Consider the following 114,384-nt stretch of genomic DNA (forward strand, 5'->3'; position numbering starts at 1 on the left):
CCAAGACGGGCAAGGTCATTTCATATGGCAGCTGGGATCAGGCAAGTCAAAGTTATCCTGAGGTTCCGTCGCCTACAGTAATGAATTACACAGCTAAACCTACTGTCGTTCCCTTAGCACTAGTTGGGCCAGACGATAAGGATAGTCTTGAAACGGTAACTTATACCAAAGATTCGGGTAACTCCAATCCGGGCAGTAATGGTGACACGAGTACGCCAACGCAGCCAACGACACCTACAAATCCAGCTCAGCCGGCAACACCGTCTCATCCGACGCAGCCAGTGAAACCAACCCCAAGTCAACCAGCAATGCCAACTGGAGATCATAATAATTCTAACAGTGGCAATAAGACGCCAGAAAGTAACGGTGCTGGCAATACCAGTTCAAGTGATAATAATAAGGACCACCACAAAGGTAAATCCGAGTCTAATAAAATCCGGCACAGCCATAAAAAATTGGTTGATAATAAACATTATGGAAATTTGAAAAAAGTCAACCGCAACAATAATCAATCAAGCAAAATAACCAGCTTGAATCAATCGGTTCCAGCTGCAGTTAATAATGATCTAGCTAATCCACCAAAGCAGGCAAATACTTTGCCGCAAACTGGGCAGGATAAACATGCAAGTGCAGCACTCATAGCCTTAGGCGGCTTAATGTTAATCGGTGCACTTGGTAGTGCATTCCTGGGTCACAGGAAAAGAGACTAATTAGTAAAAAATCAAGCAATATAAAAGCATCTAAATTTGAATTAATATGCGTAATTCATAAATTAGATGCTTTTTTGTGCTGCAAATTAGCTAATGAAAATACTAAACGACGTAGCGCTGAAGTCGTACCTGCTCGTCAGGCGTCAGCCGGACAGTGACGTGAATGCCATTAGCCTGGTAGTCTTCAGCCAGAACCTGGGCGTGTTCGTGCAGGTAGGAAAGGACCTTTCCTTTAGATAGCGGCAGGAGCATGTTCACCTTCTGGTAGTTGGCAAAGATGCGCTTGGTAATCAGATCAGCTAATTTTTTGATGGATGCGGAATCGGTGGCGGAGTAGATAATGCTGCTGCCCTCAATCTGCGGGTAGTTGCGGTCGGCTTTGTCAGCCTTGTTGTAGGCGGTAATCATCGGGATGTCCTTCACGCCGATTGCGCCCAGAACGGTTGTGGTAGTGCGAATCATCTGAATCATGTTGGGGTCGGAGGCATCAACCACGTTGATGAGCAGATCAGCATCTTTGACTTCCTGCAGCGTTGCCTTGAACGATTCAATCAGGTGGTGGGGCAGTTTGGAGATGAAGCCGACCGTGTCGGACAATATGAAGCTAAAGTTGTCGGTCAGCTCGATGCGGCGTACGCTGGTGTCAAGCGTTGCAAATAACATGTCCTTAACGAACACCCGCTTGGCGCTGCCTTCTGGTGAAAATTCTGCCAAGAGCCCGTTCATCGTCGTCGACTTGCCGGCGTTGGTGTAGCCCACCAGGGCGACCTTCGGAATGTGGTTCTGATTGCGCCTTTTGGCCTTAATTTCTTCCTGACCGGCAATGGTCCTGAGATCCTTTTTGATGGCGGATATCTGCTTACCGATGGTCCGACGGTTTAGTTCGAGCTTAGATTCACCGGCACCACGGTTGGCAAAACCGCCCCCGGTTGAGCCGCCGTTTCCGCGCTGTTGGTCGAGGCTATTTTCGGAGGGGTGCAGACGGGGCAATTCATACTGCAAGCGGGCAAGCTGAACCTGCAATTTGGCTTGTTTGGTGCGCGCACGGCTGGCAAAAATTTCGATGATCAGTTCAGTGCGGTCGATCACGCGCAGCTTGGTGATTTTTTCCAGATTGCGAATCTGGACGGGGGTCAACTCATCGTTTAGAACGAGTACCTTAGCCTGTAAGCCACGCGCCATGTCCTTGATCTCGTTGACTTTGCCGAGGCCGAAGTAGGTTGCGCTGACAACCTGCTCGGCGTTTTGGCGTGCCTGGCCCACGACTTCCATATTAGCGGCTGCGGTTAGGTTAGCCAGTTCAGTCATGTAATAGTCGAAGTTGGGATCATTTAAGTTGATGCCGGCAATATAGGCCTTGGGTTTGTGTAGGGTGTTATCGATCATTTAATCCTCTTTTCAAGCTAAATTTTAATAGCAGATGGTTCAAAGTTTTTGGTCTTAATAATTCACATAGGTCACAATTTTCTTTCTGTAGTTAATTAACCTAATTGTAATACAAATGCGTAAGTTTACAAAAGATAGCGATATGAAAAGAAACGTGCCGCTTTAAACGCGGCCATTTTTTTGCGTAAAACCATCGTAGTTGACCAGTTAAAAAAAGAAGTACGGCACTCATTATTATCTTTTAGGCAATACTAATATTTTTAGCCCAAGTGGCCATATCATCGTATGGTCACTTTTTGCTATTCTAATCGGCGCAAAAAGAGTATAATCTACTCTATTAAGGTACCTAACTAATTAATAGAGAAGGGAATTGGTCAAGATGACGCAAACGATGAGTTACCAAATGAACTCCAAAGTACAAAAAAGCCGCTGGTGGATACTGGTAGCGGTGGGGTTATTTACATTTATGTCGACGCTGGACGGGACGATTGTCAATATCGCCCTGCCGGTCATCAGCCGCGACCTGCACATTCCGATGAGTCAGTCCGAATGGGTTGTCTCGCTTTACCTGATTATTGTTTGCAGCTTTATCCTTTTTTTTGGCAAATTGAGTGATCTGCACGGCAAGATCAAGATTTTTCGTCTGGGCGCAGTCTTCTTCATCGCCGGCTCTCTTTTGTCTGGGTTCAAGGTTAATCTGCTCTTTTTGTTAATTGCACGGGCATTGCAGGCTATTGGTGCCGCGATGACAATGGCCACTAACAACGGCATCATCACGGAAGTCTTCCCGACCACTGAGCGGGGCAAAGCTCTGGGCACCATCGGTTCCTTCGTGGCGCTAGGCTCGATTGCAGGACCAGGGTTAGGTGGGGTGATTTTGAGCCATCTATCCTGGTCCTACATCTTCTGGCTTAACATTCCCGTCGGTCTGCTGGCCGTGGTTATCGGGGCCGTTTTTTTGCCTAAAGATATCACGTTTGCCAATGCACCGCTTGACCAGATGGGCTCTTTTAGTTTTGCTTTGGGCATGATTGCCCTCTTCGGCGGCATCTTCTTGGGCCAGCAGCTGGGCTTTACCGCTCTGCCGGTCTTGGTCATGCTGGCGGTTGGCATCTGCAGCTTCATCTGGTTTGTTAACGTTGAAAATCATGCATCTAACCCCTTGCTGCGCTTCAGTCTGTTTAAGAATCCGGATTTTTCCGTCAGCCTGCTGTGTGCCTTGTTAATTTTTATTACAAACTTTTTCTTCAACGTAGTCACACCCTTTTATCTGGAGAATGCCCGCCACCTCTCGCCCAAGGCAACCGGCTTCATCCTGATGATTCTGCCTGTCGTCCAGTTCGTTGCTGCGCCGATTGCCGGCACGCTCTCGGACAAAATTGGCCCCAAGCTGATTACGTTCGTGGGCTTGATGCTCTTGTTAGTCAGTCAGATTGGCTACACGATGTGCAGCCTGAATTCACCGCTCTGGCTCTATGTCATCAGTATCGCAATCATGGGACTGGGCAGCGGCATCTTCAGCTCACCCAATAATTCATTGGTAATGGGTTCAGTTGAGCAAAAGGATCTGGGGATTGCGGGCAGCATCAACTCGCTATCGCGGAATCTGGGCATGGTGATTGGTATTTCTAGTGCTACCACGGTGCTTTTTGCGGCGATGAGCAGCGCCAAGGGGGCACGGGTGACGGAATATTTGCCCCAGCAGCCAGAGATTTTCATCTATGGGATGCACGTCGTCTTTATTATCTCACTGCTGATTTGTCTAGTGACCGTAATTTTAAGCGGCTGGCGGTTATTTAAGAAGGATTAAATAAAATGGCGTACACTTCATAACAGTGACGCCGCTATTTTTGTTCAAGACGAGAAGCAACTGAAAGGCAGTTTCACCATCCGTCCTGAAAATATTTTTTGCTAATTGTTTCTTGTTTAGGGTCCATTAGGTATATGATAATGGTAATGGTAAACGCAATAAGGAGGTTTATCGATGGACCATAGAATTGTGACCTATCCCGCTATTTTTCGACCGTTAGAAAACGATCTGTACGTAATCAGCTTTCCCGATGTGAAGGGGGGAATCACGGAGGGCCAGGGATTGCGCGAATCGATGAAAATGGCAGCCGATACCCTCGCAAGCCGTTTGTATAATAAGACTAAATTGCCCCAGCCCAGTGAGATTGCCGCAATAAAGCTGCCTGTCGACGGTTCTTTCGTCGTACCAGTCTCAGCCGACCTCACGGAGGCTTCACGCGATCGCATCAATTACCGGATTTGACGAAAAAAAAGCACCCCATCATGGGGTGCTCTTTTTATTAACTTGTTCCAAAAACTAAATTTATAATTCTCGGGAACAACACTATTATAGTATATTAGAATGAAATTTGCTAACTTTTTAAATAATTTCTTAAAAGAGAAGTGGAGCAATCAATCATAGGGTTAACTTGTTTGCCATCAATGTTCTTTTTACTCCATCGAGATATTTTATAATATAAATTTCGTAATACCATACACGGTATTCAGCCGGGCTGCAACCGCCTAAAAATTGAAGGGAATTGACATCACCCGCGTTTAAGTGCTATTTTTTATTTGGTAGAAAGTTTGGAGTATGCTATGCAAACAATTGAGAGTTCTGTTTTGCGGGTAGCCGTCAATGAGGAGAATGCCAGGTTAATCAACCTTGTTTCCCAAAGTGATCAGGTTGACTACTTTAAAGACGGCGACGTACAGAAAAAGTTAACGGTTGCTTTTTGGGGCACTGATCAAAATAAAAACTGGGCTGACTTCTTGCCGTGGACAGTTGTTGACAAAGGTGACACGCGCGTCAGCTTGGCGATGATTGATGACGGAAAAAGCTATCAAAAGTTTCCGTATCATTTTGAAGTGATTCTGTCTTATATTCTAGAGGGCAATCACCTTGATGTTAAGTATTATTTGAAGAATAATTCACACAAGGAAATGCCATTTTCCTTGGCGTTGACCATACCGATTCTGACAGGGTGGTCAAAAGCTGAAAACGTGAATGAAGTGAAGTTAACGGGCAAAGGTGCGGTTTTGAAGGTAGCCTCGTCAAGCCTTGACTTGGCGCTCGAAAACGACCGGGTTACTGCTAGTGTCAATAATTCAGTGCTGAAGAGTGATGAGAGCAGTGAATTTGCACTGACCCTGGCACTTGGCTAAACAATTTAACGATTTTAATAAGATATTGTGGACAAACCGGCAATGGTTTGCTTTTTTGTTATAATATGCTCATTGTAATTAATATTGGTAAACTTGGTAGATAAGAATATGGTTCATAACGATAATCATCCGCATAAAAGTCGGGTTGAAGTTCACGTACGGGACTACAAGAAGAAAAGGCGCCGTTTAGCCTGGATACTGAGTTTTTTTGCTCTTACTATTGTGGCACTCATTGTTTATTCCGCGTATGTTTATTTTCGAACTAAGAATGCGGTCGATGGCACCTATGACAGCAGCAATTACGTTCAGATTAAAAACGGTGAGTTCAACGGCAAGAAAAAATTTGCGGTTCTGCTAATGGGAACTGATACGGGCGCACTTGACCGGACTGAAAAAATTGGTAATACTGATACGATTATTATTGCTGTGGTTAATCCGCAAAAGCAGCGCTATACGCTCATGTCGGTGCCGCGTGACACGATGGCGCAGATGGTCGGAGCGGAAGATTTTCAGATAGAGAAGATCAACGCAGCTTACCCAATCGGCGGGGCCGCGATGACGCTGGCCAGCGTGTCTAAGCTTGTTAACGTGCCGCTCAAGTACTACGCTTTAGTCAACATGAAGGGGATAATGCGCCTGATTCGCTGCGTTGGCGGGATTAATGTCAGACCAACGCTCAGTTTTGAGTACGGCGGCTATATTTTTAAAAAGAACCGGCTGACTCACATGGGCGGTAGCGGCGCCTTGGCATACTCGCGGATGCGTTACGATGATCCCCAGGGTGACTATGGCCGTCAGAAGCGGCAGCGCCAGGTAATTACCACCCTGATTAAGAAGGCGATTTCGCTTAATACGTTGATGCAGTTAGACTCGATTTTGAATGCAATTTCTGGTAATGTAAAAACCAACCTGCCGTTCAGTGCACTGCAGCAGATTGCATTTAATTACCGGGACACGGCCAAGAACGTCAAAAGCGATTACCTTCACGGGCACAACGCGTTAGTGGACGGCGCATCCTACCAGGTCCAGCCCACCAAGGAATTGCAGCGGGTTTCTGACTACCTGCGTACGGAGCTTGGACTGCCAACCGAAGTAATCGATAATAATGAAACCTATCAGAACAAGCGAAATAAGGTTCAGGGCTTTGACTTTACTAATCCGGATATGCAGGATTATCACCTTTATCCAGATTATGAAAGACAGATTATCCAGGAAAGTGGCGGGGACGGTAAATGATAAGACTGCTTGCGGGCCCGAATTGATTTTACTTTGCCATGCCGGAAAAAGTTGGATCACTTGCTATAGTCAAAGTTAGATAACAACATTTTTAGTGGGGATATGTACTAGAAATATGAATAAAAATAAAAAAATATCGAGAATTGTTCAAGTTATTTGTCTGTTAGTTGCGGCGCTTTTCATGCTGGTCCAAATGTTCAGCTTGAAGGGGATCGCAGCGCGGGCGCACTACTCCTTCATTCGCTTTTTGCCCAACATGATGCATAATGCGACCTTAGTGATTGTGCCAATGATTTTTGGGGCCGTTTATAGCAGAAGAAAGCAAGCTGTAAGTGAAAGTTTCAAGTACTGGCTGCTGGCGATGGCCACCTTAATCGTGTACTATGTCCTCTTCTTCTTTAAGGTTCCAGCGCGCTTCAATATGTGGCGCGTGTGGGGGATGCTCTTCCCAATTATTACTAGTACCTCTGTACTATTTGCTGGGTTGTTTTTCAGTTTGTTGGTTCAGCCGCGCCTCTACGACCTGCTCCACCAGCTAACTGCAAAGCAGAATCTATTGGTATTAAGCATGCTCACGCTCTTGGGCTTTGCCCTGAGTGCGGGAAATCTTTCATTTCAGTATTCTCTTTACGGCCTCTATCTGGTGCTCTTCTTTGCGTGGGGCATGTTCTTGGCTCAGGTGCACATCGGTGGCCAGCTGCTAGCGCTTTCTCTTTTTAGTGGCTTAGCTTCATTTGTTATCGTTGTAATCGGTGTATCTGGCTTTGACGCTGTTTACTGGTCACAGATTATTTCTGGAAACGGCGGTGGTGACTGGAACCGGGAGTTTTTGAACAACCCGTCTTCACCATTCATGTTCTTGCTGGTTGCAGCCATTTTTCTCCTGTTTAAGCGGGTCATCATGGCCTTTACCAAGCGGGACATGCGCTTCTTCATCCCGGTGATCATGTTTATGGATGCGCCCATCTCGCCGCGTTTCATGAGCGCATTTCGCTTTACCGGCTCATCGACTGTTAACAAGCTGATTTTGATTATTATCATGCTTGTGGTTGCCTGCGTCTGGGACTTTGTGCTTGAGCGCTACCTGTTTAGGGTTAAGCCGTTCAAGAAGATCATCAATTACCTGGACCACGAGTCTAACTTGGCCTGCATCTGTGAGAAGGCCTGGGAGCACTTTAGCCGGTTTGTTGTTGCCAACCGCGTCAACCTGCTCACCTGGGCGTGGTTCTACGTGCTGAGTTTTGGGGCCTTCCTAATTGAGTCGGATAACCTCCGTATTCAGATTAGTACGGCTGCAACAATCAACGCAATCGTCTACCTGCTGGGAACCAAGTTCTTCGCGATTGTCTTGACGACAATTTTCCTGGATGCCCTGTTCTCGATCTTTTACTTCATTACCACGCGCTACTGGACCTCCAACGTATTGGTCAGCCTGATTGCCATCGGCTGGGCCGTTGCCAACAAGATTAAGCTACTGCTCCGTGGCGAGCCGATTTATCCCACTGAAATAAGCGAGATTGTCAACTGGAGAACGCTCCTGCCTATGGTAGGCAAGACCACGGTCATTGCCATTTTGGTCGCAATCGTTGTCGTAATCATTCTGGATATTTTCCTGGAACGTAAGGTTGCGGTTAAAAAGCAGGGCTCCTGGAAGCGGCGCGGCCTTTGGGCCTTGCTCAGTCTGCTGCTCTTCATGACGCCGCTGCGCTTTAACCATGATGGCGGCATGATCTACCACATTAACCGGGGCTTTGACAACCGGCAGCGGTTCCGGAATCCCGAGCGTGATATTCAGGTTAACGGTCCGGTGCTCAACTTCTTGAACTACATCGACCTGCAGATTATGGATCAGCCGGAGGGCTACTCCGAGGCCAACATCAAGCAATTGAACGACAAGTATGCCAAGGTTGCTGCACGGATTAACAAGCATAGAAAGAACGACCTGCGTGACCAGACGATTGTCTTTAACTTGAGTGAGAGTTTTGTTGATCCAAGCACATTCCCGACGATCAAATTTGACCGTGACGTCCCTAACCCGGTTAAGTTCATTGAGTCGATGAAGTCGCGCTCTTCGTATGGCAATATGCTCAGTGCTGGTTACGGCGGCGGCACGGCCAATATGGAGTGGGAGACGCTGACGGGACTCAACATGGGGTTGTTCAAGTCAACGTTGACCCCATATGTTCAGGTTGTGCCTAACTATGATTTTTACCCCACGATTGGGATGAACTTTGATTACAAGTCGGCTGTTCATCCGTTTATTGGTACTTACTACTCGCGGCGTGAGGACTATCACCGCTTTAAGTTTGATAAGTTTGTTTATGCCGGGTCGAAGTATAAGATTATTGACCAAAAGAAGCTGGGCAAGAGCGGCTACAATTCCGACTTTACGACCTATGCCAACGGCTTGAATCAGATTAATGCCCGCAAGGGCGGCCAGTTCATCAATCTGATCTCTATTCAGAATCACATGCCGTACAACAACTGGTATCCGAATAATGAGTACATGGGCAAGATTTCCGGCAAGCTATTCACCTCGCCAGCGGTTCGGGAACAGATGGCGACGTACGTCAAGGGCACGCAGTACACCGATAAGGCGGTTAAGCAGTTTATCGGACAGATTGACAAGATCAATAAGCCAATCACGCTAGTCTTCTATGGTGACCACTACCCAAGCATTATTTCGCAGAATTACACTTCGAAGTATCCGGTGCAGATGCACTCAACGCGTTATTTCATTTATTCCAATAAATATGCTCGTCAGCACGGTGCCAAGATGCGCCTGCCACGCAAGGCCAACCAATTTGTCAGTTCTAGCGACTTTATCGCAATGATGCTGCAGCAGACTGACTCAAAGGTCACGCCGTACCAGGCCTTACTGACGGAAGTACACAAGAAGTTGCCGGCAATTACGATTAACTTTGATGGTGACCAAGGCTTCGAGTTAATCGGGCGCAAGGGCCAAGTGATTGATCCGAAGTACTTGACTTCGAAGCAGCAGGAATTACTTGCCGACTACGAAAGGGTGCAATACGACATGACGGCGGGCAAGGCCTATGGTCTGCAGATCAAGGGCTTCTACAAGTAAAAAGGCAGTTGACTAAATATAAAAAAGTTAGTATTATTGATAGTAATAATTTAAGTAGCGATTCGATTCAGCGTACAGAGAACTAGTGGCAGGTGTGAACTAGACAGGTCGAAAATAGCGAATTACAGTGGGGTAGTTCCCGTAAAGACTGCTGTTAAGACGTTTTTAAAACGCGAACGTGGGTGGTACCACGGCTAAAAAAGAGATTTAGTCGTCCCTAGATTCTTAATTGAATCTAGGGACTTTTTTATTGGAGGAAGAAATGGCAAATTTTGATATTTTGGCGGACTTAAAGTGGCGTGGTGCGATTAATCAGCAAACCGATGAAGCGGGGCTGGCCAAGTACCTGCAAGAGCACGATGACTTGGCCCTGTACTGCGGGACTGATCCCACAGGCGACTCGCTGCACATCGGTCACCTCATTCCCTTCATGATTCTGAAAAGATTTCAGTTGGCTGGCTACCACCCGGTAATCGTGATTGGTGGTGGTACGGGTACAATTGGTGACCCTTCCGGGCGCAAGTCTGAGCGGACCCTGCTTGGTGCTGCGAAACTTCACGCAAATGAACTGGCGTTAACCCAGCAAATGGAAAAATTGTTTGGCACTGAAAACTTTGAAATCATTAACAATGCCGAGTGGTTGGACCAGATTAGTCTGATTGACTTCTTGCGTGATTACGGCAAGCATTTTCAGATCAACAACATGCTGAATAAGGACGTTGTAGCCAGCCGGCTTGAAAACGGCATCTCCTTCACTGAATTTTCCTACCAGATTCTGCAGGCCATTGATTTTTACCGGCTCAATAAGGAGCATGGCGTGCAAATGCAAATCGGGGGCAGCGATCAGTGGGGTAACATCACGGCCGGCATCGACCTGATTCATAAACTAGCTGGCGCAGACCGGCAGGTCTTTGGCCTGACTATTCCGCTCATGCTCAAAGCCGACGGCACCAAGTTCGGCAAGTCAGCCGGTGGTGCGGTCTGGCTCGACCCGAAAAAGACGAGCCCGTACGAGTTCTACCAGTTCTGGATCAACCAGGATGACCGCGACGTCGTCAAATACCTGAAGTACTTCACCTTCCTAAGCCACGCGGAAATCGACGCGCTGGAAGCGCAGGTCAAGGAGGAGCCCTGGAAGCGCACCGCACAGAAAACCCTGGCCAAAGAGGTCACTAAGTTTGTCCATGGTGACGAGGGCCTGCGTGAGGCTGAAATGATTACGAATGCACTGTTTTCCGGCGACATTAAGGACCTGACGGTCAGCCAGATCGAGCAGGGCCTCAAGAGCGCACCGGCAGCCACAGCAGACAGCACCAAGAAAAACATCGTTGACTTCCTGGTTGCTACCAAGATTGAATCGTCCAAACGGCAGGCCCGCGAAGACGTCGAGAACGGGGCCATTTACGTCAACGGCGACCGCCAGCAGTCGGTTGACTTTGAGGTTGAGCCGGGTGCGGCCTTTGATGGCAAGTACGTCATCATCCGCAAGGGCAAGCGGAAGTATACATTGGTCAAGATTATGGACTAGTCGTCTGATTGGGGGCTGTGCCAGGCCTTTTTAGTAGAATAGTTGATATTGGAGGAATAATAATGCGTGCACGCGTGGTAATGTATAATCCTGAAACAGACGCGGTGCTACTCATCCGCCGGGTGAAGGACGGGCGCGACTATTGGGTAGTTCCGGGCGGCGGCGCCAAGGAGGGCGAAACGCCGCGGCAAACCGCGGTGCGTGAGGTTGATGAGGAATTAGCGGTCAAGTTGCTACCGGCCGACCTGCATATTTTGGGCGAACTTGACGAAGGCGAGCGGGTGCTGTTTTTTGGCATTAAGGTTGACCTAGTGCACACGCCGGCAATTCACGGCGAGGAAAAAGCGCGTGCCAGTCGGGCTAACGTCTATGAACCCACGTGGGTTGCAAGTGCGGCGCTAACCCGAATAAACCTAATGCCACCCGCCCTTGCCGGTAAGATTTTGCCGGCTGTCGCACATGAATTTTTCAAGTGAAACATTAATTTTATTTTAGATTGACAAAATAAATGAGCGCAATCATAATTGGTTTTTAACAACGATTTTATCAGCAAGATTATTGCAATTCAGGAGGACGATTATGAATAAGCAGGTGCTAGTTACCACCACGGAGGAAATACCCGGCAAGGATTATGAGATAATTGGCGAGGTCTTCGGCTTGACGACCCAGTCCAAGAACATGTTCAAGGACCTTGGGGCGGGCCTGAAGTCCATGATTGGTGGGGAGATTCGCAGCTACACGAAGATGCTGGAAGAATCACGTCAGCAGGCCCTTGAGCGCTTACGGGATGCGGCCGCAGAGGTAGGCGGCGATGCAGTGGTGATGATGCGCTTTGATTCTGGTTCAATCGCCGGCGACATGCAGTCGGTTGTGGCTTACGGCACCGCCGTTAGGTATCGTCCAAGCGCAGAATAATAATTCATAGTAAAAAAGTACCCGCTGCCTCTGAGCGGGTACTTTTTTGTGCTAAAATTAACTTGCCGCTTTAGCTCAGGAGGTAGAGCACCGCCGTGGTAAGGAGGAGGTCCCCAGTTCAAATCTGGGAAGCGGCTTAACGTAGATTTACTAAGTATTACTAACCTTGGTGAAACGTTAATATTGAAATATTAGCAATGATGCGCGTAGGGAAACTATTAAACATACTGTAAGAAATAACTGATAATGTTTATTACAAAGGGTGTTAGAAAGTTGATAATGAATATATGGAAAATAATTATTATAAATTTAATGTTGAGAGGATAATCTGTATTCTACAAAGAGATGAATATTCCTATGAAGACTTTGTTGAATATTTAAAAGAAAAATATAAAAAAATAGAAATAAAAACACCGTATTTTCAAAAAGAATCATATTTCAATTATTTTCATAACAAAAATAACGAAAAAACAGGAAATGTCAAAGTAAATATAACTAGGGGTGGAGACATTAAACCCAATAATAATATTAGAGGAGGAAAGTGTGGATTAGAAATACACCATGTAGCTGAAGATAAATTTACTAATTTAAACAAAGTAACAACTATTTATAATCAATTTAAAGACTTAGAACTCTGTTATGGCTTTGAATACCAATTACCAAGTAATTTGGTTTATTGCAATGTAGTAGAGCATGCAGTGCTGCACCTATTTATTATTAAAAAAATCAATCAGCAAAATTTGAAAATCGATACAAAAAGAACTTGTGGTTGTGAAGGTTATGAGTCACTTAAAGGCAAAATTTTTAAATGGTATGTAAAAGGGAATACCAATCTGAAAAATAAAAGTATAAATCAAAATTTTTATAATGCATGTAAAATGACAAAAAATGAAGCAGAAAGGTTACTAAACGAATTTAATGAATTCGTTAAATGTAATTGTCATAATTTATCTTGTAATAAAAGCTAGCTGTCATTAGTAAATTTATCAATTTCATAGTTTAAAAATTGAATGAAGCAGGAGATTGAGTTTTAATAAGTTGAGTATAATGGTGTAAACATTCTGATATATATAGAAAATGGGAGACGGACAGCGTGAAGGGGTTACAAGGAAAATTAGGCATGGCGGGAGCATTGTTGCTAGGCGTGGCGGCTACGGCCGTTCCGGTTAGTGCAGAAGCAGCCAGCAGCGAGAGCGCTGCCGTGGTGCAAACGCTAAAGCTAAAGAGCGCATCAAAGAAAAAGCAAGCCCGCTACGTCAACCTGAATGTGCCCTACATTAGCCAGAATGCGGTGGGCGCCTGGATGGGCTGCGAGTCGGCAGCTCTTCTTGAGGGCCTGCACTACAAGGGCGTTTTGACCCACATGGGCCTGGTTCAGTTCATGAAACACCTGCCGCGCAGCAAAAACAACGATCCTCGCACTGGCTTTGCGGGCAGCCCCTACCAAGTCACGCGCGGCGTCTACCAATCGATTTTTCCTAAGCCCCTGGCCCAGTGGGGCAACAAGTACCACCCGGTCAAGGATATCAGCGGCGCCAGCGTCGGTGCGCTGCGCAAGCAGCTGCAACGCGGTAACCCGGTCGTGGTCTACGTCACGCTCAACTTTGCTAAGGCCCGGTGGGGCCGCTATTTTTGGGGCAAGGGTATCGACAACGCCCACGTCATGCTGCTGGACGGCTATGACACGCGGCGCAAGCGCTATCACGTGGCCGACCCCAACCGCGGCAAGTACTGGGTGCGTGCCCGGAAGTTTGCCCGCAGCTACAACTACAGGCGCTATGCAGTCGCAATTCAGTAAAGGCATGAAGGGATGATTAATTTGGAGATAACAAGAGTAACTGATTTTGTTAAAAAGCAGCTTGAAGGCGAGAAGACGGGGCATGACTTCTACCACGGCCGGCGGGTTGCCCACCTGGCGCGTGCGCTGTACCTGCAGGACAACCCCGCAGCGCACCCTGACAGCCGCATGTGCGCGATTATCGGGGCGGCCGGCTACCTGCACGACACGATTGACGAAAAGATCTGCGGCGCCCCTAAAGAGGTGCTTGCGCAGATTGACGCGCTCCTGCCTGCAGCAGGCTTCAGTGCGCTGGAGGTCAAGGATATTCTGTTCACGATCCAGCACATGTCTTTTTCCAAAAACATCGAGCACCACTACCAATTGCCCCTGTCCGGCCAGTACGTCCAGGATGCGGACCGCATCGAGAGCCTCGGTGCAATCGGCATCGCGCGTGCCTTCACCTATGGCGGTGCGCACGGCAACGTGATCTACGATCCTGCCATCAAGCCGCAGAAATTGGTCAGTCACGACCAGTACCGCCAGCACACGGAGACGACGATCAACCACTTCTACGAGAAGCTGTTTCAGCTGGAGGACCTGATGAATACCGCTGGCGGCAAGAAGGAAGCGCACAAGCGCACGGAGTTCATGCGCGCCTTTGTGGCCGAATTCATGCAGGAGTGGGACGTCTAGGCCCTAGCGTAAGCGCCGGCGGCGGACTCATTTGTCCCGGGTAAGTCCTACTTGGTGCCAAGGTATTTTTGTCCGTCAAACCATAATCCCAGCAGGTAATTATCGTCGCTTAGGAGGCTGATTGTGCCCAAAGTCGACTGCCAATTGACCGTGTATAACATTGTGTTCACTCCTTCCACTTGATAACTAGAAACATTGTTCGTGTTTTCTGCCGTACGCACCTGCGTGCGGCTTTTTGTTGTAAAATAGTGCCTGCATCCATTTGATAAGACTATTTTAACCTGCCGGCGTTGACTTTAACAGTAACTGCTGCACAAGCATTCGTGCCGAACAAATTATGGCCGGGGCAAGTTTTGCACACTAAAAGAAAAAAATTATTTTTTGGGCTTGGTGCATGCAAACGCTAGGGCAACTAGCTTACATCGTGGTCCATACCAAAACCTAAACATTGTCACATCAACACTCTATCTAGTGCCACGACTTTGACAGCACCACTAAATATTGTTATTGTATCAATTGCGAATATCTTTAGGAGGTCCATAAACATGGAATGTAAAATCAAAAAAGTTTTAGCAATGACGACGCTGGTTCTTACCGCCAGCATCGTTCTTGCTGGTTGTTCGGGTAGAAAGCAAGGCGGCAGTGGCAACGCCAGCACCAGCGCTAAGCATTCGATTGCGCTGATCACGGATACTGCGGGCGTCAACGACAACTCGTTCAACCAGTCGGCGTGGCAGGGCTTCAAGGCATACGGCCAGGAACATAACCTGAAGCGCGGCCAGAACGGCTACCAGTACTTCCAGTCAAGCGGTGCCTCCGACTTTGAGCCCAACTTTGACCAGGCGGGCAAGGCCGGCTACCAGACCATCTTTGGCATTGGCTACAGCCTAAAGGATGCCGTCAGCGCCGCGGCGAAGAAGTATCCGAAGAAGAACTTTGTCATCGTTGATGAGGTAATCAAGGGCCAGAAAAATATTGCATCTGCCAACTTCAGGAGTGAGCAGGCCGCATACCTGGCCGGCGTGGTGGCCGCAACGGAAACAAAGACCGACACGATTGGTTTTATCGGTGGTGCCCACGGCGACATCATTGACCTCTTCGATGCCGGCTTTACCCGGGGCGTTCATGACCAAGCCAAGAAGTTAGGCAAGAAGATCACGTTGCTCAACCAGTACGTGGGCGACTTCAAGAGCGCCGACAAGGAAAAGGCGATTGCCCGCTCCATGTATGCCAAAAAGGCGGACATTATCTTCCATGCTTCTGGCCTAGCCGGCAACGGTTTGTTCCAGGAAGCCAAGGCCATCAACCAGGACCGCCCCGCAGATAAAAAGGTGTGGGCAATCGGCGTCGATTCCGATCAGTCTTACCTGGGCAACTATAAAGCCAAGGACGGCAAAAAGGCCAACTTTGTGATGACCTCGGTTATTACCGGCGTTAACATTGCGACCAAGGATATTTCCGACCGGGCATACAAGGGCAAGTTTCCGGGCGGCCAAAACCTGGTTTACGGGCTAAAGACGAACGGCGTCTCTATCAAACGCGGACAGGTTGGTGCCAAGGCCTGGAAATACGCCCAGTCGGCGCGTCAAGACATCATTGCCGGCAAGATTAAGGTGCCGCTTCACCCGGGAAAATAGTTCGACTTTGATGCAAAACAAACGTTAATTATGTACTAATTATCAAATAAATCTTGAAATTAAACGTATTTTATACTAAAGTTATCACTGTAAAGTTCGTTATTTTGTGGAGGGTTTATAAGATATGGGTAAGAAGTTAACGCAATTTTTTGCAGCAGGAGTCGCAATTGTCTCAACGGGTCTGGTGCTCGGAGCTTGTTCCGGCAAGAAGCAGGGCACAGGCAGCAGCCAAAATATGAAAAACAGCATCGCCTTGATAACTGATTCTAATGGTGTTAATGACCAGTCCTTCAACCAGTCGGCCTGGGAAGGGTTCAAGCAGTTTGGACGCACGCACAACATGAAGCAGGGCAAGGGCTACCAGTACTTCCAGTCGAGCAGCGCGTCCGACTTTACGCCCAACTTTAACCAGGCCGCTAAGTCTGGCTACCAGACGATTGTTGGGGTCGGCTTCATGCTGACGGATTCGGTCAAGGCGGCAGCCAAGAAGAACCCGAAGAAGAACTTTGTTATTATCGACGACGTGATTAAGGGCCAGAAGAATGTGGCGTCCGTTACCTTCAAGAGCAACGAGTCGTCCTACCTTGGCGGCGTGGCGGCCGCATACACAACGAGGACCAACAAGGTGGGCTTCATTGGCGGTGCCAAGTCTGCCATAATTGCGACCTTTGAGGCCGGCTTTAAGCAGGGCGTGCGCGATGCGGCCAAGGCCCTGCACAAGAAGATTACGGTAAGCACGTCCTATATTGGCAACTTTACCGCAACTGATAAGGCCAAGTCGATTGCCCAGTCCATGTATGCAAACCACGCGGACGTTATTTACCAGGCTGCCGGCAACGCGGGCAACGGCGTGTTCCAAGAGGGCAAGGCTTACAACCAGGCGCGTCCGGCCAGTCAAAAGGTCTGGGTCATCGGCGTTGACGTTGACCAGGAACACCTGGGCAGCTACAAGTCCAAGGACAATAAGAAGGGCAACTTTACTTTGACTTCCGTATTAAAGGGGCTGAATGTTGCAACCGAAACCTTGGCAAACGATGCAGCCCAGGGCAAGTTCCCGGGTGGCAAGCACCTCGTCTACACCCTGAAGGGTGACGGGGTTTCAATCACGAAGGGCAACTTGGATGCAAAGGCCTGGGCAGCGGTCCAGGATGCGCGCAAGCAGATAATTGCAGGCAAAATCATGGTTGCGGCCAAATAAGGGCTACTGAAAAAGCAATTGAATTGATTAAGGGACTCTTTGTATGCTGATGCAAAGAGTCTTTTACAGGGGAATTAATAATGAACGAGACGACAAATGTAATCGAGATGCGCAATATCGTCAAGGACTTCAACGGCTTTAAGGCTAATGATGGCATTAACCTAACCTTGAAGCGGGGCGAAATTTTGGCGCTCCTCGGTGAAAATGGTGCCGGGAAGTCGACCCTAATGAGTATTTTGTCGGGGCTGATCACGCCGACAGCAGGGAAGATTAAGGTGCGCGGACAGGAAGTGGCCGTGAAAAACCCAACCGTTGCCAAAAATCTGGGGATTGGGATGGTGCACCAGCACTTCATGCTGATGGATTCCTTTACCGTTTTGGAAAATATTATCCTGGGCCACGAACCCGTTCGTGGTCCTAAACTGAATTTTAGCAAGGCCAAACAAGAAATTGACGCGCTGTCTAAACGCTACAACCTCAATGTTGATCCCATGAAAAAGGTGAGCGAGATCACGGTGGCGCAGCAGCAGCGGGTGGAGATTCTCAAGATCCTTTACCGGGGGGCCGACATCATGATCTTTGATGAGCCGACGGCGGTCTTGACCCCGCAGGAAATCACGGAGTTCATTGAAATCCTCAAGGGCCTGGCGCTTGAGGGCAAATCCATCATTCTGATCACCCACAAGCTGGAGGAAATCAAGCAGACGGCGGATGAGGTGACCGTTATCCGTGCCGGTAAAAGCGTGGGGACCTTTAATGTGGACGAGGTTAGCGATAATCGCCTGGCCGAGCTGATGGTTGGACGCCACGTCAACATGCGGCTGGACAAACCCGCTGCCCAAGTGGGCAAGACGATGCTCAGAGTTGACAACCTGCAGGCAAAAAACAGCCAGGGCGTTCAGACACTGAAGGGTCTGTCCTTTGACCTGCATGCCGGGGAAATTCTCGGCGTCGCTGGAATCGATGGCAATGGTCAGGACGAGCTTGTCCGGGCGCTGACCGGTTTGCAGCACGTTGATTCGGGCCGCGTCTTCATTGCTGGCCAGGACATGACCAATCAGAATGTCCGCAAGACTACGGAAAAGGGCGTTGCCCACATTCCTGCTGACCGGCAGAAGTATGGTTTGATATTGCCGTTTTCGGTTGCGGCCAACCTCAGCTTGCAGACTTACTACAAGGCGCCGTTTTCAAAGCATAATGTGATGCACCATGATGTCATCAACAAGTACGCTGACGATCTTATCAACAAATTTGATATACGAACAACAAGTAGCGGCGTACCGGTTGGGGAACTGTCCGGTGGGAACGAGCAGAAGGTAATCATTGCCCGCGAATTGAGCCGGGACAGCGACCTGATCATTGCCTTTCAACCGACCCGCGGGTTGGATGTTGGTGCGATTGAATACATTCACAAGCAGCTGCTGCTTGAACGCGCTAAGGGCAAGGCCATCCTGCTGGTTTCCTATGAACTGGATGAAATTATGCAGCTGTCGGATCGCATTATCGTTCTCCACGACGGCGACATCTCGGGTGAGGTGAAGCCAGAAGAAACGAGCGATGAGGAACTAGGCCTGCTGATGACGGGCTTCAAGAAAGAAGGCACAACTTTTGCTTAAGGTGACCCCCAAAATAAAGAAAATTTTAGTACCGCTGATCTCGATTGTGGCCGGCTTTTTGGTTGGTGCGCTGATCATGCTCGTGTGGAGCTATAACCCGGTTGACGCATACACGTCGATGTTTACTAGTGCCCTGGGCAATATGAACGGAATCGGGGAAACCATCCGTGAGGCCACGCCGCTGATTTTTACAGCCATCGGCTTCGCCATTGCCTCGAAGGCCGGCTTCTTCAACATTGGTCTGCCGGGCCAAGCGCAGGCAGGCTGGCTGGCATCCATCTGGATCGTGCTTGCCAACCCCGGCATGCCCAAGGTGCTGCTATTGCCGCTGGCGATTGTGGCCGGCGTCGTGGCCGGTGCCATTGTGGCGGGAATCGCGGGCTGGCTGCGCGCGCAATTTGGCACCAACGAAGTGATTACAACGATTATGATCAACTACATTGTCCTGTACGTTTGTCAGCACCTGACCCAGCAGGTGATGCCGGCTAGACTGCGCCTGGATATTGATACGACCAAGACGATTAGCGCCAATGGCAGCCTAAAGATTCCGTGGCTGAGCAAAATGTTTGGCGATTCGCGGATCAACGCCGGGATCTTCATTGCGGTCGTGGCGGTATTATTTTACTGGTACCTGATGAAAAAGACGACAACGGGCTTTGAAATTGAGGCCGTCGGCACTAACCCTTTCGCCAGTCGCTACGCCGGCATGTCGACTAAGAAAAACATCATGATCTCGATGCTTCTGTCCGGCGGATTTGCTGGGTTGGGCGGTGTTGTTCAGGGCCTGGGGACCTACCAGAACTACTTCACCCAGACCACCAGTCTCGACATCGGGTGGGACGGCTTGTCCGTTGCCCTTTTGGGCGGCGGCACCGCCCTCGGGATCCTGCTTGCGGCCGTCTTGTTTTCAATTTTAAAAATTGGGGGCCTGGGCATGCAGACCATCGCGGGGATTCCGTACGAAATAGTGTCCATTGTGATTGCGGCAATCATCTTCTTCGTCGCCATCCAGTACGTGATTGGACGGTTGTTTAAAAATAAGCAAACGGCTAAAAGCGCTGGCGAGAGCACAGACGCGGCTGCTGCAGAAACTGCCGCTGGACCCAAGACTAGTGAAGGAGGACAGGGCTAATGAACTTAATGACAATTTTACCCTTATTGGTCTCATCGACCTTTGTGTACTCGACGCCGCTGATTTTTACGGCTTTAGGCGGGGTATACAGTGAAAACGCGGGGATTACTAACATTGGTCTGGAGGGCATCATGACGATGGGCGCCTTTGCCTCAATTGTCTTCAACCTGACCTTTGCCTCGACCTTTGGTACCCTCACGCCCTGGCTCGGAACTATCGTTGGCGGGGTCACCGGCGTTTTCTTCGCCTTGCTTCATGCCGTGGCAACCATCAACTTTCACGCCGATCACATTATCAGCGGGACGGTGCTGAACTTGATGGCTCCACCTTTGGGCGTGTTTTTGATCAAGGCTATTTATGACAAGGGGCAAACGGAAAACATCAACCAGAGCTTTGGCTACTTCAGCTTTCCGGGGCTCGCCGATATTCCCGTCATCGGACCCATTTTCTTCAGGGACACGTCGGCCCCGGCTTGGGTGGCCATCATCCTTGCGCTTATCTTGTGGTGGGTGCTATACAAGACCCGCTTCGGCTTGCGCCTGCGTGCCTGCGGCGAAAACCCGCAGGCGGCGGACACGATGGGGGTCAACGTTTACGGTATGCGCTATGCGGGCGTGCTGATTTCCGGTTTTCTGGGCGGCATCGGCGGGGCCGTTTTTGCCGAGGCAATCTCGGGCAACTTCTCGGTTTCGACCATCGCGGGTCAGGGCTTCATGGCGCTGGCCGCAATGATCTTTGGCAAGTGGAACCCGCTCGGTGCGATGCTGGCCTCGCTGTTTTTTGGCTTTGCCCAGAGTCTGAGCATCATCGGCAACCAGCTGCCGTTTTTCAACCATATCCCAGCCGTCTACATGCAGATTGCACCGTACGTGCTCACCATTGTGATTCTGGTCCTGTTCTTCGGCAAGTCGGTGGCACCGGCTGCCGACGGGCAAAATTACGTTAAGTCTAAGTAGGAGAAAATAATGAAAGAAATTTACTTTAACCATGACGGCAATATCGACGACCTGGTGTCCTGCCTGCTCTTGCTGCAGGCTCCCGGTATCAAGCTCATCGGCATCAGTGCGATTGATGCGGACGGCTACGTTGATCCGGCCGTTGAAGTCTGCCGCAAATTGACCGACCGCTTTAACCTGCGCGGTGACCAGCTGGAAGTGGCCCGTTCGACTTCACGTGCGGTCAACCAGTTCCCGGAAGCTTGGCGCACGGGTTCCTATTCCTTCAATTACTTGCCGATGCTGAATGAAGCGGGGAAAATGATTACCAGGGAAGCGGCCAAGCCGGCGCACTTGGACATGGTTGACAAGATCAAGCACGCCGCCCACAAGGTCACGCTGATCATGACCGGTCCTTTGACAGACCTGGCCCGTGCTCTAGAAGTCGACCCCACCATTAGCGAAAACATTGAATGCCTTTACTGGATGGGGGGATCTCTTGATGGCCACGGCAACGTGGTTCAGGTTAACGCGGATGGTACCCAGGAGTGGAACGCCTTCTGGGACCCCTATGCGGTGGAACGCGTCCTGCAGGCAGATATCGCAATGCAGGTTGTGGGACTTGAAAGCAGCGAGGAGCTGCCCTTAACGGATGAAGTCAGAATGCACTGGGCCAGCCTGCGCAGGTATTTGGCCGTTGACCTGGTGGGCCAGGGCTATAGCCTGCTGGTCAACCCGCCGGTTCAGAGCGTCCAATTATACTTCTGGGATGTTTTGACGACCATCAGTGCGCTCTACCCGGAAGTGGTCCAGGCGGTGGCAACGCACAGGGTTAAGGTGATCACGACCGGTACAGCCGCAGGGCGTCTGGTTGATGATCCTAATGGTCATGAGGTAACCCTGGTGACCAAGGCCAACAAGGAAGAATTTTTCCGGAGGTTCGATGAGCTCCTCATGCGGACCAAGTAAGGGATTTAATTATACAAAAAAGACGAGGTTCGGGTTTGAACCTCGTTTTTTTGTTAGTTCTGAACTCAGTTTAAGCGAGTGAATCCCAGGCGGGCAGGTCTGTTACCGGACCCTCTGCCAGGGCTACTTGCTCAGGGGTCAGGTACTTCTTGTGGACAACAACCTCGTAGGTGTTGTCTTTGAACCAGTCGTTGGTCATGACGAAGAAACCCTTGTCACCGTTTTTCTCGCCCCAGGAATTTTCAACCTTCCACTGGCGAATGTGGCCCTGGTCCTCATCGACGCCGACTATCGTCATGGCGTGGGTGGAGGCACCGCTGCCCGTGCGCAGGCGGTCCGCCTTGGACATCTTGAGGTCGACCCCGTACAATTCGCTCATCTTGTATAATTCACTGTCCAGGTAGCCCTTCTTACGGTCGCTTTGTTCGCCGACATCATTGCCGAACCAGACGGCCTCGCCGTCCTTCAACTGGCTAACGGCGGCAGACTCCAGGTATTCCATCGGCACGTTAAGGAACTTGATCCGGTAGGAGCCCGCAACGTTGTCCTCAAACGGCAGCCCGTAGAGCTTGCCGTATTCATGGTCAGGGGCATTGGTCAAGACAACGTAGTCGTCGAAGTCGACGTCGCCCATATACTTGTGCAAGAATTCCAGTGGGGTCAGGTCCTTGTCCAGGTGGTAGTTCTTGTCGTCGTCGCGGTATTCCAGGTCAAACTTCTTCGGGGGTTCACCGACGGCAATGGCCGTCATCCGGTAGACCTCGCCCAGGAACTGTTCGCGCGCCTGCTTGATTTTTTCCTCTTCACCGTCCTGCTTCAACTTGCGCAAAACAAGGGCGTCCTTGTGCAGCTTGTCGGCCAGTGATTTGGCAAAGGCGCTGGTGTTGTTGGTGTTGGCATTCTCCGGCATTGCGTATGAAGGCACTACGCCGTACTTGGCAACCAGGGCTGCCGCCATGTGGAACTGACCGCCGTCTTCGCCGGCCCCCTCTAAGTGCGCCCTAACGGTGCGGGAGTCCAGTGGCTTGTCGGCCGTGTCCAAAATGTTGTCGTAGAAGATGTTTGCCCGTTCAATCTTGTCCCAGAAGAAGTTGTAGCTCTGCGAGAAGGTAAAGTTCTTAACGTGGTACTTTTGACCAAAATTGTGACGCAGAATATTGAGCGTGGCGAATTCCCAGCAGCGGCCCGATTGCAGCTGGTTGGTGACGTTTTCGGTGTCCAGTTCGGTTGAAAAGACCCTGGTTAATTCCCCCTGAACGCGTTCATTGTAGGCTGCCGCCTGAACGCCGCTTTTTTGGGCGGCGCGCGCAACGACCTGGTTCTGCGGGTTGGCATTGAACTTTTCTGCAAATTTTTCCAATTCTTGAACGGTAACTCTATGTCCCATAAATTGATCTCCTTTTTAATCTTTTTTTAAATTACTTTATATTTTAAGCCAAAACAAAAGCGAGTTCAATGGTTGAACTCGCTTTAGAGAATTATTTGTCTGGGCTGCTTAATTAAAAGCGCCCTCCATGCTATCCGCATTAGTCAATTTGGATTGAATTGTCGCCTGCGTTCGTGCTTTGCTTGGGCAGGGTAATAGTCAATACGCCGTTGTCATATTTTGCATGAATGTCGCTGGCAGCTACATCTGGCAGTCTGAAGCTGCGGGAGATGTGGCCTTCGCTCCGTTCACGGTGGATAATGCTGCCATCCTTTGACAGGTCCTTGAAGGCCTTTCTGGAGCCTGAGATGCTCAGAACGCCGTTATCGTAATTCACGTTAATCTTGTCCTTGTCCATCCCGGGCATGTCTACTTTGATTATGTATTCGTGGTCGTTTTCAACGACGTCTGACTGCATTAGTTTTGCTATTTCGTTATTGTTAAAAAGTTTACGCGGAAGATCAAACCAATCATTCATTGCATCAAATAAGTCATCGCGGTGATTCATCATTTCATTTGCCATAGTAAAAACTTCCTTTCAAATATGTTGTTGTAACGGAAGACTTTTCTTTCATTTCTTCCTTACACTGATTATTATAGTAGGCATACCGGAAAAAGGGAAACAATTAGCACTCTTTATTTTAGATTGCTAATTTTAAAAGCAGAACGTTGCTATAACAGTATTTTTAACTTGTGGATAATTTTTAGCATAAGTAACGGAGAGAATAATTATGGTTTACTACCAGAAGATGACGCCGGAAGGCTACCAAAAGATCAAGGCAGAAATTGCACGTTTAAAAAAAGACCGCCCGCGGCGAATTAAGATTCTGCAGGAGGCCCGTGCCCTTGGCGACTTGTCCGAGAACACGGAGTATACGGAGGCCAAGCGGGACCTCGGACACCTGCAGAGTCGCCTGCGCTACTTGGACAAGCAGCTGAAGTATGCCGAAGTAGTTGAAAAAACTGCGGACGGCAAGGTCAACCTGGGCAAGACCGTTACCCTGCAATTTGAAGGCGAAAAGGGGACCGAACGATACGTGGTGGTTGGACGGATGGAAGCAGATATTGCGGCGGGCAAAGTTGCGTTTGACTCGCCGCTGGGGCAGGCAATCATGAAAAAGCCTGCAGGCACACTGGTCCAGGTGGAGGCCCCGGCCGGTCGGTACGGCGTGATGATTGTTGCGATTGACTAAAAATGTTCTTGCTTATCCGAACTTGTGTTTGTATAATGAAGTTATCGAACAAACGTTTGAGATAGGAAGTGGACAGTAGTGTATGATTATCGGTATGAACCGCACCATGTAGTTTTCATGATTGACAACAAGTCGTTTTATGCCAGCTGCGAGGCACTCAGGCTGGGTCTCAATCCGATGAAGGCGGTGCTTGCGGTTGTTTCGCACCAGCCCAATACCAAAAACGGCTCGGGCTTGATCATGGCGGCCTCGCCCCTGGCTAAGAAGAAGTACGGCTTGACCAATGTGATGCGGGTGCGTGATTTGCCCAGCAAAAGGGAGGCCCCGGACCTGATCCTGGTTGAGCCCCACATGAATTTGTATATCAGGCGCAGCATGCAAGTCTTAGAGATTTTTCGGCAGTACGCAGCTGAAGAAGATATTCACGTCTATTCGATTGATGAGTCGATGATTGACATGACCAAGTCCTGGCACCTGTTTGGCGCAGATCCTTACCTGGTGGGCCGCCGAATCCAGGTGGAAATCAGAACCAAGCTTGGACTCTACACCACCTGCGGCATTGGCGAAAACCCACTGCTTGCCAAGCTGGCCATGGATATTTCCGCTAAGCACCGGAAGTCGATGATTGACTACTGGCACTATATTGACGTTCCCGACACAATTTGGCAGATTGCCAACCTGGAAGATGTCTGGGGCATCGGCAAGCGGACGGCGCAGCGCTTGCGCCGCCTGCACATCAGCAATATGTACGAATTGGCTCATACGGATCCCGCCCTTTTGCAAAAAGAGTTTGGCGTAATGGGGGCACAGCTATTTGCCATCAGCTGGGGCGTGGATCGCAGCGTCATAAGCGAAAAGTTTTTTCCAAAAATGAAAAATTACGGCAACTCGCAGATTTTGACAAGGGACTACACCGTTCAGCGCGAGATTGAAATCGTGCTGCGTGAAATTGGTGAGCAGGTTGCGGCCAGAATTCGGGCCCACAAGCTGCAGGCTGGCTGCATCAGCTTGTACGTTGGATTCTCCCAGTACCGCTCTGCGGGCGTTCGCAAGGGCTTCAGCGTCCAACGAAAAATTTGCCCCACCAATGATAGCGACCTGTTGGTCCAGGAGGTTTTGGCCCTTTTTCGTACGAATTGGCATGGTGAAGCCGTCCGGGCACTGGGAATCAGCTGCAGCCGCCTAGCGGCAGATAACTGTGAACAATTAACGCTTTTTGTGCAGCCGTGGCGCCAGCTGAAGAAGCGCACCGTGACGGCAACGGTGGACAAGATTCGACAAAAGTACGGCTTTACGAGCGTGGTTAAGGCATCCAGCCTGCTGGATGGCGCAACCGCCATTCGGCGCGCCAACCTGGTCGGTGGTCACAATGGCGGCAACGCCTATGAATGACTTTGACAAGATTGTGCTGGACTTTTTCAAAAATTACCAGGATCGAAAAATGAAGAAGTGGGTGGGCTTTTTCCTAAGCGATCATACGGTGGCGATTACCCGCGACGAGAAGCGGCGCGCCAGCAAGCATCCGCGCAAGCAGGCCATGTCTCCCGAAGAAATCAGCGTGCAGCTGCTCAAGGCATACGGCAACCACTGCTTGGTGCACCTGCAGGTCAAGGTGGTGGACGGTGATGATCAGTTGCCTGCAGATGTTGTGGGCTTTGTCAATGGCTATAGCGATGAGGGAATTGTCGTGGACGGACATAAAATTGCCCTGGAAGATATTAATCACATCGAAGTCGATTAGGAATTGCACGGCCTATCTTTTTCATAGCGTCTTTTTTTGCTATAATATGGAATTTGTAAGGCACAAAATGTAGATCGAGGTAATTCTGTGAACACACCGGCATCAAGAGACGGCAACTTAATTCGCTATATTTTTTATGTTATTGGATACTTAATGGCCGTTGGTGCATATAAGCTTGCCACCAAAAACGCACCGGGTCACGTCTGGGACCTCGTCTTATTTGCGACGATTTCCTTAATGGTTATCTTGTTCTACGTTTACCGCTTCAACCGGGAGCAACGGTATTTTGACCGCAGCTTCACGGGTTCATGGCTCAACTACTTTGGCACGATTGTAGCGTTAACTGTGGTGGTGACCGCACTGCGCATCAGCGTCTCCTGGATGCAGGCATATAGCAGGCTCAGCTTATACGGCTTTCAGGTGGCGTTCTTGCGGCATGAATCGGATAGCGGCTACTGGTTCTTGCTGCTTGCGGTGGGCGTTGTCCTGCCGGTTTTGCAGGAGTTTTTGGCCACCGGGTTTTTGTTCAACTACGCCTTCAGGCGCAGCACGTTGACGACCGCATTTTGGGGGATGCTTGCCTCGGGAATCCTGTTCAGCCTGCTCAACTGCCAGGGCTCGGTTGTCCTCTTAGCGATCGATGTTCTTTTCGGGGCGCTCTTTGCCTGGTCCTACCTCTACGCCCAGACACTGTGGATGCCCGTCTACCTGGCGGTGCTCAATGGCGTTCTTTTGGTGATTATGACGTAGAACCTGGACAAAATAAAAAAGGCGATGAAATTAATCATCGCCTTTTTTGCGTGAGCGGATAGCGTGAATCGAACCCGCATCTTCAGCTTGGGAAGCTAACGTTCTACCATTAAACTATACCCGCATTACTGAAATAGTTTACCATGTTTTTTGGTTAAATCCAAGCCCTGATTTTCACTTTTAGGTCCTGGCCGCAAGCTTGGCGACAGTCAGGTCAACGCGGCTGCGGTCAAGTAGCCGGGAAAAATCCTGAAACAGCCAGCGGCGCAGCTCGTCCGCTTCCAGCACCAGGGGCATGCGGTCGTGCACGGGCGCCATTATGCCGTTAGGCGCGGTCGTGGCCATTGCAAAGTGGCCTTCTTCGTAGATGCCGGCAATCAGGGTCAGGGGCGCGCCCGCATTGCTGAAGCTGAAGCGCTCATGGTAACGGCGGCCGTTGGCAGCCAGGTAAGTCTGCTGACCGCTTTCATAAAATTGCCGGGCAATAATAATGCAGCGTCTCCGGGCAAAGGATGCGTCCCACATTGAGGGTTTTTGCTCGAAGAACCGTTCAACGCGTGCGTTGAAGACAACGGCCTTATTGTTAACAGGACTAGGGTAGCCCCAGCTTTTCGGCGTCAGCAGCAGCTGCTGGCCCTGGTAGACCAGGACCGGGACCAGACCGCTGGGGAAAACATCCTGGTCCTGCGGCAGCGTTGATGCCGGCTCGCTCAGTGGCAGGTTGAGGTCGGTAGTTAAGTATTTTTTGATTTCTGCCAGACGCGGCAGCTGAAACTGGTTGCACATTTTTTCCTCCGTGTTTAATCATTGCGTGATTTTTGGTAGAATTGACTATGATTATTGCATTAAAGCAGGTTTTGACTTTCAAGGAAGGTAGATACGATGAAAAAGAAAATTATCCTCACGGGCGACCGGCCAACGGGGAAGCTGCACGTGGGCCACTACATTGGTTCTTTGAAGAATCGGGTTAAGCTGCAGAACGCGGGCGACTACCAGTCCTACATTATGATTGCCGACACGCAGGCCCTGACCGATAATGCGCGCAACCCCGAAAAGATTAAAAACAGTCTGGTGCAGGTGGCGCTTGACTACCTGGCCGTCGGCATCGACCCGCAGGTTTCGACCATCTTCGTGCAGTCGCAGATTCCGGCCCTGTTTGAACTCACGGCCTACTACATGGACCTCGTGACGGTCAGCCGCCTGGAGCGCAACCCAACCGTCAAGGCCGAAATCAAACAGAAGAATTTTAACGACTCGATTCCGGTGGGCTTTTTGAATTACCCGGTGTCCCAGGCGGCCGACATTACCGCCTTCAAGGCGACACTCGTGCCCGTTGGGGACGACCAGGAGCCGATGCTCGAGCAGACCCGTGAAATTGTGCGCACGTTCAACCGCGTCTACCACAAGGACGTGCTGGTTGAACCCGAAGGCTACTTCCCCAGCAAGGGCGAGGGCCGCTTACCGGGTCTTGACGGCAACGCCAAGATGTCCAAGTCCCTAGGTAATGCCATCTACCTGGCCGACGATGCCGCGACCGTTCAAAAGAAGATCATGTCGATGTATACTGACCCGGGCCACGTTCACGTGGAGGATCCGGGCAAGGTCGAGGGCAACACGGTCTTCACCTACCTTGATATTTTTGCTCCCGATAAGGATAAGGTAGCAGAAATGAAGGAAGAATACCAAAAAGGCGGCTTGGGCGACGTCAAGCTCAAGCGCTACCTGAATAAGGTGATGGAAGAAGAACTGGCCCCGATTCGCGCCCGCCGCGCCCGTTACGAACAAAACCTGGACGAGGTCTACGAGATGCTGCAGGAGGGGTCGCAAAGGGCCAACCGTGTGGCCGCCCAAACCCTGGCTGAGGTGCGGGATGCAATCGGATTGAATTACTTTGACTAAGAGGCAAAAAAATGCGTAAGCGGATTCCTTGGAAGCAGTATTTTATGATGCAGGCGCTGGTTATCGCCCAGCGCTCAACCTGTGATCGGGCCTTGGTGGGTAATGTTTTGGTCAAGGACAACCGGATTATCGGGACGGGCTACAACGGGTCCGTGTCGGGTGCACCGCACTGTGATGACGTCGGCCACCAGATTGTTGACGGGCACTGCGTGCGGACGATTCACTCGGAGATGAACTCGCTGATTCAGTGTGCGAAGAACGGCGTTTCAACCGATCACACCGAGATTTATGTGACGCACTTTCCCTGTTATAATTGTGCCAAGGCACTTGTTCAGGCCGGTGTGGAGAAGGTCAACTATTACTTTGATTATCATGATAGTCCGCTGGCAATAGCGCTTTTTAAAGATTGTGGGGTTCCCTATGAGCAAATTAAAATCAACCGTGAATACGTGGAAGAGTTGGCGCGCAAGCTGGAAGACGCTGAGAATTAAAGTGGTCGGGCTCCTTGCACTGGCAGGCGCCTTCTGCACCCTGACGGGCTTTACCAACCCCAACGTGAAGGACAACAGCCACCTCTTGGAGCGCGAGACCAGCAAGTTGATCCTGGCCAAAAACGACCGGTACATGCAGACCGGCGAGCAGCCGCGAATTATCGTTCAGACCGTTAACCGCGTTAGCCACTTGACACCCCCCAAACTGGGCAAGTACAAGCACACGGTCTTCATCGTGGTGGGCTCGAAAAACAAGCGGCGCAACGTGCAGATTTACTCCAGCAAGGACCTGCACGGCGCGTTTACGGCGGATGTGCGAGGTAATATCATCCGCGCGCAGTCAGACCAGTTGCGCTCCAGCAGCAAGAAAGAGTTCAATAAGGGGCTGCGTTTTGTTTTCAGGGCGTGCGCGACCACGATTGACCAGCAGTACCATTATTCGCTTGATAAGTATGACCTGACGAGCGCGGAACGCAGCAAGATTGAACACCCGCGCCGGGTTGCCCTGCCGATTGCGCTTGCCCTTGTGTTGGTCTTGGGCGGCCTGGTCTATTTTTTCAAGAACAATCTGCACCTAAAAAACAGGTAAAAAGGGTTGACTTAATTGCTTGTTGTGTATTACACTCACAATGCAAATCAAATAAACAAATGAACTGTTAGGTGAGACTCCTACGTGAACATATGCTATCGCTCAGAAACATCCAGAGATGCCAACGAGTTAAATAGTTACCGTCGAATTAAGGCGGTAACCAGATAGCTGGCATGTGCTTACGTCACGTAGTGTTAAAGCTGAACGACGAGTATTAATGATACCTAGTTTAAAAGGGGTCGCTAACGGTGTTAGGCGGTCCCTTTTTAGTTTGTTTGCGTTTTTAGAAGAGAAGGAGTGGAAACGATGCTGAGAAAACCAAACGAAACAGTCGCAAACAAAGACTTGGAATTGGTTAAGGCCATTGCCAAGGAAAGCAGGTCAGAGACGCTCGCCCGCCTACACGCGAGCAGCGACGGCTTGACTAGCGCGCAGGCCGACCAGAACCGGGAGGAATTTGGCGCAAATACGATTGCATCTGGCAAGCACAACTCAAAGCTACGTTTTTTGACCGAGGCATTTATTACGCCCTTTACGCTGGTTTTGCTGGCCCTCGCCACCCTGTCCTTGTTTACCGATTACATTTTTGTGCCGGCCGGCGAAAAGGATATCAGCACGGTTGCAATTATGCTCACGATGGTCTTCATTTCGGGCATTACCAGTTTTATCCAGAACATCAAGTCCTCGAATGCAGTCAATTCGCTACTGCAGATGGTCTCGGTAACAACCGATATTATCCGCGACGGTAAGGACGAGGAGATCGATACGAGCCAGGTCGTTGTAGGCGACGTGATTCGCTTGGCAGCCGGCGACATGGTGCCGGCCGACATGAGGCTACTCGTTAGCAAGGACCTCTTCTGTTCATCCAGTTCGCTCAACGGCGAATCGAACCCGATTGAAAAAATTGCAACGAGAAGGCCTAAAATCGGGCAGGACCGCGACTACTTGGACTACCCGAATATACTGTACGAGGGAACGACGATTGTTTCCGGTTCGGGGCTCGGTGTGGTCTTTGCAACTGGTGAACGAACGATGTTTGGTAAGTTGGCGCATGATATTGCTCACAATGACGTTAAGAATACCGCCTTCGACGTTGGTATCAAGAATGTATCCCGGCTTCTGATCATTATGACGCTCATCATCGCACCACTTGTTTTAATCATCAACGGCCTGACTAAAGGTGACTGGATCAACGCCCTGATTTTTTCAATTGCGACGGCGGTCGGGTTGACGCCGGAAATGCTGCCGGTAATCGTGACGACGAATCTGGTCAAGGGCTCGATTGAGATGTCCAAAAAAGGCACAATCGTCAAAAAGATGAACTCGATTCAGAACTTTGGCTCGGCCGATATCCTCTGCACAGACAAGACGGGCACATTGACGCAAGACAAGGTTGTCCTGGAGCGGCACTATGACTTGAACCTGCGCGAAAACCAGCAGATACTGGAAATGGGCTACCTCAATTCATACTACCAGACGGGGATGAAGAATCTGATCGACAAGGCCATCATTGAGGCTGCGGGCAACGAGCTCGACATTAATGAGATTCAACGGGACTACAACAAGATCGACGAGATTCCGTTTGACTTTTCTAGGCGGCGGATGAGCGTCGTCGTGGCAAACTCTGACCTCAAGCACGGCGAGCACCTGCTGGTAACAAAGGGCGCATCCGAAGAAATGATGGCCGTCGCCACTAGAATCGAGGCTGACGGCCAGATCCTGCCACTGACGCCGGAACGCAAGCAGAAGGTCATGGAAAAGGTCAACAACATGAACGATGACGGCCTGCGCGTAATCATGCTGGGCTACAAGCGCAACCCCGCGCCCGTGGGCGAATTTTCTGTCAAGGATGAAAACGACCTGATTCTCTGCGGCTTCCTGGCCTTTCTGGATCCGCCCAAGGAGAGTGCCAAGGCTGCCCTTGCCCGCCTTAAGGGCGACGGCATCTCCGTTAAGATTCTGACCGGCGATAACGAGGCGGTCACGCGGACGGTTGGCCTGCAGGTCGGCCTAAACGTCGACACGGTCTATTCCGGCGCCGACCTGGAGGGCAAAAACCCCGCGGAACTGGCCAAGATGGTTGAGGAGTGCAACATCTTCGTTAAGCTTTCACCCGAGGACAAGACGCGGATCATCAACCTGCTAAAGAAAAACGGGCACACGGTTGCCTACATGGGCGATGGCATTAACGACGCGCCCGCAATGAAGGCAGCCGACGTTTCGATTTCCGTGGACACGGCGGTCGACATCGCCAAGGAATCGGCGGACATCATCCTGCTGCACAAGGACCTGAACGTGCTGGAGACCGGGGTCAGGATTGGCCGCAAGGTCTTCGGCAACACGATGAAGTACATCAAGATTACGCTGTCGTCGAATTTCGGCAACATCCTGTCAATCCTGGTCGCATCGTCGTTTCTGCCGTTTTTGCCGATGCTGCCGCTGCAGCTGCTTGTTTTGGACCTGCTCTACGGGACGAGCTGCTTGTCGCTGCCGTTTGACGAGATGTCCGCTGACTACCTGAAGGAGCCGCGGAGCTGGTCAACCAAAAAGCTGCCGAAGTTCATGTTTTACTTTGGTCCGACGTCCTCTGTCTTTGACATTCTGACCTTCGGCATTTTGTACTTCATAGTCTGCCCGCACCTGGTCGGGGGCAGTTTCAATGCAATCAGTCCGGCCCAGCAGGCAGCATTTATTGCACTGTTCCACACCGGTTGGTTCATCGAATCGCTCTGGACCCAGGAAATGGTCATTCACGCGTTGCGCGACCGACACCTGCCGTTTATCGGCCAGCACGCCACCGCTACGGTCATTCTGGCAACCTTTGGGGCCGGGATTATCGGAACCCTGATTCCATTCTCATTCTTGTCTTCCACACTCAAGTTTGGCGAACTGCCAATGAGCTTCATGTGGATAATCCTGGGCATTTTGGTGCTGTACATTCTGCTGACTACCGTAGTCAAGCACTTCTACCTCAAGAAAGAAAAATTCTTGATTTAAACCAAGTCAAATCAGAAACTGCTAGTCCAGCAAAATATTAGAGGGGATTCCGCCCGGGGGAATTCCCTTTTTGCTTGGTGTAGTATAATATTAATGAATTGGAAGAAACTTAAGGAGAAACAAATATGGCTGATAAAAAAACTTTTTATATTACAACCCCAATCTACTACCCCTCCGGCCGCTTGACAATCGGCAACGCATACACCACGATTGCGGCTGACGTAATGGCGCGCTACAAGCGTAGCCAGGGCTATAACACCTTCTTTTTAACCGGGACTGATGAGCACGGGCTGAAGATTGAGCAGAAGGCTGAGCAGCAGGGCGTCAAGCCCCAGGAATTTGTCGACGGCATGGCGGCCACGTATAAGAAGTTGTGGAAAAGCCTCGATATCTCCTACGACAAGTTTATCCGGACGACCGACAAGGAGCACGTTAAGGGTGTGCAACAGATCTTTGAGCGGCTCTTAAAGCAGGGCGACATCTACCTGGGCGAATATACCGGCTGGTACTCGGTTGAGGACGAGGAATACTTTACGGAATCGCAGCTGGCCGAGGTTTACAAGGACGATGCCGGCAACGTGATTGGCGGCAAGGCCCCGTCGGGCCACGAAGTGCAGCTGGTCAAGGAACCGTCCTACTTTTTCAAAATGAGCAAGTACGCCGATCGGCTCTACCAGTACTACCAGGAACATCCGGAGTTCATCTTGCCGCATTCCCGTGAAAAGGAAATGGTCAACAACTTCATCAAGCCGGGTCTGGAAGACCTGTCGGTCACGCGCACGACCGTTTCCTGGGGGATCCCGGTTCCAAGCGACCCCAAGCACGTGGTCTACGTGTGGATCGATGCCCTGTCCAACTATATTACGGCCTTGGGCTATGGCTCGGATGATGATTCCCTGTTTAAGAAGTTCTGGCCGGCCGACGTCCACCTGGTGGGCAAGGAAATTGTCCGCTTCCACACGATCTACTGGCCCATCATGCTGATGGCCCTCGACTTACCGCTGCCTAAGCACATTATCGGCCACGGCTGGGTCTTGATGAAGGACGGCAAGATGTCCAAGTCTAAGGGCAACGCTGTCTACCCTGAATCAATCACTAGCCGCTACGGTGTTGATGCCCTGCGTTACTACCTGATGCGGGCCCTGCCGTTTGGCGCCGACGGTATTTTTACGCCGGAAGACTTCGTTGAGCGCGTCAACTACGACCTGGCCAATGACCTGGGCAACCTGCTCAACCGGACGGTTTCCATGATTAACCAGTACCAAAACGGCAAGGTGACGGCAGTCGCGCTCGACCAGGACGAACTCGGGCGCAACCTGGCACAGGTTGCGACAAGCACGATTGCCGACTACAAAAAGAAGATGGACACGCTCCACTTTACCCAGGCAATCGAGGACATTTGGCAACTGGTCAGCCGCGCCAATAAGTACATCGACGAGACCACGCCGTGGAGTCTGAACAAGGAGGGCAAGACGGACGCTTTGGCCCGGACAATGTCTAACCTGGCTGAGAGCCTGCGGATCATTGCGCTGCTCATTGCGCCGATTATGACTAGGACCGCGGTCGAAATGTTCAAACAGCTCGGGTTGAACTGTGATGATTCGGAGCAGAAGACGCTCGACTTCGGTGCTTTTAACTGGGACGTTCAGGTCATCGAGAAGCCGATGCCAATCTACCCGCGGCTAAAGCCCGAAGAAGAGGTCAAGTACATCAAAGAAGAGATGGCCAAGGCCAAACCCAAGAAGCAGAGCCGGAGTCAGCAGGGTCAGGAGCACGAGATCACAATTGATGACTTTGACAAGGTCAAGATCCAGGTCGGTCAAATACTCTCAGTTGAGCCGGTTCAGGGGTCAAACAAGCTGCTGCAATTCCAGCTTGACTTCGGGGGCGGCAACGAACGGCAGATTCTCAGCGGCATCCGCAAGTATTATCCCGATGCAAGTGCGCTCCTGGGCAAAAAAGTGCTGGCGGTAACGAATTTGAAGCCGCGCAAGATGCTGGGTCACCTGAGCCAGGGCATGCTGTTGTCAAGCGAAAAAGGCGGCGAGGTCAAGCTTGCCGTGGTCGGTGATGAACATGAAGTTGGGGCAGAATTAGGCTGATGGAATTAATCGATAATCACACCCACTTGCAGGACGAACCATTTCGGGGCAAGGAAGAATTTTACCTGGAACGGGCGCGCAAATTGGGGGTCACCAAGCTGATCTGTGCGGGCCAGGATCCCGACTTTAATAAGCGTGCGATTGCACTCACCCAGCGCTTCGACCAGGTCTATGCCATGGTCGGCTACTGTCCGGACGTTGCCCGGGATTATAATCAAGAAGCCGAGGATTTGCTGATTGAGCAGCTGCAAATGCCCGGCGTGGTCGCAATGGGCGAGATTGGCCTGGACTACTATTGGGATGAGTCTCCCCGTGAGCAGCAGCGTGCGGTTTTTGCACGGCAGGTTGAGGTGGCACACGAATTGCATATGCCGGTGGACATCCACACGCGGGATGCCATGGCAGACTGCTATGAAATCTTGAGGAGTAGCAACCTTGAGTATGGGGCCATCTTGCACAGCTTCAACGGTGACGCTGCTTGGCTCGCTAAATTTCTTGATTTGAACGTTTATTTTTCCTATTCGGGCGTGGTCTCCTTCACCAAGGCAGCTGCGGTCCACGAGTCCGCACGCAAAACGCCCTTGGACCGGCTCCTCGTCGAGACCGATGCCCCCTACCTGGCACCTAAGCCTTACCGCGGCCGGCAGAACGAACCGGGCAACGTCTACTATGTTGCCCGGGCGGTTGCTGAATTGAAGGGGATAGCGCTGGAGGAAGTTGCCCAGGCGACTTATGCAAACACAGTGAGGGTTTATGGTCTTAAGTAAAAAACAGTTTAATGCGGTTGTTGTGGTGGAAGGCAAGGATGACACAATCCGGCTGAAGCAGTTCTTTCCGGGCATTGAGACGATTGAAACCAACGGTTCGGACGTGCCCGCCCCGGTTTTGACCGCGCTGCGCGAACTGGCCCTGAAGAGGCCCATCATTGTTTTGACGGATCCCGACCTTAACGGTGAGCGCATTCGCCGGCTGGTCACGGCGGCGGTGCCAACTGCCAAGCAAGCGTTCATCACGCGCAAGGAGGGCGAGCCGCACAAGCGGGGCAACTCGCTCGGCGTTGAACATGCATCTAAGGAGGCGTTAACGCGGGCTCTGTGTGCCTTGCACGAGCAAAGCACTCCGGCTAGCGACCTGACGCCGCAGGCCTACCACAAGCTGGGACTGGATGGTGGACAGGGTGCACGCCAGCTGCGCGAGCAGGTTGGGATCAAGCTGCGGGTTGGCTACGGCAACGGCAAGCAGTTTTATAAGCGGCTGCACACCTTTGGCATATCACTGAGTCAGCTTGCGCAAGCAGTCAAGGAGGTCAAACATGAGTAGCAAAATTCCAATCGGGTCGCCCGTCAGAACCCAGGCAATTATCAACCGGTACTTTGTGCGGGCCAAGAAAAATCTGGGGCAAAACTTCCTGGTTGACGTGGATGCAATTCAGGGAATTGTGCGGGCAGCCGGGATAAATCCAGGTGACCAGGTAATTGAAATCGGACCCGGAATCGGTTCTTTGACCGAGCAGCTGCTACTGGCCGGCGCTAAGGTATTTGCCTATGAGGTTGACGACAGCCTGCCGGCGATTTTGCAGAACGAATTGCCGGCAAAAATTGCCGGCGTGCCGCTTGCGCAGCGCTTCAAGCTGCTGCTGAAGGATATCTTAAAGGCGGATTTTGCCACGGACCTTGCGGACTTTTTCGATTTGACGAGGCCGGTTAAGGTGGTGGGCAACCTGCCGTACTACATTACGACGCCGATTATTTTTTTCCTGAATGATGCGCAGCTGGACTTTTCCAGCCTGACGCTGATGATGCAGGAGGAAGTGGCCACACGTCTGGGCGCACAGCATGACAGTAAGGAATACGGGCCGCTCACGATTGCCGTGCAGACCAACATGGACGTTCACATTGCATTAACGGTTAATAACAGCTCCTTTATTCCCCGGCCCAAGGTGAACTCCAGCGTTGTGGTCTTGAAACCGCTGGCAGTCAAGCCCCCGGTTGGCGACAGCAAGCACTTCAACTGGGTGGTCAAGATGTGTTTCGCGCAGAGGCGCAAGACGTTAAACAATAATTTGAAAAACTTGCTGCCGGACAAAGAAGAGCGTACACGGCTGTTTGCAGCCCTGGGCGTTGATCCGCGCATCCGCCCGGAGCAGCTGACGATTGACCAGTTTATCCAGATTGCTCGTGCCGTTCCGGCTAGAAATGATCGTGGTTAGCAAAAAAACGTTGATAATTTAATTGAAATATGGTAAAATTACAGCTAAAGGAGCTGTTATCATTGCCAACATCGATTATTACCATTAAACACAAGCTGGATTCACATTTAGGTGATTCCTTGACGGTCGTCGCACGGGCTGGACGCAAGAAGGTTACTAGAAGACGGGGAATTTTGAAGGAAACCTTCCCAGCGGTTTTTGTAGTTGACTTGGACCAAGACCAGAATAACTTTAAGCACGTTTCTTATAGCTACACGGACTTGTTGACCAAGAATATTACGTTAAAATTTGATGATGTAGCTGAATAGTCCAAAGCACAATTAGAAGAGCATATAAGGTGCTAACATTTTAAAATTGTTAGTGCCTTTTTTGCTGGTTCAGTGTATAGTAATAACAGGCAAAAAGACAAACATTAGAGGGGATAATTTATGAAACGTTCAGAGCGATTGGCGGATATGACTAAATATTTAATGGAACGGCCGCATGATCTAATTCCGCTGCCGGTTTTTGCAAAGCGTTACGGCGCCGCCAAGTCATCGATTTCTGAAGACCTGACGATATTGAAGCACACGCTTGCCGGCAACCAGGATGGTATTTTGGAGACGGTGGCTGGCGCTGCCGGGGGCGTGCGCTATATTCCTTTTTGGGGCAAGAAGCACGCACAAAAGTACCTGGCGGACCTGGCTGCCCGCATTGAAGACCCTAAGCGGATTTTGGCCGGGGGCTTTGTCTACCTGTCCGACATCTTGGGCAGTCCCCAGGATCTGGATAAGATTGGCAAGATAATTGCTACGCGCTACGCTTATTCAAACATTGATGTCGTGATGACGATTGAGACCAAAGGGATCGCCCTGGCCCAGGCTGTTGCGCGTTACCTGAACGTACCCTTCATCATTGCCCGCAAGCGGTCCAAGGTGACCGAGGGCGCGACGGTTTCGGTCAATTATATTTCCTCATCACTCGACCGGGTGTCGAAGATGGAGCTGCCAACCCGGGTTTTGACGGAAAAGTCCAACGTGCTGCTGGTAGACGACTTCATGATGGCGGGCGGGACCTTAACCGGCATGCAGCAGCTGGTGAAGGAATTCAACGGCAACATTGCCGGCATCTGCGTGTTGTGCGAGGCCGACTTTGACGACGTGAAGCTGATTGAGGGCCACCTGTCACTGGTCAAGATCAAGCGGGTGGACGGCAAGAAGCAGGTCATCCTGGCCGAACCGGGAACGATCGTTGCACACACAGATTTTGGCCGCTTTTAACCGATAAAATGATATACTTAAATATGAATGTAATTAATAGTATATAAAGAGGCTGAATTGAATGAAAAAGTTTGTAGTCGTCCTTGCCGCCGGCAAGGGCACGCGGATGAAGTCCAAGCTTTATAAGGTTTTACACGAAGTTTGCGGCAAATCGATGGTTGAGTACGTAGTTGAGGCTGCTCAGGCAATTAATCCCGATAAGATCGTCACCGTGGTTAGCACAGGGGCCGAGGAAGTCGAGCGGGTGTTAGCGGGCAAGTCGGAATTTGTTACCCAGAAAAAACAGCTGGGCACCGGTGACGCCGTCTTGACGACCAAGACGCAGTTGGCTGGTGAAGAGGGGGCGACCCTTGTTATCACCGGGGACACCCCGCTGTTTACCAGTGCGACCTTCCAGAAGTTGTTTGAGTATCACCAAAAAAGGGGCAACGCCGCCACGGTTCTGACCGCACAGGCCCCTAACCCTACCGGCTATGGCCGCATTATCCGCGACGAACAGGATAATGTCTTGCGGATTGTTGAGCAAAAAGACGGCAATCCGGAGGAATTAATGGTCACTGAAATCAACACGGGCGTATTTTGTTTTGACAACAAGCAGCTTTTTAATGCACTGAAGCGGGTCACTAACCACAACGCCCAGGGTGAATACTACCTGACTGATGTGCTGGAAATCCTGCGCAATGGTGGTCACCGGATTGGTGCCTACAAGATGCATGACTACAGCGAAAGCATCGGCGTTAACGACCGGATTGCGCTGGCCCAGGCCACCAAAATCATGCAGAGGCGAATTAACGAGCGGCACATGGCTAACGGCGTGTCCTTTGTGGACCCAGCGACGGCCTACATCGATGCCGACGTCAAAATTGACAGCGACACCCAAATCGAGGGCAACGTGGTCATCAAGGGCAAGACGGAAATCGGTTCAGGCTGTCTGATTACGTCCGGTTCCAGAATTGTTGATTCTAAAATCGGGCGGGGCGTGACGGTGACGTCGTCAACGCTTGAAGAAGCCGTGATGGATGACCATTCGGACGTTGGTCCCAACTCCCACTTGCGGCCGCAGGCCGTGATCCGTGAAGGCGCGCATATTGGCAACTTTGTTGAGGTTAAGAACGCCGAGATTGGCGTCAACTCAAAGGTGGGCCACTTGACTTACGTTGGCGATGCTACGCTGGGGCGCGACGTTAACGTCGGCTGCGGCACAATTTTTGCCAATTACGATGGCGTCAAGAAGGACCACACAAACGTCGGCGACCATTCCTTCATCGGCTCGGGCGCAACCCTCGTGGCACCGGTGAATATTGCGGACCACGCGTTTGTTGCCGCTGATTCGACGATTACCAAGGACGTCGCGCGCTACGACATGGCGATTGCCCGTGGCCGTCAGGTCAACAAGCCTGGTTACTGGCACAAGCTGCCGCTTGCGCAGGACGATAGTTGGAAGTAAAAAAAAGCACAAAAGTTCTGGAGCAATTCTGGGACTTTTTCGTTGCAGCGCACCGCGGCAGCCTTGCCGTGGCGGCGTTATTTTAAAGGAGTGGATAAAATTGTTTAAATGGGTCATGAAACAGCCCGATGCGACCAAAATGGTAGCCCCAGAAAAAGTGGCCAGCACGTATAAGTGGCGCCAATTGGGCGTGCTGCTCGCCACGTGCATCGGCTACATCGGTTACTATATCATCCGGTTGGTGTTCACAACCGAGCAGAACGACATCATGAAGGCCTACCATTTTACCACCTCTGACGTTGGCTTAATCCTGTCCTGCTTCGGCATCGGCTATGGCGTAGCCAAATTGTTCATGGGCGTTTTGGCGGACAAGTGCGACTCTAACCGCTACCTGATGCTCGGGCTTTTCCTGTCGGCGGTTTTGAATATCTTGTTGGGTTCGACGCACAACCTGTACCTGATGATGCTGCTCATGTTTTTGATGGCGGTCACGCAGGGGATGGGTGCTGCGGCCTGCCAAAAGATGATTCAGCTCTGGTGGGGGCCGAGAATGCGGGGGACGATGTATTCGATTTGGTCATCGGCCCACAATGCCGGCTCCTTTATCTGCGTGGCGATTGTGCAATTGGCGGTTTTCCTGTTTGCAGGATCAATTCCGGCCGTGTTCTACACCGCGTCCGCAATTTCTTTTGTCATCTGTATCTTGATTCTGCTTTTGGGTGCGGACCGGCCGCGGGTTGTCGGCCTGCCCGACATCTCAACCTATACGGGCGACAAGGTTGTTTTGGACAATGGTCAGGTTTCGACGTCCGATCAGTCTGACTTGAGCGTTGGGCAGATTTTTGTTAAGTATATCCTGAAGAACAAGCTGGTCTGGGCTGTGACGCTGACCTCAATGGCGCTCTATTTGGTCCGCTACGGCATCCAAAGCTGGATTCCGTCCTACCTCGTGCAAAACAAGGGCTTCGATCCGGCCGCGGCCAAGTGGGTCATCGGCATCTTTGAATTGGCCTCGGTGCCGGGCGTAATTATCATCGGTGCCATTTCGGATGCACTGAAGGGCCGCCGTGCGCTGGTTTCGATTGCCTGCGTTATTGGCACCTTGATCTGTCTGACCTGCTATTTCTTCAGCACCAACCACACGTTGATTATCGCAGCCTTGATCATTATGGGCAACCTGATATACGCCCCGCTGACGCTGGTTGGTCTGATGGTTAACGAGGTTGTGCCCAAGTTTGCGGTCGGGGCCTCGACCGGTTTCATGGGCTTCTTCCAGTATATTTTTGGCGAAACCCTGGCCACTGCCCTGATTGGCGTTCTGGTCAATCGCTTCGGCTGGGTTGCAAGCAACACAATCCTGTACGTTGCCGCTTTTGCTGCAATTATTTTCTTGGTTTACACGGCAGTTAGCGAGGCCAGGATGCGCCGGGAAGCAGCAAAATAGTTCTGGTTATTACGAATATTTAACAATCATTTAAGAATATTAAAAATCAGTAATATTCCCGGCAGAAGTTGTTAAACCGTGGTTTTAGTATACAATAAGGGTATTGTAGTTAATTGCAGTTAAATTTTGTAACGAGGTAGGAATCAAAATGAAGTTAAGTCATAAATTGATGATGGTGTCGACAGCTGCCTTGATTGGCGCAAGTCCAGTGATCAGTGCGAGCCAGCCGCTATTGGTGCACGCTGCTAATAAGGCTTCACAGAAGGGCACAATCAAGCTTAGTCACAACGCATACGTTTTTGACAAGAACGGCAAGCGCCTGAAGACCTACATGGGCAGCGCCGCAAACACCAAGATTGGCAAGGGCCAGACCCTGAAGTACAAGGGCAAGACGACCATCGGCAAGAAGGATTACTATGACCTGGGCGGTGGCGCCTTCGTCAAGGCTGCCAACGTTGGTTTTGTGGACGGCAAGAAGGTGGTCAAAGCGACTACGGCAACGGCCAAGATTACGCACAACGCATACATTTACAACGCTAAGGGCAAGACTGCCAAGAAGAAGGTGAAGAAGGGCAAAACCGTTACCTTCGACCAGGCGACCTACATTGGCAAAAAATTGTATTACAGAATCAGCGGTCAGACCAACCAGTTTATCAAGGCGGCTAATGTGGGCAAAATCACGGGTGCCAAGCTGAAACCGGTCAACAGCAAGCCGGTGAAGGATGATGGCCCCGCTGATAACCAAAATGATCCCACCGTCATCACGCTAAGCCATAACGCCTACATCTTTGACGGTGCGGGCCACTCACAGAAGAAATTGCTGCGCGTGGGCGAGCAGATCCAGGTAGACAAGCTGAAGTACATCGGCAAAAAACTATTCTACCGCATTAATGACAGCAATTACCCGGGCGATGACCAGTGGGTGAAGAAGAACAACGTTGGCGTCATTACCGGCAAGCAGCTGAAGCCGGCTAATTCTGCGCCCGTTGTCGATCAGACGGTCACTATGGCAACACTGGCACGGGATGCCCATGTTTACAACAGCAAGGGCGTCGTGCAGTCGACCAAGACCTTTGCCAAGGGCCACCGGGCGCGTATTTCCGAGATGCGCTACATCTGGGTTGAAACGGACAACAAGGCAGAACTCTTCTACAAGCTGCAGAGCGACAAAAACGGCTACCTCAAAGACGACGACATCGCAACAATCAGTGGCGCCAAGCTTTCCCCGGTCAACACGCCGGAGGGTGCCCGGAATGACACGGTGATTGCTTCCGCAACGGATAAGAAGGGCCTGCAGGATGCCTTGGCGGAAGACAGCAAGGTTAAAGCAAGCGACGCATACAAGTTGTCTGCCCCAAGCCTGCGCGCTGCCTATGACGCTGCAGTTGCGACCGGCACGCAGATAAATTCTGCCACCGCCACCGTCAGCCAGATTAACGCCGCACTGGCCAAGATTACCACGGCCAAGGCAGCGCTTAGCGGCAAGAAGGTTATCGTCCAAGACCTGAAGAACCTGACGATGAGTGAAGCCGATCAGATTGCACAGGTGGCGGCAACCGCCAACGGCGTGGACAAGAGCACCGTGCAGTTCAGCAACAACAACGCGTCTTTGACGATTAGCAGCGCAAATGGTTTTCAGCAGACGCTGAACATCAGCGACTACGCATCAGTTGCGGCGCCGGTTGCAACGACGATAACAACACCAGCCAAGTAATAGAGATAGTAAAAGCATTAATAAGTCTTACCTATGCGGGTAGGGCTTTTATTTTTGCTAAAAAGATTAAGCATTTTGGTGCAGACCTTTACATAAATGCTTTTATTTTCTATAATATTATTGAAACGTTTCAATAATATTATAGAATGAGGTATAGAAATGGCCAAGGAAGTATTGCCAAAGAATTTCTTTTGGGGCAATTCAACATCGAGTATGCAAACGGAGGGCGCTGTTCACGAAGGTGGTAAGGGTCCATCAGTTTATGATACCTACAGAAGCAGTGATGGCTCTTCAATTTGGGACGTGGCGATTGACGACTATCACCGTTATCCCGAAGACTTGGATCTGCTAGCACAGCAGGGAGTCAATTTTTATCGCTTTCAAATTTCTTGGAGCAGGGTAAACCCTACGGGAGACGGCGAATTTAATCCTGCAGGAATCAAATTTTATTCAGATTTAATCGATGAATTATTAAAACGCAATATTGAACCAATGGTTTGCCTTTACCACTTTGATATGCCGCTTGGCTTGGCGCAGAAGTATAATGGATTCATTAGTCGCCATGTAGTTGAAGCTTTTGTGCGGTATGGCAAGAAGATGATTGATTTATTTGGTGACCGTGTCAAATACTGGATAACCTTTAATGAACAAAACTTATATTTTATGCCGGGGGCTTTTAAGATATCGGGTTACCTTAAAGGAGGAGAAACGACTGGCGAATTATATACAATTAGCCACCACATCATGCTGGCTCACGCTGAAGTAGCCAACTACCTACATGCAACAACAGACTGCAAAATTGGCGGCATGCTGGCATATAGTGAGGTCTACCCGGTCTCGCCGCTGCCTAAGGATATTCAGTATGCGCGTCAAATTGATGAGTTTATGAATAAGAATCTGCTGGATGCCTTTGTTTTTGGTCGGTATTCAACCGAAGTAATTAATTGTGTCAAAAGCCACAAAATAAAAGTGGACGTGCTCCCTAAAGATATGATGACGATTGGTCAGATGAAGAGTGATTTCATTGCCTTTAGTTACTATCAAAGCACGACCATTAGCAGCACTCTAGTTCCTGAAGGTACCTTGCCGAATTATTATCTGCAGTTTGGCACAAAGGAAAACCCTTTTTTGCGGGTGAATGAATGGGGTTGGTCAATTGATCCAAGTGGTTTTCGCGATATTTTGACTAAAACGTACAACCAGTACCACCTGCCGCTTTTTCCCATTGAAAATGGGATTGGCCTCAGGGAAGAAGAAGCGACTGCCAAAGAAATTTGCGACAATGGGCGCATCGCTTATCATCGTGCCCACATCCAGGCATTGAAAAATGCAATGCTAATAGACGGGGTGCCTGTTCTAGGGTACCTTGTTTGGGGTTTAATCGATATTCCTAGTTCAGCGGGTAATATGGACAAGCGTTATGGCATGGTATATGTAAACCGAACCAACACTGACGTGCGCGACTTAAAGCGGACTCCTAAAAAAAGCTACTGGTGGTTTAAACGGGTAATTGAAAGCAACGGTAGCGATTTAGGATAACCAAAAATTGAAGGGATAGTCAATGAAATTAGCAGTTTTTGATATTGGTGGAACCATGGTCAAAACCGGGTATTTTACCGGGAACAAACTAACAAAGCAAACTGAATGGGCAACGCCTGCAACGTTTGCAGGGCTGCTTGCGCTGATGCACCGCCGGGTTGATGGGCAAGAAATAACGGGCATTGCAATCAGTGCACCGGGTGCTGTGGATAGTAAAAAGGGAATAATTCGGGGAATTAGTGCGGTGCCATACCTGCACCAACGACAAATCTTTAAAGAGCTAAAAAATGAATTTTCAGTGCCCGTCACTATTGAAAATGATGCCAACTGTGCAGGACTGTGTGAAGTTAACATCGGTGCCGGTAAAGAGTTTCGTAATGTAGCCTTTGTCGTCGTTGGTACCGGGATTGGCGGTGCAATTTTTATTAATAAGATTTTATATAAGGGCAGCCACCTTTTTGGCGGTGAGTTTGGTCTGATGAAAGAAGCAGACGGTCCGATTCTAAGCGCGCATTCGACAATCGTCAAAGCATCTTCCCAGTATGAACGGCAAAAAAATAATGCCAAAGTTGACGGCAAAAGGTTATTTGCACTGGCTGCGCATGGTGATCAAATAGCCCGGGCCTTAATTAATCAAGTTAGTGATAGCATTGCCTTGGCGCTGTATAATCTCCAAGTGGCTTTCGATTTTGATGCAATTGTCATCGGAGGTGGCGTTTCTGCTCATCCGGGATTTAGCGCAGGACTGGCAGAGCGCCTGCGACAACTCCTTATGCAAAGTCAAGTTGGAGAGATCATGCCGGAAGTGAGGCCATGCCAATATCATAATGCGGCTAATCTTTATGGCGCTGCCTATAATTATCTGACAGAGTATGCGAAAAAGGGGAAATAAACATGGTTACGATCAAGGACATCGCCAACCAAGCGGGCGTATCGGTGGGGTCGGTATCGCGCTATTTGAACGGCTACCAGCTAAAGGCCGCAAACCAGGAAAAAATCAAAAAGGCAATCGAAGAACTTAACTATATTCCAAATCAGACGGCTAAGTCGTTGAAGATGAACAAATCGTTTTCGGTGGGTGTATTAGTCGATAACATGAATAACCTGTATAGTTCACAGCTGCTAGCTAAATTAGAACAATTGTTTGACAAGGCGGGGTACTTTTTGCTTTTAACTAGTCACCGGAATAACGAGCAAATATTTAAGTATAAGCTGCACAAGCTGATTGAAAGGTCGGTTGACGCGTTAATAATCTTGAAGGCTGAGCCTGAGTGGGAAGCTGTTCAGAAAGTAGGACAATTAAATGTGCCGGTTGTGTCGGTCGAAGCCTCATTAAAGGACGAGGCTGTACCCGAAATACTGAGTGCAGACCAGACAGCAGCCCGGGAAGTGGTTAAAAGGATGCTCCTTAAACGCAAGAAGACGGCTTTTATAATTCCGACCGAAAGTGATTATGTCTTGCAGCAGCGTCTAGCGGGTATTAATGCGGCATTCAAGTCGGTTTCAAAAAAGTTTTTGCCAGAATATGCTACTTACGTTGATTATGGTACGAATGAAGCCTACCAAGCTGTCCCCGTATTGATCAAAAAGGGCTACGATTCAATCTTCGTAACCAACTATTCCAATTCAATTCAGGTAATACAGGGGGTGCGCGACTATGGCAAAGTTGTCGGACAAGATATTGCCGTTGCGGGCTTTGGCTATTCCCACATGTTCCAAAACATGCGCTTGCCGATTACGCTAATAAAGCAGCCCGTCGATACGATAGCAGAAAATGCTGCAGAGACTATTTTGAAGTTGCTTAAGCAGCAAGAGGTATCGAACAGGGTCTTTGTACAGGACAAGATTTTCTGGCAGGAGGAACTAAAAAATGACTAAAAAAGCCCCAAGCAGGCAGGACATTGTTGAAAATCTGGCCGCTCAACAGGAAGAGTATCAGGAAATGCCCGGGCCAATCCGCAATAAGCTGGAGTGGTTTCAGGATCAAAAATTGGGTATTATTTTTCACTGGGGGCTGTACTCGCAAGCCGGAATTGTCGAATCTTGGCAATTGTCCAAAGAAGATGAGTGGGCGCGCAAGCATGGCGCATGGCGCAAGGATTTAAAAACGCTGCGGCACGATTACTGGAACCTGAACCAGCAATTCAACCCGGTCAAGTTTAACCCGGCTGAGTGGGCCAGAGCGGCTAAAGCAGCTGGGTTTAAATACATGCTTTTCACGACTAAACACCACGACGGGTTTAACATGTACGACACAAAATATAGTGATTACAAGATTACCGGCGCAGGCTCGGCTTTTCGCAGTAATCCGCACGCCGATATTTTAAGGTATGTGAATGAGGCCTTTAGAAAAGAAAATATTGCGGTGGGCGCTTATTATTCTAAGGCCGACTGGCACTGTCCGTTCTATTGGGAACCGGGGTCTGACCCCAAAGGCAGATATGCCAGCTATGACCCCAAGAAAAAGCCATTGTTGTGGCATAAGTTTCAGAATTTTGTTGAGCAGCAGCTGCTCGAAATATGCCAAAATTACGGGCCAATTGATATCTTATGGTTAGATGCTGGTTGGGTAAACAGTGAACACCATGAATTTTTGCCAATGGCGGAAATTGCCCAAAAAATTTGGTCGGTAAAGGCGGATACCCTGATTGTTGATAGAACGATTGGGGGCAAGTATGAAAATTATGTTACCCCCGAGCAAAAGATACCGGCGATTCCACCGAAGAAGGTCTGGGAAAGCAATATTACGCTGGCCCAAAATTGGGGTTACGTTCCTAATGATCAATATAAGAATTTTGACGAAATATTGAAAAGCATTGTGCGGGTTGTCACGCTGGGCGGCAACGTTATTTTAGGAGTGGGGCCCAAGCCCGATGGTGATTTGCCAGAACCCGCATTGAACATAATGAAAAAATTGGGTTCGTGGCTAAATGTTTTTGGTGAAGCTGTTTATGGCACACGGGGATGTCCAGAATATGCAGGCGAAAATCTCGGCTTGACCAAGAAGAATGATAATTATTACTTGTTCTTTGCCCAAAAAGACGGCGGCAAAAAAATCAGGCTTAGCGACTTGGGCGTGCTGCCCCGGTATGTGATTGATTTAGAAACAGGTAATCGACTGCAAACTTCCGACGAGACAGTTGACCTGCCTACAACCAGTTTTCCCATTGCGGCTTTAAAAATCAAAGTTAAATGACAATAAAGTCTGACTACAATACAAATTAAGCAGATAAACACTATTTTGAGCGTTTGTCTGCTTTTTTACTTGGTGGATAACTAGTTTTTGCTGGTTTGCTGACTCAACAAAAAAGTGCTTTCAAAAAATATTGCTAAAAGGCCTATTCATTATTGAAACGTTTACAAAAACGATGTATAATATATTTATTGAAACGTTTCAAATAGTTGACTTAAGAAGGCAAAAGATATTAAGTTAAAAGCTTTTCTTTTGCTAGTTAGCCTATTAATACCGTTTTATAGGTAATAGGCTATTAGATTAAGTAAAGGAGTAAATATGAATGTTTCCGATAAAATTAATAAGCTAGTTCTGCCACTAGCTGCAAAAATCGGTAATCAGCGACATTTGGTATCTATTCGTGATGCCTTTGTTGACATTACGCCGATTATTATGGTTAATTCAATCTTTGTTTTGTTAAATTCGTTGGTCTTAAATAATCCAGCCGTATTGAAAGCTTTTCCTTATGCAGCTAAGCTGACAGAAATGGGAACTATGGTTAACAATGGTACCATGGGTTTTATGACTATTTTTGTTACTTTTATTATTGGTTACAGATTGTTAAATAGTTATATTGCTGATGGTCGAATCGCTTCCAATGAAATTAGCCCAATTCATGCTGGTATTTTAAGTGTGGCGACAGCCCTAATTCTGTTTCCGCTTAATAATCAGGCGGTTGTTGCTGGTACGACTAAGAGTGTGACGGTAGGAGGAGTATATACACAAGCATTGACCTCTTCGGGTGGCATGTTTGTCGGACTGATTGCTGCAATTTTAAGCACCGAATTACTACTGTTTTTTTATAAAGCAAAAAAATTGCGGATTAAGATGCCGGAAGGTGTTCCACCTGCAGTAGCACAGTCTTTCAACTCATTGATTCCTGAGTCTTTAGTGGTAATCGTTTTTGCCGTGCTTGGCTTTGCATACGTACAAATTTTCCACCAGTCTTTCCCAGATCTAATTCAAACAATTATTTCGAAACCACTGCAGGCAGCAATGGAATCCTGGGTTGGCCTATTCGTCATCCAGTTCGTTACGCAGTTTCTTTGGTTCTTTGGCTTGCACGGTCAAAACATTGTTGCTTCAGTTACCTCTCCACCTATGCTTGCGGCGATTCAACAAAATGTTGCGGCCTTTGCGGCACATAAAGTGGTACCTAACATTGTGACTAACCCGTGGATTGGCATGTATACTTTATTAGGTGGCACGGGAGCAATTTTGCCGTTTTTGATTGCTATTTTTATTGCTTCCAAACGCAAAGATTACCGCGATGTAGCAAAGTTGGGGTTGCTGCCAAGTATCTTCAATGTTTCTGAACCTATTATGTTCGGTATGCCAGTAGTAATGAATCCTTACTTTGTTATTCCTTTTCTTTTCGTACCCTTAATCAATCTTGCAATTGCATATCCCCTAACGGTTTTGGGCTTAGTCGCAAAAAGCGTGGTTATCCCGGTTTGGACGATTCCACCTGTTTTGACTGCATGGGTAACCACGGCAGGTGATATTCCGGCAACTATTTTGTCATTATTATTATTTATTCTAGATATCTTTCTATATTTGCCATTTGTCATGGCAAGCAATAAGGGTCTTAAATTAGAAAATGAAATAAAAGAGGAGGGGATGAATTCTTAAGACTACTGACGCTTTGCTGCTTATATAACTTCTTCCTCAATAATGGTATTATTATAATTTAATCTAAGCAGAAATGGCTAAAGTATCAAAATCGTAAAGCAATTAATAGCGCACAATAATTATAAACCGGTTAACCAACAGTGTTAGCCGGTTTATTTTTGCGTTCAAAAAATGGAACAGCTGCTGGATTAAATTAGTGGATGTGCGTCCGGTTGGTGCAATTGCTCAAGGGCAAATAAGGGCGCAAAATTCTAGAAGGAAAAGAAAAATTACAAAAACAGCATAAAATATTTTTGGCCTATACCATTTTTGAAAGATTGACCCAATAGCTTATCGTATACACTTTATTGTGGTATATACCAAATTTAGAAGGCCCACAGCCACAAAGAATTTCAGCCATTTATAGTAAAACGCTTCCAAAATATATGTTATACTACAGCTGTAGTGAGATATAGTGAGGAGGAAGAATATGAATAAATTGATTAATTGGTTGAACAAGTGGGTTGTTCCTATTGCAGCCAAGATTGGGTCAATTCGTTGGCTTGTTGCCCTGCGTGACGCCTTTATTTCTATTATGCCGTTGATTATGGCTGGTTCCGTTGCCAGTGTTTTAAATGCCCTGGTAAGAGATTTGCCGACCCAGTTAGGCTGGATGGGCATCGTCAACTCAATGCAATGGCTGATTGGTATTAACTCCATGGTTTGGACAGGAACTACTGCTGTTCTAGCTGTGCTTTTTGCCTTTACCTTTGGCTATCAGTTATCTGTTCAGTATAAAGTAGAACCAATTACTGGTGGGTTAGTTAGTTTGGGTACTTTTATTTCAGGCTTACCACAGAATTTTACAGTTGATTTGGGAAAAGCTTTATCTAAGGGTGATGTCAAAACTTTGACTGATGCCGGAACAGCTGTAACTGGCAAAAATGTTTCTGCATGGGGTTACTTCAACTTCAACAAGTACTTCGGTGCTACCGGTTTCTTTACCGTCATGATTATGGGGGCAATTGCTGTAACAATCTATATTGTGCTCATGAAGAAAAAAATCACAATTAAGATGCCAGACAGTGTGCCGCCGGCAGTTTCAAATGCCTTCACGGGTATTATCCCGGCAACCGCTGGTATTTTTACCGTTGGTATTATTGAATATCTCTTTAGTCTAAATCAGACGACGGTTATTGACTTTATTTCAAAGACTATTCAGGAACCATTAATGAATATTAGCCAAGGCTATGGATCAGTTCTGCTGGTTACTTTCCTGGTTCAACTATTCTGGTTCTTTGGTATTCACGGAACCAACGTACTTGCACCGATTACGGAAAGTATTTGGACAACCGCGTTAATTGCTAATATGAACGCTGCAAAGGTTCAAAAGCCCTTACCTTACATGTGGACAAGAGCCGATTTTGACTTTTACGTTTGGATTGGTGGTGCAGGTTCCACTCTATTACTTTTGATTGCTATTTTGATTTTCTCTAAGCGCGAGGACCAAAGAGCAGTAGCAAAGGTTTCACTTGTTCCGGGCTTCTTCAACATTAATGAACCAGCTATGTTTGGTCTGCCAATTGTGCTTGACCCAATTTACTTCATTCCGTTTATTCTGGCCCCATTAGTGATGGTTTCAGTTGCCTACGGTGCATTGAGTATGGGATGGGTTAATCCAGTAAGAAGTCAGATAACGTGGGCAATGCCACCGTTTATCAACGCTTTCTTAGGTACAATAGATTGGCGCGCAGTTGTCTTGCAGGTTGTTAATATGATTATTGGCTTCTTGATTTACGTACCGTTTGTCAAGATTGCCAATAACGTCAAGCCTGACGAAGTTGCATAGAGAGCGTAGCAATACATGAAACAGTTAGGAATTTCGCTTTATCCCGAACAGAGCACCTTTGACCGGGACAAGGAATACATGGATTTGGCATATAAGTACGGCTATCGCCGCATCTTCATGTCGCTTTTGCAGCTTAAGAGCGCAAGCGGCGAGGACTTGCTGGCTAGGCTGAAGCAAGATGTTGCCTATGCAAACAAATTGGGCTTTAAGACGGTTGTTGACATCAACCCCGTTCTGTTCAAGGAACTGAAGATTGATTATAATGACCTGGTCTTCTTCCACGACCTGGGCGTATGGGGCCTGCGTCTGGACGAAGGCTTCAGCGGCATGGAGGAAGCAGCCATGACGCACAACCAGTATGGTCTGAAGATTGAACTGAACATGAGTCGGGGCACCAACTATTTGGACAGCATCATGGCTTATGATCCGGAAGGTGACAACCTGATCGGCTGTCACAACTTCTACCCGCAGGAATATACTGGCCTGGGCGAAGAAATCTTCTTGGATTACTCCATGCAGTACCGTGATTACGGTCTGCACACCGCAGCCTTCATCTCGTCTAAGGAAGCCCAGTTTGGTCCCTGGCCCGTTCATGAGGGTCTGCCAACACTGGAGAGTGACCGTAAGCGGAATATTTTCAGTCAGGTGACGCACCTGCGCTTGACCAAGGTGATTGACGATATTATTATCGGCAACGCCTTTGCCAGCGAAGACGAACTGGCCGCTGCAGCCAAGGCTTTTACCAGTCCGTTTCCAGTATTGGGTGTTGACTTTGAAGGGGAGGTTCAGCCGCTGGAGCGCAAGATTTGTCTCCAGGAACCGCACCTCTACCGTGGTGACGCCTCGGACTACTTATTGCGTGACACTAAGCCGCGCGTGGTCTTTGCCGAGGAATCAATCCCGGCCACTAATGCTGCTAACGCGAGCTTTGAGCGGGGCGACGTCGCTATAGTTAATGATGACTACCCGCGTTATAAGGGCGAGCTGCAGATTGTGCAAAGGCCGTTTGAAAATGATGGCAGGCGCAATTTGGTCGGTCATTTGCGGAGCGATGACATGGACCTGCTTGCTCTAATAGAGCCGTGGAGCACGTTTATGCTTCAAGAAAATGCGTAAGTAATAAATTGTTTATTCATAATAAGTCGTGGGCCTTTGTCTCACGGCTTTTATATTGCGGTTATTGTTTCCAAAATAAATAGTATAATAGTGTGAGTGAGTTCGTTATTCAAAAATTGGGAGAGGATGAAAGGTTATGTTGGGGTTCTCAATGTATCTTAACCGTGATTTAACGGCGCAAGATTACAATTATTTGCTTGCAATGCACAATGCCGGCTTTGCCACCGTTTTTACGTCACTGCATATTCCGGAAGATGACACTAGTGCGATGCTGGGCCGACTGGAGGAGCTAACTAAATGGTGCGACAACTTGGGCACTGCCATTATTGCCGATGTTTCAAAAGAGGGTCTGCGTAATCTGGGCATAGCGATTAGCAACACGGAGCAGCTAAAAGGCCTGCACTTGACCGGACTTAGAATTGACGACGGCGTCGCACTGGCCACCATCGCCAAGCTTTCCAAGCAGATGCCGATTGCTCTCAATGCGAGCACAATCAGTGCGGATGATATTGCCTATTTGCGTGAGCATGGTGCCGACTTTAGCCAGCTTAAGGCCTGGCATAACTACTACCCGCGCCCCGAGACCGGGCTCGATAGCGGTTGGCTCAAGAAGAAGAACGATTGGCTGCACCAAAATGGGCTGGAGACAATTGCCTTTGTGGCGGGGGACAGCGTCAAACGGGGACCGATCCATGCGGGCTTGCCGACGCTTGAAGGGGACCGGGACAAAAATCCGCTGGCTGCTGCGCTTGATTTGTCCAATTTAGGCTGCGATCACGTTTTTGTGGGGGATGCGGCCTTATCCCCGGAGATGATTACGAATTTTAAGAACTATCAAAAGGAACATGCGCTGACCCTGCACGTCGATACTGACCTGCCGGTGCTCTTCGATCATGAATGGCACAACCGGTCCGATGTTGCACGGGATGTGGTGCGCCTGACCGAGGGCAGGACGCGACAGTTGTTTAGCGTTGAGCCGCAGCCTGGCCTGCGGCCGCGTCCCCGGGGCACGATCACGTGTGATAATACGCGCTATCTGCGTTACCAGGGGGAACTGCAGATCACAAAGCGGGATTTGCCTGCCGATGAGCGGGTAAACGTTTTGGGGGAAATTGTTGCGGCTGATTTGTCCCTGCTCGACCAGGTTGGACCGGGGACCAAGCTGCTTTTTCGCTTGGCATCGGACCAAAAAGGGGATTAAATTGTTGGCATCAAGTCCCGGCTTGTTGTGACAAAATAATTGCACAAATGTAAAGCAGATTACATTGCAAGCCGCAAATATCGCGTTATAATGTAATCGAATTCAGGAATTTCTGTATTTTTGCATTCATGTTTAACTTATGAATTAGGTTATATGTTTTAGCGAGTGAGAGGAAAATAATGCCAACCGATAATTTGCTGTTAGTAGTTGATGTTCAAGAGCAAAATATGCGTTTTCTAAGTGGCAAGTCTGCCTTTTTAGAACGTGTTAACAAAATCATCAGAACGTTTCAGGAGAAGGGTGAGCCCGTTCTTTACGTTAAGCACCATAATCTGGGCAGCCTCTATCCCCAACTGGTTGTGGATAATGATGCGCCCGTGTTCACCAAAAAGGAACCAAGCGCATTTAGTGTTTCAGCGCTTGCACAGACGATAAAGGAAGCGCAGCCCAAGAACCTCTTTGTCGTTGGCCTGACGAGCCAGACCTGCGTCCAGGCAACGGTTAAGAGTGCACTTGAGCGCAACTATTCAGTCACCCTGATTTCCGACGCGCACGACTCGGTGGTTAAGCCGATGCGTCAGCATTACAACCACCTGTTGACCAGGTTGGGCGCACACCGCTTGACGACCGACGAGTTCATGCTGGTTGAGTAGCATGGTTGTTGGGCCGTGATGACCCCTGCAATTCAAGCTGCTAGTGAAAACTGTTCCGCACCTGTAACGGATTGCGGGGCAGCTTTTTTGTATGTGAATAGTAATTGCCGGCGGTGAAGTCAAAGTTTGCAAATAAAAGTGAGAATTTATTTATTTTTTGATGTTAAGGTGCTAATATTAAGCAAATATTAATTTTACTTTTATATTTGAGGTGAATATGATGGCTAAAAAAATACTTAAAGACCTAAACGAAAGCAAGGGCATCCACGCGCTGGCCCGGGAACACAAGGTTAATCGCATTGTCCTCCCGCTTGCTGCACTTTACGTGGTGTTTTTAATAATGACGGTGATGTTTAATTTCGGCATTTTTGCTAAGGCCATCTTAATCACCTTTGTGGTTCTCTTTACCTACTTTTTAATTGCCACGTCCCTGGACATCCGGGACTGGTACAAGAGAAGGCACAGCTGATAGTGCGGCGAACCGCGCGTGCGAAGTGCGGGATCAAAAAATGCGTCAAAATGGTTGACTTAACGTTGACTATAAGGAGTAAATTAACATTAATCCAGCAAAAAGGTTGGGTGAGCGGGAGCGGCTGTCACCGGGCGCAATCCTGTCTGAGCGTGACTGGCAGACAGGATTCTGCAGCTCGCTAGTGCCCGCTTGTTAAAAGAGGAGATGCAGACTGATGTCAAAGAAGCACACGTGGTTTTTGACCGGATTGATTTTGTTTTTACTAGTTATTAGCAGCGGCTGCCACCAGCAGGAAGGTCCGGCTTCCAAAACGGCGGCCGTTAAGTCCACGCCGACACTGTTTCTGCATGGCTGGGGCAGCAGCGTGAACGCGGAACGCCAGATGACTTCCGCCGCACGCAAGGCCGGTGCCACCAGCAGCGTTACCCAGGCGATCGTTAATCCCCGGGGCGGGGTGAAATTAGTGGGGCAGATTCCGGCGAACGCACACAATCCGATTGTCGAGGTTGGGTTTCAGGATAATCGTAACGCTGATTACCACGAAGACGGTCGCTGGCTGAAAAACGTTATCCTCAAGCTGCAGCGGCAATATCACATCAAAAATATCAATTTGGTGGGGCACTCCATGGGCAACATGGCAATTGTCTATTACCTCCTGGACAACGCCCGTGAGGGCACGCTGCCGAAATTGCGCAAGCAGGTCGACATTGCCGGTCACTTCAATGGCATTATCGGGCAAAATGACGAGCCGAACCGGCGCAAGCTCAACGCCCAGGGCAAGCCGGACAAGATGGATGCTGACTACCGTGAACTGCTCGGGCTGCGGCGGAAGTACCCTAAAAAACAGGTCCGGGTCCTGAATATTTTTGGCGACAAAGACGACGGCACGCACGCGGACGGCGACGTGACGAATGCATCCTCGCAGTCTTTGCGCTACCTGGTGACGCCGCGGGCGTTATCCTACGCGGAATACAAGGTTGTCGGGCCGGGCGGACAGCACAGCCGCCTGCACGAGAACCGGCAAGTCGACCGCCAGTTGATTAAGTTTTTGTGGCCGTAGACTGCGCTTTCCACAAGATTGTTATTATTGCAAACCGCGTTTAATACGCGGTTTTTGTTTGCGTTAAGCTTGATAAGTTGTTTTATGAAAATAATTATCACAAAAACACTAATATCATTGAAAAAATATTTTAAAAATATATAATGAAAGCGTAAACTTAAGTTTAAAAGACGATGATAGGCGCTTGAAAGAGGGTAAAGATGAATTTTGAAAATCGCGTCGCGGCTACACGCAAACACCTGACGGCTTCAGAGCAAAAGTCCGCGGACTACATCCTGGCCAATCCGCAAAAAATTATCAAAATGGGGATTAGTGACCTGGCTAAGGCTTCGGGTACGAGTGCCGCCACCGTCTCCAGGTTGGTGAAGAGTCTGCAGATTGAATCGTTCACGGCGATGAAGATGATGATTTCCGCTGACCTGGCCGGCGGGGCGGATGCGCAGGCGAGCCCTCACCTGGACATCACGGCTAACGAGTCGTTTGCATCAATCGGCAACCGGCTGATTAAAAATGAAATGGAGAACGTTAACCAGACCAAAGAATTGCTGAGTGAAAAGGCTTGCGATAAAGTTGTCAGCAGCTTGCTGCACGCGGGCCGAATTTACGTGTTCGGCGTGGGGGCCTCGGCCCTGGCGGCCAGAAACATTTACCAAAAGTGGACCAGGGTTGGCTGCAACGTGCTGTTTGGCGAGGACATGCACGTCTTTCTGGCGCAGCTGACCAACGCCGGAGCGCACGACGTCTTATGGCTCATTTCGAATTCGGGCGAGACGCCGGAATGCCTTTATCTGGCTGACTGGGCGCGCAAGCATGGCATTGCGGTGATTGCTCTGACCATGTTTGGGCAGAATAGTTTGAGCACGAAGGCCAACTGGGCGCTGATGACGTGCAAGCCAATCGAGCCGGATGTACGGGTAGGCGCAACCAATTCGATTACAGGTCAATTTTATGTGATTGACGTCCTGTTTTACCTGTATTTCAGCCGGGACTTTGAGCATAGTTCACAGGCAATTGCGGCTTCACGGGCGATGGTGAAAGATTATCGGGCTGCGTTTAAAAAGTAGTTATTAATAATTGGTCTATACAGTTTATTTAAATAAAATATTGTAATAACAATAATTTTATATTTTATATTGCAAATTGGTATGATTAATTTTATACTGATTTTATTGTTAAATTTAGGAGGCAAAAATGAGTACAGACAAGTATGCCAAGATGGGTCAAGAAATCTATGACCATATTGGTGGAATGTCAAACGTTGAATCACTCTATCACTGCATGACGCGTATCCGGATTGCAATTAGGGATGAGGATAAGGTCGACGTTGCCGGGTTAAAAGCTGTCAACGGCGTGTTGGGCGTGGTTGAGGGCCAGACGCTTGAGGTAGTGTTAGGTCCGGGCGTTAACGCCAAGGTAGCCCAGAACATGGTTGCAGCTGCCGGCGTTAAGGAAAACGATCCCTTTCCAACCACAGCTGACAGTGCCGCAAGCAGTTCCTACCAGCAAGACAAGAATGAAGTAATGCAAAAGGCAAATGCGGTCCACGCTGCACATAAAGAAAGCCTGAAGCAAACTTGGTGGCGCGCGGCTCTGCAGCACATTTCCGCTATCTTTGTGCCGCTGATTCCGGCTTTTGTCGGTGCTGGTCTGATTTCTGGCGTATCCGGCATTCTGCGCAACATGATGACGGCCCACTGGCTGCCGGCCAGTTGGAACCTGGGCATCACCGTTTTGGGCGTAATTGCCAACGGTTTGTTTGCCTACTTGAATATTTACGTTGGTATCAATGCGGCCAAGGAATTTGATGCAACACCGGGCCTTGGTGGTATTATCGGTGCGGTCATCATGCTGCCAGGCGTGGTTGCGCCAATGACAATTCCCAACATCTTCAACGGACAGCCTTTGGCTGCTGGTCAAGGCGGCATCATCGGCGTGTTATTGGGTGTTTGGCTCTTGTCCTACGTGGAGAAGTACTTGCACAAGCACATCCTTGAGTCGATTGACATTATCGTAACGCCCTTTCTAACTTTGTTAGCAATGGGTCTGGTCACAATCTTTCTGATTATGCCGTTTGCAGGCTGGGTATCGAATTCCCTGGTTGGCGGCATCAACTGGGTCCTGCAGGTTGGCGGACCAATTGCTGGGTTTATCCTTGGTGCGGTTTTCCTGCCGATGGTAATGTTTGGCCTGCACCAGATTCTGACCCCGATACACCTGCAAATGATTCAAAAGCTGGGCAATACGCCGCTTCTGCCCATCCTAGCGATGGCTGGTGCCGGTCAGGTTGGTACGGCAATTGCCCTGTGGGTAAAGTGCCGCAAGAACAAGGCTTTGACTAAATTAATCAAGGGTGCCCTGCCTGTTGGTATTCTGGGCGTTGGTGAGCCGTTAATCTACGGTGTTTCGCTGCCCCTGGGTCGGCCGTTCATCACTGCATGTATCGGCGGCGGAATTGGTGGTGCCGTCTTAGGCGCCTTCGGCAACGTTGGCTCGATTGCAATCGGTACGTCTGGCGTAGCTTTGATTCCGCTGATTGCCAACAATAAGGCACTTATTTACTGTCTGGGTCTCATCTCGGCTTACATCGGCGGTTTCATCGTGACCTACTTCTGGGGTGTCCCGAAGAGTGCCATGGTGGCTAAGAATGAAGACGGCTCAGCAGTTGCGGATGCAAAAGATGCTTCTGCTACTGAAGTTAAATTGTCGACCAGCGAAAGCAGTGAGTATGCCGCAAGTGTTGCACTTGACTTTGCCAGCCCCGTCAGTGGTCAGCTTGAAGAATTAGCTGCAGTTGACGACGATGTTTTTTCACAAAAGATGGTCGGTGACGGCTTCGCGGTGGTGCCAAAAGACGGCAAGATCGTTGCGCCCGTGGACGGCACCATTGTGACCGTCATGGACACCAAGCACGCCATCACGATGAAGTCGGCCGCGGGCGGTTTGGAAATCCTGCTGCACTTCGGTATCGATACCGTTGACCTAAAGGGTGCACCGTTTGACGTCATGGTCCACAGCGGCCAGGGGGTCAAGCGCGGCGACGTTTTAGCGCAGATGGATATTGCCGCCATCAAGAGCGCCGGCAAGGGCATTGACGTCATCACTACCGTTACCAACATGGACCAGGTTGCCGCGCTTACGCCGGTGACGCCGGGTGAGGTTGCTGCTGGCCAAAATGCAATCACGGTCACAACCAAGTAAATAACTAGAGCATATTATGGAAATCAAAAATTTAGTAACTGAAACGCGTAATCCACTGACGATGGGGATCGACCAGATGTCGACAAAAGAAATGGTTAAAACCATTAATGCTGAAGACCAGAAGGTCGCTCCCGCCGTCGGCAGTCAGGACGAGCAGGTTGCCCGTGCAATTGATGGGGCGGCTTCCCGTTTTGCCCGTGGCGGCCGGCTGATTTACGTCGGAGCGGGCACTAGCGGCCGGCTGGGCGTGCTTGATGCCGCCGAACTGGTGCCGACTTACGGCATCAAGTCGGAACGGGCCGTTGGTCTCATTGCCGGTGGCCGTGAAGCGATGTTTGCTGCCGTTGAAGGGGCCGAGGACTCGCCGGAGCTTGGTGAAAAAGACCTGCGTGCATTGAACTTGACGGCGACAGATACTGTTCTGGGTCTCGCGGCTAGCGGCCGCACGCCCTACGTTGTCGGCTGCCTTGATTACGCCAAACAGGTCGGTGCCCTGACCGTGGCCATTGCCTGCGTGCCCGATTCCGTGATCGGCCACCACGCCGAGATTGCGATTGAGGCGGTCGTTGGTCCCGAGGTCATCACCGGTTCGACCAGGATGAAGGCGGGCACCGCGCAGAAAATGATTCTCAACATGATTTCAACTGGCGTGATGATCAGGCAGGGCAAGGTTTACCAGAACGTGATGATTGACGTGCAGCCAACCAACACTAAGCTGGTCGACCGTGCCTGCCGCATTATCAGTGCGGTCACGGGCGCCAGCCTTGACCGTGCACGCGCATTTTTGAAAAAAACAGACAATGATGTTTCCCTGGCCATCGTGATGCTCAAGACGGGCAAGAACAGGGCGGAAGCCGCCACGCTTTTGGCCGCACACGACGGGAACGTCGGCCGAGTCCTGCAGGAAAAGTAATTTACCGCATTTTGAGTAAAAAGAAAGCTTTGACACACTTAAAAGTTAATCAAAGCTTTTTTGTTTATTGCTTTGCCGGCGTTGCTTGTTTTGTTTTGTTGACTTTTATCATTACAATCAAAGTAACAGTGAAGACAATTGCGCTAAATCCTAGGACACCGTACAGGGCATAATTAACGTTGATTGTACCAGCTATGGTGGTAAATAATGTCGTCATTAATGGGCCAGCGATTGCTAAGATTGTGTTTAAAAGTCCGGCTGAAGAAGCTAAAATTTTACGATCTACGGAGACCACCAACCATTGCATTAACTTAGGACTGATTGTACCAATCAAGAAACCAAGGATGGCCATTAAGATAAGGCAGGATACGCTGTTTTTGTTTAAAATGCTAACGGCCATAATGGCACTACTGATAGTAGATAATAAAGATAGCTGGAAAAGCGACGTGTTTTTAAGGAGCTTGGTTCCGACTGCACTGCCAAGAGCTAAGCCGGTTGCGGCAGCGGCTCCTAGAAGTGCGATGGTGAAACTATAGCTACCGATAAGCATGCTTTTGTTGCCGGCAATAACGATTGAAATTAGTGGCTCAACCGTGCTGAGCAGACCATTAAGCATAGCTACAACTAAAACGATCGTTAAGAGTCCGTGGGCTTTCCTTACTTGCTTGAATGATGAGCCAATCGTGGCAAAGAAGTTTTGGTCGTTGACCTCTTCTTTCTGGTCAGGCTGCTGCTTGCGAACACTTGCGCCAATGTTGGCATAGAGTAAGCCGGCTGCTAAGAAGGTCAGTGCGTTGACAATGGCTAGTTCTGAGTATGACATGAAGAGCAGGAGCCCGGAACCGACGAATTGTGCGACCAACGTAATTAGTTGTGATACGCCACTGGTAAAGCCCTGGGCTTCAGCCATTTCATTTTCACCGACGAGACCAACAATTAAGGGTGTTTGTAATCCACCAGAATACATGCCGGAGAGATCAGACACAAAGTTGAGTCCGATAACCATTAAAACTAGGTTCCAGCCGGCAATATTGGTGACAAATAGTAGACCTACCAGCATGTATAGGGCAAAGCGGATGACTGCAAGCCAGACAATTACGCGGTACTTATTGTGCGTCCGGTCTGCCAGGTAGCCACTGAGACTTTGAATTAAATCAGGCAGCGATTCGGTAATCGCAATCAAAGATAATGCTAGGGAGTAATTTTTTAATTTGCTGGCATAAGTCATGAGTGCCAGGTAAAAAAGGATGTTGCCTGCACCGGATAACCAGCTGGCAATTGTAAATTTTCTGTAGTTTTTATTCTTTAAAAAGATGTTCATGTTTTTACCTCTTTTCTTAACTTAACGATATGTTTAGTATATTTTGGTTATAATGAAAAAGAGGGAAATGTCATATTTGACAGTTTAAAGTTAGAAGGAATAAAAATGACAATTGGGGAACTGTTAAAAGATTATCGGATAAATCAAAGAAAAACACAGAAACAGTGGGTAGGTAACGTAATAAGTCCATCATTTTATGCAAAAGTAGAAAAAAATATAAGTAGAATTTCTGCAGAAGACTTAATTGATTTACTACACTCTAATCAAATTCCGGTGATTAATTTTTTCAGCAAATTAAATCAAAAAGACAAATCGATTCATCAACAAGAATTAGAAATAAACCGACTCATTAATGAAGCATATTACCAAAATTCGAAAAAAGAGTTACAACAAATACGAGATTTAGTTGCTGAAGGCGAATTACCTAATAAAAATGATGAATTGCTTCTTATTGATGCCTATATTGCGGTAATTAATAAAAACTATACGATGTTGGATAAAGAAGTTATAAGCAGAATGAAAGAAAAAGTTTTTAATATTTCTAATTTTGATGAAGATGGATTGATTATATACTGTAATTTCATGAGCTTTTATGATTTGAATAGCAATTTGTTGCTGTCTAAAAAGATAGTAAAACAGTTTGTTGGATCAAGCAGTATCAAAATACAAGAAAAAATTTTGGCCATCATTATCAACATGCTGATTTTTTGTATTAGAAATAAGCGATTTGAAGAAACTGCAGTGTTTGTTAGTTATGCAAATCAAATAAAAACGAAGCCGGAAGTTTTCTTTTATAAAATGTTAATACCAGCATTTTATAATATAGTTAAATATCAAGATAATCATGATAAAAAATATCTAGATGAATCGGAAATAATAATTGAAAGTATCAAATTGGCGGGAATGCCAGATTATGGTAAGGAGTTAGAAGAGCTTCTAGTCGCAAATAAATAAATTAAAAAAATGTCATATTCGAAATTTTTTGATCAAATAAGAAAGAGGCAAGCGTGATGACAATCGGAGAATTATTGCGGCAATACCGCCTGGAGCAGGGTAAGACGCAGAAAGAGTGGGTCGGCGGCGTGGTCAGCACGTCGTATTATTCCAAGGTGGAAAAGAACATTCACCGCATTACGGCCGAGGACCTGCTCAGTCTGTTTCGTGCCAATAACGTTAACCTGCTAGCCTTCTTCAGCAAGTTGAGCTGGTCGGACAAGGCCAAGTATGACCAGAACGAAGAGGTGGGTCAGCTAATCAATGAAGCCTATTACCAGCGAGACGTCGAGCGGCTGCAGAGCCTGAGACGCAGCGTTGAAAAAATGGGCGGGGTCAATATGAATATTCAGCTCCTACTAATCGATGAGGCCATCGCTGACATAACGGATGATTTTTCTATGTTGGGCGCTGAGGGGCTGCAAAAGCTCAAGGAACTGATCTTTAGTTCCGATAACTTAGATGAAAAAAGACTGCGTCTATATACCAACCTGGTTCCTTACTTCGACTTCGAAAGCAATGTGGTGCTTGCTAGACGTGTAATCAACCAATTCGGCCAGTCGCAAAGTACGAGCATTCAAGAAGCAGTGTTGGGCATATGTGCGAATATTTTGATTGAGTGCATTGAAAAAGACAGGTATGAAAAAGCAGGACCATTTATTGAAGCGGCCGGTAAAATCCCAACCAGACAGGAATTGTTTTTCATCAAGAACATGCTCGTAATACTTCAAAATATGGTTGCCTACCATGATGACAAGCAGGCAGAGCATTTAGCACAGGCGCAAAGGGCCATCGCTAATTATGCCCTGCTGGGGATGCCCGAATACGGCCAAGAAGGGCAGAAATTTTTTGACCAATACAAGGAGCAGTAGCAGCCGGCGATTTTGGGGAGAGACCGTGTGCTTTTGCTATTTGTAAACAGCAAAACTTACTAAATTGCTGACGTATCTAACCATAAAGGCTTGAATGTCGCGTGGTAAAGTTGAATAATAATATAAGAGAATAACTTTTTCGGATAACTTTTGGTAAAATAATAAGTTGTTAACAGTTTTTTACGGAGGAAATTATGTCTTATAAAGACAATATGATGTTGTTTGCCCTTAATTCGAACGTGCCGCTTGCCGCAAAAATTGCTGACCGGGTTGGCATCCCCCTTAGCAAGTCCAGCGTTCAGCGCTTTAGCGATGGTGAAATCCAGATTAACATTGATGAGTCGGTCCGGGGCAAGGACGTGTACCTGATTCAGTCGATGAGCGTTCCGGTTAATGACAACCTGATGGAACTGCTGATTATGATTGACGCCGTGCGCCGGGCCAGCGCCCAGACGATTAACATCGTGATTCCATATTACGGCTATGCGCGCCAGGACCGCAAGACCCGTCCGCGTGAGCCGATTACGGCTAAGCTTGTGGCCGACATGCTGCAGGAGGCTGGCGCCACCCGGGTGCTGTCGCTTGATCTGCACGCTCCGCAGATTCAGGGTTTCTTCGATATTCCGGTTGATAACCTGATGGGTGCGCCGCTGCTCGCCGACTACTTCCTGAGCAACCACCTTGAAAAGGATGCAGTGGTCGTGTCACCGGACCACGGTGGCGTTACCCGGGCCAGAAAATTAGCTGAATTCTTGGGCACAACCATTGCAATTGTCGATAAGCGTCGTCCGCGGGCCAATGTTGCCGAGGTAATGAATATTATCGGCAACGTGAAGGGCAAGCGCGCAATCATTATTGATGACATGATTGACACTGCGGGCACGATCACGCTGGCGGCCCAGGCACTGATTGATGCAGGCGCAACGGAAGTTTATGCCAGCGCAACCCACGCCGTTTTGTCCGGCCCGGCAACTAAACGACTAAATGATTCTCCGATTAAAAACTTGGTCTTGACGGATTCCATCAACCAGCCAGAGGAAAAGAAGCTGGACAAGACCCTGCTTGTTTCAGTAGGACCACTGATTGGGGATGCTATCAAATGCATCCAGAGGAATGAACCGCTCAGCCCCCTGTTTAACACCCGATACCAAAAAGATAAGCACGAATAATTTCACAGGTTTAAAAATTAAGCCCGTCACCCAAAAATGGTGGCGGGCTTTTTGCTGCGTAAAATTGACCACTTGGGTATGCACAGCGCCCACTTGCTTAAATTTCAATGCTTTTAGAGGATGATTAGAGTTTAATAAAAATAAGCAAAAAAACGAAGAAGTGAAGGGATGGGAGCAATGTCATTAAAGGGAATCATAAGGGTTAAGCCGCTGCGGGCAGCTATCATCATGCTGGCTTGCAGTGCGTGCGCACTCGCATCGACAGCGTCAACTTACCTGCTCAAATATGCCATTAACGACCTGACTGCCAACAAGTGGTGGCACTTTGTCTTATGGCTGCTAGCGTTCGCCGCCGGTGACCTGACTGCGGTTCTGCTGCGCGCGGCTGCCACCTACCTGTACAACAAGCAGGTGCAGGATTATTTTCACCAGGTGCGTGGAAAAATTATGAACAATTATTATGCACAGGGGACGGCCAAGGTTGCAGAGATGCAGAACCAATTGGGCAACAACCTGAAGGTGCTGGCAGATGACTATGCGCTGCCCTGGATGCGGGCGGCGCAAAGCCTGCTCAACGTCGCGCTGGCCCTCACCGCCCTGTTCACGCTGCACTGGTCGATGATTGCGTCAACCGCAGTTACCGTCACAATCGTCCTGCTGCTGCCTAAAATCACTGAGAAGAAGATGGCGCAGGCCTCGATTAACGCAACAAGGAAAAACGGGGAGCTGCTCGACGCAATTAAGAACTGGTTCGCGGGACTAAGCGAACTGCGCCGCTACAAGGCGGGAGGGCGCTTGGACCAAGAAATCACTCAGAGCAGCCGGGCACTGGCCCGAGCCAACATTGCCAAGAAACGCTACGAGGGCATTTCGACGGGCATTAACGGCCTGGGCAACGCCATCGGTCAGGTGGGCACTGGCTTTTGGGGCGGAATCCTGTACTTCAGCCGGCAGGTCAGCCTGGGCGACTGGTTCGTGGGTTCTGAATTTACCTCAACGATTTTTAACGGTCTGTGGGAAATCATCAGTGCAATGATCAGGATCAAGTCGACGAAGAAATTGCGCCAAGAAGTCACCGAAGTTACCCAACCGGTTGCCACGAAGCCGCAGAGCACAGTCGTGTGCGGCGTCCAGAGCAAGAATCTGGTGGTCAAGTATGATAACGGTGAAACGATTGCCTACCCCGACTTCAAAGTCAACAGGGGCGACAAGGTGCTGCTCGTCGGCGACTCCGGTGCCGGCAAGTCAACCCTGTTCAAGGTCATGCTGGGGCAGGTCGAGCCCGCAAGCGGTGAATTGTTTTTTACCGATGAAAAAGGACAGCGGGTGGCCCCGCAAGAAGCACGCCTGGGCTACATTGCCCAAGATGCCAGCCTCTTTCCGGACACGATTGCCAACAACATTACCATGTTTAGTTCCAAGTTGGCAGACCATGTTGATCAGTTTGTGGATAAGGTGCGCCTGACCCCAGATTTGGCGCAGTTCCCTAGTCACGGCGAGACGGTCATTGACCTTGATCAGGACAACTTGTCGGGCGGTCAGAAGCAAAAGGTCGTGCTGGCCCGGGCCGCAATTCATGATGCGCAGTTCCTGCTTTTGGATGAGGCCACCAGTGCAATTGATAGTCGGACCACGAGCGCGATTGTGGGCGAGCTGCTGGATACGGATGCGACCGTTATCCTAATCGCACACAACTTCAGACCGGAACTGGCCAGTCGCTTTGACTACCAGATTCACTTGCGGGCAGATAATAAGAAAGGCGAAAAAAATGTCGATTAAAGATTACTACAAGCAAAACCCCCTGCGCTTCATCCTCATGATGGGCAATGACGTTATCATCTACGCACTCCTGATTGTCTCAACCGCCGTGGTAATGATGGAAACGACCGCAATCCAGCAGCGCAACTGGCCGGCCTTTCTGGTGCTGACCCTGACCAGCTTTGGCATTGTTCTGGTTAACTACTTGCTGCAGGGCCTGAACGATTACCTGGTAGCCGAGCAGAATGAGCTCTACTACGTGTTTTTGCGGCAAAAGATCACGCAGCACTTCTACCACGACCACTTGTCCCACCCGGTGGCGCAGGTTCAGAACCGGCTGACTAACGACCTGGTGCAGAACCTGGAAAACTACCTGGAAGCCTTCATGGAATTTATCGGGGGACTGACTATCCTTGTGTCGGTGGTCGTCTTGCTGCTTGCGCTACACTGGAGCCTGCTATTGACGATCATCGTCATGGTGGCCGTCTCGCTTCTGTTGCCCAAGTTATTGGAAAAGCAAATGCAAAGGGCGGCACTGCGGATCTCGGAAAGCAACCGCAAGTATCTTGACAGTCTGGGCAAATGGCTGGGCGGTCTGGACGAACTCAGGCGTTACCTTGCTGGTGAAAAGCTCTTCAGCGTTACCAGCAAGGCAGGTAAAAAGTTGGAAGACGCTAACGTCAAGCAAACCGCCGTGCTGCAGGAATTGGCTGTGGCCAACGGCCTGGTGTCGACCCTGTTCAGCCTGATTTTATTTGTGCTTGCAGGCTATCTGATTAAGCGGGGACTGGTCGCCTTCGGCGTGATTGTCGCTGTCGGCAACTGCAGTTACTACCTGACCACGGGCATCCAGCTGATGGTTGAAGCCTACGGCAGAATCAGGGGCACGCAGAAGCTTAACTACGAAATTGCTGCTTCCGCCCGTCCCGTTGCAGAACCCCAAGACCAAGATGCAGCTGCCCCCGCTGCAATCAGCACGCGCAGCCTCAGCCTGCAGTTTCCTAGCGGTGAATGTCTGTACTTCCCCGACATCGACGTGCAGAATGGTGAAAAGATTCTGTTAACCGGCGACTCCGGTGCCGGCAAGTCGACCCTGCTTAAGCTGATGCTCGGCCAGCTTAGGGCCAGCTCGGGTACAGTCACCTTTTTGGACGAAGAAGGAAAAGCGGTCAAACCCGACATGGGCCGCGTAGGCTACATACCACAGGAACCGGTCCTCTTCCCGGCCAGCATCGCCGACAACATGACGATGTTTGCGGATAAATTAAAGCAGTTTCTGCCGTCGCTTGTGGAGAAAGTCCAGCTAACTAGCGACATTGTCAAGTTTGACCGTGGGCTGGACCAGCCAATTGACCTGAACAAGCTCAATATTTCAGGTGGTCAGCGGCAAAAGATTGTGTTAGCGCGTGTACTGGCCCACGAAAGCACGGTCATCCTGATTGATGAGGGCACCAGCGCAATCGACCAGAAGGCCACGATGGCAATCCTCAGGGTAGTTGCATCAACGCCCGCAACGGTCATCTTCATCGCCCACAGTTTCAACGAGGAGATGACGCAGCTGTTTGACCGGGAGATTCACTTGGAGAAATCGTCAACGCAATAGCTTACAAAAATAGTGCTGGATCATTAAATGTCACAAAATGATTCAGCACTGTTTTATTCTTATTAACTGATTTATGCAAAAGAGACCCTGCCCCTGTGTAGCTTTGGCAGGTTACAGACAATTCGACACTGCTTTAGTATCTGGCCTACCGCCTATGAAGCGGCTTGCCCGGGAAACTTTGCACTAGCAAGGCTTCTTTTTCATTTGTTGCAGCTTGTCTCACCAAGACAGGCAAACTTGAGGCGCAACCGCATTTTTGCCGGTGGCATTTCTACTTGCGCGGCCGCCGGAGGTAGCGCAAGTGCCCGTTTTTAACGTAGCGCTGGAACTGCTGGTAGAGCGGGTCGAAGATTTGCGGTTCACTACTGTCGGACATCATCACCTTGGGGAAGAAGAAGCGCTCGTCGCCCTGCAGCGTGCCGCTCAATGCCCGCACGAGTGGGCTCAACTGGGATAGTTCAATCAGCTGGCCGTCATTCTGCATGAGTTCAATCTGGCTGTTGGCGTTTTTGCCCGTGGGCTTGTATGCGTCGTAGGGTTCGTCAAAGGCAGAATTGGTGTCGGTGTAGTATGCGGGATCGAAGCCGGCCTGCTTGATTAGTTCCCGCATCTTGGGCAGCAGGTTCTTCGTTTCCTGGTCGATGCAGACGCTGGCAAAAGGCTTCCTGAACAGGTAGCGGCTCGTCAAGTCGTCCAGAATCAGGTCGCCCGACCTGGTCCACATTGAAAAGTTGGTTTCCATCACCCCGTCATCCAGCTTAAGGTAGTCTTCTAGGGTCCAGTTGCCAGCCAAAAACTTGCCCAGACTTGGCGTGACCTGCAGCTTGCCCTGCTGGTAAATTGTCTTTGCCCGTTCAAGCAGGTGCTGCAGAATCACCTCCATCGACCGGCCCACCCGGTGGAAGTAGACCTGCTGGTACATCTGGTAGCGCGCAACAATGTAGTCCTCGACCGCGTGCATGCCGGCCATCGTGAAGCAGATGCCGCCCGCGTACGGTCTGATTTCCTGCAAAATCCGCGACAGGTCAAACTCGCCGTAGGTAACGCCGGTGTAATAGGCATCACGTTCGAGGTAGTCCATCCGGTCGGCGTCCGCCTGGCTGGAGATCATTTTCACCACCTGGGGGTTGGGGTAGGTCTTGGCGATGACGCTGGCCACCAGTTCGGGGAAGTTGGGGGCGACGCGGCGCAGAACCTGGTTGATTTCCGTATTGGGGTCCGTAATGATCTTCTGCCCGATTTTTTCGTGGTTCGTGCCAAAAAGATGCTCAAAGGTATGCGAGTACGGCCCGTGACCGATGTCGTGCAGCAGTCCGGCACACTCAACGAGCAGGCGGTTGTCGTCGTCCCATAGCCCGTCGCCAGGCGTGCGGGACGGGTATTTTTTGGCAAAAATGTTGCAGATGCGGCGGGTCATTTCGTAAACGCCCAGGTTGTGCTCGAAGCGGGTATGCGTGGCACCGGGGAAAACGTACGCAATCGGCCCCAGCTGTTTGATGCGGCGCATGCGCTGAAATTCTTTGGTTTTTAAAATATCCAGGATTACCTGATCCTCGATGTGAATATACTCGTGGACGGGATCACGCAGGACGACCTCTTTGGTTAATTTAGTGTTGTGAAATTTAGGCATGTTAAGTCCTCAAAATTTGCTTGGTCAGTAATTGTTAAAAAACGTCTAGTTACCTAAATTATAGCAAACTTGCGGTTCTAGGGTTAGAACAAGTCGCTAATCTGGGTGATAAATTAGAAAAAATAATAAAAGCAATTGCACACGTGCAAGATTGGGGTATACTTAGGATGAATTTGTGCATAAGTATTCAGAAGGAAACACATGATCGAAAAGAAATCATATTTGACCTCGCGGCTGTTTTGTGGACTGGGCAACTCACTGTATGGCCTGGTCTTCACCTGGTGGCTGCAGGTGCAAACCAATAGTTCGACCGTTGTTGGCATCGCCAACGCTATTTTTTCAGTGACTGCGGCCCTGGCGATTTTTTACGGGCCGTTCATTGACAACCATTCCTACAAGAAGACCAGCATTTACGCCATGGTCATCCAGGTGGCCCTGACTTTTCTTCTGACCGCCGTCATTGTCTTCATGACGCATAACTATGTTTTGGCCATTGTCATTGCCGGATTACTGTCGATCTGCGACGAGTTCTTCGGTCCGGCCGACCGGGCTCTTCTGAAGGGGGCGGTTCCCGACGAGGGTGCGATGACCAGCATCATTTCCAAGGTCAATATCATTGACCAGGTCGTCAGCATTGCTGGCACGGCACTTTCCGGCGTGCTGCTGGTCCTGATAACGAGCGGCCAGGTTATCCTGCTCTGCGGCTGCCTCAGTTTGGTGGGCCTCTTTTTCTTAATCCGTGCGCTAAAGCACGTTCCCGTGCAGAACCATGACCAGGAAGCGGCGCAGTTCGACGCAGCGAATTACTGGCAGCATGCAATCAGCGGCTACCGCTACATTAGGAAAAACAGCTTTTTAAAGCGCTACTTTTGGTCGTCTCTTCTGTATTCATTTGCGGCACCGGCAATGATCCTAATACTGCCCCGCGTTGCGCAAAAAGCGGGCAAAGCATCATGGTACAGCACCTTCTACATTGTCTTGATGCTGGGTTTCATTTTAGGGGCACTCTTTTCCGGGCGGATGGCGGCCAAGAGCAAGACGGTGGCCTGGACCTGGATTCTCAGTGCGCTTCCGCTGGGCCTGCTGCTTTTTTGCGGGACCAACCTCATCGCCTTCGCGGTGCTGGTTTTTCTTTTTGCCATGGTTACCAGCGTCCACAATATCCTGGGCGAATCAAGGCAGCAGACGGCGACCGCCGACCGCTACCTGGGGCGCGTTCTGACAACGATCAGAACCGGCACGCAGGTGGGCGGACCGGTCGGATCGATTGCGGCCGGCCTGCTGCTCGACCACGCGGGCGCGCAGCCGCTGATTATCATCTGCTGCGTCTTGGTTCTATTGGGCGGGCTCAACATGCTGCTGGTCAAAGAAGACTAGGTTCGTTTTTGCCCGTTGCGCGGGCGCACGCAATAAGCGCAGTCTATGGTAGAATTATAGGCAGATTGAGCCGGACCCGGTAAATGCCGGCTTGTGGGCAATTTGCAGCCGGATTTTGGCAATTCGCGGCTTGTGAGGAGAAGATATTCGGGCAATGACTAAAGTGAAAATCGACTTTACCAGCATAATCAAACAGGAGCAGGAGAGCGCCACCTTTAAGAAAACCGCCAGGGGCGAATTAACCGCGGCGGGCGGTGCGACGCGGATTTCCTATTTGGAAGACGGAGTGGTTCCCGTCAAAATTCTGGTTAAAGAGGGCAACGTGATTATCAGGCGTGGCGGGGACAAGCAGAATTATTCCCAGCTGCACTTCGTTCTGGGCGAGCGCAAGGATTGCCGCTACGTGGCCCAGGGCTACCAGATGGATCTGGTCAGTTCCACCAAGACAATTAAATTTTTCCCTAAAAATGACGGCACGCAGCAGCTGCAGATTGAATATGACCTTTATAGTGGTCTATACTTAATAGGTAATTATGCCATCACGTTGATTTTTACTTAAACGCCTAGTAAAATAATAAGGATTGGTAAGAGAGAGGAATGCATTGTGGGACTAAACGACTTTAAAGACAAAAATCGCAACGAATTATCGATGATTGAAGTTGCTCGCGCAATTTTAGAAGACAACAATAAGAGAATGGCCTTTGCTGATATTGTTAACGCTGTTCAAAAATTTTTGGGTGTGAGTGACGAGGAAATTAGGGAACGTTTGCCCCAATTTTATACGGATATGAATACCAACGGCGAGTTTATCTCAATGGGGGAAAATATCTGGGCGCTGCGTTCATGGTTCCCATACGAATCGGTTGACGAGGAGGTCAACCACCCCGAAGATGAGGACGAAGAAGATACCAGTACGCACCACAAGAAGGTTAATGCCTTCCTGGCCAGCGCAACCGGTAGCGACGACATCATTGACTACGATAATGATGACCCCGAGGACACCGATCTGGACGCAGCCGCGGACGATGAGGTTGACGACTTTGCGGACGATGACGATTTTGTCGATCCAAACGATGATGACGACACCGAACTTCCGGACGGTATCGAGGGCCAGTTGTCGGAATTGGCTGACGATGACGAAGACGAGGAGTAATTTACTTGACTTCAGGACATAAAATAGATAATATTTAGCTTGGGCACCCTATGTGCGATTATGCTCCCGTATGGGAGCTTTTTTTATTTTTTCAGTTATTTTTTGCAAAAAGGAGTTTGGCTAATGACAAAATATATCTTTGTTACGGGTGGCGTTGTTTCTTCCTTGGGTAAGGGCATTACCGCGTCGAGCCTGGGGCGGCTATTAAAAAATCGGGGCCTGAAGGTGACCATGCAGAAGTTCGACCCCTACGTCAACATCGATCCCGGAACGATGAACCCCTACCAGCACGGTGAGGTCTTTGTCACGGATGACGGAACGGAAGCCGACCTGGACCTGGGGCACTACGAGCGAATCGTGGACGTGCGCACTAGCAAGTATTCCAACGTGACGACCGGCAAGATCTATAAGGAAGTCTTGGAAAAAGAGCGCCGTGGCGACTACCACGGTGCAACCGTCCAGGTAATCCCGCACATTACCGACATGATCAAGCAGAAGATCATGCGGGCGGGCCTGACTACGGATTCCGACGTTGTGATTTCGGAAATTGGCGGCACGGTCGGTGATATTGAATCAACTCCGTTCATGGAGGCAATCAGGCAGATGCGCCGTGAGGTGGGCGAACAAAACGTGATGTACATCCACTGTACGCTTGTGCCCTACCTGCACGCCGCGCGTGAAATGAAGACCAAGCCGACGCAGCATTCGGTTGCCGAGCTGCGCAGCATCGGGATTCAGCCGAACATGCTGGTACTGCGGGCAGAGATGCCGATTAGCCAGGACCATAAGGACAAGATTTCAACCTTCACGGACGTTCCGGTTGACCGCATCATCGAATCGATCAACGCACCGTCCTTGTTTGACCTGCCGCTGTCCTTCCAGGACCAGGGCATGGACCAAAAGGTCTGCGACTTTTTGCACATCGAAAGTCCGAAGAAGGAAGCCGACATGGCGGAGTGGAAGCGGCTGGACGACCGCGTCAAGAACCTGAAGCACACGACCAAAATTACCCTCGTGGGCAAGTACATCGAGCTCGAAGATGCGTATATTTCCGTCACCGATGCGCTGAAGCACGCTGGTTACTCCTACAACAGCAATATCGTGATTAACAAGGTTCAGGCCGAAGACGTCACCGATGCCAACATTGCCGACTACATGAAGGACTCCGACGGCCTGATCGTTCCCGGCGGCTTTGGCACACGCGGGCTTGAGGGCATGATCACCGCCATTAAGTACGCCCGTGAGAACGACATCCCGTTCCTCGGCGTTTGTCTGGGCATGCAGATGGCAACCGTTGAGTTTGCCCGCAACGTCTTAGGGCTGCAGGACGCCAACTCCACTGAAGCCAACCCTAAGACCAGGCACAACGTGATTGACATCATGGCCGACAAGCGGGATGAGGAAAACATCGGCGGCACCCTGCGGCTTGGTCTTTACCCGGCCGCACTGAAGAAGGGCACCAAAACCGCTGCCGCTTATGACAACCAGGACGTCATCCAGGAACGTCACCGCCACCGCTATGAGTTTAACAACGAGTACCGGGAAGCGTTTGAAAAAGCCGGGATGACCTTTGCCGGCGTTTCACCCGACAACCACCTGGTTGAGGTAATCGAGCTGCCCAAGAACAAGTTCTTCGTTGCGGCACAGTATCACCCCGAATTTTTGAGCCGGCCGCAGAGACCGGAAGGCCTCTACAAGGCCTTCATCGGTGCTGCATCGGGCCTGACCGAAGAAAAGCTCTAACAGGCTAAACCGAATGATCCCAAAAGCTGAAATTTGAACGGGGGAGACAGAAGTCTTCCCTTGTTTTTTCTGTTAAATTCCTTTAACATTATTATTACAAAAAGAAATAGAAAAGGAAATTTTCGCCAATGAAGCAAATGATAATTCATGGTGGAAAGCCCCTACAGGGCGATGTCTGGATTGGTGGAGCCAAGAACTCAACCGTGGCGCTGATTCCTGCGTCCATCTTGTCGCGTACCCCGGTGACTTTGGAAGGTGTTCCAAGGATTGCGGACGTCGGCAACCTGATGGATTTGCTGAGTGAAATGGACGTCGTGAGCGATTTTCACCGAACAACCCTGCACATTAACCCGGAAAACATTAAGATGAGCCCATTGCCGAGTGGCAAGATCAAGAGTTTGCGCGCCTCATATTATTTTATGGGTGCCCTTCTTGGTCGTTTTGGCAAGGCTGTTGTGGGCTTCCCTGGCGGGGATGATATTGGTCCCCGTCCCATTGACCAACACATTAAGGGCTTTGAGGCCCTGGGTGCATGCGTTAAAAATGACAATGATCAAATAACAATTACGGCTCCTGCCAGCGGCTTGCAGGGAGCCACTATTCACCTGGAAATGCCTTCCGTTGGCGCAACCATGAACATCATCATGGCCTCAGTGACGGCGCACGGGCAGACGGTGATTGATAATGCCGCTAAAGAACCAGAAATAATCGATTTAGCAACATTTTTGAATAATATGGGTGCCGTAATTCGTGGTGCCGGGACGGATACAATCCGGATCAAGGGCGTCGACCGGCTTGAGGCCCAGACGCCGCACACGATTATACCGGACCGCATCGAGGCTGGGACGTACATTGCGCTTGCCGGCTGCATCGGCAACGGGATTTGTATTCATAATATTATTGAAGAGCACCTTGATTCATACCTGGCCAAGGTTGAGGAGATGGGGATGGTCATCGAGGCCGCCGAGGATTCACTGTACGTTTACCCGGCGGGCGACTTGAAAATGACGCAGATCAGGACGGGGGCCTATCCCGGCTTTGCAACGGACCTGCAGCAGCCGGTAACGCCGCTTCTGCTCACGGCCAAGTCCGGCGAGGGCGTCATTATTGACCAGATCTACCCCAAGCGCATCGGTCACATCGCGCAGTTGCGCAAGATGGGTGCCGACATCAAGGCTGAAGACAACATCATCTTGGTGCACCCGACGACGTGTTTGCACGGCACGACTGTTTCGGCTGGCGAAATCCGCGCCGGCGCCTGTCTGATGATTGCGGGCCTGATGGCAGAGGGCGAAACCGTAATCAACAACGCCGGCAATATTTTGCGTGGCTATGACCGCGTGCAGGAAAAATTGCGCCTGTTAGGTGCGGACGTCACGATTCAGGACGTGCCGGATAAATAGGAATAACGAAAAATACCTGTGGAATGATTTCCGCAGGTATTTTTACGTTGGGTTTGAATCGGAATAAATATGATGGCTAGAAGGGCATGAAGTTGCGAGACCTCATGCCTTTTTGGTGCCCAGTTTGACCGGGATGCCTATAACTCATATCTATATGACATCTGTCATGCAAGCTTGTGACGTTTATGACTTCTCCGGCGATTGGGGGATTGCTAAGCTAAGGTCATTATTTAAAAGGAGCTAAATCATGACCGAAATCATCACGAGCAAAAACCTCAGTAAAAGTTATGGCAGTAAAACCATTTTGGAAAACCTTGATTTTACTATTCACGCAGGCGAAGTAGTCGGCCTGCTGGGGGCTAACGGCGCGGGAAAGACCACCCTAATTAACTTGCTGCTGGGGCTGCAACCCAGTTCTGCCGGCAGCATTAAGTTGTTCGGGCAGGCACCCCAAACCCAAGTCGTTAAAAGGCGGATCGGCGTCATGTTTCAGGACAACTTGATTATGAAGCGGGTTCGGGCCAGTGAACTGCTGGAATTGATGAGGACGGCCTACCCGCAGGCATTGTCAATGAAGCAGTTGGAGCAGGTTGCCGACCTAGGCGCCAATCGCCATAATTACGTCGACAAGCTGTCGGGTGGCCAGCAGCGCAAATTAAACTTTGCGTTGGCCCTGGTCGGTGATCCCCAACTCTTGGTTTTAGATGAACCAACCGCGGGCATGGACACCACTAGCCGTCATGGTTTCTGGCGGTACATTCAAAAGTTGGCCGCACAGGGCAAGACAATAATCGTCACCAGTCATTACCTTGCGGAGATTGAAGGTGTTGCAAGCAGGATTCTCTTTTTGAAAGATAGGCACTTGCTCCACGACGGCTCCTTGGCAGCCCTGCGGGCTAAGTTTAGCCGGAATACGGTCGAGTTTGTGAGTGCCATAGCGGTGGACCAGTTGCACCTGACGACGGGTCAGCTGGAACTGCACGAAGGGCAGCATTACCGCTTCTCTGTGACCAACGTCGACCAGTTCCTGCAGGAATTGGCACCGCAAATGACGCAAATTCAGGATCTGCAGATTCATCAAACGACGCTGGATAATATTTTTGAGCAAATTAACGAGGAGTAAACGATATGAAAAACTTTCTGGCATTGACACAGGTTAACTTCAAACGGCTGATTTTGCGTAATTTACGCTTTTTTGCCTTCGACATTTTGTTCCCCGCGGCCTTTTACCTGGTCTTCACCAATGTGATGGGCAAGGGGATGCCTGGTAATTTTAAGCAGACATACCTGGTGAGCATGCTTCTCTTTGCGACGTTGTTAAGCTCTATCATCACGGTTTCAAACAACACACTGGATGATAAAGACCAACACTTTTGGCGGTTGATGGACGTGACCCCACTTAGCAGAACGACGTACTACGCATCATTCTTCCTCACTATTTTGTCTTTAACGCTGGTTGAGGTGCTGGCAATCGAGTTAGTGGGCTGCTTAATGGCTGGGGTTCACCTGTCCATTGTTGCCTGGATTGCTATTGCGCTGCTGTCGACTTTAGGCAGCGTTACGCTGATGCTGCTGGGTGCCGCAATCACGTATCTGGGCGATGCCGGCATGGTCAACCTGATTTCTTCCATGCTTGTTTTCCCAATGGCAATGCTCAGCGGCTTGTGGTGGCCGCTGACGATGTTTCCCGCCTGGCTCCAAAGCATTGGCAAGCTGCTGCCGACGTATCAGACCGCAAACATAATTAACCAGCTGCTTGAGCAGCACACCTGGGCCCAGGCTTCATGCGCGGGCGAGCTGATCTGGCTAATAATTGGGGTTGCCTGTATTGTCCTTTTGCAAAGATGCCGGCAAAGGGCCGCATAATAATGATAGACTAGTAATTAACGTGTAAAATAGCAGAGAAAGGGTATGGACCGATGGCTTTTATCCATAAGTATATTTTGTTTCCTCGCCGCTTTGGGTTTGCGCCGTACCTGTGGCTACAGTGGCTGTGGATTCCGTTGATACAAATGTTTCCCTATCACACTGGTAAAGAAAAGCTGGCGTTAATCCTGTTAATGGTTTTTGCGTGGTTTTACCGCAACAGCTGGATTGTGACTCCGCAGCTGCAACTCTGGGTCATCGGCCAGTACCTGTTGGCCCTGGTCCTGATTTATTTGCAGGAGATGTTTTTCCTGTTTTTGTTTCCCGCCTGGGTCATCGGCTCCCTGCCCGTCTCCAAGAAGCTTTTTCGGCAATACGTGGTGACATATTACGCATTTGTTGCGGCGGGACTCTTGCTTCTCGTGCGGCAGGTTCCGCTCACTGTGCTGGCAACCTTCATTACTAGTAGCCACCACGGTGATTTGATTACGTCCCTGGTTTTTCTGTTGTTTGTTCTCCTTTCGCCTTTGGGAGGTCGGTCAATTCGCAATACTTACGTGCGGTCGGGCATTCTGAAGCAGCAGAACAAGCGTTACGAAATGCTGATTCGCCGCGGGGAACGGGACCGGATTGCGCGCGACTTGCACGATACCCTAGGTCAGTCCTTTGCAACCATCACGCTCAAAACGGAACTAGCCTGCAAGCTACTGACGCGTGATCCGGTGGCGGTCAAACAGCAGCTGGTCGAGATTCAGGCGGCTTCGCGGGGCAACCTAACCCTTGTGCGCGAGATTGTTACCGACCTGCGCCAGGTGACCCTGACCGAAGTGTTGGTTAACTTAACCGATAAGCTGGCCGGCCTAAATATTTCCCTAATTACGCAGCATGAGGAGCTTGCCCAAAAGTGGCCGGTTGCGGTCCAGGAAACAATTGCGGCCGTTTTGCAGGAAGCTTTGACGAACGTGATGCAGTACAGCCGGGCCGATGAGGTCAAACTGATTTTTGTCCAGGAAGGTGACCAGGCGCTGGTGACTATCAGTGATAATGGCAGCAGATTCGGCATGGTGCGCACGGCATCCTGGGGATGAAAAAGCGCGTGCACCAGGTTCAAGGCGAGTTTGCGATTAGCAACAATCAGCACGGTACGAAGATTAATTTAACCTTACCATTAAAGGAGCAGGCAGATGATTAAAATTATTTTGGCCGAGGATCAAGCAATGTTGAACTCGGCTCTAACCGCAATTTTAAGGTTGGAACCGGACTTGGCAGTCATCGGCAGCTATGGAAATGGCGCAGCTGCGTGGCGGGCAATCCAGGAAAAGGGCCCCGACGTTGTCCTGCTTGACATTGAGATGCCCCAATTGACGGGCTTGCAAATTGCGCAAAAGATAAAGGAGTGCAACCTGCCGACCAAGGCCATTATTCTTACCACCTTTGCCCACAAGGGCTACTTCGAACAGGCCGTAGCTACCGACGTCAAGGGTTACCTGCTTAAGGATAGTTCCAGCGATGACTTAGTGGATGCCATTCACCGCATCGTGGACGGCCAGACCCTGTATGCCCCCGAACTCGTGCAGTCGGTGCTGACCGGCGTCGCCGATCCGTTGACGGTTCAGGAACATAATGTGTTGACCGGGATTGCCGCCGGTTGGACCACGGCCGAGATTAGCACGAAGCTGTTCCTGTCGAACGGAACAGTCCGCAACTATGTTTCCGCTATTCTTAGCAAGTTAGCTGCCAAAAACCGCATTGAAGCGGTCAAAATAGCCCGCAGGCAGGGCTGGCTGTAAAGCGTGGTGGAGAATCGCTGCCGCAGGGCGGCCATTTAGGGCAACTGATTAGACGACAAATAGGGACCAATTTCTAAAAGTGGAAATTGGTCCTTTTTGGTGGTGATTGATTATGCGTTTGAATTTCAGAAAAATTGCTAAATCATGCTGCTGCTTGAATCGCTTTTTGGTTGTGATAGGTTGGCCACTACCCGACCATTTGAGCGTCTGGCCGGGTCAATTGCTCTGATGTGCTTCAGCAAAGCCGTGCCGTGAATGTCCGCAGGATTAATTGCAACAAATAGGGGCGATTCAACGTATTTTTCCAGTGCATGATAATTTTCAGACGTGCTGATTGGAGCGACGAGAACCGTATTAAAGTGATGGTTGTAATTATTGTTGCTGACAATCAGGCACGGACGCTTTTTCTTGGTTTCGGTTCCTTTGGCTGGGTTCAAATCTACCCATAAAATGTTGCCCTTGTGCAAATTCATCAGTCAAAATTCTCACTTTTGACGTCTTCGCCCCAGTCAAAGTCAGTCGTATCAAAAGTGCCGAATTTCTTTTCTTGTTCTACAATGCTTTGTCACAGGTTGGGTCTGCTGCGTTCGATTGTTATCCTGCTGCTTGGTTCAATCTGCCACTCAATCGTATCGGTTGGGTGAACCTTCAGAAGTTCCCGCACCGTTTTCGGAATGGTGACTTGATTCTTGCTCGTGATTTTCTATTTTGCCCAACTTGCACCGTTCATTTATACACCTTACTTTTTCCTTACATACTAGCATGGCTATAATAATTTGATAACTCTTGTGTGTCTACATGTTGACTTTTAAATAAGACTACTTTGTCTTTTGGGGGATTGCCTTTAGCATAACAAAAAATGATAATTGATAATTGTGCGGAAAATTACGACTTCACACTTTTTTTGGTTCAGTTTTTGTACTGAACTTTGTTAACTTTTTTAATGGAAGCGATTTATTCATAATGTACTTAACAAGGAGGCAATTCGGATGAAGGTCAAATTTAATAAAAGTCAACTTAAAATTGTTGACCTCCTTGTAAAGGTCAAATATTTCATGACGATCAGTGATATGTCTGAAAAGGTCGATGTTTCGGAAAGGAGTGTTTACAAGAATTTAAGTTTAATCAATAAAAAGCTTAAAGTACTAGATATTGAAGGAACTCGGAATGTTTATGGGCAGGGCTATTACTTAAGTGAAAAAAGCAAACAGAAAATTACAAAGTATTTAGCTGACCAAAATCGGTACAAATACAGTCCTATTGAGCGACAATATTTAGAATTTATTGGGCTTTTACTTGATGGCAAGTTTGGTATACAAAAAATCAGTGAAGGGTGTGGTGTAAGCAAGCAAACGGTTTTAAAAGATATCGATAACCTTAAGCAAAAAATGAGTGATTTTGGAATAACAATCATTTCAAATTATGAAGGACATTTTTTAAAGGGATCAGAAACCAAAATTAGACAATTCCTGTTTTCATGGTTATATTCCAATCATGAACTAATAAATAAGTTTGAAACTAGGGAAATTAAGGAACTCAAGTTTTTAATTAGCCAGTGGTTGAATTCCTTTGAAAATTCAAACAATATTATTTATTCTGATGAATTTATTTATGTGTTTGCAAATTTTTATGCATTGGTTTTAAAGCGCATCTTTAATGGCAATAGTACAGCAAAGAGAACGGAATACCTACTAAATGATAAGTTGCGAGAAGAACCAGAATACAAATTTTCTACTGCATTCCTATCAATTTTATTAGGGGATAGGTACAATGATTTTGAAAAAAATTACCTCACTTCTGTACTTCTGGGTGGTCAAAAAAGAAAGTCACCCAAAAATAGTATTAATAGTGAAATAAGTAAAATAGTTTATGCGGTGATTAATAGCTTTAAAAATTTGGCTGATTGTTCTTTTAAGGATGAAAGCAAACTTCATCAGGACCTGGTAGTTCACTTAGCAACTACATTTTTTAGAGTTAAGTATCAACAGCAATATCAAAAAAGTAATTTTGATTTAATCAAGGGTAATTACCATGATATTTATATTTATACCCAGATGAGTATACATCCTTTTGAACGGTTTATCGGTGCAAGTCTTAATGATTATGAGATAGGATTAATATCTATTTATTTTGCTTCACAAATTACGCGAAAAAATGATGACGAACCCAAAGTGCTACTAGTTAGTTCAGGTAGCAACGGTTCAGCCGGCTTTTTGCTGACTCAAATGGTGGAGCAGTACCCGTACTTGAATTTTAGTTTACCAATATCTCCGTCAGAATTGAAAAATAGGCCAATTCAAGAAGAAGTAATAATCAGTAATACTTCTTTGACAGCAGTTAAAATACCTTGGTTAAAAGTCAATTCGATATTAACAAGTAAAGATTTTCAAAATATTGATAATTTTTTTCAACTTAACGGTATTACCAACTCCGAAAATCTTCAAACCGAATATAAAGCAATTATGGAAACCATTTACGATAATACTCAAGTAATTAATAGGAAGGAGCTTGAAAAAGGAATAAGACAAATTTTAGTTGATAAAAAGAAACATGAGAATAAGAAAAAAAGGATAGGACCATTGCTAAGTGAATTGTTAACAAGTAACAAAATTAGATTCAGTCATGATCATTCGCTTGACTGGGAGAAGGCGATTAAATTATGCGCCCAACCTCTGGTAGAGGAAGGCAACATTGCTGATAGCTACGTAGATGCAATGATTAATAATGTGAAAGAAAATGGGCCGTATATCAACATTGGCAATGAAATTGCATTAGCGCATGCAAGGCCGAGCCAGGGCGTTAAGAAGTTGGGAATGTCGTTATTATTGCTAGATCAAGATATTAATTTGGTAGATGCAGAACATCAAATTCGATTAATTATCGTATTGGCTGCAAGTGATTCGACGTCACATTTAAGGGCGCTCTCTGAATTAGCTAAAATTCTCGGTGATAAGAATGAAGTTGCCAAAATAATGGAAGCTAAAAATGTTAGTGATATTGAAGAAGTAATTAAGAAGGGCGAAAAATGAAATTAGGAGCATGTTGTAGTACTGGCGTGGGTTCATCATTCATGGTTGACATGAATATGCAGGATGTGTTGAAACAACTTGGCAGGAATGATATTGAAACAACACACGTCGATTTATCCGGTCTTAGTCGTGATACGGCAGATCATTTCTTTGTTGGTCGTGATATGTACGATGCCGTAAAAAACGTTGTCGGTAGCGAAAACGTAACGGAATTAAATAGCATTATTGATAAAGATGAATTAAAAAAGAAGATTGAAAGTTATTTGAATAGTGTGGAATAAAGAAAGTGAAAGGTAATAACCTATGAATGAAATTTTGAATTTCTTTTTGAGCATTGCTAGAACCCCCTCCATTTTAGTTGGCTTAGTGGCCGTTTTAGGATTAATGCTGCAAAAAAAGGAACCTACTGATGTGATTTCAGGTGGGCTAAAAACCTTTGTCGGATTTTTAGTTTTAACTGGTGGATCAGGAGTAATAACGGATGCATTAACTCCATTTGGAAAAATGTTTATGCAGGCCTTTCATGTACAAGGGGTTGTGCCTAATAATGAGGCCTTTACCGCTACTGCTCTGACTACCTATGGCAGTGCAACGGCGATGATATTGCTAGTTGCTATGATTGTAAATGTTATTCTAGCTAGAATATCACACTTTAAGTACATCTATTTGTCTGGACACGTGATGATTAACATGTCTTGTATGCTGGCTGTACTGCTTGCAGTTGCGGGTTTTACAGAGTTGCCCTCAATTATTGTGGGAGGTACATTCTTAGGACTCTTTGATACAATAATGCCAGCCTTAATTCAGCCTTTTGTAAAAAACGTTACTAAAAGTGATGAAATAGCTATCGCTCATACTGGTGACTTTGGTTACCTGATTGCCGGTCTGGTGGCTAAGGCAGTTGGCAATCCCACAAATTCCACCGAAGACTTACATGTTTCCAAGAAAGTATCTTTTTTACGGGACAATACAATTGCAGTTACCATTACCATGGCTGTTGCTTATATCATTATTGCTCTCTTTGCAGGCCCAGTTTACGTTGAAAAATTGAGCGGTGGGATTAACTACATAATCTTTGCTTTAATTGAATCCGGTTCATTTTCAGCTGGCGTTTATATCATGCTAGCTGGAGTAAGAATGATTTTGAATGAGTTGATTCCAGCATTTAAAGGTATTTCGGCTAAGCTTGTTCCTAATGCTAAAGCAGGATTAGATATACCAATCCTGTTCACGTTTGCACCTAACGCTGTAATCATCGGTTTCTTTTCCAGCTTTGTTGGTGGCTTAGTTGCTACTTTTTTGATGGTAGCTTTCCATATGACAATTGTTATCCCTGGTGTAGTAGCTCACTTCATGTGTGGTGGCGCTGCTGGTGTCATTGGTAATTCAGTTGGTGGCCGCCGTGGCGCTGTTATTGGTTCGTTTGTTCACGGGTTACTGATCTCGTTTGTACCCATTATTTTAATTCCTGTTTTGGGACATTTAGGTCTGGGAACGGCTAGCTATGCTGATGCAGATTTTGGAATTGTTGGTTCATATGTTGGTTACAGTGGATTGCTTGGTGGCAGAACGTTAATCATTGCTGCGCTAGTTGCTGCATTGGTAGTTTTCTTTATTGTTTCAATTATTTTAGACAAAAAGCAAAAAGATACAGTTAAATCAACAAAACAAAACTAGTTAACCACCAATTGAAAAGTTAAAGGAGTTAAAAATGAAATATACAGATAAAGATATGTTAGCTGTTAATACTATTAGGGCTTTGAGTATTGATGAAATTCATAATGCAAATTCAGGCCATACTGGTATTACGCTAAGCGCAGCCCCATTAATTTACACAATTTACCAAAATATGAAAATTGACGTTAATGATCCTCATTGGTTTAATCGTGATCGCTTTGTTCTTTCTGGCGGTCACGGATCGGCGATGCTATATGCAACGCTGCATTTGGCAGGGTTTGATATTTCTGTTGAAGACTTGAAGAAGTTTAGAACTTTAGGCAGTAAAACCCCAGGTCATCCAGAAATAACTACATCAGGTATCGATGCTGCCACCGGACCTTTAGGGCAAGGCCTAGGTATGGCAGTCGGCATGGCAATGGCTGAAAAACATTTGAGTGCTATATATAACAAATCGAACTATGAGGTCATTAATAATAAGGTCTATGTTATTGTTGGTGATGGCGACCTTATGGAAGGAATCAGTCACGAGTCAGCCAGTCTTGCGGGCCACCTTCATTTGAATAATTTGATTGTCTTGTATGACTCAAACCGTAATACGATGGATGCAAGCATGAGTCAAGAGTGTGATGATAATGTTGCACAACGTTTTGCGGCTTATGGTTGGAATTATCTTAAAGTAGATGATGGTAATGACTTAAATAAAATTGATGCAGCCATCAAAGAAGCCCAGGATGAGAAGGCTCGTCCAACGTTAATCGAAGTAAACACCGTTCTTGGCTATGGTTCGCCAGTAGCTGATAGTCATTTAGCTCATGGCGCTGTTTTGAATGATGAACAGGTTGAATTCACTAAGCATAGTCTAGGTTATGAATACGGACCGTTTGAGATACCTGAAACTTCTTATGCCGCATTTAATCGTATCAAAAAAGACGGTAAAGAAGCTCATAATAAGTGGAGTGAGTTGCTTAAGCAATATCTTGAAGACAATCCCGAGCTTGGCGGTAAATTAGTTAAAAACATTAGCAGCAACGCTGAGATTGATTTGAGTAGTGCTTCAAGTGAAATACCAGAAGCAACTTCAACCCGCGATGCAATTCACCAAATTCTGCAGCTAACGGAAAAAACCGACTTAAATTTTTGGGGCGGTTCTGCTGACTTAGGTAGTTCGGACAAAACTTTCTTTGATAATGATGAAGGCTTTCAATCAGATGCGTACGGCAATAAAAATCTTTACTTTGGAATTAGGGAATTTGCTGAAGGAACAGCCATTAACGGTATCACTTTGTACGGCGGCTCAAGGGTATTTGCAAATACATTTTTAATCTTTTCTGATTATATGAAGAATGCACTGCGGCTTGCGTCACTAATGGAAATTCCGTCAATCTTTCTGTTTGGTCACGATTCCATTTCATTGGGTCCGGATGGTCCAACACACCAACCGATTGAGCAAATAGAAGGTCTTCGGGCAATGCCCAACCTGATTGTTTACCGGCCGGCGGATTATCTTGAGACGCTTTACGCCTGGGAATATGCGATTAATCAGAATAAAAAGCCGGTTGTATTTATACTAGGACGACAGAATCTGCCAACTTTAATGGAGTATGAAGATAAAGTTGAATTCGGTGTTTCTAAAGGAGGCTACATTCTGTCCGAGGCCCCAAACGGAAAACCAGAAGGTATCTTGCTCGCTACTGGTTCAGAAGTTAGTCTGGCATTAGACGCACAGAAAAAATTGGCTGAATCTGGCAAGCATGTTCGTGTGGTTTCGCTGCCAAGTTTTGAATTGTTCTTACAGCAAGATAAAAAATACCAGGAAGAAGTATTGCCAAAGTCAATTAGGAATCGTATTTCTATAGAAATGGCATCTACTTACGACTGGGGCCAATTTATTGGCATAGATGGAGTTTCAATTGGTATTGATCACTTTGGCGAAAGTGGTGATGGGGACGAATTAATTAGAAAATCAGGATTCACAGTAGACAATATTGTTAAGACCTATTTAGAAAAATTCTAAAAATGAGTAAGTCTAATTAGTATCTTCACTGCCACCTCTGGTTAATTTTAATTGGGAACTGTAAACCGAATAATTGTGTGATTCTAATTTGAGTAAATTAATTCTAAAGTTAAAGAGTTTCGCAGTGTACCGCCTGCGAAACTCTTTTTGGCAACACGGATAATCATTACTGCTAAAAAGCAAAGACGATTTAAAATAAAAACAAGTTGGAATTTAGCGTAAAATTATAGGTAAATAGTTTTAACGGAAAAGGAGCTCTAAATGCTATTAGGATCAATTGAAGCCGGCGGCACCAAGTTCGTCTGTGCCGTTGGCAACGAGAATTACCAGGTCAAAGACCAAGTGACGTTTCCGACAACGAAACCGGCGGAAACCCTGCAAAAAGTTGCCGATTACTTCAAGGAATCGGGGGTAGAAGCAATCGGCATCGCCTCCTTTGGCCCAATCGAGGTGCGCAAAACGGCGCCCAATTACGGCTACATCACCGACACACCGAAGGCGGGCTGGAGCAATACCGATTTTGTGGGCTTTCTCAAAAAACACATTGACGTGCCGATGTACTTTACCACGGATGTGAATGGTTCTGCTTACGGCGAATATGTTATGGCGCAATTGTCCAACGAGGACGTCGATTCACTGGTCTATTATACGGTTGGCACCGGCGTTGGCGGCGGCGCAATCATTGGCGGCAAGCTCGTTGGGTCACTCGGCCACCCCGAAATGGGCCACGTGAAGCTTAAGCGCCACCCCGATGACCTCGACTTTGCCGGCGTCTGTCCCTTTCACAAGGATTGCCTGGAAGGGCTGGTCTCCGGGCCGACCTTTGAGGCGCGCTTGGGCAAAAAGGGCCAGGATGTCCCCCTGAGCGCTCCCGTGTGGGACATCATGAGCTATTACGCTGCCCAGGCAGCCCTCCAGGTTACGTTGATTTTGCGTCCCGATAAGATTGTTTTTGGTGGCGGCGTCACGAGTGAAAGTTTCTTACAAAAAGTGCGCCGGGACTTTGACCAGTTGTTGAACGGCTACGTCCATGTTCCAGCACTCGACCAGTACATTATGATGCCGGAGATCAGCAACAACGGCTCGGCCACCGTCGGCGACTTTGCACTGGCCAAGCGCATGCTGCGGGAATAAAACTCAAACTAAATTCGCACATCAAAAAACAGCGGCAAGTGGTGTGAATCCCAAAATTAGGCCAGCTTAATAAATTCTAGCTGAGGACTAACTCTCAATATTCAGAAGGAGTTAGTTCTCTTAATTTGCTCTCGATTCTTTTGGTGCTGCAGTAGTCAATGTGGCTGTCCGGGCTATTTTTGCGGCTTGGTGGTCTTGGCCGCTGGTCGGCTAAGGTACGCAATTTTTAGAACCAATGCCATAATCATGCTAATGATGAAAGATTTCATTTTTGGTTCTCGAGTTAATTTGGCCATAAAAATAAGATCCCCAAAATTGTCTTAATTCCGGGGACCGTATTAAATTGAAGCAATCACGATTTTTAGCTAAGATTGAGGGCAATTTGTGAGATTAAGGTATCCATGAAGTACATGCCAAAGAAAACAAAAATTGCTACGATTAAAATCTTCCACGATATCTTCGATAGTTCCTTCAAACGGGTGGTAACTGATATTCCAGCAAATGCTAGAACAGAGGTCGTTAGTGAAAGAAAATCCACAGCATTGATAACGCGCACGCAGTAGGGACTAATCAGACAAAAAATTAGGGAAACAATTGAGACCCAACCTAGAATAGGGAATCCCTGGATGATTTTCCAGGGCACTTTTTTCATTAGCATGCTGATAACTATGCCTAACAGTGAAAAAAGCCATAACATGCCCAGCCCAATGAACGTGTCAGTGGTAATTGGCGTGCTTTGGGGATTTTTAAGTAACTTAACCCATTGCACGAATAGTACTAAGCTAATACTAAGTAAAAGGATTGTGGCATCTTTAACCAACTCATATAAGTTGTTTTCTTTATTCATGATCTGGATTAACTTCCTTCTTTTTATCTAACAGTCTAGTGATGTGGGTGTACATGAATCTTTGCAGGGGTACTGCCAGGAAGTACATGATATAAGTTCCAATGAAGCTTGTCAGCAATTGACTGGCCGCGGCGAAGGACAAAATAATGTCACTGTGCTGAGGTACTAAAGCTGCTAAGGATGTTGAAGCTGCGGTCATCATTGAACTGGAGCCAACACCAGCACTCATTGCGATAGCCTTGTAGCTAAAGCCCATTCCTAGAAGCAGCGGGGCCAGGATGGAGAAGATAATTGAGCCAAAAATGGTGCCAATTAAATAAATTCCGAGTACTCCTCGACCTTCCGGCGAATTTAGCGTGTATTTTTCACTGATGTATGCCAGTTCGCCTTCACGACCCAAGCCCAAGGTTGAACCGATAGCTTCTTCTCTTAAGCCCAGCAATAATGCTACCGGTAAACCAAAAATGATCGTGCCTAAATTGCCTAATTCATGGACTAGAAAAACCCAGCCAACGGAAATGATTTCGTTGATTTTAGGAGCGACATTGGCACCATAATGTGCCATTAAGGGCAACATGATAAGAATCATGTATTTGCCGGCAAATTTCACGCGTTTATCACTATAGAGCTTTTTTATAGGTTTTGCGGGAATCAAATAAATTAAAATAGCAATGATTACCGCAAACACTAGGGGTAAGACCGAAATTTCGATTGTGCCGACTTTAAATACCTGGATACCGATCATTTCAGCAATTGTATCTATTAGCAACACCAAAATAATTAGCGGACCGTATGCTTTTAAATATTTCATTTTATTGCGCCATCTTTTCTAATTCAGTTAGATATTCTTCTTTTGTTCTCTTATAAGTTTTTACCCGATCGAGATTATTTGAAATCTTGCGAATACAGTTAAAGACAAACTCGGGGAAAATTGCCAGAACAAATTTAGGATCAACTAAGGTGAAATCATCGCCATGAATGGTTCCGTTCCAGCCGCCGTAGCCAATTTGGATTGTTGGTACTAAAAAGCTAACATCGCCAATGTCGCCTGCTGCCATTGTGTAGCCCCGATCTTCTATTAAACCGGGAATCCCTTCGTTTGCAGAAAAGACATCTTTCACAAAGGCATTCATGCTTTTACTAGAAATTAAGGGCAGGTAGCCAACTTGCCGTTCAGACTTAACGGAGCCGCCAAGAGCTGCTGCACAGCCTTCTGCGGCTTGCTTAAAACGGTCCATTAGCTTTTGCGCGTTGTCTATGTCGAAAAATCTTAAGTCTGTGCCCATCTTGACGTGGTCAGGAATTACGTTAATCGATTCGTGATTTTCCCCAACAATTACCGGATTAAACCTTATGCGATTGGGATCCTTAACCTGCTGACGCTGCAAGGCTAAAGCGGTATTGAATAGCGTAGCCATGCTTTGAGCATTAACGCCTGCATCGGGAGCAAAAGCAGCGTGACTGGCCTTGCCATAAAAATCAAAATAAACAAAATTAAAACCCGCAAGGTCACAGTTGATTTCGATAGTTCGCTCATCAAAGTCCTCACCTATTGCATGAACCGAAACACAATAGTCAATATCATCAAAAATGCCGCGTTTGATTGCTTCTTGCTTGCCACCGAAGTAATCGATTTGGCCAGTCTCTTTTTGCTGCTTTCTCCAGGCAAGATCGACAAACTCCTCAGAGGGGGTGAAGATAAATGCCAGGTTAGCACCAAAGTCTTCAAGTCTGTGATTGGCAACTACTTCATTCATGATTGCTAGTGCGGTAGTGACTTGGGTGTAATGGCCACAAGCCTGAGCGGCACCGGTATTTGCATCTGCTAATTTGTGATTGGGCTGGTAGAGCGAATCCATTTCAGCGATGATTCCAATTGTTTTCTGCTTGTTATTAGGCAACGTTACTCTTAAACCGGTTTTTAAATAATGTTCGACTTTTAATCTCGGGCTGATTTGATGAATTTCATCTTCAATCCTTTCAGATGTTTTGCATTCTTTGTAACCAAGCTCTGGATTATGAAGCAAAAAATCAGCAATTTCAGCTATTTTAGGGTATTTTTTTTGAAAATTTGACATTGAATCCTCACCTTTTGATCTTATATTGCGACATGTGACAATAATAAGGATAAAATAAAATCAGCAACAATACAAGAACAAAAACTATAATATTTGCTATTAAAGTTCGTAATTAATATTATTTGGTTAAAGCGAAATCCATGTTAAAGATTTAAAAATTCGCACATCAAAAAACAGCGGCAAGTTCAATCACTTGGCGCTGTTTTCTAATGATTTTAGTCAAATACTATGTATTGAAATCTTAAATGTAGAGTCCGATCTTAGAAATGTGTAGTTGTGAGATCGAAATAAAGATCGCATTTTAAAGTTTGTTTAAACCCCAGTTTCCTTGATAAAAAAAGAATTTTGATTAGATGCTTTTATCCATGTTTCTTTATTTTTAATATTATCAGTTATTATTCCATATATATTGTTTAATGGGCTAACTGAAAAAGTAGAGACTGAGTCAAGTTTACTGTGGTCTGCGACGATTAAAGTATGTTTAGATCTTAAAATAAAGATATTTAACATTTTTGCTATGCTTGCATTATAATCGGTTATACCACATTTTATGTCTATGCCAGAGGGACTAATAATGGCATAATCTGCATTGTAAAAATTATAAAATTCAATGTTTTGTGTTTCGAAACTGACATTGTTTTTATTAAGAGAACCTCCAATAGTATATAAGTCAATATTGTCATTTTTTAGTGCAATGTCAGCACAAGCCAAGGAATTTGTAATCACTTTAATCTTTTTTCCGTCACTTAGTAGTTTTTTAAGAACAGTTATCGAAGTTGTAGATGAATCTACAAATATTGTGTTACCGTCTTTTATTAGATCAGCAGCCGAACTAGCAATCTTCTTTTTTTCGTCTACTAGCATTTTGTTTCTGGCATGATAGGGAACACTTTTACTATATTCAAATGAATATGCGCCTCCATGAACACGGCCAATCTTTTTCTTTGATGAAAGATAATCAAGATCCTTACGAATAGTTTCTTTTGAAACACCAAATCTTTGTGATAAGTCATTAACAGAAACACTACCATTTATTTTTAAGATGTTTTCGATTTCCTTCAATCTTTCAAATTTCATTTTAAAAACTCCTTCTTCTAGTGATGTTTTAAGAGTGTTTATTTCTCCGATTACTAATCGCTGGGATTAGAACTACGAAAGAAATAGTAATTGCTAATATGTTAGGCATAAATTTTGCAGTCATATTTATCAATAATAGTATATAAATAACAAGAATAAATAGATTATAAATCTGTTTCATATAAGTTGCTCCATAATTTGATTAAAAACAATTCAATATAATTATCCTTCATCAATGATAAGGTTATCTATTTCAGAAGGTCTATGTAAAAATATGAATCAATTGGATGGTAAAGATATTAAGTCAGTCTTTAATAAATAATTTATTATGTAAAAATCGAATAAACATCCTATCATGCTACTTTATAATGTCTGATCACTATGAGGTCTTATTTCATCTATCATATCATAGTTTGAAACCCTCAATAGTGGTAATAAATTGTTGAGTAAGAAAATGTAATAGTGAAGAATTATAAAAGCAAGTCTCTTGAATTGTATGTTTCTAACAGTTATATAGAGTTAGAATCAATTTAAAGACTTGCTTTGTTTATATGTTAAATCCTTACAAATTTTAAAATAGAAATTAGTGATTACTGAAATTTGAAGATAGGAATCGTTATTAAAAAGCGTAATTATAAATTTTTATTATATCATTTGAATATAGTTTCTTATAGTGACCAACTGGTGCAGAATCATTTTGCGTTGCGTTAAGCGCCATCTGTTTAAATTTGGTATTATCTTTGATGCCAAGTTCACGTAGATTCTTATGCATTCCAACATTTGTAAAGTAGTTTTTAAAATTCATTATAACAATATCAATTATTTCTTGGTCGCTATATTCGTAGCTATCTAAATTAAATAATCTACTACCTAACTGAAGGAATTTTTTCGGTAAAAATTGACTAGTATATTTCATCCAAGCTGGAAATACAATAGCCATGCCCTCACCGTGCGTAATACCGTATTCAGCACTTAATTCGTTTTCAATTCGATGTGAAGCCCAATCAGGCTCACGACCACATTCAAGAAAACTATTATGAGCAACAATTGCAGCCCACATGATTTCAGCGCGTACTTGATAGTCCTCGGGATTCTTTTTCAGTTTTGACGCAGTGACCATCAATCCTTCAATTGCACCTTCAAGTAGCCGGTCTGTCAGATTGACATCTTCTACTGTGGTAAAATAGCGTTCTAGCATATGCGTCATCATGTCTGAAAGACCAGCACCAGTCTGATATAAAGGGAATTTTAATGTATATTCCGGATTCATTATGGCAAACTTTGGAAGAATAACATTATTTTCTAAAGTGAGTTTATGGTCTGCATTGTTAACAATACTGTCATTAGACATCTCCGAACCTGAGGATGCAGCAGTTGAAATGATTCCCACTGGTAGAGCAGTTTTTGGTTCAGCTTTCCCTGTAAAGAAGTCCCAAGTTTCACCATCATATAAAGCACCTGCCGAAACAGCTTTTGCTGTATCAATAACTGATCCACCGCCAACGGCTAGAATAAAATCAATATCCTTTTCTTTGACGTCCTTAACCAATTTATCTATCAATTCGATTCTTGGATTGGGCACAATGTCACCATTTTTTTCATAAGTAATATTGTATTTCGCAAATGACGATCTAACTACTTCTGAAATCCCAAGTGTGTCATAATAATCTCCGCTATAAAGTACAAGGGCCTTCTTGTTTTTGCTGTAATGATTAGCTAATTTGCCAATCATTTTTTCTTTTCCCTTACCAAAATAAATGGTAACAGGATTACGATAATTGAAATTTTGCATCTAAATACCTCCAAATAAATAATACAAGTCCAGCACTATAGCGTCCCTGAAGATTAATAATGCTAGTTCTGAGTTATCACTTTAGAGTATTTCATAAAATGTAATCGATTTCAATAGTTTTGACAAATAAAAGTAAAATAAAACAATAAATAGTATCAAAAATATTTGTTTTTATTTGTTTTATATTGATTTATTATTTTTTGATGCTATACTTACAACTGTAAGCGCTTGCTGGAACCAAACGGAATTATAGAGTAAGAGGTCAAAAATGGATGAACAAAAACAAAAAACTAAAGGGTCTTTTATAGGTCTTGTACCCTTAATTGGGTTTCTAGTTCTATATGTTTTATCTGGTGTAATTAGTGGTAAATTTGATAGTATGCCGCTTTTAGTAGGGATGATTATTGCTGCGATAATTTCCTTTGCTCTTCCACCACAAAATGGTGGAAAGAAGTTAAAGCTTTCAGAAAAAGTAAAGCTCTTTTGCCAGGGCGGTGGTGAAACTAACTTAATGACTATGGTAGTTATTTTTATTTTGGCTGGTGCATTTCAAGGAGTAGCAACAAAAATGCATGCAGTTTCCTCAGTAACTAATTTAGGATTAAGTATATTGCCACAAAATTTGATTTTACCTGGCGTGTTCCTGATTGGCATGGTTTTAAGTTTTGCTATGGGAACATCAATGGGGACGATTGCAGCTTTAATGCCAGTGGCTATTGATGTAGCAAATAAGACTGGTGTTAATCCAGCTTTAATGGCAGGTATAGTTGTTGGTGGTGCTATGTTTGGTGATAACAATTCGTTTATCTCTGCATCTGCAATTGCTGCCGTTCAAAGCCAAAAAGTATTGATGCGTGACAAATTTAAGTTGAATTTTATGGTTTATTTGCCAGCTATAGTTATTAACTGTGTAGCTTTAGCGTTTGTTCCAATTAAAAATATTTCTTTATCATCAAACTATCAATTTAGTTTTGTAGATATCATTCCATATGCATTGGTAATCGTTCTATCATTAATTGGAATGAATGTGATGTCTGTTTTAACCTTAGGGGTTGTTTCAGGAATATTAATTGGTGTTTTACATGGTGATTTTGGTTGGATTGGCTCAATGACTTACATACAAAAAGGTATGGTTGGTATGGAAGATATGGCCATTATCGCAATTTTTGTTGGTGGCGTTGTGGAAATGATGAAGTATCTTGGGGGAATACAGTGGTTAATCGATAAATTAGGCCAATATACAAAAACTAAGCACGGTGCCGAGCTTTCAATTGGCATGCTAATTATTCTTCTTTGTGTCGCTACCACTAATAATACTATTGCAATTGTTGCTGTTGGGCCAATGGCAGTTACAATTGGTAAGAAATTTAATCTTTCAAGAAAAAGGGTTGCAACTTTTTTGTCAATGTTTGCTACTAACGTTCAAGGTCTTATACCTTATGCGGGACAATTACTAGTATCTGGAGGTATGGCTAAAGTCTCTCCGGTTGCTGTAATGCCATATGTATGGTATTGCTATCTAACTTTAATTGCTGCGATAGTATTTGTATTTGTAAGCTTTCCAAAGAGCAAAAAAGCAGATTCATATGAAAACTTTGAAGAATTAGATGATGAGGGACATCTTCTAAAGGAATAGTCTATTCAAAAGGGATTAAATGATTATTGATATATTTTTGAGGAGGTAGAAAATGGATTATAGAGAATATTTTGATTTGAATGATGAAAGTGTAAAGCAATACGTAATAGATCGTACAAATTTTTTTAACAATATAAAAGCTAATGATCTTAATGCCGTCGAAGTGAGCGATGGTAACATAAATCATGTTTATAAAATTTATAGTGGCAAGAAATCATTGATTCTTAAACAAACGGGCAAGACAATTAGAACTTCTGGCAATCCACTTGATCAAAATAGAGGACATATTGAACACAGATGCTTAGAAATTCAACGTAAGTTAAGTGGTGGACAGGTTCCACAAGTTTATGATTACAATGAGCAGATGCACGTTATTCTAATGGAAGATGTCTCTGAATTTAAAAATTTACGCTATGAGCTAAAAAAAGAGCATATTTATCCTAAACTTAATGAGCAAATTACAGATTTTATGGTAAATGTTTTGCTTCCAACAACTGATCTTGTTATGGAAAGTAGAGAAAAAAAGGAATTGGTAGAAGATTTTGTAAATCCTGGTACTTGCCGTATTAGTGAAGACCTAGTCTTAACTGAACCATACTATGATTACAAAAGAAGAAACGTCTTTGATGAGAAACTTAGTTCATTTATTAAGCAGAACCTTTATGATAATAAAATTTTAAGAGCTAATGTTGGAGAGCTTCGTAATAGTTTTATGAATAATGCACAAGCCTTACTTCATGGTGACTTGCATAGTGGTTCTATATTTGTTAATGATACCGATGTACGCATTTTTGATAGCGAATTTGCTTTTTATGGTCCCATGGGCTATGACATTGGAAATGTCTTAGGTAATCTTGTTTTTCCATATATAGTACAAAAGGTCTTTTTACAAAAAAATAAGAAAGGTAACGAAGAGTTTATATATTGGCTTCATAATATGGTAGCAACAGTATTTGATAAAACATTTGCAAAAATGTCCATTAAATATGACAAAATTGTTCAATTTCCATTATATAAGGAGCGTTTATACAAAAATCAATATTTGCGTTCAGTCAAAGACGATACTTTAGGTTATGCGGGTACTGAAATAATAAGACGAACTGTTGGCGATTCCAAGGTGATTGAAATCACTTCTATTGAGGACCAGGAAACACAAAATTTAGTAATGCAGATTTTAGTGAAAATTGGAATTAACTTGATTTTAAATCGAAAAATTTATAACAATGGTTCTGAGGTTATAGAAGATATCGATAATACTTTTATGGAAGTTACGAAGCGATATTAGGAGAAGAGTATGAAGAGACAAGATAAAGGTATGCCATTTTTATTGCAGTATGAAAATGTGGCATGGTATGAAGATGGTGAAGTAAGAATCCTAGATCGAAGAGTATATCCTAATAAAAAAAGTTTTGTGCACTGTAAGACATATTTGGAAATTATTCAAGCGATTCAGGACATGGTTACTCAAAGTGCAGGTCCATATACAGCAGTTGGTATGGGAATGGCTCTGGCGGCTTATCAATGTAAGGATGAAAGCGAAAGTAACCAAGTAAAATTTTTGACTAAAGCAGCAAAAGAATTAGGAAATGCTAGACCTACAACTGCTAATCGGTATTCGGCAATTACTAATAGAACCTTGCAACTTCAAAAGGACGCCCTTTCTAAAGGAAAATCAGCTATTGAAGTAGCATTTGAAGATACTCTTAATTCTTTAAATCGACGTTACATGACAATGCAAAAAGTTGGTGATTATTTAGTTGATTTAATGCCAAATAACACAGCGTTTTTAACACAATGTTATGGCGAAACAATTATTGGAGCCATTATTCGCAGGGCAGAAGAAACTAGCAAAACCTTGAGAGCTTATGACGCTGCTACAGAACCTTTTTTGCAAGGTAGTAGATTAACGGCCAGCTGTTTTAAAGAGGCTGGGTTTGAGACTACGGTTGTTGACGATAACATGATTAATTTTATTTTGGAACGTGGAGACATTGATTTCTATACCTCGGCTGCAGATACAATTGCAATGGATGGTCATATTGCCAACAAAATTGGAACTAAGCAGATAGCTATTTTAGCTAAAAGAGTGGAAATTCCATATTTTGTCACAGGTATTCCTGATCAAGATAAATTGAATGGTAACGCTATTCAAATTGAGTATCGTGATGCTGAACAAGCTTTGCAGTTTGTGGGAAAGAGAATAGCTGAGCAGGGAGTCCATTCACTCTATCCAGCATTTGATGTGACACCACCAACATTGATTGACGCAATTGTGACAGATAGGGGAGTGTTTTCACCTTTTAATCTTGATGCATATGCAAAATTGGGTGAAGAAAACTTCTATTAAAATTTAAATATAAATTCGAAGGTGAAAAATGAAATTTGATAAAGCATTACTTTTGGATGATTTAAAAGTAGACAGGGATGAGTTGTTTAAGGAAGTAGCAGATAGGCTTTATAAAGAAGGTTTAGTTAAAGACACATATTTGTCGGCTTTAATTGAAAGAGAGAAAAAATTCCCAACTGGCTTAAAAACGAAAACAATTGGAGTAGCGATACCACATTGTGACCCTGAAAATGTTAAGAAAAATGGTATTTTTGTTGCTAGATTAAGCAATCCAATTGAATTTAGACAAATGGGTGATACAAAAACAAAAGTTAAAGTGAAAATGGTTTTTTTTATTTGTTCAACGGGAAGTCAGGAACAGCTTCAAGATTTAAGAGAATTAATGAAGATGTTTCAGGATAAGAACTTCTTGAAAAAAACTTATGAATCAGATGACCTATTAAAAGCACTATTATCTTGGAAGGAATAATTATTATGTCAAAAACAATAAATCTTTTGGCGGTATGTGGTTCTGGTACTGTTAGCTCTACAATGGTGGCAGAGAAAGCATCTACCTATATTGAATCACTTGGATATAACGTAAAATCACAAGAATTGAATCCACAACAGGCTTCAGAAAGAATTCCAGAAGGTCAATTTGATTTGGTAGTTTTTACTTCTCCAATTCCTGGTAACTTTGATATTCCAATTATTAATGCTACAGGTCTTTTGACGGGGATAGGTGAGGAACAGGTATATTCAGAAATCAAACATGCTTTGGAAGAATAAAAACTGTTAAGAAAGGAAGGTGGCGAGACATAATATGCAAACCTTTAAAGAAATCATGGACACTTTTGGTCCAAATATATTTGTACCAGTTGTAATATTCGTTATATGCTTATTTATGAAATTAAATGTTAAGAAGGCGTTTAATTCAGCAATATTGGCTGCCGTTGGATTAGTTGGCTTTAGTATGATTACTGATTACTTTACGCCCGTTATTGCACCTGTAGTTGATAAGATGTTGAAAATAGCGCATCTTAATCTTCCGGTTTTGGATATTGGATGGCAAGCAACAGCAGTTATAGCTTATTCAACACGTATTGGAATGATTTTTATTGGTATTTTATTAGCGTTTCAAATATTTCTATTTGCTATAAAATGGACCAATGTGTTTATGCCTAGTGATTTATGGAATAACTATTCATTGATATTGTGGGGCTCAGAATTATATTTAATTACAAAAAATGTTTGGTTAGCCAGCTTGTTAATGTTGTTTGGCAATCTAGTGTGTTTATTATATTCTGAAATGATTGCCAAGCGGTGGTCTACTTATTATGGGTATCCACAGTGTACTTTATCAGCACCCCATCAAGTATGTAATGTTCCACTTGCACTTGGTTTGAATTACTTACTTTCTAAGTTAGGTGCAGATAAGATTCAACTGAAGCCAGAAAAAATTCAACAAAAGCTTGGTTTTCTGGGTGATCCAATGATCATTGGTTTTTTAGTTGGTATGTTGCTTGGACTAATAGGAAATTTCACTACACTGACTTCTATATCTTCTTGGGGTCAAATATTGACTACGGCGGTAACTACTGCTGCGGTTATGACCATTTTTCCTAAGGTTGGAAGTATCTTTGCTGCATCATTCTCAAGTATCACTGCTGCTTCACAAAAATCAATGAAGAAAGGTGGTCGTGAATGGTATGTGGCCGTGAATGATGCTTTAGGTTATGGTGAGACAGCAACTTTGACTACTGGAATTTTAATGATACCATTTGCTCTAATTCTTGCATTTGTTCTTCCGGGTAATTTAATTGTTCCTGTGATGTGTTTAACCGGTTTTGCTTATGATTCGGAAATAAACGTTGCTTTAGCAAATGGGAATATATTTAAAGCACTTATTATGGATGTTTTAATATTTTCTGGCCAATTATATATTGGATCTTATTTTGCCCCAATGTTTACTAAAATTGCTAGACAAACAGGAGTTACAATGCCAAAAGGGAGTTTAATGGTAATAGGTTTTGTTGCTGCCAATATATTAATGGGATTAATTACAATTGCTTTTTTAACGCAGAATCCAATTATTATTGGCATAGTAATAATACTGTATGTTATTCAATTTATATACTATAAGAAGAATAAACAAAAGGTTACTAATATAATTGAAAATCTTTCAGACTATTCGAATATTTTAAATAAAAAACCAAAAACTTTATAAAATTTAATCAGTTAACAGGGTATTGTCCAATAAAGACAATACCTTTTTTATGTAAAAGCAAAAAAAGCAAAAATAAAAACAATGTTTTTAGATGATTTATTTGTTTTATATTTGTAAAATGCTATAATGTATCTGTAAGCGCTTATAAAAAGTAAAATTGTACGATTGATAATAAGTAAACAACTTTTTTGATTCATTGGAGCATTTGATTTTATTTGGCAGAAGAGATTGAAAAGTATTACATTGTTCAGTTTTGGATGGAAACATTGTTCCGAAATTATTCATGACAACTAAAAATATATAGGTTAAGGAGCTTTTATATGAAAATTTACATTAGAGCTGAGATCACCGATGAAAATAGAGAAAAATTGAATCAATATTTTGATGATATAGTTTATGATCCTTGGACTAAAAATGGGAAACGTTTTTACCCGGATGAAATGGCACAAAAAATGTCAGAAATTGATCCAGATGTTTTAATTACAGAGCTAGATCAAATAAACGAGAAAGTTTTAAATAATTCTAAGAAGTTAAAGTTAATTGTAGATTGCAGATCAACACCTGAAAATATTGATGTGGAAGCTTTAAATCAACATAAGATTCCTTTGATTCATACACCAGCTAGAAATGCAGAGGCGGTTGCAGAAATGCTTATTGGCTTAATAATTTGTCAACAAAGACAGGTTATTAAGGCAAATAAATGGGTTATTGATGGCAATTGGCAACCTGGCACCACCCCTTACTACATTTGGAAGGGACATGAGTTGTATTCACAAACCATTGGATTTGTTGGATTTGGAGCTGTGGCTAAAACGGCTGCTAAACTTTTGGAAAATTTTGGCTGTAAAATATTGTTTTATGATCCTTATGTTGAAACATCTAAGACTAAAGCCCAAAAAACAGATCTGTCAGATTTGTTTACTAATTCCGATATTGTCTCAGTTCATTTGCCAGTTACTTCAGAAACAGAAGGAATGATTGATCACAAATACCTTGACTTGATGAAGAAGGATGCCCTATTTGTTAATACATCTAGAGCTGCAGTTGTAAATAATGATGATTTATATGATTGTTTGGTAAATAAAAATATTAGTGGTGGAATTATAGATGTTTTAGATGTTGAACCACCTAAGACTGAAAATGACTTGAAATTGGCTTTATTGGATAATGTGATTGCAACTCCTCATATTTGTGGTTCAACTTATGAAGTTGTTTTGCATCAATCAGAAATAGCAATTGATTCGATGATTAACTTTATAAACAAGGATTACACTAATGCCAATGTAATTAATTATTCTGTAATAGATGGTTAAAAAAATGGTACAGACAGATTTTTATTTATTAATTGATGTAGGTACTGGAAGTAGCCGTGTAGCGTTAGTAGACGAAAATAAAAAAATTTATGATGTACAGCATATAAAGAACATCTATAAAGAAGACAAGTTTGGTGGCATGCTAATAGATTTTAAATTATTTTTAAATAATTTAGCTATTGCTTCAAGACGAGTTCTAGAAACGTTTGATGTAGAAATCACAGCTATAACGGTTTCTGGAGCCAGGCAAACTTTTTTCTGTTTAGATCGAGATAGGAAAGTAGTATTTGGAATTCCTAATATTGATGATAGAGGTAATCATTATTTAAATCAATTTTCAAAGCAAAGTGAGACAATTTTTCAAAAGACAGCTAGAAATCTTTCCGGTGATTTTTTGGCCATGAAACTCATTGGCTTAAAAAATGAGAGACCAGAATTATTTAAAAAAATATATTCATTTACTAGCTTAAGTGAGTTATTTGCGCTATTATTTTGCGATCAATTGATTATTGAACCTTCTCAAGCTGCTGAGACACAACTGTTTAATATTTTTGAAAAAAGGTGGGATAAAGACTTAACAAAGATTTTTCACTTGGATTCTCTTCTTTTACCTAAGATAATACCTTCTCAATCAATTTTTCGCATAACTAATAAAAAACTACTGAAAAAATTTGGTATTAGTGGTAATGGATGTAAATTTGTTGTAGGTGGAGCTGATACCCAACTGGCGATGAAAGCTGTTTTACCGGAAGGTGAATCTCAAACTTTGTGCTTAGTCTCGGGCACAACCAGTCCTGTAAGTGTACGAGTAAAAGATCCACTAGTACAAAAAAATCATTGGTTAGATTTGGACTTAGGTGGTAAAGATTATGTTCTTGAGTATAATCCTGGGGTTACAGGTTTAAATTATGAAAGAAGTAAACGACTTTTTCTTCCAGATAGTTCATATAAAGATATTGAAGAAAAAATTGATTTAAATACTGTACAAAGTATCTATGCAAGCTTTACTACACAAACCTTTATAAAATTAACTGGTGGTAAAAGATACGGGGGCTTTTTCTTATCACCTCCATTTACTGACTCAGTTACAAAAGAAATGCTTGTGGGAAGTATAGGCTTAGATATAGGCTTTTCAATTGCCAGAAAAGTGAATCAATTGAAAGAGGACATTAATTCTGATTTTAATACAATTGTAGCTTGTGGTGGTGGAATGAATTCAGTGGTAATACCGAGGGTTGTATCAACATTAACTGGTATACCAATTAAGATATACGAAAATTTTCAAGAACCGTCCCTAATGGGATGTTTTGAAGCTATTAATTCAGCTTTTAAAAAATCTAAAAAGGATAAAAACCAGAAAATTAGATTTGAATATCACCCTGAAAATAATGACGCTTTAAACGAGAGTTATAAGATTTGGGAAAATATAAATTTTAACACTATATAAAATGGGAGAAATTATTATGGATTACATTGATGAACGTAAAAAAATTGTGGAATTTGGTAAAGAGCTTGTTAATAAAGGATTAACTACTGGAACAGGTGGCAACTTAAGTATTTACATTCCAAAAGATAAAGTTATGTTAATTAGTCCATCAGGTATTAATTACTATGATACAAAATTAGCGGATGTAGTCGTTATGGATTTAAATGGTAATATCAAAGAAGGAAATTGTAAGCCTTCTAGTGAGTATGCTATGCATTCAATTTTTTATAAGAATAAGCCTGGTATTCTTTCAGTAGTCCATGCACATGCTGATTTTGCAACTGCAATGTCTTGTCTTCGTAAAAATGTTCCACCTATTCACTATGTTATTGCGGATATGTGTAAAGAACTTAAATGTACAAACTATAAGATTTACGGTTCACCTGAAATTGCTGAGGAAGCTTACCGAGTTATGGATAACGATAATGGAATCTTGCTTGCTAATCACGGTCTCTTAGCCATTGGTGGTTCGATCGAATCTGCTTTCGGCAATGCTGTAAATATTGAATTTTTGTGTAAATTATATGTATATTCAAAATCGGTTGGTAAACCTGTTGCACTAACTAATGAGGAAATGGATACTGTGGCTAAAAAGTTTGAAAATTATGGGCAGCCAAAAGAAGATAAATAATTGTTAAGAACTAAATATATTTACTGGCTTATGAAGTCATTGAAATAAAGATTTAAACTAAATTCGCACATCAAAAAACAGCGGCAAGTTCAATCACTTGTCGCTGTTTTGCTGTTTTAAAATGTTAGTTTAAAATATTAGTCCAATAAGTCAAACTTCAAGGTCATCAAGTTGTGACCTTCCTTAACCATGTTGCCGAGCAGCTCGACAGTGTTGTCGTAGACTTGGTCGGCCATTTTCTGGTTGGCCGCCATTAACGCGTCTTCAACCGCTTGACCGGAAAGGCCCTTAACCTCCTTGTCGGTTTCGTGCTGGATGTGGTGGCACTGCGCCAGCGACTTCTGCTCGAAGTCGGTTTCGAGTTCGCCATATACCTTGAAGTTGGTGTCGCCGAGCTGGGCGGTCAGCTTGTTGAGCCAGAAGATTTGCTTCAGGTCAAACTTGGGACCGGTCTGAAAACGCTTAGGCGTGTCGCTCACATTGGTATAGAATGGCACCATGCTGTTGAACGTGTTGGGGCCGAAGGCCAGCCACTGGACACCAGCAATTTCTTCCGGAACGTTATTGCGCACCTGGAGAATGTGCGTTTCAAAGTTGCGGTTGAGCCCGATGGGCCGGAAGGATTTCTTTTGCTCGGGCGTGCCTAAATCGCCGTACGGGTCGTATGGCGTGTCCTGGTAGTGGGAACTCTCAATCCACTTGATGTCCTCAATGCTGATCTTGCGGGGAGCACAGCAAATGAAGGGCTGGTCCTGGTCGCCTGGCTGACCGCCAAAGTTAGGGTCGAAGTAGTTGTGGACAAACCAGGCCCGGGGGTTGTTGTAGTGCGCGTCCTTGACCGTCGAGCTGCCGAAGATGTGGCGCATGTTGTAGCCGTCAGAATCTGGGTTCAACTGATACTCGGCAATCAGGTCCTCAAGGCCCTCGTCGGCCATGAAGCCGTCCTGGCCAAAGTGGAATTCATCAATGTTTAGCCGGTTGGGTGCAACAACATAGGCATCATCCGGAATCCGGCGGGCAATCCAGTGGTGACCGCCGATACTTTCCAGGTACCAGATTTCATCGTGGTCGGCAAAGGCCATGCCGTTCATTTCATAAGTGCCATACTTCTCCAGCAGGTAACCCACACGCTTGACGCCATCGACCGCCTTGTGCAGGTAAGGCAAAGTCAGGGTCACAAAGTCTTCTTCACCAAGACCACCATGCTCCAGCAGCGGGTCGATGCCCTGAATCCGGGAATTGGTAGTGATGGTTTCGGTTGCGGTCATGGCCACGTTGGCGGAATTGATGCCAGCAGCTGCCCAAATGCCGCTGTATCCGGACACGTCGGGTGCGCTGGTGTAGCGCAAGGGGTTAGCCGGCAGGTCGGCATCGTCAATCTTCTGGTGGCTGATGACGCTCTCGTAGTGGCGAGGCTGCTTTTCCGGCGTCACGACCTCGAAGCCCTCCGGGATAATCTCGCGGCCGCCGTCTTCGCTGCGGGCAATCATCGTCGAACCGTCGAGCGAGGCGTTTTTGCCGACAAGAATTGTTGTACATTCTGCTTTTTTCATAAAATCGATCCTTTCAAGTTTCTTATCTTTCTATTGTATTAAAAATAAGTGTGCAATTGCAAAGAAATGAAACGAACTTTGTTAAATTGTTGCCGGTGGATAAGTGAACATGCTAGTGGCTAGCATGCATAGGGACTGCTTTTTGCCGGCCAAGTGGGGACCGCTTAGACATCATATTTGACCGCTTGCGAAAATGAACTAGACTTTACAAAAAAATTAGGGTTAAATAATTATTATTAATTAATTCATCAGTTTATTGTGGGAGGCAAACATGATTTTTAAAAACTACTCGCACCTAAAGTTCTTCTGGCTGAACGTCTTCGGACTGATTACCAGCACGACCAACATTATTATGGCCTACATGGTCGGCTCGCTGACCAACATGGCAACAGACAAGCAGTTTGGCAAGCTACCGCTATTTTTCATCCAGGTGATTATTGCGCTGATTCTCGTGATGTTTGCCAACCTCACCTTCAATTACCTGAAGGCGGACGCGATTAAGCAGACCAACGTCAAGCTGCGGACCAAGGTGCTCAAGGGGATGCTCCTGAGCAGCAGCGAGGATGCAAGCAACCTGGGCTTTCTGACCAACGACTTTAAGCTGCTGGAAACGAACCGCTACGAGGCCGAGATTTCGATTCTGACCTACTTTTACACGGTTTTGCTCGCCCTAGGTTACGCGCTCTATCTGAATCCCATTCTGACGATCATGTTTTTTGCCGGCTCGCTCATCCCGATGATCGTGTCCAACTTCCTGCAAAAACCGATTCAGCGGGCTTCGGAGGGCTGGACCAAGGCCAATGACCAGTACGTCAACCAGACCAAGAACACGCTGGCGGGAACGAGCACGCTCAACCTCTACAACCGGCAGGACAATGCCGTTGAGCGTGACCGGGGTATCATCAATTTGCTTGAGAATAAATTGGCGCGGATGAACCTGCTCAAGGACAACACGAACGCCTACCTCAACATCATCGTCATGGGCGGCACGTTCCTTGTGCCCTTCGCGGTCGGCATCATCCTTGTAATCAAGGGCTTCACCACCCTGGGCGCGCTTTTCGGCGTTATTCAGCTGTCGAACTCGTTTGTTAACCCAATCCTGCAGATCCTCAACGAGCGCAACAACCTGTCCACGACCAAGGGCATCGTCAAGCGGATCGACCAATTCTGCCAAAAGGCTGACGGTCACGGGGCAAGTTCAGCGGCGACACATGCGAGCTTTGCAGAGTTGGAAGTTGTGGGGCTGAGCCTATCCCGTCAGGGTCAAAAGCTGGCCAACAACATCGACTTAACTATTAAAAAGGGTCAAAAGGTGGCCATCATTGGTCCATCAGGCGCTGGCAAGTCGACGCTATTGCAATTTCTCATGTACGGTGATTATGGCCAGGCCAAACAAGTTGTGCTCAACCACAAGCCGGTAGCGCCGGGCAAATTTACCAACCTCTTTGCCTACTCGAGTCAGAGTGCCGTGATTTTTGCGGATACGCTATGGTTCAACCTCACCTTAGGCGTGGAGATTCCGCAAGAAGAAGTGCTTGCGGTTTGCCAAGGTGTGGGTCTGGGCGAACTAATCCAAGACAAGGGCCTGGACTACGAACTGGGCGACAATGCCGACCAGCTGTCGGGCGGGCAGCTCTCCCGGATCGAACTGGCACGGGCAATTCTGTCCCAACGCCAAATTCTTTTATTGGATGAAGTCAACGCCTCGCTGGACAAGGCCACATCAAACCAGGTGCACGATTACCTGTTTGATTCGGACCACACGTTTATTGAGGTGATCCACCACTACGAGCCGGAAGAATTGACCCGTTACGACCAGGTCATCGACTTTAACGACTACGTTTAGGTGTTGAGTGATTTTAACAGGAGCGGTTCGAAAAGGAGCTGCTCCTTTGTTCAAGGGGACCAATTATATGGTAGGAAGCAGAAAACTTAAGCAGGCACTGGACCGGACGCTAAGCGCCCAGTTAGTTCCAATTGACCACGAGTCTTTAAACAGCACCTTTGTTGGTTACAGCCAAAAGCACAAGCAGCAAATCTTCGTCAAGGTCTTTTTACAGCGGCAAAAACTTGTGACCGAGAAGGCGGTCAACGTGCAGCTCAACCAGCGCGTGCTTGAGTCTTTTACGCTCGCGACGACACCAGAACTATTTGTACTGGTCATGACGGACCTGGCTCCGCGGGCCCTGACGGGTAAAATTACGAATGAACTGGCAGCAGAGATGGGCACGCAGCTGGCTAACTTCCACATTCAGGTCAGGCCGTTTGCCGGTATCGTTACTGCGGACAACTTATTTGCTAAGATGCAAGGAGACATTGCCAGCATGGACGAATCGGCCATTAAGAAACGCTTGGGCGCTCTTTTTGCCGGCTTTTCCAAGGTCAAGCCGCAGGTTGAGCAGGATATCCGGGCCAATTCCCGCTTTGTCCTGCACGGTGACGTCGGCGTGCGCAACTATCAGCTGGTTGACGGTAAGTTGACCCTGATTGATTTTGAACGGGCGCGGCTGGGCGTTAACTACCAGGATTTTGTCAAACTTTTTTACCAGGACTTTGCCTTAAATGAAGAGCTGATTCGGGCTTTTATGCAGGGGTATGCGGCTGGCGGAAACAAGGTTGAGGTCCTTCCGGTCACGCAGGCCCTGCTGATTCTGCTTTCGGCCGTCGGCATCATGAAGTACACGGCCAAAATCAGCGACCCCGAGTTCAAGGCCGTCGGCGTGCAGATGCTGGCAACGGTTGAGTGTTTTTTGAACGAGTCAGGGTTATTGGGCAAGCAGCCGGCTGGGGCCGCGGCGCGGCCTGCACCCCAGATCTTGAATAGCATTATCAAGGCGGACTAGGGGGCACGAAGAGCCTCCATATTTCCGGAATGCCGCAATCTACCGGACATAAAAAGGTGCCTTCCACGAGGAAAGACACCTTTTTTGTGATTGGAAAAATTCTAGGAGATGGTTGTGGCCGGATCGGCTGGCTTGACCTCGATGCCGTTGAGTAGCAGGTTCAGGATTGTGGCCGACAGGCTGGTAATCACGATCCCGTTGCTCAGGAAGAGCTGAACGGTTGCAGGCAGATTTTGGAAAAATTGCGGGTAGATCGTGACGCCCAGGCCTAGTCCAACGGAGATGGCGATGATCAGGACGTTGCTGTTGGCACTCAGGTCGACCTTGGCCAGGGTCTTGATGCCCTGAACGGCAATCATGGTGAACATGACCAGCATGGCCCCGCCGAGAACGGGCGTCGGGATGATGGTCACCAGTGCGCCGATCTTAGGCAAAAGCCCCATGGCCATGAGCAGGCCGGCTGCCCAGTAGATTGGCCGCTTGGTCTTGATGCCCGACAGCTGCAGCAGGCCCACGTTTTGCGAGAAGGTTGTGTACGGAAAGGCGTTGAATAAGCCGCCGAAGATCTGGGCAATCCCCTCAGCGCGGTAGCCCTTCTTGAGTTCTTCCTCGGTGACCTGGTGGTCAAGCAGGTCGCCGGTGGCAAAGAAGACGCCAGTCGATTCGACCATCGAAACCAGGGCAATGATAATCATGGTCAAACTCGATGACCACTCGAAGTGGGGCACGCCGAAGTAGAAGAGCTGCGGCAGGTGGAACCAGGAAGCTTCAAGGACGGGCTTGAAGGAGACGATGCCCATGAAGGAGGCAATGGCAGTGCCAATGATCAGCCCAATCAGAACGGAGATGGACCGCATGAAGCCCCGGGTCCAGATTTGCAGTGCCAGGATGATGAACATGGTGGCAAAGGCGAGCAGCAGGTTTTGACCGCTGCCAAAACTCTTGGCCTGGGAACTGCCGCCGCCCATGTTTTGGACAGCAACCGGGATGAGAGAGAGACCGATTGTGGTGATCAGCGTTCCCGTGACCACTGGCGGAAAGAACTTCTTGATTTTGGCGAAGACGCCCGCAATCAGGACGACGAAGATGCCGGCCGCGATGATTGCGCCATACATGTCGTTAATTGAGAACTTCTGGCCGATCATCTGCAGCGGCGCGACCGCCTGGATGGCACAGCCCAGGATCACGGGGAAGCCAATGCCGGAAAACTTGTTGGTGACTAGCTGCAGCAGGGTGGCGAGCCCGCACATGAAGATGTCGATTGAGACCAGATAGGTCATCTGGGCGGCGGAAAAGTGCAGCGCCCCGCCGATTAAAAGCGGGACGGCAACGGCCCCGGAGTACATGGCAAGCAGGTGCTGCAGACCTAAAACGGCTGCTTTTTGGTGGCTGACTTCTTTTTGCTGCATTATTCCTCTCCTTCAAAATGCACCTGGCCGTCGGCCAGGCGGTCAATCTTGGCCAGGGCTGCGAGCCGGTAGCCGTGTTCTTGGACCCAATCGCTGCCGCCCTGGAAGGTTTTGGCCACCACGACGCCGACGCCGGCAATATCCGCGCCCGCCTGCTCGGCAATGTTGATCATGCCCTTGACGGCCTCACCGTTAGCCAGGAAGTCGTCGATGATTAGGAGCTTGTCCTCCCTGTGCAGGAACTTCTGCTCGACGCAGATCTGGTTAGTCACCTTCTTGGTGTAGGAGTAGACGTCGGCCCAGTAGACCGCATCGTTGAGCGTCGAGGGCTTTTTCTTGCGGGCAAAAACCATGGGCACGTGCAGCTGGTAAGCGGCCATCAGTCCGGGTGCGATCCCGGATGCTTCGCAGGTCAGAACCTTGGTGATGCCCTCATCCCCGAAAAGTTCTGCAAATTCTTGCCCCGTTGCCATCATCAGCTCGGGGTCGACCTGGTGGTTTAAAAACGAGTTGATCTTCAGTACGTTGCCCGGCAATACTTCACCGTCGCGGCGAATGCGGTCTTCAAATAGCTTCACGTTTTCCTCCTTGAATCAAAAAGGGCCCTTTCTACCACAACTATGGCAAAAAAGACCCTGAGAGCAGCGTGAGCTGCTACCGCCTTGATTGGCCATAGTTCAGAATTTACGGTTCTGAGTAGAGACTGCCGACCTTATTTCGGCAATATATAGACCTGATATTTCCTTGTGCCTGCATTCTACCACAAGAAAAAGGCCCAGTGCAAGGCGCAAGATCACGGACAATGAAGCACTTCAAAAATCATGAGTTTGGTTTACTATCGATAAATTCTTTAGCATTTGGATCAGGAGTAAATTTATAAGTATATTTATGATTTTCAAAGCCTTCTACCCAGTTTCTAAAATATACATGGTTATTACTAATACTGTATGGAATATGATGTTTTCCAATTACCAACTCGTTTTCTGTGACATGATACTGTGTCTTGAATTTGGGATTATAGGTGCCTATGAAAGTTTCTAGAGCAGTTGAAGAATCAACAAAGTATACTGTCATTAAGCCATCGTGCACAGAATTCTGTGGAGCCTTGCCTTCGTCCATTGCCTGGGTGATGGGCTCGTTATTAAATAAGATAGGCTCAATTTGATAGCCAGTGTTAATCAGGAAATTTTGTACTATTCTTTGGTTATTAGTCAACTTTTCTTGGCGGTGCTCAGATTGCTTGGGTTTAGCAGAAGCCGATTGATGCTGTGTTCCATTTAATTGCTCTGAACGATGCTGATCGGTATTTTTTATTTCTTTTTGATTAATTTTACTTTTCTGCGCAGAATTAATCCTATTTTCATGGACAGAATTAGATTGATTAGTAAAATTATGTTGCCAGAAAAGATACCCCACAGTAATAAGCATAGTTAATAATACAGCCTGAATCACCAACGAACGTGTACGTAATGAATGTACTCGCACATAGTCATCATGCCACCTGGGATCATTACGTCTTTCTTTGAAAAAGCGATAAGTATGACGTGTTCTGGTATGCTGACTCATATATTTTTTAGCCATAGAAATAACTCCTTAATTCCAACTGTCATATTCTAAGTAAAACAAGCTAAGTCAATTTTAGCATAATAGTGGCCGCATCAATCTGCATTTGAAAGGGTGCCGTAATGGTAGAACATTGTAAGTTTCAAAAAGGGACAAATGCGAATTAATTTGGGCATAGGTAGGAAATAATTCGTGAAAAATACAAATCTGATTAAAAAGAGTTGACCGTGGGTGCAATTCTTAGTAGAGTTGAAGTGATTATTGTTTGCTTTATTAAAGGAGACCGGAGCACAGTGAAAGAAAACGAGCACGATTTTGACGAAATCATTGTTTTGGACTTTGGCAGCCAGTACAACCAGCTAATTACCCGCCGGCTGCGGGACTTTGGCATCTATTCCGAACTCTTGCCGCACGACATCAGCATGGCCAAGATTCGGGCAATCAACCCCAAGGGCATCATCTTTTCGGGTGGGCCCAACAGCATCTATGATTCGGGCGCACTGAAGGTCGACCCCGCGATTTTTGACCTGGGGATACCAATCCTGGGCATCTGTTACGGCATGCAGCTGATGTCCTACTACCTGGACGGCAGGGTCGAGCGGGCAGCAAATTCCGAATACGGCCGCGCCGACATCCGAGTTGAGGACACCGGCAGCGTCCTCTTCAGCGGGCTGCCCCAAGAAGAATATGTCTGGATGAGCCACGGCGACCTGGTTAAGCAGGCCCCGCCCGGCTTTGTGACGGTCGCCTCGAGCAAGAACTGTCCGATTGCCGCTATCGCTAACAACGCCAAGAAGTTTTACGGCATCCAGTTCCACGCCGAGGTGCGCAACACCCAGTACGGGCTGGACATCTTGCGCAACTTCGCCTTCAAGGTCTGCAAGGCGCGCGCCAACTGGACGATGGACGACTTTATCGAATTGCAGGTTGCTGCTATTAAAAAGACGGTGGGCGTTAGGAAGGTTATTCTGGGCCTGTCCGGCGGCGTTGACTCAAGCGTCACGGCGACGCTTCTGCACAAGGCGATTGGCAACCAGCTGACCGCGATTTTTGTCGACCACGGGATGTTGCGCAAAAACGAGGGCGACGAGGTGATGGCGGCCTTGAACCGTGACCTGGGCGTGAACATTATCCGGGTGAACGCACAGGAGCGCTTTTTGACTAAGCTCGCCGGCGTCAGCGACCCGGAGCAGAAGCGCAAGATCATCGGCAAGGAGTTCATCGAGGTCTTTAGCGAAGAGGCGCAAAAACTGCGCGGCGTGGACTTCCTGGCGCAGGGCACGCTCTACACGGACGTGATTGAGAGTGGCACGAACACCGCGCAGACAATCAAGTCCCACCACAACGTCGGTGGCCTGCCCAAGGACATGCACTTCAAGCTGATCGAGCCGCTGCGCAAGCTGTTCAAGGATGAGGTCCGGGTCCTGGGCGAAAAGCTGGGGATTCCGCACGACCTGGTCTGGCGGCAGCCGTTTCCGGGCCCGGGTCTAGGCATCCGCGTATTAGGCGAGGTGACCGAGGACAAATTGGCGCTCGTGCGCGAAAGCGACGCCATCCTGCGCGCTGAAATCAAAAAGGCGGGCCTCGAAGAAGAGGTCTGGCAGTACTTCACGGTGCTGCCTGGCATCCGCTCCGTTGGCGTGATGGGCGACGGCCGCACCTACGACTACACGATCGGCATCCGCGCCGTGACTTCGGTCGATGGCATGACGGCTGACTTTGCCCGTCTGCCGTGGGACGTTTTGCAGAAGGTCTCGACCCGCATCGTGGACGAGGTGCCCAACGTCAACCGCGTGGTCTACGACGTGACGAGCAAGCCACCGTCAACGATTGAGTGGGAATAAAATTAGCCATATTACTTAGATTTGTATGAACTAAATTAGATAAAAACTTATCTACAAACATGGTTGTTTACCAGGACTCTTAGTTATACTAGGGGTCTTTTTAGTCATAAGAGAAGGTGATTGGAATGATGAATAGTCACTTGTTAGGTATCAGTTATAATAATTGGAAGAGAACGTGTGATATGTTCTTAAATCCTAGAATTAAAAAATTCAATCAGACGTATGGAATTGTAAATGAATTTTTGACAAAACACTTTTAAGTTCAATTTTTAGTTGTAGCAAACTGACATTAAAAAAATAAGGCTGTACCAAGTCAAACTAGTACAGCCTTATTTTATAGGCTCTTTAATAAATCCTGTATAGATATCTTAGACTAGTTTCTATGATATGCTATTGGCAGGACTTTTTTGGGTACAATAAAAGAGGCCCTAAGCCCTCTTGCCATATATCTTTTGACACTACTCTTCAGATCTATTTAGGAGTTTGATTATAACCTCTCACTTTAATTATATTAAACTTTTCCTCAACATTAAACACCCAGAAATTAACCAGGTGGTCTTGGAAACAGTTAATAACGTTGAAACTAAAGTCTGCTACTGCACCCTTAAATTGCTTGCCTGTCCTTACTGCCATTCAGCTCATATCTGGCACAACGGCCATGCCCAGGTCAAAGTCAGATACCTAAGCAGCGCTGCCAGTCAGTCCCACCTACAACTAGGGCCAATTTATCTGTAAAATCATACTGAACGGTCATAATTTCCCTCACTTTCTTTACATAGAGTAAACGCACTAGATTACAAGCAGAACCTTCTTACTACCAAGTTCATTCTTTCAAAAAGTATTACTTTGGATAGACGACACCAGCCATTTTTTCGCTTTGATCCCACAAAGAGCGAGCAACTTCAGAATCATTGGCTAACTTATGAGGTTTAGCAATCTTACGTTTATAATAATATTGTCCCGGCTGCCAATCCTTTCCTGGTTGTGTTGTTGCCAACCACACACCAGTGTCTGCTCCTTGATCAGGCGGAATCATGGAAAAAATCCGTTGAGCAAACTTGGACCGAAGAGCAAAACTGTACATTCCATGAATAAACCCTTCTGCTTCTGAAGCAAAGTTTGACAACACATTCCCTGGGTGGAAAGCTACCATAGAGACGCCTGAATTTCCGTATCGTTTGGTGAATTCCTTGGCAAAAAGAATCACTTCTAGTTTTGCATTCCCATAAGCGCTAGTATTACTGTATTTTTTCTCCATATTTAAATCGTTGATGTCTAACTTACTCAAAGCACTATTCCCCACACTAGAGGTATTAATTACTGTAGCGTGTCCAGCAACCAAATTGTCAAAAAGAATCTGAGTCAATAAGAAATGGGCCAAGTAGTTAATTTGAAAGGTCTTTTCAAAACCATCCACCGTTACCACCCGTTTGCCATAAATCCCCCCAGCATTATTAAAGAGAATATGAATCTTCGGATATTTCTCCTTCAATGCTTGACCTAGTTTGCGAACTTCGTCTAACTTCGTAAAATCTGTGACATAGTAAGGAACATTTAGCTCTTTACCCACAGCCATGGTTTTTTTTGATGAACGACCGACAATCACCACCTGATAGCCTTTTTCCTTCATTTGAGTAGCAATAGCTTTTCCGATTCCATCGCTTGCTCCGGTTACAATTACTGTTTTTCCGTTCATAATATACTTCCTCCCATCTCTTTCCATTTAATTATAAAAAGATTGACGCGAAAAATGAATAACATAACGTGCCTTTATCATAGCCAAAAGAGCCATTCATTTGTTTTCATAAAGTTCCCCGATAAGCAGTTATCGTCTGGCCAGTCCAATTCTTAAAGGCTCTGGAAAAAGAAGCCGGTTCCTTATAACCCACCAAATATGCAATCTCTCCGGTAGAAAGCTCTTGGGTGTCCATATAACTTAGAGCTAACAATTTTTGGACCTTCTGCACCAGCTGCGCAAAGGTCACTCCTTGTTCTTTTAATTTCCGCTGCATGGTCCGCACACTAACCCCTAGAGATTTTGCGACTTCATCCCGAGAAAATCGATCACTGGGAATGGCGGTAAAGAGTGCCTTTTCCACAAGATTTAAAAAAGAATGATCTTTCGATAGCTCCTCTAAGCGACGTTTTAACTCCGGCTCCAAGTACTCCCACATCACGTTGTTTTGGGTGATGAACGGTATCTGTACATCCTCTGTGCGAAATACCAAGGAATTGTGATCTGCTAATTCCGGTTGTACCTCTAAATAATCCACTAATAGTTGACTGTACTCATAAGGACTAGTAACACTCACCGGAACAATATCTTTTCCTGTCCCTGTACGTATTAAGCTAAGCAGAGCTAGCTGTTCATTTAACAGAGTAAACCGAGGCATATCAGCACCTTCAATACCAAAACTTAACTGAATGGTCAGCGTTTCTGACTGTTCATCGATAGACACGACTAAGGGACATATCAATTGCTTGTACAAGCCAAAGCGGTGAAAGGCTTCCCGGGAATTTTTCGCACAGAGTGCCACAAAAAAGGGTGGCATAAAGTTATTAATATTCTTCACTTCACTGAAAGCGAGAATTTGTTCATCGGTAATATCCTTGTCTAACTCCCCTAGAAACTTCACGTAATCCCCAGGGGATAGTTCTAATTCTTCCTTCCATAACACGTTGGGAATAGAGGCTCGTTCCAAAAGATCGTCCAGCTGTACTCCAACCTCCTGAATAAATGCTTGAAATTGCTTCGAAATCGTAACTTTCATCTTGATTCGCTCCTTTATATTGCCATGATAATTCTAACTTTCCCTGACAATAATTTTCCTTACTTTATTCTATTATAGGTAATAATTCAAGCAAACGAAATGTTATTAAGCGCCATATGCTTTTCGTTTCGTGCCACAAAATGAATGAAGCCTTTACTTGAATAGCTCCTGCAGATCACTGTTGCAAAGTAGAATTCCTCTTCTCTTACATGTAATTCATTTAAGGAAATGTTGACAATCTTTATTTTTATAATTGGCAAATTGTAAAATATAAGTAAACGGTTAATTGTAAAATAAAGTTGAACACTTGCGCTGATTAAAAAATAAAAAAGTCCATTGGACTTCTCTGAT

Annotated in this window: 100 protein-coding genes, 2 tRNA genes and 2 riboswitches; of the genes, 81 read left to right on the forward strand and 21 right to left on the reverse strand. The window is 46.7% G+C overall.

Features of this window, described 5'->3' with window-relative positions; translation table 11 throughout:
• On the forward strand, positions 1-710 hold a 710-nt coding region (locus AC2JF6_RS04160; protein WP_500729521.1), incomplete at its 5' end, for a mucin-binding protein.
• A gap of 102 nt (positions 711-812) precedes the next feature.
• Here the strand turns inward: AC2JF6_RS04160 and hflX are convergent.
• Positions 813-2,096, reverse strand: a complete 1,284-nt coding sequence (gene hflX / locus AC2JF6_RS04165) for a GTPase HflX (RefSeq protein WP_500729522.1) — start codon at positions 2,094-2,096, stop codon at positions 813-815.
• A 379-nt stretch (positions 2,097-2,475) separates the two neighbouring features.
• Between hflX and AC2JF6_RS04170 the strand changes: the two genes are divergently transcribed.
• The 18 genes from AC2JF6_RS04170 (at position 2,476) to AC2JF6_RS04255 (ending at position 21,997) form a co-directional block, all read left to right on the forward strand.
• A complete protein-coding gene (locus AC2JF6_RS04170) occupies positions 2,476-3,906 on the forward strand; it encodes an MFS transporter (protein WP_500729523.1) in 1,431 nt (476 codons plus the stop codon).
• 174 nt (positions 3,907-4,080) lie between these two features.
• A complete protein-coding gene (locus AC2JF6_RS04175; RefSeq protein ID WP_500729524.1) occupies positions 4,081-4,368 on the forward strand; it encodes a type II toxin-antitoxin system HicB family antitoxin in 288 nt (95 codons plus the stop codon).
• A 335-nt stretch (positions 4,369-4,703) separates the two neighbouring features.
• The gene (locus tag AC2JF6_RS04180) at positions 4,704-5,270 is read left to right on the forward strand and encodes an aldose epimerase family protein (protein WP_500729525.1); all 567 of its coding nucleotides are present in this window, start codon (positions 4,704-4,706) and stop codon (positions 5,268-5,270) included.
• Positions 5,271-5,378: 108 nt separating this feature from the next.
• The gene (locus tag AC2JF6_RS04185) at positions 5,379-6,506 is read left to right on the forward strand and encodes an LCP family glycopolymer transferase (RefSeq protein WP_500729526.1); all 1,128 of its coding nucleotides are present in this window, start codon (positions 5,379-5,381) and stop codon (positions 6,504-6,506) included.
• Between the two features lie 115 nt (positions 6,507-6,621).
• On the forward strand, positions 6,622-9,594 hold the full coding sequence (locus tag AC2JF6_RS04190) for an LTA synthase family protein (RefSeq protein WP_500729527.1): 2,973 nt from the start codon (positions 6,622-6,624) through the stop codon (positions 9,592-9,594).
• A 262-nt stretch (positions 9,595-9,856) separates the two neighbouring features.
• On the forward strand, positions 9,857-11,122 hold the full coding sequence (gene tyrS, locus AC2JF6_RS04195; RefSeq protein ID WP_500729528.1) for a tyrosine--tRNA ligase: 1,266 nt from the start codon (positions 9,857-9,859) through the stop codon (positions 11,120-11,122).
• A gap of 62 nt (positions 11,123-11,184) precedes the next feature.
• Positions 11,185-11,598 carry an NUDIX domain-containing protein gene (locus tag AC2JF6_RS04200; protein WP_500729529.1) on the forward strand — a complete coding sequence of 138 codons (414 nt, stop codon included), beginning with the start codon at positions 11,185-11,187 and terminating at the stop codon, positions 11,596-11,598.
• A 103-nt stretch (positions 11,599-11,701) separates the two neighbouring features.
• Complete coding sequence (locus AC2JF6_RS04205) at positions 11,702-12,037, forward strand: heavy metal-binding domain-containing protein (protein ID WP_500729530.1); 336 nt, start codon at positions 11,702-11,704, stop codon at positions 12,035-12,037.
• Positions 12,038-12,101: 64 nt separating this feature from the next.
• Positions 12,102-12,174, forward strand: a tRNA-Thr gene (locus AC2JF6_RS04210).
• A 150-nt stretch (positions 12,175-12,324) separates the two neighbouring features.
• Positions 12,325-13,005: an SAV1803-related protein gene (locus AC2JF6_RS04215; RefSeq protein WP_500729531.1), complete on the forward strand. Its 681-nt coding sequence runs from the start codon at positions 12,325-12,327 to the stop codon at positions 13,003-13,005.
• Positions 13,006-13,130: 125 nt separating this feature from the next.
• On the forward strand, positions 13,131-13,835 hold the full coding sequence (locus AC2JF6_RS04220; RefSeq protein WP_500729533.1) for a C39 family peptidase: 705 nt from the start codon (positions 13,131-13,133) through the stop codon (positions 13,833-13,835).
• A gap of 12 nt (positions 13,836-13,847) precedes the next feature.
• Positions 13,848-14,510: an HD domain-containing protein gene (locus AC2JF6_RS04225; RefSeq protein ID WP_500729534.1), complete on the forward strand. Its 663-nt coding sequence runs from the start codon at positions 13,848-13,850 to the stop codon at positions 14,508-14,510.
• A gap of 545 nt (positions 14,511-15,055) precedes the next feature.
• The gene (locus AC2JF6_RS04230; RefSeq protein ID WP_500729535.1) at positions 15,056-16,147 is read left to right on the forward strand and encodes a BMP family lipoprotein; all 1,092 of its coding nucleotides are present in this window, start codon (positions 15,056-15,058) and stop codon (positions 16,145-16,147) included.
• A gap of 124 nt (positions 16,148-16,271) precedes the next feature.
• A complete protein-coding gene (locus AC2JF6_RS04235) occupies positions 16,272-17,345 on the forward strand; it encodes a BMP family lipoprotein (RefSeq protein ID WP_500729536.1) in 1,074 nt (357 codons plus the stop codon).
• 80 nt (positions 17,346-17,425) lie between these two features.
• On the forward strand, positions 17,426-18,961 hold the full coding sequence (locus AC2JF6_RS04240; protein ID WP_500729537.1) for an ABC transporter ATP-binding protein: 1,536 nt from the start codon (positions 17,426-17,428) through the stop codon (positions 18,959-18,961).
• Positions 18,954-20,093: an ABC transporter permease gene (locus AC2JF6_RS04245; RefSeq protein WP_500729538.1), complete on the forward strand. Its 1,140-nt coding sequence runs from the start codon at positions 18,954-18,956 to the stop codon at positions 20,091-20,093. The genes AC2JF6_RS04240 and AC2JF6_RS04245 overlap by 8 nt, the downstream gene beginning before the upstream one ends.
• Complete coding sequence (locus tag AC2JF6_RS04250) at positions 20,093-21,049, forward strand: ABC transporter permease (protein ID WP_500729539.1); 957 nt, start codon at positions 20,093-20,095, stop codon at positions 21,047-21,049. The genes AC2JF6_RS04245 and AC2JF6_RS04250 overlap by 1 nt, the downstream gene beginning before the upstream one ends.
• A gap of 9 nt (positions 21,050-21,058) precedes the next feature.
• Positions 21,059-21,997 (forward strand): nucleoside hydrolase, encoded by a 939-nt coding sequence (locus AC2JF6_RS04255; RefSeq protein WP_500729540.1) that lies wholly within the window; start codon positions 21,059-21,061, stop codon positions 21,995-21,997.
• Between the two features lie 70 nt (positions 21,998-22,067).
• Here AC2JF6_RS04255 and AC2JF6_RS04260 read toward each other — a convergent pair whose 3' ends face one another.
• Positions 22,068-23,384 carry a C1 family peptidase gene (locus tag AC2JF6_RS04260; protein ID WP_500729541.1) on the reverse strand — a complete coding sequence of 439 codons (1,317 nt, stop codon included), beginning with the start codon at positions 23,382-23,384 and terminating at the stop codon, positions 22,068-22,070.
• A gap of 139 nt (positions 23,385-23,523) precedes the next feature.
• Entirely contained in the window at positions 23,524-23,946 is a 423-nt protein-coding gene (locus tag AC2JF6_RS04265) for an Hsp20/alpha crystallin family protein (RefSeq protein ID WP_500729542.1), read from the reverse strand.
• A gap of 208 nt (positions 23,947-24,154) precedes the next feature.
• On the opposite strand from AC2JF6_RS04265, the gene greA reads away from it, so the two are divergent.
• The 4 genes from greA to AC2JF6_RS04285 all read left to right on the forward strand — a co-directional run bounded on the left by greA (position 24,155) and on the right by AC2JF6_RS04285 (position 27,107).
• Entirely contained in the window at positions 24,155-24,616 is a 462-nt protein-coding gene (gene greA / locus AC2JF6_RS04270; protein ID WP_500729543.1) for a transcription elongation factor GreA, read from the forward strand.
• A 78-nt stretch (positions 24,617-24,694) separates the two neighbouring features.
• Positions 24,695-26,008 carry a Y-family DNA polymerase gene (locus AC2JF6_RS04275; RefSeq protein WP_500729544.1) on the forward strand — a complete coding sequence of 438 codons (1,314 nt, stop codon included), beginning with the start codon at positions 24,695-24,697 and terminating at the stop codon, positions 26,006-26,008.
• Positions 25,986-26,357 (forward strand): hypothetical protein, encoded by a 372-nt coding sequence (locus tag AC2JF6_RS04280; protein WP_500729545.1) that lies wholly within the window; start codon positions 25,986-25,988, stop codon positions 26,355-26,357. Before AC2JF6_RS04275 ends, AC2JF6_RS04280 begins: the two co-directional genes overlap by 23 nt.
• An 87-nt stretch (positions 26,358-26,444) precedes the next feature.
• Positions 26,445-27,107 carry a CPBP family glutamic-type intramembrane protease gene (locus tag AC2JF6_RS04285; RefSeq protein WP_500729546.1) on the forward strand — a complete coding sequence of 221 codons (663 nt, stop codon included), beginning with the start codon at positions 26,445-26,447 and terminating at the stop codon, positions 27,105-27,107.
• A gap of 53 nt (positions 27,108-27,160) precedes the next feature.
• Here the strand turns inward: AC2JF6_RS04285 and AC2JF6_RS04290 are convergent.
• Both AC2JF6_RS04290 and AC2JF6_RS04295 read right to left on the reverse strand, forming a co-directional pair.
• A tRNA-Gly gene (locus tag AC2JF6_RS04290) sits at positions 27,161-27,231 on the reverse strand.
• A 56-nt stretch (positions 27,232-27,287) separates the two neighbouring features.
• Positions 27,288-27,893: an SOS response-associated peptidase family protein gene (locus tag AC2JF6_RS04295; protein WP_500729547.1), complete on the reverse strand. Its 606-nt coding sequence runs from the start codon at positions 27,891-27,893 to the stop codon at positions 27,288-27,290.
• Between the two features lie 96 nt (positions 27,894-27,989).
• On the opposite strand from AC2JF6_RS04295, the gene trpS reads away from it, so the two are divergent.
• From trpS to murQ, 27 genes are all read left to right on the forward strand, one after another.
• Positions 27,990-29,006, forward strand: coding sequence for a tryptophan--tRNA ligase (gene trpS, locus AC2JF6_RS04300; protein WP_500729548.1), 1,017 nt, complete (start codon positions 27,990-27,992; stop codon positions 29,004-29,006).
• 11 nt (positions 29,007-29,017) lie between these two features.
• On the forward strand, positions 29,018-29,497 hold the full coding sequence (locus AC2JF6_RS04305; protein WP_500729549.1) for a deoxycytidylate deaminase: 480 nt from the start codon (positions 29,018-29,020) through the stop codon (positions 29,495-29,497).
• Complete coding sequence (locus AC2JF6_RS04310) at positions 29,427-30,086, forward strand: TPM domain-containing protein (RefSeq protein ID WP_500729550.1); 660 nt, start codon at positions 29,427-29,429, stop codon at positions 30,084-30,086. Before AC2JF6_RS04305 ends, AC2JF6_RS04310 begins: the two co-directional genes overlap by 71 nt.
• Positions 30,087-30,142: 56 nt before the next feature.
• Positions 30,143-30,306: riboswitch (M-box (ykoK) riboswitch) on the forward strand.
• Between the two features lie 86 nt (positions 30,307-30,392).
• On the forward strand, positions 30,393-33,083 hold the full coding sequence (gene mgtA / locus AC2JF6_RS04315) for a magnesium-translocating P-type ATPase (RefSeq protein ID WP_500729552.1): 2,691 nt from the start codon (positions 30,393-30,395) through the stop codon (positions 33,081-33,083).
• A gap of 125 nt (positions 33,084-33,208) precedes the next feature.
• Positions 33,209-35,185: a methionine--tRNA ligase gene (gene metG, locus AC2JF6_RS04320; RefSeq protein WP_500729553.1), complete on the forward strand. Its 1,977-nt coding sequence runs from the start codon at positions 33,209-33,211 to the stop codon at positions 35,183-35,185.
• Complete coding sequence (locus tag AC2JF6_RS04325) at positions 35,185-35,952, forward strand: TatD family hydrolase (protein ID WP_500729554.1); 768 nt, start codon at positions 35,185-35,187, stop codon at positions 35,950-35,952. The genes metG and AC2JF6_RS04325 overlap by 1 nt, the downstream gene beginning before the upstream one ends.
• Positions 35,939-36,505: a ribonuclease M5 gene (gene rnmV, locus AC2JF6_RS04330; protein WP_500729555.1), complete on the forward strand. Its 567-nt coding sequence runs from the start codon at positions 35,939-35,941 to the stop codon at positions 36,503-36,505. Before AC2JF6_RS04325 ends, rnmV begins: the two co-directional genes overlap by 14 nt.
• The gene (gene rsmA / locus AC2JF6_RS04335) at positions 36,498-37,394 is read left to right on the forward strand and encodes a 16S rRNA (adenine(1518)-N(6)/adenine(1519)-N(6))-dimethyltransferase RsmA (RefSeq protein ID WP_500729556.1); all 897 of its coding nucleotides are present in this window, start codon (positions 36,498-36,500) and stop codon (positions 37,392-37,394) included. Before rnmV ends, rsmA begins: the two co-directional genes overlap by 8 nt.
• A gap of 62 nt (positions 37,395-37,456) precedes the next feature.
• Positions 37,457-37,702, forward strand: coding sequence for a Veg family protein (locus AC2JF6_RS04340; RefSeq protein WP_500729557.1), 246 nt, complete (start codon positions 37,457-37,459; stop codon positions 37,700-37,702).
• A gap of 120 nt (positions 37,703-37,822) precedes the next feature.
• Positions 37,823-38,653, forward strand: coding sequence for a pur operon repressor (purR, locus tag AC2JF6_RS04345; RefSeq protein WP_500729559.1), 831 nt, complete (start codon positions 37,823-37,825; stop codon positions 38,651-38,653).
• Positions 38,654-38,714: 61 nt separating this feature from the next.
• On the forward strand, positions 38,715-40,100 hold the full coding sequence (gene glmU / locus AC2JF6_RS04350; RefSeq protein ID WP_500729560.1) for a bifunctional UDP-N-acetylglucosamine diphosphorylase/glucosamine-1-phosphate N-acetyltransferase GlmU: 1,386 nt from the start codon (positions 38,715-38,717) through the stop codon (positions 40,098-40,100).
• Between the two features lie 100 nt (positions 40,101-40,200).
• Complete coding sequence (locus AC2JF6_RS04355) at positions 40,201-41,544, forward strand: MFS transporter (RefSeq protein ID WP_500729561.1); 1,344 nt, start codon at positions 40,201-40,203, stop codon at positions 41,542-41,544.
• A gap of 148 nt (positions 41,545-41,692) precedes the next feature.
• Positions 41,693-43,258 carry an SLAP domain-containing protein gene (locus AC2JF6_RS04360; protein WP_500729562.1) on the forward strand — a complete coding sequence of 522 codons (1,566 nt, stop codon included), beginning with the start codon at positions 41,693-41,695 and terminating at the stop codon, positions 43,256-43,258.
• 159 nt (positions 43,259-43,417) lie between these two features.
• On the forward strand, positions 43,418-44,797 hold the full coding sequence (locus tag AC2JF6_RS04365; RefSeq protein ID WP_500729563.1) for a glycoside hydrolase family 1 protein: 1,380 nt from the start codon (positions 43,418-43,420) through the stop codon (positions 44,795-44,797).
• A 22-nt stretch (positions 44,798-44,819) separates the two neighbouring features.
• The gene (locus tag AC2JF6_RS04370) at positions 44,820-45,689 is read left to right on the forward strand and encodes an ROK family protein (RefSeq protein ID WP_500729564.1); all 870 of its coding nucleotides are present in this window, start codon (positions 44,820-44,822) and stop codon (positions 45,687-45,689) included.
• A 2-nt stretch (positions 45,690-45,691) separates the two neighbouring features.
• Positions 45,692-46,675 (forward strand): LacI family DNA-binding transcriptional regulator, encoded by a 984-nt coding sequence (locus tag AC2JF6_RS04375; protein ID WP_500729565.1) that lies wholly within the window; start codon positions 45,692-45,694, stop codon positions 46,673-46,675.
• Positions 46,668-47,993, forward strand: coding sequence for an alpha-L-fucosidase (locus AC2JF6_RS04380; RefSeq protein ID WP_500729566.1), 1,326 nt, complete (start codon positions 46,668-46,670; stop codon positions 47,991-47,993). The genes AC2JF6_RS04375 and AC2JF6_RS04380 overlap by 8 nt, the downstream gene beginning before the upstream one ends.
• Before the next feature lie 315 nt (positions 47,994-48,308).
• On the forward strand, positions 48,309-49,661 hold the full coding sequence (locus AC2JF6_RS04385; RefSeq protein WP_500729567.1) for a PTS sugar transporter subunit IIC: 1,353 nt from the start codon (positions 48,309-48,311) through the stop codon (positions 49,659-49,661).
• A gap of 469 nt (positions 49,662-50,130) precedes the next feature.
• A complete protein-coding gene (locus AC2JF6_RS04390) occupies positions 50,131-51,489 on the forward strand; it encodes a PTS sugar transporter subunit IIC (protein WP_500729568.1) in 1,359 nt (452 codons plus the stop codon).
• A gap of 15 nt (positions 51,490-51,504) precedes the next feature.
• Positions 51,505-52,605: a DUF871 domain-containing protein gene (locus tag AC2JF6_RS04395; RefSeq protein ID WP_500729569.1), complete on the forward strand. Its 1,101-nt coding sequence runs from the start codon at positions 51,505-51,507 to the stop codon at positions 52,603-52,605.
• 136 nt (positions 52,606-52,741) lie between these two features.
• Entirely contained in the window at positions 52,742-53,806 is a 1,065-nt protein-coding gene (locus AC2JF6_RS04400) for a DUF871 domain-containing protein (protein ID WP_500729570.1), read from the forward strand.
• 179 nt (positions 53,807-53,985) lie between these two features.
• Positions 53,986-54,459: a cysteine hydrolase family protein gene (locus tag AC2JF6_RS04405; protein WP_500729571.1), complete on the forward strand. Its 474-nt coding sequence runs from the start codon at positions 53,986-53,988 to the stop codon at positions 54,457-54,459.
• A 220-nt stretch (positions 54,460-54,679) separates the two neighbouring features.
• Positions 54,680-54,928, forward strand: coding sequence for a hypothetical protein (locus AC2JF6_RS04410; RefSeq protein WP_500729572.1), 249 nt, complete (start codon positions 54,680-54,682; stop codon positions 54,926-54,928).
• A 217-nt stretch (positions 54,929-55,145) separates the two neighbouring features.
• Positions 55,146-55,991, forward strand: coding sequence for an alpha/beta hydrolase (locus AC2JF6_RS04415; RefSeq protein WP_500729574.1), 846 nt, complete (start codon positions 55,146-55,148; stop codon positions 55,989-55,991).
• A gap of 200 nt (positions 55,992-56,191) precedes the next feature.
• Positions 56,192-57,055 carry a MurR/RpiR family transcriptional regulator gene (locus AC2JF6_RS04420; RefSeq protein WP_500729575.1) on the forward strand — a complete coding sequence of 288 codons (864 nt, stop codon included), beginning with the start codon at positions 56,192-56,194 and terminating at the stop codon, positions 57,053-57,055.
• 127 nt (positions 57,056-57,182) lie between these two features.
• A complete protein-coding gene (locus AC2JF6_RS04425) occupies positions 57,183-59,189 on the forward strand; it encodes a glucose PTS transporter subunit IIA (RefSeq protein WP_500729576.1) in 2,007 nt (668 codons plus the stop codon).
• 16 nt (positions 59,190-59,205) lie between these two features.
• On the forward strand, positions 59,206-60,102 hold the full coding sequence (gene murQ, locus AC2JF6_RS04430; protein ID WP_500729577.1) for an N-acetylmuramic acid 6-phosphate etherase: 897 nt from the start codon (positions 59,206-59,208) through the stop codon (positions 60,100-60,102).
• A gap of 64 nt (positions 60,103-60,166) precedes the next feature.
• On the opposite strand, the gene AC2JF6_RS04435 is transcribed toward murQ, so the two are convergent.
• A complete protein-coding gene (locus tag AC2JF6_RS04435; protein ID WP_500729578.1) occupies positions 60,167-61,423 on the reverse strand; it encodes an MFS transporter in 1,257 nt (418 codons plus the stop codon).
• Positions 61,424-61,528: 105 nt separating this feature from the next.
• Between AC2JF6_RS04435 and AC2JF6_RS04440 the strand changes: the two genes are divergently transcribed.
• The 5 genes from AC2JF6_RS04440 to AC2JF6_RS04460 all read left to right on the forward strand — a co-directional run bounded on the left by AC2JF6_RS04440 (position 61,529) and on the right by AC2JF6_RS04460 (position 67,818).
• A complete protein-coding gene (locus tag AC2JF6_RS04440; RefSeq protein WP_500729579.1) occupies positions 61,529-62,377 on the forward strand; it encodes an Rgg family transcriptional regulator in 849 nt (282 codons plus the stop codon).
• A 56-nt stretch (positions 62,378-62,433) separates the two neighbouring features.
• On the forward strand, positions 62,434-63,288 hold the full coding sequence (locus AC2JF6_RS04445) for a helix-turn-helix domain-containing protein (RefSeq protein WP_500729580.1): 855 nt from the start codon (positions 62,434-62,436) through the stop codon (positions 63,286-63,288).
• A 194-nt stretch (positions 63,289-63,482) separates the two neighbouring features.
• Entirely contained in the window at positions 63,483-64,457 is a 975-nt protein-coding gene (locus AC2JF6_RS04450; protein WP_500729581.1) for a ribose-phosphate diphosphokinase, read from the forward strand.
• 177 nt (positions 64,458-64,634) lie between these two features.
• Positions 64,635-66,236 carry an ATP-binding cassette domain-containing protein gene (locus AC2JF6_RS04455; RefSeq protein ID WP_500729582.1) on the forward strand — a complete coding sequence of 534 codons (1,602 nt, stop codon included), beginning with the start codon at positions 64,635-64,637 and terminating at the stop codon, positions 66,234-66,236.
• Positions 66,226-67,818 carry an ATP-binding cassette domain-containing protein gene (locus AC2JF6_RS04460; RefSeq protein ID WP_500729583.1) on the forward strand — a complete coding sequence of 531 codons (1,593 nt, stop codon included), beginning with the start codon at positions 66,226-66,228 and terminating at the stop codon, positions 67,816-67,818. Before AC2JF6_RS04455 ends, AC2JF6_RS04460 begins: the two co-directional genes overlap by 11 nt.
• Positions 67,819-68,089: 271 nt before the next feature.
• On the opposite strand, the gene AC2JF6_RS04465 is transcribed toward AC2JF6_RS04460, so the two are convergent.
• Positions 68,090-69,448, reverse strand: a complete 1,359-nt coding sequence (locus AC2JF6_RS04465) for an HD domain-containing protein (RefSeq protein ID WP_500729584.1) — start codon at positions 69,446-69,448, stop codon at positions 68,090-68,092.
• 201 nt (positions 69,449-69,649) lie between these two features.
• Here AC2JF6_RS04465 and AC2JF6_RS04470 point away from each other — a divergent pair, with 201 nt between their 5' ends.
• The 9 genes from AC2JF6_RS04470 (at position 69,650) to AC2JF6_RS04510 (ending at position 78,780) form a co-directional block, all read left to right on the forward strand.
• Positions 69,650-70,825: an MFS transporter gene (locus tag AC2JF6_RS04470; RefSeq protein ID WP_500729585.1), complete on the forward strand. Its 1,176-nt coding sequence runs from the start codon at positions 69,650-69,652 to the stop codon at positions 70,823-70,825.
• A gap of 154 nt (positions 70,826-70,979) precedes the next feature.
• The gene (locus tag AC2JF6_RS04475; protein ID WP_500729586.1) at positions 70,980-71,384 is read left to right on the forward strand and encodes a YwiB family protein; all 405 of its coding nucleotides are present in this window, start codon (positions 70,980-70,982) and stop codon (positions 71,382-71,384) included.
• A 45-nt stretch (positions 71,385-71,429) separates the two neighbouring features.
• On the forward strand, positions 71,430-71,978 hold the full coding sequence (gene rpoE, locus AC2JF6_RS04480) for a DNA-directed RNA polymerase subunit delta (protein WP_500729587.1): 549 nt from the start codon (positions 71,430-71,432) through the stop codon (positions 71,976-71,978).
• Between the two features lie 123 nt (positions 71,979-72,101).
• Entirely contained in the window at positions 72,102-73,721 is a 1,620-nt protein-coding gene (gene pyrG / locus AC2JF6_RS04485; RefSeq protein WP_500729588.1) for a CTP synthase, read from the forward strand.
• Positions 73,722-73,849: 128 nt separating this feature from the next.
• Positions 73,850-75,124 (forward strand): UDP-N-acetylglucosamine 1-carboxyvinyltransferase, encoded by a 1,275-nt coding sequence (murA, locus tag AC2JF6_RS04490; RefSeq protein ID WP_500729589.1) that lies wholly within the window; start codon positions 73,850-73,852, stop codon positions 75,122-75,124.
• Between the two features lie 247 nt (positions 75,125-75,371).
• Complete coding sequence (locus AC2JF6_RS04495) at positions 75,372-76,247, forward strand: ABC transporter ATP-binding protein (RefSeq protein WP_500729590.1); 876 nt, start codon at positions 75,372-75,374, stop codon at positions 76,245-76,247.
• Positions 76,248-76,252: 5 nt separating this feature from the next.
• Positions 76,253-76,990: an ABC transporter permease gene (locus AC2JF6_RS04500; RefSeq protein WP_500729591.1), complete on the forward strand. Its 738-nt coding sequence runs from the start codon at positions 76,253-76,255 to the stop codon at positions 76,988-76,990.
• 53 nt (positions 76,991-77,043) lie between these two features.
• Positions 77,044-78,078: a sensor histidine kinase gene (locus AC2JF6_RS04505; protein ID WP_500729592.1), complete on the forward strand. Its 1,035-nt coding sequence runs from the start codon at positions 77,044-77,046 to the stop codon at positions 78,076-78,078.
• 96 nt (positions 78,079-78,174) lie between these two features.
• Positions 78,175-78,780 (forward strand): response regulator transcription factor, encoded by a 606-nt coding sequence (locus tag AC2JF6_RS04510; RefSeq protein WP_500729593.1) that lies wholly within the window; start codon positions 78,175-78,177, stop codon positions 78,778-78,780.
• 137 nt (positions 78,781-78,917) lie between these two features.
• Here the strand turns inward: AC2JF6_RS04510 and AC2JF6_RS04515 are convergent, their stop codons facing one another.
• Positions 78,918-79,253 carry a type II toxin-antitoxin system PemK/MazF family toxin gene (locus AC2JF6_RS04515; protein WP_500729594.1) on the reverse strand — a complete coding sequence of 112 codons (336 nt, stop codon included), beginning with the start codon at positions 79,251-79,253 and terminating at the stop codon, positions 78,918-78,920.
• Positions 79,254-79,345: 92 nt separating this feature from the next.
• Positions 79,346-79,480: an AbrB/MazE/SpoVT family DNA-binding domain-containing protein gene (locus AC2JF6_RS04520; protein ID WP_500729625.1), complete on the reverse strand. Its 135-nt coding sequence runs from the start codon at positions 79,478-79,480 to the stop codon at positions 79,346-79,348.
• A gap of 289 nt (positions 79,481-79,769) precedes the next feature.
• On the opposite strand from AC2JF6_RS04520, the gene AC2JF6_RS04525 reads away from it, so the two are divergent.
• The 5 genes from AC2JF6_RS04525 (at position 79,770) to scrK (ending at position 86,637) form a co-directional block, all read left to right on the forward strand.
• The gene (locus tag AC2JF6_RS04525; protein WP_500729595.1) at positions 79,770-81,809 is read left to right on the forward strand and encodes a BglG family transcription antiterminator; all 2,040 of its coding nucleotides are present in this window, start codon (positions 79,770-79,772) and stop codon (positions 81,807-81,809) included.
• The gene (locus AC2JF6_RS04530) at positions 81,806-82,090 is read left to right on the forward strand and encodes a PTS sugar transporter subunit IIB (RefSeq protein ID WP_500729596.1); all 285 of its coding nucleotides are present in this window, start codon (positions 81,806-81,808) and stop codon (positions 82,088-82,090) included. Before AC2JF6_RS04525 ends, AC2JF6_RS04530 begins: the two co-directional genes overlap by 4 nt.
• Positions 82,091-82,112: 22 nt before the next feature.
• The gene (ulaA, locus tag AC2JF6_RS04535; RefSeq protein WP_500729597.1) at positions 82,113-83,486 is read left to right on the forward strand and encodes a PTS ascorbate transporter subunit IIC; all 1,374 of its coding nucleotides are present in this window, start codon (positions 82,113-82,115) and stop codon (positions 83,484-83,486) included.
• Positions 83,487-83,520: 34 nt separating this feature from the next.
• Positions 83,521-85,503, forward strand: a complete 1,983-nt coding sequence (gene tkt / locus AC2JF6_RS04540) for a transketolase (RefSeq protein ID WP_500729598.1) — start codon at positions 83,521-83,523, stop codon at positions 85,501-85,503.
• A gap of 261 nt (positions 85,504-85,764) precedes the next feature.
• The gene (gene scrK / locus AC2JF6_RS04545; RefSeq protein ID WP_500729599.1) at positions 85,765-86,637 is read left to right on the forward strand and encodes a fructokinase ScrK; all 873 of its coding nucleotides are present in this window, start codon (positions 85,765-85,767) and stop codon (positions 86,635-86,637) included.
• 361 nt (positions 86,638-86,998) lie between these two features.
• Here the strand turns inward: scrK and AC2JF6_RS04550 are convergent, their stop codons facing one another.
• The 5 genes from AC2JF6_RS04550 to AC2JF6_RS04570 all read right to left on the reverse strand — a co-directional run bounded on the left by AC2JF6_RS04550 (position 86,999) and on the right by AC2JF6_RS04570 (position 92,431).
• Entirely contained in the window at positions 86,999-87,484 is a 486-nt protein-coding gene (locus AC2JF6_RS04550; protein WP_500729600.1) for a hypothetical protein, read from the reverse strand.
• On the reverse strand, positions 87,477-88,295 hold the full coding sequence (locus AC2JF6_RS04555) for a DUF3100 domain-containing protein (RefSeq protein WP_500729601.1): 819 nt from the start codon (positions 88,293-88,295) through the stop codon (positions 87,477-87,479). The genes AC2JF6_RS04550 and AC2JF6_RS04555 overlap by 8 nt, the downstream gene beginning before the upstream one ends.
• Position 88,296: 1 nt before the next feature.
• Entirely contained in the window at positions 88,297-89,562 is a 1,266-nt protein-coding gene (locus tag AC2JF6_RS04560) for a M20/M25/M40 family metallo-hydrolase (RefSeq protein ID WP_500729602.1), read from the reverse strand.
• A 312-nt stretch (positions 89,563-89,874) separates the two neighbouring features.
• The gene (locus AC2JF6_RS04565) at positions 89,875-90,639 is read right to left on the reverse strand and encodes a DeoR/GlpR family DNA-binding transcription regulator (RefSeq protein ID WP_500729603.1); all 765 of its coding nucleotides are present in this window, start codon (positions 90,637-90,639) and stop codon (positions 89,875-89,877) included.
• 619 nt (positions 90,640-91,258) lie between these two features.
• Entirely contained in the window at positions 91,259-92,431 is a 1,173-nt protein-coding gene (locus tag AC2JF6_RS04570) for an iron-containing alcohol dehydrogenase (protein ID WP_500729604.1), read from the reverse strand.
• A gap of 268 nt (positions 92,432-92,699) precedes the next feature.
• On the opposite strand from AC2JF6_RS04570, the gene AC2JF6_RS04575 reads away from it, so the two are divergent.
• The 9 genes from AC2JF6_RS04575 to AC2JF6_RS04615 all read left to right on the forward strand — a co-directional run bounded on the left by AC2JF6_RS04575 (position 92,700) and on the right by AC2JF6_RS04615 (position 102,050).
• A complete protein-coding gene (locus tag AC2JF6_RS04575) occupies positions 92,700-94,067 on the forward strand; it encodes a Na+/H+ antiporter NhaC family protein (protein WP_500729605.1) in 1,368 nt (455 codons plus the stop codon).
• Between the two features lie 52 nt (positions 94,068-94,119).
• Positions 94,120-95,352, forward strand: a complete 1,233-nt coding sequence (gene mtnK, locus AC2JF6_RS04580) for an S-methyl-5-thioribose kinase (protein ID WP_500729606.1) — start codon at positions 94,120-94,122, stop codon at positions 95,350-95,352.
• A gap of 9 nt (positions 95,353-95,361) precedes the next feature.
• On the forward strand, positions 95,362-96,414 hold the full coding sequence (locus AC2JF6_RS04585) for a s-methyl-5-thioribose-1-phosphate isomerase (protein WP_500729607.1): 1,053 nt from the start codon (positions 95,362-95,364) through the stop codon (positions 96,412-96,414).
• 28 nt (positions 96,415-96,442) lie between these two features.
• Positions 96,443-96,883: a PTS sugar transporter subunit IIA gene (locus AC2JF6_RS04590; protein ID WP_500729608.1), complete on the forward strand. Its 441-nt coding sequence runs from the start codon at positions 96,443-96,445 to the stop codon at positions 96,881-96,883.
• 5 nt (positions 96,884-96,888) lie between these two features.
• Positions 96,889-97,182: a PTS sugar transporter subunit IIB gene (locus AC2JF6_RS04595; RefSeq protein WP_500729609.1), complete on the forward strand. Its 294-nt coding sequence runs from the start codon at positions 96,889-96,891 to the stop codon at positions 97,180-97,182.
• A gap of 34 nt (positions 97,183-97,216) precedes the next feature.
• Positions 97,217-98,620: a PTS galactitol transporter subunit IIC gene (locus AC2JF6_RS04600; RefSeq protein WP_500729610.1), complete on the forward strand. Its 1,404-nt coding sequence runs from the start codon at positions 97,217-97,219 to the stop codon at positions 98,618-98,620.
• 320 nt (positions 98,621-98,940) lie between these two features.
• On the forward strand, positions 98,941-99,933 hold the full coding sequence (locus AC2JF6_RS04605) for a 2-hydroxyacid dehydrogenase (protein WP_500729611.1): 993 nt from the start codon (positions 98,941-98,943) through the stop codon (positions 99,931-99,933).
• A gap of 4 nt (positions 99,934-99,937) precedes the next feature.
• Positions 99,938-101,380 (forward strand): FGGY family carbohydrate kinase, encoded by a 1,443-nt coding sequence (locus AC2JF6_RS04610; RefSeq protein ID WP_500729612.1) that lies wholly within the window; start codon positions 99,938-99,940, stop codon positions 101,378-101,380.
• A gap of 16 nt (positions 101,381-101,396) precedes the next feature.
• Positions 101,397-102,050, forward strand: a complete 654-nt coding sequence (locus AC2JF6_RS04615; protein WP_500729613.1) for a class II aldolase/adducin family protein — start codon at positions 101,397-101,399, stop codon at positions 102,048-102,050.
• A 137-nt stretch (positions 102,051-102,187) separates the two neighbouring features.
• On the opposite strand, the gene AC2JF6_RS04620 is transcribed toward AC2JF6_RS04615, so the two are convergent.
• Positions 102,188-103,603 (reverse strand): C69 family dipeptidase, encoded by a 1,416-nt coding sequence (locus tag AC2JF6_RS04620; RefSeq protein WP_500729614.1) that lies wholly within the window; start codon positions 103,601-103,603, stop codon positions 102,188-102,190.
• A gap of 271 nt (positions 103,604-103,874) precedes the next feature.
• On the opposite strand from AC2JF6_RS04620, the gene AC2JF6_RS04625 reads away from it, so the two are divergent.
• Positions 103,875-105,449: an ATP-binding cassette domain-containing protein gene (locus AC2JF6_RS04625; protein WP_500729615.1), complete on the forward strand. Its 1,575-nt coding sequence runs from the start codon at positions 103,875-103,877 to the stop codon at positions 105,447-105,449.
• A gap of 67 nt (positions 105,450-105,516) precedes the next feature.
• Positions 105,517-106,446, forward strand: a complete 930-nt coding sequence (locus tag AC2JF6_RS04630) for a phosphotransferase (RefSeq protein ID WP_500729616.1) — start codon at positions 105,517-105,519, stop codon at positions 106,444-106,446.
• A 101-nt stretch (positions 106,447-106,547) separates the two neighbouring features.
• Here the strand turns inward: AC2JF6_RS04630 and AC2JF6_RS04635 are convergent, their stop codons facing one another.
• The 3 genes from AC2JF6_RS04635 to AC2JF6_RS04645 all read right to left on the reverse strand — a co-directional run bounded on the left by AC2JF6_RS04635 (position 106,548) and on the right by AC2JF6_RS04645 (position 109,436).
• Positions 106,548-107,855, reverse strand: a complete 1,308-nt coding sequence (locus AC2JF6_RS04635; RefSeq protein ID WP_500729617.1) for a nucleobase:cation symporter-2 family protein — start codon at positions 107,853-107,855, stop codon at positions 106,548-106,550.
• Positions 107,855-108,433, reverse strand: coding sequence for a xanthine phosphoribosyltransferase (locus AC2JF6_RS04640; protein ID WP_500729618.1), 579 nt, complete (start codon positions 108,431-108,433; stop codon positions 107,855-107,857). Before AC2JF6_RS04640 ends, AC2JF6_RS04635 begins: the two co-directional genes overlap by 1 nt.
• Positions 108,434-108,508: 75 nt before the next feature.
• Positions 108,509-108,606: riboswitch (purine riboswitch) on the reverse strand.
• A gap of 68 nt (positions 108,607-108,674) precedes the next feature.
• Complete coding sequence (locus tag AC2JF6_RS04645) at positions 108,675-109,436, reverse strand: hypothetical protein (RefSeq protein WP_500729620.1); 762 nt, start codon at positions 109,434-109,436, stop codon at positions 108,675-108,677.
• A 275-nt stretch (positions 109,437-109,711) separates the two neighbouring features.
• Here AC2JF6_RS04645 and guaA point away from each other — a divergent pair, with 275 nt between their 5' ends.
• The gene (gene guaA / locus AC2JF6_RS04650; protein WP_500729621.1) at positions 109,712-111,262 is read left to right on the forward strand and encodes a glutamine-hydrolyzing GMP synthase; all 1,551 of its coding nucleotides are present in this window, start codon (positions 109,712-109,714) and stop codon (positions 111,260-111,262) included.
• A gap of 841 nt (positions 111,263-112,103) precedes the next feature.
• Here the strand turns inward: guaA and AC2JF6_RS04655 are convergent.
• The 3 genes from AC2JF6_RS04655 to AC2JF6_RS04665 form a co-directional block, all read right to left on the reverse strand.
• On the reverse strand, positions 112,104-112,958 hold the full coding sequence (locus AC2JF6_RS04655; RefSeq protein ID WP_500729622.1) for an SDR family NAD(P)-dependent oxidoreductase: 855 nt from the start codon (positions 112,956-112,958) through the stop codon (positions 112,104-112,106).
• Between the two features lie 106 nt (positions 112,959-113,064).
• Positions 113,065-114,033: a helix-turn-helix domain-containing protein gene (locus tag AC2JF6_RS04660; protein ID WP_500727659.1), complete on the reverse strand. Its 969-nt coding sequence runs from the start codon at positions 114,031-114,033 to the stop codon at positions 113,065-113,067.
• 86 nt (positions 114,034-114,119) lie between these two features.
• On the reverse strand, positions 114,120-114,384 hold a 265-nt coding region (locus tag AC2JF6_RS04665; protein WP_500729624.1), incomplete at its 5' end, for a hypothetical protein.

The organism is Lactobacillus sp. XV13L, assembly GCF_059900875.1.

Coding starts and splice junctions, on each gene's coding strand:
- hflX (WP_500729522.1), bottom strand. CDS start 2,096: ATGATCGATAACACCCTACACAAACCCAAGGCCTATATTGCCGGCATC.
- AC2JF6_RS04170 (WP_500729523.1), top strand. CDS start 2,476: ATGACGCAAACGATGAGTTACCAAATGAACTCCAAAGTACAAAAAAGC.
- AC2JF6_RS04175 (WP_500729524.1), top strand. CDS start 4,081: ATGGACCATAGAATTGTGACCTATCCCGCTATTTTTCGACCGTTAGAA.
- AC2JF6_RS04180 (WP_500729525.1), top strand. CDS start 4,704: ATGCAAACAATTGAGAGTTCTGTTTTGCGGGTAGCCGTCAATGAGGAG.
- AC2JF6_RS04185 (WP_500729526.1), top strand. CDS start 5,379: ATGGTTCATAACGATAATCATCCGCATAAAAGTCGGGTTGAAGTTCAC.
- AC2JF6_RS04190 (WP_500729527.1), top strand. CDS start 6,622: ATGAATAAAAATAAAAAAATATCGAGAATTGTTCAAGTTATTTGTCTG.
- tyrS (WP_500729528.1), top strand. CDS start 9,857: ATGGCAAATTTTGATATTTTGGCGGACTTAAAGTGGCGTGGTGCGATT.
- AC2JF6_RS04200 (WP_500729529.1), top strand. CDS start 11,185: ATGCGTGCACGCGTGGTAATGTATAATCCTGAAACAGACGCGGTGCTA.
- AC2JF6_RS04205 (WP_500729530.1), top strand. CDS start 11,702: ATGAATAAGCAGGTGCTAGTTACCACCACGGAGGAAATACCCGGCAAG.
- AC2JF6_RS04215 (WP_500729531.1), top strand. CDS start 12,325: ATGGAAAATAATTATTATAAATTTAATGTTGAGAGGATAATCTGTATT.
- AC2JF6_RS04225 (WP_500729534.1), top strand. CDS start 13,848: ATGATTAATTTGGAGATAACAAGAGTAACTGATTTTGTTAAAAAGCAG.
- AC2JF6_RS04230 (WP_500729535.1), top strand. CDS start 15,056: ATGGAATGTAAAATCAAAAAAGTTTTAGCAATGACGACGCTGGTTCTT.
- AC2JF6_RS04235 (WP_500729536.1), top strand. CDS start 16,272: ATGGGTAAGAAGTTAACGCAATTTTTTGCAGCAGGAGTCGCAATTGTC.
- AC2JF6_RS04240 (WP_500729537.1), top strand. CDS start 17,426: ATGAACGAGACGACAAATGTAATCGAGATGCGCAATATCGTCAAGGAC.
- AC2JF6_RS04250 (WP_500729539.1), top strand. CDS start 20,093: ATGAACTTAATGACAATTTTACCCTTATTGGTCTCATCGACCTTTGTG.
- AC2JF6_RS04255 (WP_500729540.1), top strand. CDS start 21,059: ATGAAAGAAATTTACTTTAACCATGACGGCAATATCGACGACCTGGTG.
- AC2JF6_RS04260 (WP_500729541.1), bottom strand. CDS start 23,384: ATGGGACATAGAGTTACCGTTCAAGAATTGGAAAAATTTGCAGAAAAG.
- AC2JF6_RS04265 (WP_500729542.1), bottom strand. CDS start 23,946: ATGGCAAATGAAATGATGAATCACCGCGATGACTTATTTGATGCAATG.
- greA (WP_500729543.1), top strand. CDS start 24,155: ATGGTTTACTACCAGAAGATGACGCCGGAAGGCTACCAAAAGATCAAG.
- AC2JF6_RS04280 (WP_500729545.1), top strand. CDS start 25,986: ATGGCGGCAACGCCTATGAATGACTTTGACAAGATTGTGCTGGACTTT.
- AC2JF6_RS04295 (WP_500729547.1), bottom strand. CDS start 27,893: ATGTGCAACCAGTTTCAGCTGCCGCGTCTGGCAGAAATCAAAAAATAC.
- trpS (WP_500729548.1), top strand. CDS start 27,990: ATGAAAAAGAAAATTATCCTCACGGGCGACCGGCCAACGGGGAAGCTG.
- AC2JF6_RS04305 (WP_500729549.1), top strand. CDS start 29,018: ATGCGTAAGCGGATTCCTTGGAAGCAGTATTTTATGATGCAGGCGCTG.
- AC2JF6_RS04310 (WP_500729550.1), top strand. CDS start 29,427: ATGAGCAAATTAAAATCAACCGTGAATACGTGGAAGAGTTGGCGCGCA.
- mgtA (WP_500729552.1), top strand. CDS start 30,393: ATGCTGAGAAAACCAAACGAAACAGTCGCAAACAAAGACTTGGAATTG.
- metG (WP_500729553.1), top strand. CDS start 33,209: ATGGCTGATAAAAAAACTTTTTATATTACAACCCCAATCTACTACCCC.
- AC2JF6_RS04325 (WP_500729554.1), top strand. CDS start 35,185: ATGGAATTAATCGATAATCACACCCACTTGCAGGACGAACCATTTCGG.
- rnmV (WP_500729555.1), top strand. CDS start 35,939: ATGGTCTTAAGTAAAAAACAGTTTAATGCGGTTGTTGTGGTGGAAGGC.
- rsmA (WP_500729556.1), top strand. CDS start 36,498: ATGAGTAGCAAAATTCCAATCGGGTCGCCCGTCAGAACCCAGGCAATT.
- purR (WP_500729559.1), top strand. CDS start 37,823: ATGAAACGTTCAGAGCGATTGGCGGATATGACTAAATATTTAATGGAA.
- glmU (WP_500729560.1), top strand. CDS start 38,715: ATGAAAAAGTTTGTAGTCGTCCTTGCCGCCGGCAAGGGCACGCGGATG.
- AC2JF6_RS04360 (WP_500729562.1), top strand. CDS start 41,693: ATGAAGTTAAGTCATAAATTGATGATGGTGTCGACAGCTGCCTTGATT.
- AC2JF6_RS04365 (WP_500729563.1), top strand. CDS start 43,418: ATGGCCAAGGAAGTATTGCCAAAGAATTTCTTTTGGGGCAATTCAACA.
- AC2JF6_RS04370 (WP_500729564.1), top strand. CDS start 44,820: ATGAAATTAGCAGTTTTTGATATTGGTGGAACCATGGTCAAAACCGGG.
- AC2JF6_RS04375 (WP_500729565.1), top strand. CDS start 45,692: ATGGTTACGATCAAGGACATCGCCAACCAAGCGGGCGTATCGGTGGGG.
- AC2JF6_RS04380 (WP_500729566.1), top strand. CDS start 46,668: ATGACTAAAAAAGCCCCAAGCAGGCAGGACATTGTTGAAAATCTGGCC.
- AC2JF6_RS04385 (WP_500729567.1), top strand. CDS start 48,309: ATGAATGTTTCCGATAAAATTAATAAGCTAGTTCTGCCACTAGCTGCA.
- AC2JF6_RS04390 (WP_500729568.1), top strand. CDS start 50,131: ATGAATAAATTGATTAATTGGTTGAACAAGTGGGTTGTTCCTATTGCA.
- AC2JF6_RS04395 (WP_500729569.1), top strand. CDS start 51,505: ATGAAACAGTTAGGAATTTCGCTTTATCCCGAACAGAGCACCTTTGAC.
- AC2JF6_RS04400 (WP_500729570.1), top strand. CDS start 52,742: ATGTTGGGGTTCTCAATGTATCTTAACCGTGATTTAACGGCGCAAGAT.
- AC2JF6_RS04405 (WP_500729571.1), top strand. CDS start 53,986: ATGCCAACCGATAATTTGCTGTTAGTAGTTGATGTTCAAGAGCAAAAT.
- AC2JF6_RS04410 (WP_500729572.1), top strand. CDS start 54,680: ATGGCTAAAAAAATACTTAAAGACCTAAACGAAAGCAAGGGCATCCAC.
- AC2JF6_RS04415 (WP_500729574.1), top strand. CDS start 55,146: ATGTCAAAGAAGCACACGTGGTTTTTGACCGGATTGATTTTGTTTTTA.
- AC2JF6_RS04420 (WP_500729575.1), top strand. CDS start 56,192: ATGAATTTTGAAAATCGCGTCGCGGCTACACGCAAACACCTGACGGCT.
- AC2JF6_RS04425 (WP_500729576.1), top strand. CDS start 57,183: ATGAGTACAGACAAGTATGCCAAGATGGGTCAAGAAATCTATGACCAT.
- murQ (WP_500729577.1), top strand. CDS start 59,206: ATGGAAATCAAAAATTTAGTAACTGAAACGCGTAATCCACTGACGATG.
- AC2JF6_RS04435 (WP_500729578.1), bottom strand. CDS start 61,423: ATGAACATCTTTTTAAAGAATAAAAACTACAGAAAATTTACAATTGCC.
- AC2JF6_RS04440 (WP_500729579.1), top strand. CDS start 61,529: ATGACAATTGGGGAACTGTTAAAAGATTATCGGATAAATCAAAGAAAA.
- AC2JF6_RS04445 (WP_500729580.1), top strand. CDS start 62,434: ATGACAATCGGAGAATTATTGCGGCAATACCGCCTGGAGCAGGGTAAG.
- AC2JF6_RS04450 (WP_500729581.1), top strand. CDS start 63,483: ATGTCTTATAAAGACAATATGATGTTGTTTGCCCTTAATTCGAACGTG.
- AC2JF6_RS04455 (WP_500729582.1), top strand. CDS start 64,635: ATGTCATTAAAGGGAATCATAAGGGTTAAGCCGCTGCGGGCAGCTATC.
- AC2JF6_RS04460 (WP_500729583.1), top strand. CDS start 66,226: ATGTCGATTAAAGATTACTACAAGCAAAACCCCCTGCGCTTCATCCTC.
- AC2JF6_RS04465 (WP_500729584.1), bottom strand. CDS start 69,448: ATGCCTAAATTTCACAACACTAAATTAACCAAAGAGGTCGTCCTGCGT.
- AC2JF6_RS04470 (WP_500729585.1), top strand. CDS start 69,650: ATGATCGAAAAGAAATCATATTTGACCTCGCGGCTGTTTTGTGGACTG.
- AC2JF6_RS04475 (WP_500729586.1), top strand. CDS start 70,980: ATGACTAAAGTGAAAATCGACTTTACCAGCATAATCAAACAGGAGCAG.
- pyrG (WP_500729588.1), top strand. CDS start 72,102: ATGACAAAATATATCTTTGTTACGGGTGGCGTTGTTTCTTCCTTGGGT.
- murA (WP_500729589.1), top strand. CDS start 73,850: ATGAAGCAAATGATAATTCATGGTGGAAAGCCCCTACAGGGCGATGTC.
- AC2JF6_RS04495 (WP_500729590.1), top strand. CDS start 75,372: ATGACCGAAATCATCACGAGCAAAAACCTCAGTAAAAGTTATGGCAGT.
- AC2JF6_RS04500 (WP_500729591.1), top strand. CDS start 76,253: ATGAAAAACTTTCTGGCATTGACACAGGTTAACTTCAAACGGCTGATT.
- AC2JF6_RS04505 (WP_500729592.1), top strand. CDS start 77,044: ATGGCTTTTATCCATAAGTATATTTTGTTTCCTCGCCGCTTTGGGTTT.
- AC2JF6_RS04510 (WP_500729593.1), top strand. CDS start 78,175: ATGATTAAAATTATTTTGGCCGAGGATCAAGCAATGTTGAACTCGGCT.
- AC2JF6_RS04515 (WP_500729594.1), bottom strand. CDS start 79,253: ATGAATTTGCACAAGGGCAACATTTTATGGGTAGATTTGAACCCAGCC.
- AC2JF6_RS04525 (WP_500729595.1), top strand. CDS start 79,770: ATGAAGGTCAAATTTAATAAAAGTCAACTTAAAATTGTTGACCTCCTT.
- AC2JF6_RS04530 (WP_500729596.1), top strand. CDS start 81,806: ATGAAATTAGGAGCATGTTGTAGTACTGGCGTGGGTTCATCATTCATG.
- ulaA (WP_500729597.1), top strand. CDS start 82,113: ATGAATGAAATTTTGAATTTCTTTTTGAGCATTGCTAGAACCCCCTCC.
- tkt (WP_500729598.1), top strand. CDS start 83,521: ATGAAATATACAGATAAAGATATGTTAGCTGTTAATACTATTAGGGCT.
- scrK (WP_500729599.1), top strand. CDS start 85,765: ATGCTATTAGGATCAATTGAAGCCGGCGGCACCAAGTTCGTCTGTGCC.
- AC2JF6_RS04550 (WP_500729600.1), bottom strand. CDS start 87,484: ATGAATAAAGAAAACAACTTATATGAGTTGGTTAAAGATGCCACAATC.
- AC2JF6_RS04555 (WP_500729601.1), bottom strand. CDS start 88,295: ATGAAATATTTAAAAGCATACGGTCCGCTAATTATTTTGGTGTTGCTA.
- AC2JF6_RS04560 (WP_500729602.1), bottom strand. CDS start 89,562: ATGTCAAATTTTCAAAAAAAATACCCTAAAATAGCTGAAATTGCTGAT.
- AC2JF6_RS04565 (WP_500729603.1), bottom strand. CDS start 90,639: ATGAAATTTGAAAGATTGAAGGAAATCGAAAACATCTTAAAAATAAAT.
- AC2JF6_RS04570 (WP_500729604.1), bottom strand. CDS start 92,431: ATGCAAAATTTCAATTATCGTAATCCTGTTACCATTTATTTTGGTAAG.
- AC2JF6_RS04575 (WP_500729605.1), top strand. CDS start 92,700: ATGGATGAACAAAAACAAAAAACTAAAGGGTCTTTTATAGGTCTTGTA.
- mtnK (WP_500729606.1), top strand. CDS start 94,120: ATGGATTATAGAGAATATTTTGATTTGAATGATGAAAGTGTAAAGCAA.
- AC2JF6_RS04585 (WP_500729607.1), top strand. CDS start 95,362: ATGAAGAGACAAGATAAAGGTATGCCATTTTTATTGCAGTATGAAAAT.
- AC2JF6_RS04590 (WP_500729608.1), top strand. CDS start 96,443: ATGAAATTTGATAAAGCATTACTTTTGGATGATTTAAAAGTAGACAGG.
- AC2JF6_RS04595 (WP_500729609.1), top strand. CDS start 96,889: ATGTCAAAAACAATAAATCTTTTGGCGGTATGTGGTTCTGGTACTGTT.
- AC2JF6_RS04600 (WP_500729610.1), top strand. CDS start 97,217: ATGCAAACCTTTAAAGAAATCATGGACACTTTTGGTCCAAATATATTT.
- AC2JF6_RS04605 (WP_500729611.1), top strand. CDS start 98,941: ATGAAAATTTACATTAGAGCTGAGATCACCGATGAAAATAGAGAAAAA.
- AC2JF6_RS04610 (WP_500729612.1), top strand. CDS start 99,938: ATGGTACAGACAGATTTTTATTTATTAATTGATGTAGGTACTGGAAGT.
- AC2JF6_RS04615 (WP_500729613.1), top strand. CDS start 101,397: ATGGATTACATTGATGAACGTAAAAAAATTGTGGAATTTGGTAAAGAG.
- AC2JF6_RS04620 (WP_500729614.1), bottom strand. CDS start 103,603: ATGAAAAAAGCAGAATGTACAACAATTCTTGTCGGCAAAAACGCCTCG.
- AC2JF6_RS04625 (WP_500729615.1), top strand. CDS start 103,875: ATGATTTTTAAAAACTACTCGCACCTAAAGTTCTTCTGGCTGAACGTC.
- AC2JF6_RS04630 (WP_500729616.1), top strand. CDS start 105,517: ATGGTAGGAAGCAGAAAACTTAAGCAGGCACTGGACCGGACGCTAAGC.
- AC2JF6_RS04635 (WP_500729617.1), bottom strand. CDS start 107,855: ATGCAGCAAAAAGAAGTCAGCCACCAAAAAGCAGCCGTTTTAGGTCTG.
- AC2JF6_RS04645 (WP_500729620.1), bottom strand. CDS start 109,436: ATGGCTAAAAAATATATGAGTCAGCATACCAGAACACGTCATACTTAT.
- AC2JF6_RS04655 (WP_500729622.1), bottom strand. CDS start 112,958: ATGAACGGAAAAACAGTAATTGTAACCGGAGCAAGCGATGGAATCGGA.
- AC2JF6_RS04660 (WP_500727659.1), bottom strand. CDS start 114,033: ATGAAAGTTACGATTTCGAAGCAATTTCAAGCATTTATTCAGGAGGTT.